We start from the raw sequence: 115,087 nt of genomic DNA, 5'->3' as shown, positions 1-115,087 counted from the left end.
TCGAACTCGTGCGCCAGGATGGCAGCCTGCGCTATTTTTCTGGCTACGTGTTCAGCTTCCGTCGTTGCCGATGCGATGGTGGCGTCACTTTCTATGAAGCCATCCTTGGCCCGTGGCTGAAATTCCTGGCATTGCGCAATGACAGTTATCTGTTTCATGGCATGCGCTTGCGAGCGCAGGCCGATGACATCTTTCGCGACTATGGCGTGTTGTCGCGCTGGGAATGGCGCGTGACGGCGCAGGATCCGGTGATGCACGATGCCTGCCAGTTCAACGAAAGCGACTTCAATTACCTGAGCCGGCGCTGGGAAGACGCTGGGTGGTACTACTGGTATGAGCACGACGCTGCTGGTCACACGCTGATCATTGGCTGCAATTCCACATTGGCGTCGCCGATCGACGGTGGTGCCGACGTGCGCTTTCACGGAGAAGGTAATGCACTGGAAGAAGATGCCATCGATTACTGGTCGCAGGTAAGGCATGTTGCGGTATCAAGCGTCGCGCTGAACAGTTTTAATTTCAAAAATGCGAGACCGCGCAGCGTCACGACGCCAACGGTGAGCAAGCAGGGCCTGGTGCCATTGATCGAATCCTATGGATATGCTGGCGCCTACGGTTTCAAGGACTGGAATCACGGGAATGCGCTCAGCCTCGTTCGCATGGAAGAAGTAGAAGCCATCGCCAAGCATATCGATGCCAGGGGCAACAATCGCTTCCTGATGCCGGGTCGCTGGTTCCGTCTGCTGTGCCATTTTAATTACGGTATAACGCGCGAGGCGAGCAGGCCCGGGAAGGACGAGTTTCTGATTATTTCGGTACGCCATACTGCGACGAACAACTATCTGCAAACGGTGGGAGAAAAGGTCTCCTATCGTAACTGGGCGACATGCTCCGCCAGATCCGTCCCCTGGCGACCGGGGCGGCATTTCAACAGCACGGAGACACGGATTCTCGCGCCGCAGACGGCGATCGTCGTGGGTGACCCTGGCCAGGACAGTATCTGCACCGATGAATACGGCAGGGTACGCGTGCAATTTCATTGGGATCGCAAGGGCAGCAACGATGACCGTAGTTCCGCCTGGATCCGTGTGTCAAGCGCCTGGGCGGGCGCAGAGTTTGGCGCTGCAGCGATTCCCAGGGTGGGTACGGAAGTCGTCGTCCAGTGGCTGGACGGTTGTCCGGACCGCCTGATCATCACCGGGGCGGTCTTTAACGGCAGTAACATGCTGCCGTGGGATGTGCCCGGGCAGCGCGCGTTGACGGGCCTGCGCAGCCGTGAGCTGGGATCCGGGGTCAGTTCTGCGAACGGGCGCGGCAATCACCTGATCCTTGACGACACGAGCGGAGAGATCCAGGCGCAGCTCAGAAGCGATCATCAGCATAGCCAGCTTTCACTGGGCCTCATCACGCGCATCGAAGACCATCGTGGGCGCAGGGACAGGCGTGGAGAAGGGTGGGAACTGCGTACCGACGGGCACGGTGTGGCGCGCGCGGCCAAGGGTCTGTTGATCACGACCGAGGTGCGGCAGGCTGCCTGCGGGACTGTCAAGGAAATGGGTGGAACGGTAAGGCAGCTGGATGCCGCACAGGCATTGCACGACGCGCAGGCGACGTCCGCATTGAAGGGATTTGCGCAGGACAATGGACAGCAGCACAGCGTCGCCGATGTGCTCAAAGCGCAAAACGATGCGATACGGGGCGCAGGCGAACAGTTCCCGGAGCTTGCTGAGCCACATCTTGTTTTGTCCAGCCCGGCCGGAATCGAATTGGCCTCGACCAGGTCGGCCCATATTGCCAGCGGCGAGCACATCGCGCTGACGGCCGGCCACAACCTGTCGATCGCAGCTGGTGACAGCCTCTACGCGAGCATAAGGCAGACACTGCGTTTGTTCGTGCATAAAGCGGGCATGAAGTTCATTGCCGCCGCCGGAAAGATCACCGTGCAGGCGCATGACGACGACATTCAGGTGATCGCCGACAAGGTGCTGGCGCTGATCAGCCAATCCGACTGGGTCGATATCCGGGGAAGGAAGGGGGTACGGCTGCACGGCCCCGGCGCCATGGTTGAAATCACCGACCGCATGCAGGTATTCGCGCCGAAGCCGACGCTCTTTCACGGCAACCTGGAAACGCTCGCGCCCCAGAACCGGCCGCAGCCATCGCAGGAGCACAAGATCACCATCGACGAGGCGGCCACGCCCGAAGATCCGAAACAGCTCGTGTTGACGCTGCAAACGCATCGTGACAGCGGCCGCCCAATCGCCAACATGCCGTACAAGCTGTTCAAGAACGGCAGCCGGTTCGACGAAGGCATCACCGATGACCTCGGTCGTATCGCCATCAAGCATACAAAAGGAACGCAGGCTTACTCGGTCGAGCTGGCCAATGGTGATCGCTACGATCTGGCAGCCTCGGAGAAGTTCGATTCGACGAACCACGCTTTGTACACCGAACAGTCCTTGTCGAGTCAGGGCGCACGCGCGCTTGATGGTTCGGCAGATGGCCGCACCCCAACCTGACTTTTCATGAACAGAACAGGAAACGACATGAGCGCCGAAACTTATCTGCGAACCGAGCAGGTGCACATCAACGAAGTCAGCTGCCATGCGAATTCGACCGTTCAGTGGTTCGCGGAAGTCAGGAACAAGAAGGGAAGCGCCACCCATCCGATCACCCACAACAATCGGCTAAGGCTCCTGGTCTGCGGCAAGGAGGGTTTCGCCGCCATCGCCAAAGACATCGCCGAGGCCAAGGAAAGCATCGATCTGGTGTGCTGGGGCTTCGATCCCGGAATGGAGCTGAACCGAAATGGGTACATCTGGCCACGGGCCGACACCTATGGCGATCTGTTGATCGCGGCCGGACGGCGGGGCGTAAGTGTTCGCTTGTTGATCTGGTATAGCTGGGTCGGCGGAAAAAAACAGAAACACATGCCGGGCCATACCCATGGCACTTCACCCTGGCATACGCAGAAAAGCGATCTGGTCGGCCAACAACTGCATGCCAAGGCCAGTCTTGAAATGATTCGTGAGCATGCGCGTGAGCATCGCCATCAAAAAAAATGGAATATTTCGGGCGACGAGTTGGGCGCCATGGCGAAGGAGGAGTACTGCTGCAGCTGGTATCGCGCGGCATTCAAGAATCTGCTCACCGGCATCAGCATTCGCCTGCGCGATGGGGACTGCAACAGCAACGAAAAATCGCTCGGCCATGAGCGGGGGCGACCCGATTTCAGCGAGAGTTATTTGCTGGAGCATCATGGAACCCACCATCAGAAGCCGGTACTGATCGATTTCAACTACAAGCAGGGCGAAAAGGCCGTCGGTTATGTCATGGGACTCAATTCCATGACCGGCTATTGGGATACCGAGGAGCATTGCGTCGACAATTTATTGCGCGAGGAGGGCCAGGCCAGTACGCTGAAAGAGAAAACGCAGGGCGTGGGCGGCCAACACGATTTTGAAACCCTCAAGCCATTGCGCGATTATGCCTGCCGGATCGAGGGTGGCAGGGCGCTCATACCATTGCACGAGAATTTTGAGCGGGCGTGGGCGCGTGCCGGTAACGGAGACAATCCTCACGCCAAGACAGCGTCCTACGTATGCAGTACACCGCCCTCGGCCCTGCTGCGTAAGGCGACCGGCGGCGACTCGACGGTGCAGATTGTCCGCACCCAGCCCGAGGAAGACGATTTCACGATCAAGGAGATTTACTTCAATGCGACCCGCGTCGCGGCTGGCGGGGGCGGCTATCTTTATCTGGAAAACCAGTATTTCCAGTATCAGGAATGGGCCGAGCATTTGCTCGCAATCCGCAAAGAGGTGCTCGCCGGGTGGAATCGTAACTGCGCCAAGATCGGCAAGGGCAGTGAAGATGTGCCCGTGATGCACGTGTTTGTCGTCATCCCGGCGCCGGAGTCGGCAGGGATGATCCCGCGTACCTACGAGACGTTGGCGCCGCTGGGGCAACAGGGCGGCTTGACGCAACAGGTCGACATGATCGACAAGACCAATGAACAAGCCAGGCTTGATCGAACGATGCCGAAGCCTTTTTTCGGGGATGCCGTAGACAGGCGGGCGAGTGCGCCAAGGCCATTGCCGGAAGTCGTCGTGGCTGCTAACAGGATCGACAAGCCGTCCGCCCTCATTCTCGAAGACAAATTCGGTCTGAGGGTCTGCGTAGCCGTGCTCAACGCCTGCGAATTCAACCAGGCACGGCGCGCATGGCGTTACCGCGAAATCTATATTCATTCCAAGTTGCTGCTGGTCGATGACTCCTTTTTCACGCTAGGCAGTGCGAATTTGAATCAGCGCAGCATGGCGGTCGACAGCGAGATTAACCTCGCCACGAATGATCAGCGCCATGCAACCGCGTTGCGAAAGCGGATCTGGTCGACGCTGGCGACTGAAGAAAATAACGGCGGTAACGCGACACCGAAAGAGATTGAAAAGACCTTCAGTGACTGGGTAAAGCTGATGAAAGTCAACAAAGACAGGCAGAAGGCGCGATCAAACAAGCCAGTTGACAAGCAGATGGAAGGGTTCATCGTCCCGCTCGATGATGGGCGATGCTCAATCGTGCGAGTCGCCTGATCATGTGGGCGCGTTCCATCGATCTTCCTCGTGGTCGCCGCAATGCGGCGACCGTGATCATCGTTCTTACTTTCATGACGGGCTGCCATATGGACAAAGCCAAGGTTCCGCCACACATGCAACCGTTGCCGCCGTTCGATCCGCATATCGCATCGTTCGAGTGCCAGACCGAAGCGAGCAAGGTGCCGCCGATCGACGCCCAGGCCGACGACTGGTTCCTTGAGGCACGCGCGCTGGAGGATCGTACGACCTTCATCGACGACCGCGACTACAAGAAAATTGTTCAGCTGACGCGCCAGGCGGCCGAGCGGCATCACTGGAAGGCGATGCTAAACCTGGCCAGCCTGTATGTGGAAGGCCTGGATCCGCCAAATGGCGAGGATGCGGCGATGAGGCTGGTGTCGCAGGCCGTGGAACTGGGCATTCCGGCTGCTTATGACCGGATGGGCACTTATTATCTGAATGGAACGGGTGTGTTCGGAAATACGGACCGTGCTTACGCTTTTTTCCAGAAGGCGGCGCAGATGGGCAACCCGCAGGCGATGGTCTTCCTCGGTGAAAAGATCGATGCGGGAGCCGATGGCCTTGTACCTGGTTATTGGGGCAATATCCCGATTGCGATCAAGATGTTCGAATGCGCGCTGGCTCAGGGATATGGCCCAGGAGCGATAGAGATGCAACCCATGTATATTGTTCCTCGGGCCCTGGACGGCACACAAGTGGGTGAGCGATCCCGAGCAACCTTCGACCGCGTAATGCGGGCGATGCACGAGGGCGTGAAGGGCGGCTGCGAGTTTTGTTCGGACAACATTGGCAGCGAGTTCGACCGTCCGAGCAATCTGGCAACCATGTTCGTGCCCTTCATCGACAAGGCGCGAGGTGAGCGTTACGAGATGCTGGGGAAAGCGCTCCGTTTCAATCCCGACCGCCGCTTCCCGAACCTGGACAAGATCGTGCCCCTGCCGCCGGCCGTGCTTCCGCCCTGGGACGGCACGCGCGAGAGCCTGCTCGCTGCCGCTATGCCCGTCGTGCCTGCCCCGGTAATCCCGTCACCGACAGAAGCCTCGCTGAGGAAAGGTCGGTACTCCCTCGACAGCGCCTACACGTTCCGGCCACTCGCCGAAACCACCGATGCCGTCCAGGCCCCCGTCGCTGGCTACTGGCAACCGAAGGCGCCGCAGGAAGCGGGCGAGGTGCGCGCTTTCCTGGCCACGATTCCTCCGGGGCTGTACGGCAAAGCAGAGGCGTTCGAGCAGCCGCGCTACACGAACGGCACCGGATCCAGGGCGATCACCGGTCTGCTCTGGCAGCGGGTACTGACGATGCACAACGACGGCGGCGCGGTCGCGCCACGCACCGCGCTCAGGCTGTCGCGGCAAGTCCCACGGCTGGATCCGCCAGTAGGCTGCGCAGGTGACAAGGCATGCGCGCGCACGGGCACCTGGCAGCCATGGCTCGCGCCCGGGCATCCGCTGGAATACGAAGTCAATCAGGCGTGGCGCCAGCGCTGGCTGACGGCAGGGCAGTCATTTCCCGATCCGAAGCGCGACTGGATGCTGCCGCTTGATGCGAGCGAACTTGCCTGGCATCTGATCGAAGCCGAACAGGTCGATCAAGGGCATACGAAGGAGGACAAATGAAACACGCAGGCCGCAGTGTCATTCGTCTCAACGACAAGACCGATCACGGCGGCCAGGTCATTCTGGTGTCTTCCGGCACCGTTGTCATGGGAACCGAAGCGGCCCTTGCAGGCGATACCACCTTTTGCCCGAAATGCAAGGGCCGGTTTGCGATCATCCCGGACGGTGAAGGTGCCCGGCATATGGGGCGGGCCTACGCCTACGACAACGACCTTACGGCCTGCGGTGCAAAGCTGATTGCATCGCTTTGACCCGCGGCCGTTTCAAGCTACGCCAGCCGCACCAGCAACGCCTCAAGCTGCTGCGCATCATACGGCTTGGACAGAATCGCATCGGCGACGCTGGACGCCTGACTGGCCCCGCTGGCAAACGCGATGCGCGTCTGCGGCAGGCGCGCCTTGACCCTCAGGGCCAGTTCATCGCCTTGCATCTTCGGCAGGTGCAGGTCGGTCAGCACGATGTCGGGCGCGCGGTCCAGCAAGTCCAGCGCGGCTTCGGCATCGGCCGCTTCCAGCACCTCGTACCCCAGAAAGCGCATCAGTTCAGCCGTGTTCTCGCGGATGGCGTCGTCGTCTTCCACCAGCAGCACGCGCGCCTTCGAGGTTGTCGGCGCTGACGTCGCCGGGGGCAAGCTTGCCGCCAGCAGCGCATTCTTCTGCTGCTGGTTCGACAGCACGTGCCGCACCTTGCGCGCCAGGTTGTCGCGCGTGTACGGCTTGCCGAGCAGTTCGACGCCGGCGTCGAGCCGGCCGCCGTGCACGATCGCGTTCTCGGTATAGCCCGACGTGAACAGCACCGCCACATTCGGCAAGCGCTCGCGCGTCTTTTTGGCCAGCTCGGGGCTGCGCAGCGGCCCGGGCATCACGACGTCGGTAAACAGCAGGTCGATGTGGATGCCGCTGTCGACCACCGTCAGCGCTGCGCTGGCGTCGTTGGCGCGCAGCACGCGATAACCCAGGTCGGTCAGCATGTCGACCACCGTCAGGCGCACCTGCTCGTCGTCCTCGACCACCAGCACGGTCTCGTGGCCGCCCGTGACGGGTTGCAGCAGCGGCTCGCCCGCATGATCCTCGACCTGCAGGGAGCGGGGCAGGTAGATCTTGATCGTGGTGCCTTCATCGACCTCGCTGTAGATCTTGACGTGGCCGCCCGACTGCTTGACGAGCCCATACACCATCGACAGGCCCAGGCCCGTGCCTTTGCCTTCGGGCTTGGTCGAGAAGAACGGCTCGAAGGCCTGGTCGATCACGTCCTGCGGCATGCCGCTGCCGGTGTCGCTCACGGCCAGCATCACGTACTGGCCGGGCGTGACCTCCGGGTGTGCCAGGCAATAGGTGGCGTCCAGCGCCGCGTTGGCGACTTCGAGCGTCAGGCGCCCGGCGCCCTCCATCGCATCGCGCGCGTTGATCGCCAGGTTCAGGATCGCGTTCTCGAGCTGCGCCGGGTCGACCTCGGTGGTCCACAGGCCGCCCGAGATCACCATCTCGATGTCGATCTCTTCGCCCAGCGCGCGCCGCATCATGTCGTCCATATTGCCCAGCAGGCGCCCGATCTTGACCGCCTTGGGTTCGAGCGGCTGGCGTCGCGCGAACGACAGCAGTGAGCTGGCCAGCTTGGCGCCCCGTTCGACGCCGCTCATGGCGTTCTGGACGCGCTTCTGGATCTCGGGCAGACCGTCGGCGCGGCGTGCGATGAGTTGCAGGTTGCCGCCGATGACCTGCAGCAGGTTGTTGAAGTCGTGCGCGACGCCGCCGGTGAGCTTGCCGATCGTTTCCATCTTCTGCGACTGCTGCAGCGCCGCCTCGGTGCGGCGCATGACGTCCATCTGCGCCAGGTCGGCACTGATGTCGCGGCCCACGGCGTGCACGTACTGCAGGTCGGGCGACGCGGTCCACGACAGGTTGCACCACGAGCCATTCTTGCGCTGCCAGCGGTTCTCGAAGCGGTACACCTGACCACCGGCGCGCAGCGCCTCCATCTGCTGCGCCGTCACGGCGCGGTCGTCGGGATGCACGAGTGCCAGCATCGGCGTGCCCAGCACCTCGGCTTCGGTCCAGCCGAGGATGGCCGTAAAGGCCGGATTGACGGCGAACAGCGTGGCGTGCAGGTCGGCCACCAGCATGATGTCCTTCGACAGGCGCCACATGCGGTCACGTTCGGCGGTGCGGCGTTCGACCCGTTCTTCCAGGCTGGCATTGGACAAGGCCAGTGCGTCGGATGCGCGCTTCTGGTCTTCGATGTCGATGCTGCTGCCGATCCAGAGCGATGCTTCGCCAGCCTCGCCCGGGGAGCGGTGGGCACGCACCAGATGCCAGCGGTACTGGCCATCGTGGCGGCGCAGGCGGATTTCGGCGTCGATCGGCGCGCCCGTCGCCACGCTGGCCTGCCACACGGCGCGGTAGCGTTCCATGTCGTCCGGATGCACGATCGCCTTCCAGCCCAGACCCAGCGCATCGTCGGGCGACGTGCTGCAGCCGGCGTACTCGCGCACGCGGTCGTTGATCCATTCGACGCTGCCGTCATCGTGCGCCGCCCACACGTGGTTCGGCATCGCTTGAGCAAAGGTGCGAAAGCGCGTTTCGCTCGCGCGCAGCGCGCGCTCGGCGTGCACCCGTTCGGTGACGTCGTTGCCGAGCACGAAGGTGGCGAACACGGCGCCATCGGCGTCGCGCAGCGGCTGGAGCACGACGTCGATGAAGGTGCTGGTCGGGCCGTCCTGGCCGGGATTGTTCAGCACCAGTTCGACGCCTTCGGCGCGAAACGCCGTGCCATCGGCGAAACTGCGGTCGAGCTGCTCGACCAGGCCATGCGAGGCCAGTTCGGGCAAGGCCTGCGCCACCGGCATGCCGAGCAGGGCGCGCCTGCCGGTCAGCGTGCGGTAGGCGTCGTTGGTGAGCGCGTAATGGTGTTCGGGGCCGTCCAGCAGGCACATGAAGCCCGGCGCCTGCTCGAACATCGTGTGCAGGCGCGCGCGCTCGGCCTGGATGTGGCGTTCGGCCTTGACCTTGCTGGAGGTCTCGACCACGACCGCCATGACGCCGGCAATCACGCCATCCTGATCGCGGATCGGCGAATAGTCGAGGTTCATCCAGACCTGCTCGGGCGCGCCGCTGCGGTGCAGCGTGAGTTCCTGGTCCTGGTAGCTGAGCGTGCCGCCCGCCAGGCCGACGCGCATCACGTTGTCGTTGAATTCGGCCACTTCGGGCCAGCCTTCGCGCACTTTCGAACCCAGTAGCATTGGGTGGCGCCCGCCTGCGATCACCCCGTAAGCCTCGTTGTAGATCATGTAGCCGTCCGGGCCCCATAGTGTGGCAATCGGCGTCGGCGTGGCCATGATCAGTGCGACGGTTGTCTTGAGCACGCTTGGCCAGGCGTCGATCGGGCCGAGATCGGTGGCGTGCCACGGATAGGTCAGGATCAGGCGCGAAGTTTCGTCGTTTTCGGGCAGGAAGGGCAGGCTGACGGGCATCGTGGGTAGAATGCTAAAAAAAGACACTGGTATTTTACACTTGTACTGCCGAGCAGTACCGCGCCTTTACTTTCAGGAAATATTTCAGGAGCTGCGTCATGTGCGTGAATTACCATCCCCCGACGCCCGAGATGTTCAACGGCCGCATTGGCGCGTTCAGCCAGTTGCCGCGCGACTGGCAGTGGCCCGAAGAAACGTGGAAGGATTACGATGCGCCGATCCTGTGCGCTGCGCCCGGGCTGGCGCCGCAGGCCCGTGTGGCGAGTTATGGCATGGTCCCGCGCCGCCACATCCCGCCCGACGTGAAACCGTTCGATACGATGAACGCGCGCGCCGAATCGCTGGTCGCGCGCCGTTCGTTCGCGTCGGCCTGGCGCCGCCTGCAACTGTGCGCGGTGCCGATGCTGTGGTTTTACGAGCCGTGCTACGAGAGCGGCCGCGCCGAACGCACGGCGATCGGCATCCGCGACAAATCGCTGTTCTGGGTGGCGGGGCTGTGGCGCGAATGGCAGGAAGCCGACGGCAGCATGACCAGTGCCTTCACCCAGATCACGATCAACGCCGACACGCACCCCTTGATGCGCCGCATGCACCGGCCGGGCGACGAAAAGCGCTCGCTGGTGCTGCTGGGCGACGACGAGGTGCGCGACTGGCTGGGTAGCCGCGACCTCGACGTGGCGCACAGCTTCCTGCGACATTTCCCGGCCGAGGCGATGACGGCGTGGCCGGCGCCGCTGGCGCCCAGGCGCGCAGCGCCGACCGCGGCGCCGGTGCCTGTCAATGGTGAGCTGTTCTGATCAACGCAGCAGGCAAGGGCGCTTGTTGTCGAACTTCCAGTCGCGGATCAGGTACTGCATCGCCACCGCATCGTCACGTGCGCCCAGGCCGAGATTCTTGTAGGCCTGGTGCGCTGCTTCGAGCTTGTCGGCATCCAGTTCGATACCCAGGCCCGGGCGCGCCGGCACCTGCACCATGCCGCCTTCGATGCGCAGCGGCTCCCTGGTCAGGTGCTGGCCATCCTGCCAGATCCAGTGAGTGTCGATGGCCGTGACGCGCCCCGGCGCGGCGGCGCCCACGTGCGTGAACATCGCCAGTGAGATGTCGAAATGGTTGTTCGAGTGCGAGCCCCAGGTCAGGCCGAACATCTCGCACAACTGGGCCACCCGCACCGAGCCCTGCATGGTCCAGAAGTGCGGGTCGGCCAGCGGGATGTCGACCGACTGCAGCTGGATCGCATGGGCCATCTGGCGCCAGTCGGTCGCGATCATGTTGGTGGCCGTGCGCAGGCCCGTGGCGCGGCGGAACTCGGCCATCACTTCCCGGCCCGAGTACCCGTTCTCGGCGCCGCACGGGTCTTCGGCATAGGCCAGGATGTCGTGCTTGTCGCGGCACACGCGGATGGCGTCGGCCAGCAGCCAGCCGCCATTCGGGTCGAGCGTCACACGCGCCTGCGGGAAGCGCTCGTGCAGGGCGACGATCGCCTCCATCTCTTCGTCGGCCCCCAGCACGCCGCCCTTGAGCTTGAAGTCATTGAAGCCGTAGCGCTCACGCGCCGCTTCGGCCAGGCGCACGATCGCTTCCGGCGTGAGCGCCTGCTCGTTGCGCAGGCGCAGCCAGGGATCGACCGCATCGGCTTCGCTGCGGTAGCCCAGCGGCGTCTTGCCGCTGTCGCCCACGTAGAACAGGTAGCCCAGCATCTCCACCGCCGTGCGCTGCTGGCCTTCACCCAAGAGCGCCGCCACCGGCACACCCATGAACTGGCCGAGCAGGTCGAGCATTGCCGATTCGACGGCCGTGACGGCGTGAATGGTCGTGCGCAGGTCGAACGTCTGCAGGCCGCGGCCGCCAAGGTCGCGGTCGGCGAACGCGCTGCGCATCGCATTCAGCACCTTGTTGTAGTCGCCCAGCGTGGCGCCGATGACGAACGGGCTGGCATCCTCGATGGTCTGGCGGATCTTTTCGCCGCCGGGCACTTCGCCCAGGCCGGTATTGCCGGCGCTGTCGGTCAGGATCACGATATTGCGGGTGAACCAGGGGCCGTGCGCGCCGCTCAGGTTCAGGAGCATGCTGTCCTGGCCCGCGACGGGGACGACGCGCAGGCTGGTGATGACGGGGGCGTTTGCCGAAGTAGGGGACATGATGGGCTGCTTGAAAATGAATGTTGAACGAATCTGGCGTCAGTCCAGCGTGATCTTGCCGTTGATGATCACCTCGCGCCAGCGGGCCAGCTCCTGCGCCTGGAACCTGGCGAACTGCTCGGGCGTCGAGGCCACGACCTCGAAACCCTGTTCGGTCAGTTTGGCGGCAATCTGCGGATCGTGCAGCGCGCCCGTGATCGTCGCGTGCAGCGTGGCCTTCACATCCTTCGGCAAGCCTTTTGGCGCCGCGATGCCCTGCCACGAATAGACGTCGACTTCCTTGACGCCAGCTTCGCCCAGCGTCGGCACGTTCGGCAGTACCGCCGAGCGCTTGCTGCCCGTGACGGCCAGGGCCTTGAGCTTACCTGCCTTGATGTGGCTGAGCACGACGTTGATGTTCTGGAAGGACGCGTTGGCGTGGCCGCCCAGCAGGTCGGTGATCGCCGGTGCGCCGCCCTTGTACGGCACGTGCAGGCCCGAGGTGCCGGTCTTTTGCCAGAACAGCGCCGTCGTCAGGTGGTCCGAGCTGCCGGCGCCCGACGTGGCGAACGTGATCTTGTCCGGATTTTTCTTCAGGTAAGCGACGAAGTCCGCGACCGTGTTGGCCGGCACGGTGGCATTCGTCACCAGCACGTTCGGCGCCTGCACGGCCACGGTCAGCAGGTCGAAGTCCTTCGACGGATCGTAGGGCAGGGTTTTCTGCAGCAGCGGGTTGACCGAATACACGCCGATCGACGCGACCATCAGCGTGTAGCCATCGGGCGCCGCGCGCTTGACGTAGCCGCCGCCCAGCGCGCCGGTGGCGCCCGGACGGTTATCGACCACCCACGGCTGGCCCAGTTTGGCGCTGACCTTCGGACCGATGGCCCGCGCGATGGCGTCGGTGGAGCCGCCCGCCGGGAACGGCACGACGACATTGATTGCCTTGTCGGGAAAACCTGCTGCCTGGGCGCCACCTAGAATTGCCAGTCCCATGAGCAGGGATGAAACCTTGGTACGGATCGTCATTGTGTCTCCTCGTTGTTATGGTGTCAGGACTCAGAAGCTGTGGCGCACGCCCAGGTTGTACGCGGTGTCGCCGCTGCCCGATTCGGTATTGTTTGCCACCGTGTAGCCGGCGCCGTTGCGGTTGTCGACATGGCCGTAGGCGGCGTACAGGCCGGTGCGTTTGGACAGCGCGTACAGGTAGCCAACGCCCCAGGAATTGGCATCCTGATTGAAACGGGTGCGGTCATCCTTGTGCAGGACCGACGCCAGCAGCGTGCCGCCCATGACCGGCGCCGAGATGCCGAGCAGGTAGCTGCGCCCGTCCGTTGACGGCGTCGGCCGCACGCCGCCATACGGGTTGTTCGGGTTGATCAGCGGCGCGGCGTTGTCGCCCTTGTCGCTGCTGATCCCCGAGTGCAGCTTGATCCAGCCGGCGTTGTACGAAGCCGCGAGCAGGATGTTGCGGCCGATCGACCGGTCCACTCTAGGTGCGGCGCCATTGGCCGCGACATCGGTGTTCTTGTTGTTGTAGACGAGGCGCACGGCCAGCGGGCCGGCCGCGTAGCCAATCGCGCCGCCGAACTGGCGCCCTGCGGCCGAGCGGCTTTGCTCGCCCACGCTGTAGGCCAGTTCGCCGTCGAAGCCGTTCTTCTTCGGCGTGGCGTAGGTGATCGTGTTGCTGGTGCGGATATTGGTGCCGTTGTGGGGAAACAGGCTCTTGGCGCTGCCCGCATAGCCGGTGTTGAACGGGTCGACGATCGAGACCATCGCCGTGTGATACGGCGTGTACTGCCGCCCGAGCGCCACCGAGCCGAACTTGGTGCGCAAGCCGACGTAAGCCTGACGATTGAAGATGGTGCCGGCGGCGTCGATTTCGCCAGTATCGATCCTGGTGCCGCCTTCAAGCGTGAAGAAGGCGGCCATGCCGTCGCCCAGTTCTTCCACGCCGCGCAGGCCGAAGCGCGAAGCGGCGGCGGCGCCGCTGGTGACCTTGGTGACGCGTCCGGCGGTGCCGCCATCCTCGACGACGATGGCGGCGTCCACCAGGCCGTAGAACGCGACGGACGTTTGGGCATGGGCCGTGCCGGCGCCCAGTAACAGGACAAGCGCTGCTGCTGTTTTCAAGACTGTCTCCTTTGTTATGTGGTCGGACCTTATGCGATCCGTACGCAGCCTTCAGCAGTCGCATGCCTGGGGCTGGGTCCATCATAGAGCGGAGATCAATGCCGAATCAATCCAAAGGCTGTCGCCACCAATACAGGAATTGAATCAATCTCGGCGTCAGGCGGGATGGAACGATGCCAGCACCTGCTGCTTGAGCAGCGCCAGCACGGGATTGTCGTTGTCGCGCCGGTAGGTGGCTACCAGGTGCACCGGGTCGGTGGCCACCTTGCGCAGGACAATGCCTTCGAATTTCAGCCGGGCCGCGCCTTCCGCGATCAGGGCCGCGCCCATGCCGGCGCCGACCAGGGCCAGCATCGTGTGCACCTGGCCGATGTGCTCGACGATGTCGGGCACCACGCCAGCCCTGGCGAACCGTTCGCTCAGCATCTGGTAGAACGGCCGTGCCTCGTACGGCGAGTACATGACGAATGGCTTGCCGTGAAAGCAGGCCAGCGTCGGGGCCTCGGGCCACAGGTGGGCGTCGCTTTCCTGGATCGCCAGCATCAGCGATTCGGTCACCATCAGGATGCTTTCCAGTTCGCTGTTGATGGTGTGGGGGCGCATCAGGCCAAGGTCGATTTCACCGGCGTTCAGCGCTTCGACCTGCGCCGTGCTGACCAGCTCCTTGAGATTGAGGGCGACCTGGGGACAGGTCTGGCGGATGCCGCGCACGACCGCCGGGAGCAGGCTATAGCCCGATGCGGCGCTGAAGCCGATCGTCAGCGAACCCTGTTCGCCGCTGGCGGTGCGGCGCGCCTTGACCGCGGCTTCCTGCGCCAGGCGCAGGATACGGGTCGCTTCGGGCAGGAAGGCCGCGCCGGCGGCGGTCAGCGTGACGGAGCGGCTGGTGCGCTCGAGCAGGGCCACGCCGACGCTGTGTTCGAGCAGCCGGATCTGGCGGCTCAGGGGCGGCTGCGTCATGTTCAGGCGCTCGGCTGCGCGGCTGAAGTGCAGCTCTTCGGCGACCGCGACGAAGCAGCGCAGCTGGCTGATTTCAAACAAGGGTTACCTCTTCACCAGAATACGGCGGGTCGCCGGGCGAATAGTGTAACCGGTGAAGAATTACTCGCCCACGTAGTTTCGGTGGAAACGGCTGCCCAGGCGCGTGAGCACCTCATACCCGATCGTGCCGGCCTGCGCCGCCACATCGTCCACCGTCTGCTGTGCGCACAGCAGGTCGACGCTCTGGCCCGGCGCAATGCGCTCGTCCGGCACGCCGGTCACGTCGAGCGTGATGCTGTCCATCGACACGGTGCCGACGAAGGGCACGGCGACGCCGTCGATGTACGCATACGAGCGGCCGCTCAGCGCGCGCAGCCAGCCGTCGGCGTAGCCGATGGCGATCGTGGCGATGCGGCGCGGGCCGGGCGCCACGTAGCGCGCGCCGTAGCCGACGATGTCGCCCGCGTCGATGCTGCGCAGCTGCACCACGCGCGCAGCGAGCGACACCGCCTGCGCCAGCGGATTGACGCCGCCCGGCTGCGGATGGATGCCGTACAGCGCCGCGCCCGGGCGCAGCAGGTCATGATGAAAGGCCGGGCCGAGGAACACACCCGACGAATTGGCCAGGCTGCCCGGCACGCCGGGAAACAGCGCGCGTACAGCGTCAAAACGCTGGCGCTGGTGCGCATTGATCGGATGCTGCGCTTCGTCGGCGCAGGCCAGGTGGCTCATGACCAGTTGCGGGCGCAGGCCATCGAGCCAGCCCGGGTCCTGGCGCAAACGGTCGACATCCGCACCGGCCAGGCCCATGCGCGCCATGCCCGTGTCGAACTGCAGCGCGGCCGGCAGCACGCGGCCGGTTTCCCGCGCCAGCGCGCGCCACTCTTCGAGCTGGCCCGGATCGTTCAATACCGGCACCAGGTCGTGCGCCAGGCAATCGCGCGCCGCGCCGGGCATCGCGCCGTGCATCACATAGATGGTGGTCCCGTCCGGCAGGAGCGTGCGCAGGCGAATGCCTTCATCCAGGTGCGCCGTGAAGAACGTGCGGCAGCCTTCGGCCACCAGCGCGGCAGCCACTGGCGTCATGCCCAGGCCATACGCATCGGCCTTGAGCACGGCGCCGCATTCGACACCGCCGCCAAGGTGACGAAGATGGCGGTAGTTGGCCCGCACCACGTGCAGGTCGACGGTGAGATACGCGCCGGCGCGCGTTGCGGACGGCATTGCCTCAGTTCCGCGCCAGTTCGGCGTCAGGCGAGACGTCGCGCGTGCCGGCATAGCGGAACACGGCCAGGTCGTCGGCGCGGATCGCCGGCGTCTTGCCACCAACCAGGTCGGCGATGACGGTGGCCGAACCGGCCGCCATCGTCCAGCCTAGCGTGCCGTGGCCCGTGTTGAGGAACAGGTTGCGCAGTGGCGTGGGGCCGACGATCGGTGTGCTGTCCGGCGTCATTGGCCGCAGGCCGGTCCAGAAGCTGGCCTGGGCGGTGTCGCCCGCGCCGGGGAACAGGTCGTTGACCACCAGTTCGAGCGTTTCGCGGCGGCGTGGGTTGAGGTCGAGGTTAAAGCCCGACAGCTCGGCCATGCCGCCCACGCGGATGCGGTCGTCAAAACGTGTCACGGCGATCTTGTAGGTTTCGTCGAGGATGGTCGAGACGGGTGCACGCGCCGCGTCAACGATCGGCACGGTCAGCGAGTACCCCTTCATCGGATACACGGGCACCGGGAACCAGCGCTGCAACAGGGCGCGCGTGTGGCTGCCCGTGGCCAGCACGTAGCGGTCGGCCGTCAATACGCCCTTGTCGGTGACGATGCCGGCGATCTCGCCGCCGGCTTCTTCCAGACGGCGCACGGTGGTGTCGAATTCAAAGCGCACACCCAGGTCGCGCGCCATGGCGGTCAGGCGCGTGGTAAACAGCTGGCAGTCGCCCGTTTCATCGTTCGGCAGGCGCAGGCCGCCGACCAGCTTGTGGGCGACATTGGCCAGCGCCGGTTCGGCCGCCGCCAGCTGCGCGCCTTGCAGCACTTCGTACGCGACGCCGGCGTCGCGCAGCACGTTGATGTCCTTGGCGGCGCTGTCGAATTGCTGCTGCGTGCGGAACAGCTGCACGGTGCCTTGCTGGCGGCCTTCGTAGGCGATGCCGGTGTCGCGCCGCAGCTGGCGCATGCAATCGCGGCTGTATTCGGCCAGGCGCACCATGCGCTCCTTGTTGACGGCGTAGCGCGCCGGGTCGCAGTTGCGGTACATCTCCCACATCCACTGCAGCTGGAACAGCGTGCCGTCGGGCTTGATCGAGAGCGGCGCGTGGCGCTGGAACAGCCATTTGGCGGCTTTCAGCGGAATCCCGGGCGCGGCCCACGGCGAGGCGTAGCCGGGCGAAATCTGGCCGGCATTGGCGAAACTGGTTTCGAGGGCGGGACCGGGCTGGCGGTCGATCACGGTGACTTCATGCCCGGCCAGGGCCAGGTAATACGCGGTGGTGACGCCGACCACGCCGCTGCCCAATACGATGACACGCATAATTTCCTCGAAAAGAATCAGGATTTGGTAAAGCTTGCCATCGTACCGCCAGAAGGCTGATAATTGTTTCTGTTAATACGGCAGTTTTCAGTAAAAATTACGGAGTTTGTCCATGCGCGTACAAAAGGCGTCGAACCGGATCCTCGACCGCATCGACCTGCACATCCTGGCGATCCTGCAGCAGGATGCGCGGATCGTCATGAAAGACCTGGCCGAGCAGGTCGGTCTGTCGCTCACGCCCTGCATCGAGCGCGTCAAGCGCATGGAGCGCGATGGCGTGATCATGGGCTACTACGCACGCGTCAATCCGCAGGCACTGGGCATGCAGATCCTGGTGTTCGTCGAGATCAACCTGCACCAGAAATCGGACAAGGCCTTCGAGCGCTTCCGGCGCGCGATGCTGGCCATTCCCGAGGTGCTCGAATGCCACCTGGTGTCGGGCGACTTCGATTACCTGATCAAGGCGCGCATCCCCGAGATGTCCGAGTACCGGCGTCTCCTGGGCGAGATCCTGCACGTGGCCGATGCAGGCCAGTCGAAAAGCTATGTGGTGATGGAAGAACTGAAGGAAACGCTGGCGCTGTCGATTCCGCGCTAGCGCAGCACAGCGGCAGCGACGCACTATACTGGTGGGTCAATTTAACCCCCCATGGAGTGCCCGTGAACACCCTGACTTCGCTGCTCGGCATCCGCCATCCGATCATCCAGGCGCCGATGGCCGGTTTCGGCACACCGCAGCTGGCAGCGGCCGTGACCGATGCCGGCGGCCTGGGTTCGCTGGCGCTGGGCGCCGGCACGGCGGCGCAGGCCGAAAGCGCGATCGCGGCGCTGCAGGCGCTGACGGGCGGTCCGTTCAACGTCAACCTGTTCACGCACGCGCCGGCGCAGCTTGACGCGGCGCGCGAGGCGCGCTGGCTCGATCATCTTGCGCCGCACTTCGCGCGCACGGGCCAGGCGCCGCCGGCGGCGCTGCGCGAAATCTACCGCAGCTTCCTGGCCGACCCCGACATGCTCGAGGTGCTGGTGCGCACGCGTCCGGCCGTGGTCAGCTTTCATTTCGGCTTGCCCGGCGCGCAGCAGGTCGACGCGCTGCACGGCGCCGGCTGCGTGCTGATGGCCACCGCCACCAACCCGTTTGAAGCGCGTGCCATCGAGGCGGCCGGCATCGACATCGTCGTCGCACAAGGCTACGAGGCCGGCGGGCATCGCGGTATCTTCGATCCGTCGGTGCCCGATCCGGCGCTCGGCACGTTTGCGCTGGTGCGCCTGCTGGCCAAGGCCGTGCGGATTCCGGTGGTCGCGGCCGGTGGCATCATGGACGGGCAGGGCATTGCCGCCAGCCTGCGCCTGGGCGCGCGTGGCGTGCAGATGGGGACCGCCTTCCTTGCTTGCCCGGAGGCGAATACATCCGCGCACCACCGCGCGCTGCTCGCGCAGCCCGATCTTGGCACGGCGGTGACGGCGACGATTTCGGGCCGGCCGGCGCGCGGCATCGTCAATCGGTTCTTCAGCGAGATCGGTGCGCCCGGGCATCCGGCTGTTCCCGATTACCCGATCGCCTACGACGCCGCCAAAGCGCTGCATGCCGCGGCCAGCAGCCAGGGGCTCGACGACTATTCAGTGAACTGGGCCGGGCAGGCATATGCGCTGGCGCGGCCCATGCCGGCGGCGCAGCTCGTGGCGCTGCTGGTCGAAGAACTGCGCACTGCGCACGAAGCATAAGATGGCGCGCCAACCCGACCTGCCGCTGCACGAGGTGCGCCGTTTCCTGGAGCCGGAACCGGTGGTGCTGGTCACGTCCGCCCACGCGGGCGAGCGCGACGTGATGGTGATGGGCTGGCACACGGTCATGGAATTTACCCCGTCCCTGATCGGCTGCGTGATCTCGTCCGCCAACCACAGTCACGGCCTGATCCGCGCCAGCGGCGAATGCGTGATCAATCTGCCTACCAGCAGCCAGCTCGAGGCGGTGCTGGGCGTGGGCTCGACGTCCGGTACCGACACCGACAAGTTCGCCGCGTTCGGCCTGACGCCGGAGGCCAGCGAACTGGTGGCGGCGCCGTCGATCCGCGAATGCCATGCCCAGTTCGAGTGCCGGCTGCATGACGACAGCCTGGTTGAACGCTACGACTTTTTCATCTGGGAAGTGGTGGCAGCGCGCGCAGCGGCGCGGCCGCGGCATCCGGAAACGCTGCATTACAAGGGCGATGGCACCTTCATGGTGGCGGGCAAGGTGATCCGGCGTCAGCGCGACGGCTTGAAGTAGTCGCGCCGCTTCAGCGCGCCCGCCAGGTGGCTGCCCTGGCGGCCGGGGGGCGCGCCGGGCATCGTCACCAGCGCAAGGTCGGTAGAAATGCGATGGAGCGAGAGCAGGTCGAGCAGCGCCGCAACGAGCCGCCGCCCGAGCGCGATGTCGCCGTCTTCGATCAGCGGCAAGGCGCGGTGCAGCGCCGCCAAAACGACGGCGTTGTCGGCCAGGTGATCGTGCAGGCGGTGATAGTCGAGCAATTCCATCACCGTTTCTTCGTGCCGGAATCCCGCTTCGACCCGGGCCACCAGCACGGGAAACTCGCGCACGAAATGGGCATCCGGCGTGCGGACAGGATCGAGCGCACACGCCAGGCGCTCGCACAGGCGGCGCCGGGCATGGCGAATGGCGGCGCCGATAGCGCCCGTCCCACCGCCCGGATAATGGCGAAAGCCCATGGTGTGATCAGTGCGCGATCAGTGCGCGATCAGGAGCGGCACCGGCGCGCTGCCAATCAGGTCGCGCGTGACGCCGCCCAGGAACCATTCGCGGTAGCGGCTGTGGCCAAAGGCGCCTATCACCATCAGGCCCGCGTGGACATCACGCGCCATGTCGATCAGCGCGTCGCTTTCCCGTGCTTGGGTATGGGCGACGACGACATTGACCTTCACGCCATGACGCGCCAGGTACAGCGCCATATCCGCACCCGGTTCTTCGCCGTGCAGCTCGGACTGGCGTTCGGGGTTGATCAGCCCAAGCGTGACGCTGCCGGCGCCCGCGAGCAGGGGCAGGGCGGCGCTGATGGCGCGCTGGGCCGGCATCGAGCCATCCCAGCCAATCAGCACGTTGCCGGGGAGTGGCGCGCCGTCGTAGGCGGGGGGCACCACCAGCACGGGACGTGTACCGCCCAGTGCCAGGGTCTGTGGCAGGCCGTGTTCGGCGCCGAAGCGATCGTTGGGATCTGGCTGGCTGACGACGATCAGGTCGGCATAGCGCGACTGCAGCAGCAGGCCGTCGTGCGTGCTGCCCTCGAACAGGCGCGCTTCGGCGCCGGCGATCCCGAGGCGCTGCGCCTGCTCGATGAAGGCGTCAAGCCGGATGCGGACGTTGTCGCGCAGCGCCTCGAACGCGCGGTCGGACAGCGGCACCGCCATGCCGCCATTGAGCACCGCATAGTTGGCCAGCGAAATGCCGGTGGCGCCGGCGCCGACGAGGTGGGCGCCGTGCATCTCGGCCAGCACTGCCGCCGCGCGCAACCGGCTGGCCTGGCCCGTACCGCCGTCGATCTGCAGCAGGATAGTCTTGAACATGGTTGACTCCGTTCGTATGGGGCGTGCAGAGGTGCACGACGAGAAAATCATACGCCCGGCGCGCGCCCATGTCAGGCGCGCGTTTGATGCAGGTCAAGCAGTCAGCACAGCCGCCAGTACCATGACCAGGCCGGCCAGCGACACGAGCCATACCAGCGAGCGCACGTACGGAATCCCGGCCGCATACAGCGGGATGTAGACGATGCGCGCGATCAGATACATCCAGCAGCCCCACAGCGTGAGGTCGCCTTCGCTGCCTGACACGTGCGCGATCAGGACCGCGCCGATGAACAGCGGCAGCGTCTCGAACAGATTGGCCTGCGCGCGCTGCAGACGCGCCGTCACGGGCCGCGGTGGCGGGGCTTCGCCGTCGCGGGCGCTGGCGTTGTACTGGATACCGGTCTCGGCGGTGCGCAGGTTGGCCACCAGCATGATATGGACAAGGGCCAGCACGAGGGTCCAGGCCAGCAGGGTCAGTTCGGTCGTCATTGTTGTTTCCTTGTTATGTGGGTAGACGGGAGCAGTGTCGCGCCTTTCCCGTGTTCAGGCGCGCACTGCTGACCGGCCCGCTGGAAGGTCAGGGGCGAGCCTGCCCCTCGCCCAGCAGGTCGCCCCGCGGCCGCCCCCACTGGGGCACGGGCGCCGGACACGGCTGGCTGGCCATTGCCTTGTATGGCAGCGTCGAGAAGTTGTCCTCGCCGGGCGCAGAAAAGCGGATGTCGGTGGCCTTGCCGTCGATCAGCGATGGCACGCGCGCGAAGCGCAGCCAGGCGTCGAACTGGCAATTGTCGCGCTGCAGCCCGCGCAAGCCGGCCAGGTTGCCGCCTTCGCGGTACTTCCAGGCAAAATCGGCAGGTGCGCTGCCCGGCGTGCCGCCAAAGCGGGCGGGGCAGGCATCCACGCCCGTCACGCCCGGCGCCAGGCTCAGCACGCCAAGGCGGATCGCATAACTGCCGGCGCCGCCATTGTCAGTCACCGTCGCGAACGACCAGCACAGCGGATTGGACGGGAATGCCGACAAGGGCATGTCGAGTACGCGGCTGCCTGGTTCCACCTGGGCCAGTGCGCTGCGGATCTGTTCGCGCGCCAGGTGCCCGGCCACACCCTGGATGGCGATGAAGCCGATGCAGGCGACGATCGCCGTAACCAGGCCAGCGGCGCCGGCCCGGCGCGACGCCAGCGCGATCACACCGGCCAGCAGCAGCAAGCCAACGAGCGAGCCCCACTGCAGGAAGCCCATCGCGAAAAACACGACCGGCGCGGCCAGCATCAGGCCGGTGAGCAGCGGGCGCAGCACGCGGCCCGGCACCTGCAGCGCCAGCGCCACGCCCAGGGCGGTCCAGAACACGGGTTCGACGATGAACACGATGTCGCCATACAGCCAGCGCGCATCGAGGGGATAGAACGGGTGCACCCCGTACACGTTCAAAAAATCGAATGACAGGTGCAGCACCATGCCGAGCGCGGCCGTGGCAAGGATCGCGTTGCGCGCCGTCCGGTCGCCCTGCATGAGTCGCCGCGCGCCCGGCCACAGCAGCCACATCAGTCCCAGCAGCAGGGCGATCTGCGGCAGCGCGAACAGCAGCGTGTGCGTGTGCCCCCGGTGGTGCAGCAGATAGCCCAGCGGCGGGGCCAGCAGCGGCGTCAGTACCAGATCCAGGTCGGGGAAGTTGCTGGCGAGCGCGCCGGTGGCCAGCAGGACGCGGCGACGGGTGCGCCCGCGCTGCGGATCGGGGTGGGCAGGCAGGGCGCGGTCGACGAGTTCGCCAAGGGCAAGGCCGACGAGAGAGTGGGTCAAATTATCCATTTGCAAAGTTTATCCTGAAAAGCAACACCTTGACCCCGGCCGAGGATGACGCACGCTCTACATGGGATTGACCGGACCATTTTTGATCCAAATCAAATTTTTTTAGGAAAGTCGTCCGTACAATCTAAATATTGCATTAAGGAAACTCAAGGAGAGCGCAGTGCGTCATAACCAGCCCGTCACCACGACCGAATACCGGATACAACCGGGCCAGTCGATCGTCTCGAAGACCGATACCAAGGGCCGCATCACCTATGTGAATCCGACGTTTGTCGAGGTCAGCGGCTTTTCCGAAGTCGAGCTTCTGGGCAAGGCCCACAATCTGGTGCGTCATCCGTCCATGCCGCCCGAGGCTTTTGCCGACATGTGGCGCACGCTGCAGGGCGGCGAGCCGTGGACCGGCCTGGTCAAGAACCGCTGCAAGAACGGCGATTTTTATTGGGTGGTGGCCAATGTGGCGCCGATCCGCGAACGCGGCCAGATAACAGGCTATATGTCGGTGCGCACCGCGCCCACGCGCGAACAGGTCGAGACCGCCAGCGCGCTGTACCGCAAGTTTACCGACAACGACGCGCGTGGATTGGCCATCGCGCGCGGGCGCGTCGTGCGTACCGGCCTGGCGCCCGATCGTCTGCTGCGACTGCTGCGCGATGCGCCGCTCGGTCAGCGGCTCGGCTGGCTGATGGGCGGCCAGACGCTGCTGCTGTTGGCGCTGGCCCTGGCGGCCGGAGATGGCGTCTGGCGCGCGGCCGCCGGCGCCGGTGCGCTGGCCACGCTGGCGGCCTGGTACGGGCTGCAACGCAGCATCGTGCAGCCACTGCGCGAGGCGATTGCAACCGTCAATGCACTGGCCGGCGGCGATCTGTCGCATCCCGCGCCGGTATCAGCGGCCGGCAGCGGCGAGATGGGCCGACTGCAACTGGCGCTGCGCCAGTTGACCGTCAACCTGACGGCAATCATTGGCGACGTCCGTGACAACGTCAGCTCGATCGAGCACGCCACACGGGCGATCGCTGCCGGCAATGCCGATCTGGCCAGCCGCACCGAAGCGCAGGCCGCGAGCCTGGAGCAGACTGCGGGCAGCCTGGGCACGATTGCCGAGGCAGCGAGCCGCAACACGGACAGCGCCGTGCGCGCCGATGGCATGGTGCTGGATGCAACCACCGTCGCCGGGCATGGCGGCAAGGCCGTCGAGCGCGTTGGCGCGACGATGCAGGAAATCAGCGCCTCGTCGAACCGGATCGGCGACATCATCGGCCTGATCGATGGCATCGCATTCCAGACCAATCTGCTGGCGCTGAACGCCGCCGTGGAAGCGGCCCGCGCCGGCGAGCAGGGCCGGGGCTTCGCGGTCGTGGCCGGTGAAGTGCGCAGCCTGGCCCAGCGCACGGCTGGCGCCGCCCGCGAAATCACGGGACTGATCGAAGCGTCACGGGCCCACGTGGGCCAGGGCGGGCAACTGGTCGACGCCGCCGGCCAGACGATGCGCGACGTGGTCGGCAAGGTGGCCGATGCCGCCGCGATCATGAGCGCGATCACGGCCGCGAGCCGCGAGCAGGCGCTGGAAATCGATGGCGTGAATGCGGCCATGGTGGAACTCGACGCAATCACGCGGCGCAACGCGGCCCAGGTCGAGGAATCGGCGGCAGCGTCGGGCAACGTGGCCGATGAGGCGGCGCGCCTGTCGCTGGCGCTGTCGGTCTTCAAATTCCGGAGCACGGCGCGGGCGAAGACTGCCGACTCGGCCGCGTTTGATGCACCGCATGGATTCATCCGGCATGGATCAATAAGCTGATCGCTGTTGGCGCTGCGTTGCTTCCTGCAACGCGGTCATTGCCGCAGTTTGCTGAAATCTTTTGCTGGAGTTGTTCATCATGCCGGGTCACGCCGAAATCCCTCCTGCGGTACGTTCCGCCATCGTTTTTCCCGCCGTCCAGTTCGATGGCGCCTTGCTGGCCCGCCTGGGCAAGTCCGGGCCGCGCTACACCTCGTATCCCACTGCCGACCGCTTCGGCGCCGACTTCGGCCCCGGCGACTATCTGGCCGCTGTCGCAGCGCGGCGCCAGCGCGGCGGGCGCCCGCTGTCGCTGTACGTGCACATTCCGTTTTGCGACACGGTCTGCTATTACTGCGCCTGCAACAAGATCGTCACGCGCAAACACGAGCGGGCCGCCACGTACCTCGATTACCTGAAGCGCGAAATCACGATGCAAAGCCAGCTGTTTGCCGGCATGAACGAGGTCGAACAACTGCACTTCGGTGGCGGCACGCCGACCTTTCTGCTCGACGCCGAAATGGACGACCTGATGGCGCATCTGCAGGCCAGTTTCCGGTTTGCGCCGGATGCGCTTGGCGAGTACGGGATCGAGGTGGATCCGCGCACCGTGTCGCCCGAGCGCGTGCACAGCCTGCGCCAGCAGGGGTTCAATCGGATCAGTCTGGGCGTACAGGATTTTGATCCGGACGTGCAGCGCGCCGTGAACCGCGTCCAGCCCGAAGCCGAGACCGTGGCCATCATCGACGCCGCGCGCGCCGCCGGTTTTCGCTCGGTGAGCATCGACCTGATCTACGGCTTGCCGAAGCAGACGCTGGTCAGCATGGCGCAGACGCTCGACAAGGTCATCCAGGCCAGCCCGGACCGCATCTCGGTCTACCACTATGCCCACATGCCGCACCTGTTCAAGCCGCAGCGGCGCATCCTGGAAGCCGACATGCCGGCTGCCGACACCAAGCTCGCCATGCTCCAGCTGTGCATCGAGCGCCTGGGCGCGGCGGGTTACGTGTATATCGGCATGGACCATTTCGCCAAGCCAGGCGACGACCTTGCGGTGGCCCAGCGCCAGGGCCGGCTGCACCGCAACTTCCAGGGGTACTCGACCCATGCCGATGCCGACCTGGTTGCGTGCGGCGTGTCGAGCATCGGCGCAGTGGGCGCGACCTACAGCCAGAACGCCAAGACGCTCGACGACTACTACGCGCTGATCGATGCCGGCGTGCTGCCGCTCCAGCGCGGCATCCGTCTCGGCATGGACGACCTGCTGCGCCGCGCGATCATCCAGAAGCTAATGTGCCAGTTCGAGTTGTCGATTGGCGCCATCGAACAGGCATTTCCGATCGTGTTCGCCGAGCACTTCGCGGCCGAACTGGCGGCGCTGCGCCCGATGCAGGCCGACGGCCTGGTGCAGGTGGACGACGCGTGGATCAGCGTCACGCCCAAGGGGCGCCTGTTGATTCGCAACCTGTGCATGGTGTTCGATCGCTACCTTGGCCAGCAGGACGGTGGGCCGCGCTTCTCGCGCACGATCTAGGCGCTGCGTCAGCCCCGCACGACCCGCACCACGACCGCCACCATCACGACCAGCACCGCCAGCACGCCCAGCGCCGCCAGAATCACGCCGTGCCACGGGCGGCGCGTGTAGGCGCCGCCCGTGATGACCGCGACGTAACGCTCCTGTGCGCGACCGCCCCAGACATGCCAGCCGGCCAGAAGACCGATCGTGGCCGAGACGGGCGGCGCCAGGTTGCGCCCGACGATGTCGCTCACGCCGAGCAGGATGCCGAACGCGACGAAATAACCGAGCAACATGCAGCACCAGGCCCGCGCTTCCAGAGACTGGTCGTCTTCGCCCAGCGTATCCCAGTTGCACATGTGGATGTAAGCGCTGAAGGCGGGCGAGAGCAGCACGCCCAGATACGTCGCCGCGCGCGGATTCCACAGCGGCAGGCTCGCGTCGAGGGTGCAGGCCTTGCTGGGCGTCGTCGGGGGCGCGTCCGGCGCGACCTCAAGCAGGGTTTCCACGGCAGTCTCCATTGATTTCCATGTGGAAACATCATGGACGTGCGCCGATGGATCATCCTTGATGCCGGGCAGGTCATGCCAAGACGCCGCACCAGGGTCTGCGCTGGCCCAAGCGTCAGTCGCGGTCGCCGGTGCCCAGGCGTGCGATGGCGCGCACGTAGACCAGTTCGGCCAACAGCTCGACCAGCGTCTGCGTCACGATGATCGCCGGCAGCAGCGGCAGCGCGCCCGGCACGGCGAGCGCCAGCGGCAGGATCACGAGCGAGTTGCGGGTGGCGCCGCTGAAGGACACGGCGCGCGCGGCGGGCGCTGTCAGCCGGCACAGACGCGCGACAAACCAGCCGGCCAGCGGCGCCAGTACCGCAAAGGCGAGGTAGACGGGGAGGACGGCCAGCGCGGCAACGCGCGACTGGCCCAGCTGCGGCAGCACGGACGCCACCACGACGAACAGCACGAGCGCCGTGGCCGGCACCGGCAGCACGCCCAGCACCGCGGCGGCCTGCGCACCGGTGCGCGTGCGTGCTGCCCAATACTGCACGGCGCCCGCCAGTACCAGCGGCGCGGCGATCAGCCAGAGGAAGGCATCGATGAACGGCGCCGGTCGGATCAGGGCGGCGGCAGCGTCGCCCAGCAGGATGCGCAAATAGACCGGCAGCAGCGCCATCTGCGCCACCAGCAGCACGGGCGTTGCCGCCAGCAGGGCGCGCGCATCGGCGCGGCCCAGGTGCGAGAACGTGACCACGTAGTCGATGCAGGGCGCGAGCAGCACGAGCAGGACGCCCAGCCGGATCAAGGGGTCGGGCGGCGCCAGCGGCAGCAGGCACGCCACCAGCAGGGGAATGACGAGAAAGTTGGTGACCAGGAGCGCGGCCAGGAAGCGCAGGTGCGTGAAGGCGCGGCCCAATTGCGCCAGAGGCACCTGCAGAAAGGTCACGAACAGCATGAAGGCCAGCGCCGGATTGACGACGGGGCCCAAGCTGGCCGTTGCCGGCATCGGGCCTGCCACGATGAGCGCCAGCGCGACGGCGCCGAAGTAGATGGCGATCTGCCGGTGTTCCAGCTTGTCGCGCAATGCCTGCATGGGTGTGTCGCCTCGTCGGATGAATGGTGGCGGTATTGTAAGATGCCGCTGTCGATCGATCGGGAGAGCATGTGCAGTACCGGAACCTCATGTTGTACTGGCTGGCCCTTGGCCTTGGCGGGCTGCTGGCCTTTCGCGTGCCCGGTGTCGGCTTCGCGCTGGGCATCGGCGCGCTGCTGTATTTTGTCTATGCGATTGCCTACTGGCTGATGTTCGTCGTGTTCCTGCACACGCGACCGCGCAGCCGTTTCGTCTTCGGCATGACCCGGCGCACCTTCGCAATCCGCCTCGCCATCGGCGCCGCCATCGTGTGCATCGGCAGCCTGCTGCTGGGCTGGAAGGTGCTGGCCTGCATCGCGGCCGCGCTGCTGTGCTACTGCGGTGAGAGCGTCTTCAAGGACCGGATGATCACGGCGGCGCGCGGTTACACCGATTGACGGACGATCGTTGTCGGTAGCGCGGTACTTACGCCGTACCGCAACACCCATGTTGTCGATCTGTTTACTTCCATGTTAGATTCTTGACGGCAAAAAGCAGCAACCGCCGACGACAGACAATCACAAGGAAGCCCACGACATGCCATTGACCCGCCAGCGCAGCACGCGCGCCATCATCGCCGCCCTGTTCGTTCCCGCCATGCTTGCCGGGGTGGCCTTGCCGGCAGCAACCGCGCCAGCGCCCGTCGCGCAGGCCAGCGCGAGCAAACCGGACGCCGCGTTCAACGTCTGGGCCGACCGCTTCGCCGAAGACTGGGTGCGCCTGTCGCCACAGACGGCCACGTCGACCCAGTACTTCAGCGGCGCCGAGCAGGCGCGTCTGGATCGCGAGCTGACGCCACTGACCGCCGCGCATCGCCAGAAGGCCGTGGCGCTGGCCCGCGAAGGCCTCAAACGCCTCGATAGCTTCAAGAATGCCCCGCTGGATGCGACCCAGAAGATTTCGGCATCCGTCATGCGCTGGTCGCTGGACAACGTGATTGCGAACGAGCCGTTCGAAGACTACAACTTCGTGTTCTCGCAGTTCAGCGGTGTGCAGAATGGCCTGGTCAACTTCATGACCAACACGCACCCGATGCGCAACAAGCAGGACGTCGACAGCTACCTGGCGCGCCTGGACCAGGTGGGCATGCGCATGGACGAAGCGCTGGTGCGCGCACGGGGCGCTGCGGCCAAGAAGCTGATCCCGCCGCGCTTCATTCTCGAGCGCGCGCAGTTCCAGGTCGACCACTTCCTGAAACCCCCGGCAGCCGAGAACGTGTTCGTGACGTCGCTGACCGAGCGCAGCGCCGGGCTGAAAGACCTGACCCCGGAAGCGCGCAGCGCCGCCATCGCGCGCGCTACCAGGATCGTCGAGACGAAGGTGCGCCCGGCCTATGCGCGCGTGCAGGCCTTCATGGCCGAGATCCATCCGGCGACCACCGACGTGGCCGGCATTTCGCGCCTGCCGAACGGCGCCGCCGCGTATGCCCGCGCATTGGAAAACTTCACCAGCACCAAGCTCACCGCCGATGAGATCCACACGATCGGCTTGCGCGAAGTGGCGCGCATCGAAGCGGAAATGGACAAGCATCTGAAGTCGCTGGGCCTGAGCGAAGGCGGCATCGAAGCGCGCATGAAGCAGCTCGACGCGCGCTTCCAGCCGAAAGGCGAGGGCGATCCACGTCCGGGCATCATCGCCAGTTACAACGAGATGGTCCGCGATGCGGAGCGCCGCAGTGCGCCGCTGTTCAACCTCAAGCCACGCGCGCCGGTGGACGTACGCCGCGTGCCGCCGATGACGGAGCCGTCGGCCGCCGCCCACTACAGCATGCCGGCGCCGGATGGCACGCGCCCGGGCATCTTCTGGGTGCCGCTGGTCGGCCCGACGTTCCCGATGATCCGCATGCGCAGCCTGTCGTACCACGAGGCCGTGCCGGGCCACCACTTCCAGCTCGCGATCCAGCAAGAAATGAAGGACCTGCCGAAGTTCCGCAGCCAGCGCATCTTCAGCGGCGGCAGCGCGCATTCGGAAGGCTGGGCGCTGTACACCGAGCGCCTGGCGGTCGAGCAGGGCTGGTATGAAGGCGACGTGCCGGGCCTGCTCGGCGCGCTGGGGTCGGAACTGTTCCGCGCCCGCCGCCTCGTGGCCGACACGGGCCTGCACACCAAGAGCTGGACGCGCCAGCAGGCGATCGACTACGGCATGGGCGTGCAGGAAACCGAGCGCTACATCGTCTGGCCGGGCCAGGCCAATGCCTACATGATCGGCATGCTGCGCATCCTGGAACTGCGCCAGAAGGCGCAGACCGAATTGGGCGATAAATTCTCGCTGCCGGCGTTCCATGACCTGGTGCTGGGCGCCGGGTCGGTGCCGCTGGATGTGCTGGGCAATCTGGTGGACAACTGGATTGCGGGGCAGAAGAAGACGTGATGGCGGGCGCAGTGCGTTAGCGCGTTGTTTGCAGAGTTGGTGTGATGACGACATCCCCGCGCAGGCCTGGCCTGCGCGGGGATGTTTTTTATAAAGCGCGCAGGTCCGCTGGCATGTGGTCCGACCTGCAATTCTGGACCGGGACATGATGCGCATCCACTGGGCCGAACCAGTCATACACGCTTGCGAAACCGCCAGTGCGAAGGACCCACGCTTGCTTTGTCCTGGTGTTCATGACGATCGTATGGCGAAAGCCATCTGCCACCTTGCTGTTGTCCCGGACCGCAACCCGGATGAATGATCCGGAATCCGTCATGTCCGGGGCTGTCGCTGCCGGAATCGGCGTTTTAAAACCTGAGAACGAGATGCCATAACGGGTTGATAATGCATCGGACAAGGGGCATGCAACAGCCTGGAGTGAACACAGGATGAGCGCAGCGGCGACAGCAAGATGTTTCATGAATTCGTTCGTGGTGGTGTCGGGGTGACTGCATTGGCTGACCTGAAGCTTAGCGCAATCCAGGCGAGCAATGCGCCAATCCAGACGCATAAAATTGGCTCTGCAATAAGTTGCAGTCCGGTGGATAAAGCGTGTGGTCCCGGTAGGCCGATTGCCGAACTGAGTGCGACGACGGGCAAGCAGAAGATGGGCACCAGTCGAAACTGCGGTCGTCCCAAGAGCCTCAATGGACTGAACAAAAGAATCGCATAGGTGATTAACTTGCACCAGATGATCAGTCTTGACGAGGCTGTTCCACCGAAGAGGAAATACGGAAGTATGGCGAGCATTCCCAAAACGAATGCAGCAATGTACCCAAGCCATGAGCGTGCTGACATAGTCGTTCTCCACGATGTGTAATAACTACCATTGACCGAACTTGGCCGATTGCGCCAGCTTAGCAGATTGCCCGGTAGTAAAAGTCACCCACTGTCACAGCAGGCGTGAATCGATTCAAAGTGGGTATTGCAACATGACGTGAAGCGGCGTCAACCACGTTGCTTGCGTACCTGGATTGGGCCCATTGGGGCAGGCCAAAGCTGGAGGTGGTAATGGTCCCTGCGCGCAAGCCCATTGGCAAAGACAGAGTCAAGCCCTTCAAAGCTGGCACGGACACGATACGACCCCGTGGGCATGTTGATGCGCACGGGGTCTGGAAAATAATCCGTGCAGCCTGCCGCGACGATCGTTCCGCTTTCCACTGCGATGGAGCATTCGACAACGTGATCAAACTTTTCGGCATCGAATAAGGGCTCGTGCTCCGACACGGCGATCGTGACGGGTACGTCGCTGTTGCTGACCGTGCCGATTCCGACGGTACCTGGAGCCACCGCCAGCAGGCGTTCGATAGCAGTATCCGTCCAGGCGTCAGAGAGATCGCCGTCGACTTTTTCGTCCTGAATGTAGAACTGGTGGTAATCGGCGAATAAAGTCAGCTCGTAATACCGCATCGGCACCTCGGTGTGGTTGCTGGATGCAGGTCTGCATTCAGGTAGCAAGTCCGGCATTGGACACAAACTCCACACTACGCTGATATCAGTAGCTGATGCTAATCGCGTTCAGCATGCCAACGGCAATCGAGAGCGACGCCAGCAGGATTGCAGGCGCGACCTTGCGTTGACGAATGCAGTTACCGCAGCCATTGAGCTTGTGGAGGACCTGGAAGAGAATCATCTGCACCACGCCGGTGATCGTCGCCCATTTCGCCATCTCGACAAGGCTATGGGTGTAGAAGATCGCGGCCATCAGCGGGAAAATAAAGCCGAGGATCGCGCCGGAGAACGCAACTGCAGCGGCGACATTACCGTCCTGGACCTCACGAAACTCATTGTATGGCGTTGTGACCGAATAGATGACCATGAAGGTTGCGAGCAGGGCTACTGAAGTAAGCAGATAGCTGATGAAATTGATGAAACCTGGATCGATGGTGTAGCCGGACATGCTGGTTTCCTTTTATTCGAAGAAGTGTGGAACGAAGTTGCTCATATTGGTCGTAATGCGATTGGCGTCTTCGCGGATGCACATGCCCGCTGCCGCATTTCCCACTACCCAGGCACCGACAACGGGAAAGAACCCATCGTGTTCCTTCAGGTCGATCAGTTCCTGGAGGACGTAACCTTCTGCGCCGTAGTCCTGCTCATGACCCGTGGCGATCTCCTTGCCATCCCGCAGCAGCGTGATGTTGGCGCCTTCGCGCGAGAATAGCGGCTTGCGCGCGTACGACGTGAATCCAGCTGGAAGAACGTCATGCTCGAAGTAGGCTGGGAGCAGCAACCGGTGGTCCGGGTACAGTTTCCAGAGAATGGGAAGAATTGCCTTGGTCGAGAACATCGCTTTCCACAAAGGCTCGACCAGTTGCGTGCTGGTGTTCAGCAGGTGAACGCCGAAGTCTTCCCGCATCATCCATTCCAGGGGATAAAGCTTGAACAGGATGTCGATCTGCTCGTCATCCTGGTCGACGAAGTAACCTGTTTCGTGGTTGAAGCCCAGCCCCTCGGTGAAGACATGCTTCACCTCAAAACCTGCCTGTACCGCAGTGTCCATGAGGTAGTGGACGCAGATCCAGTCTTCTTCGTTATCCGATACCGACGCGAAGTGGATACGCCGGGGATGCGGACCTGTTGGACGGCGCTTCGTTACGATGGTGTTCCACTGCGCCACCAGTTTTTCGTGCAGCGAGTTGTACTGGTCGCTATGGGGCTTGACGTCTTCCAGCCAGTCCCACTGCGACACGGCGCTCTCGAGCAGCGATGTCGGCGTATCGGCGTTGAACTCCAGCAGCTTCGGCCAGCCTTCGCCGTTGTAGGCGAAGTCGAAGCGGCCGTACAGTGTCGGGTCCTCATTGCGCCACGACGCCGCGACGACGGCATGAAACTGGGGCGGGATGCCAAGCTGGCCGAGGAGGTGATTGTTCACGATATGCTCACCTGCCTCTTCCAGCATGTGCAGCAGCTCGTTGCCTGCTGCCTCGATGCGGTCCACCTGCAGGGTTGTAAACTTGTACGCAGCGGTCTCTTTCCAGTAGTTGTCCCATGCATGGAAGGACAGGCCCCGGGATTCAAGCCGCAGTGCCTTGTTCTTGCGCTCGTCCAGAATGATCCGTTGCATGCTCAGCCTCCGAAGGAGCCACGGCTACCGCCGCCGCCGAAGCCGCCGCGCGAAACGGACCGCGAACCATCTGACCTCGCGGCGTTGCGGGTGACGATGGTGCTGCGCCCCGGCACGATTACCGGCGCGCCGGAAGCGCCGGCCTTGTGGAGGTTGTAAGCGCCATAGTGGCTTGGCATGGGGCGGGCGCGGCCTTCGCGGTCGATGATGTAAGGCATGCCGCTGCCATGGCTATAAAAATAGCGGGGACCCAGATAGACACTGCCGGTTCGCTTGCACCCATTGTCGTCCCAGTCACGGTCGCACTCTCCCTTGGTCCGGTACGCGTCCTGACGCGTTTCGGCGGCTTGTTGCTGAAGCTGCTGATCAGCGTCGTCAGGCGCGCAACCGGTCAGTAGCGCAGTCGGCCCAAGCAGAAGGAGCGGTACAAGGTTCGATTTTTTCATGTTTGATGGAGTAAAAAGTCCTGAAACTGTGGATGTTCCACATCAGCGGGTCGCCAGCCACTGTCGACGCCGCGTACGTGGCCAAGGTAGGCCAACGATTCATTGAGAATAAAACGGTGATCGACATCTTCCGGCTCGATCACACCCTCATATGGATGCAGCAACATCCACTTGATCGACGCGATGATCGTCGAGACGACCTGCATCGATGTCGCGTTGTTATGTGGTGCCAGCGATTTGGCCTGCTCAACAGTAAGGGTCGAGCCGTACCAATAGGCGCCGCTATCGTGGATCAGCAGCGCGCCAAGTTCATCCTGTCCAGTCACAGGATTTTGCATGACGGCTTTTTCGACCTCGGCCAGACTCTCGGCCTTGTTGTGGAGGCGACCGATCATCTCCATGGCTTTCCCGCACGGCCGGTATGCGTAATAGACCGTGGGACTGTAGGTAGCGACGCCGTGTTTACGTAGCGTCAGCATGTCTGCGATGGAGTGCGCCTCGTGATGCGTCACGAGATGTGCCTCATGCTCTCCGGACGAGGGCACCCAGGAACGGACCCTTGTATTCAAGGCAGTCCTGCCCGGCATATACACGCTGCAGGCGCCATCGAAGTTCTGCACGTCAGTTCGAGGCGCTTCATGGGATCCCCATCCCATTTCTACCGGCTGGTGACAAAGCTCCGATATGAAACCATCCACCGACCAGGTATTCACAAAGGTAGTGCGCGGGTAGCACCGCCGGTCATCTTGCGTATCGCATTCGGCAATCTGGACAGTGCTGACGCCCAGGTCCAGCGCCAGCTTCGCGTGGCCGCCGCGGAACTCGATGCCCTTGATGAGCGCAAGTTCCTCCAGACCCTGTTTCACAAAATGGGTGATCAGGCCGGGATTCGCACCATTGGCGACCAGGGCCGTAGCGTGTCCCTTGCCACGCAAGCGCATTGCTTGCTGGCGGAGCGCATGGTTGGTCAGTTGCTGAGCTTCATACCCGCCTTCCCAGGGTTCGAGACAGGTATCCAGGTACATGACCCGGTTTTCCCGGCACCATGTCATCAGAGCAAGCGATGAAACATTCACGGAAACGTTGATCAGCAGGTCGCCAGGGGAAAGCATTGGTGCGAGAAGACGCTGGAAATTATCGGCCTTCAAAGGATGCAGTGTGAACAAGACGCCGTACTGCTGTGCCACGTCGGCGCCTCGATTGTCGGCAGCGATTGCGCGAATCGACGCCAATTCCGGGAAATGACGACGCAGCATCGGGGTCAGCGCCTGGCCGATGCTCCCGTATCCAACCAGGACGATTCTCAAGTTCTATTACCAATCAATTGCGACAACACTAGAGCCTGTCTTCTTTGAGCGAATGGCACGTGCATCACCGAGTACGACGCTGCCCGGCTGATTTCACTGACTGCCGGATGTTATCAGCTGCATGGGTCACCAAAATGCTTGCTTTATCACGACCTTTGCCTGAAGTATGTCTTTCTCGCCCGGGCTATGTGAGACGTTAGCGCCCATGAATTGAACGGGAAGGCGACACGGCATGCGTGCGCCGGCTTGTTACGCAGGACGCGCTGGACAGCATATTCAGGGTGTCGTTGAAGCAGTGGGCGTAGAGTGAACAGCTAAGCCGTACCCGCGTTCCACTCGAATGAAAGGCGGGAGTCATGAATGAAAATCGGCGCGGGGGCTTGTCTGACTTTCATGGATGATCTCGATACCCGGGTAGTCGGAACTGACGGGAGAAAGCCATCCCAATACTGGGCAAAACACCATTGGAAGCAGCTGATGTCAACGCTGAGGTCGTGTCCGAATGTCAGACCCCAGCAGCTTTGATGGCAACTTCTGGTTAGTCATGTCGTTCATCCCGGGACATATTGTCCCGTATTCGGATGACCATGAAACCCGGGCCCTCTCAACCTGACTCCAATTCTGTCCGTGAAGACAAAAGCCGGACTTATCCATCCTTCAGATCCAGAACGCTTTGATCAGGAAGACAACCAGAAAAGTAATGAATACCGTGCCAACCACATTGAGGAAAAGTCCAGCACGGATCATGGACTGGATTTTCATATGCCCGGTTGCAAATACAATCGCATTGGGCGGGGTTGCCACCGGCATCATGAATGCGCAGCTTGCTGCAATGGCGGCAGGAACCGTGATCAGAAGCGGGTCGATGTCGAGGGAGACCGCAAGGGCACCCAGCAAAGGCAGGAAAGCTGCTGCGGTTGCGGTGTTGGACGTGATCTCGGTCAAAAAGATAATCACCAGCACGATGATCCCGACCAGCAGCAGCAGCGGAAGTATGTTGAACACCGACAACTGCATGGCAATCCACTCGGCCAGGCCGGAACTCTTGACCACGCCTGCCAGCGCCAGACCGCCGCCGAACAGCAGCAATACACCCCATGGCAGCTTTTGCGCTGCCTCCCAGTCCAGCAAGCGCGTATTGCCGGCGGTGCCGCTTGGTACGAGAAACAACGTGATACCGGCAATCAATGCAACTGCCGTGTCGGACAGCCATGCAACGCCGATATCATTGAGCATGGGACGCACCATCCAGGCTGCGGCAGCGGCAGCAAAGACGATGCCCACGCGACGCTCCGCGGGACTGAGTGGGCCCAGCTGCGCCAATTCGCCACGCAGCACACCCGCACTGTCGCTATCAGTGCGGAACTTGAAGCCACCGCGCGTCAGCCACCACCAGGTAATGGCCATCATTACTATGCTGACCGGCGAGCCGATCGCCATCCACTGCGCGAAACCGATGTCGACGCCGTGATTTTTGGCCAGATAGCCAGCCAGCAATGCATTCGGCGGGGTGCCGATCAGGGTCGCGATGCCGCCGATGCTGGCGGAGTAGGCGATTGCCAACAGCAGCGCAGTGGCGTAGCGCTCCGTCTCCGCCTCATCGTTATCCGCCCCCAGGAGGCTAACGACCGACAGCCCGATCGGCAACATCATGATGGCGGTCGCCGTATTGGACACCCACATGCTGAGAAAGCCGGTGGCGATCATGAAGCCGCCGATCTGGTTTTTCGGCTGCGATCCCACCAGTAGCAGCACACGAAGCGCAATGCGCCGGTGCAGGTTCCAGCGCTGCATGGCAATGCCGAGGAGGAAGCCGCCAAGAAAAAGAAAGATGATCGGATTACCGTATGTGGCTGTTGTCACATCAAGCTTCGCAATGCCAAGCATGGGGACAAGCACGATGGGAAGCAGTGACGTGACGGGAATAGGGATGGCTTCGGTCGCCCACCAGGTCGCCATCAGCAGAGCAAGACCGACGCAGTGCCAAGCGCTAACGGGCATTTCCGCAGGGGCAGGCGTGAGCAAAACCATCAACAGCCAGGCCGGGCCTAGCCACAAGCCTATACTCGCGGCCCGCGACGCCGGGGCATTTTCCGGAGTGGGCACATCACTCATCATCTCTCCTTTTATCCTGGATGCCTGACATGCTAACAGGGTGAAGGCAGCTGCACGGCACTCTACCGTGTCCTCGACCAGTTTCTCCCCATAAAGAAATTGACAGGAATCGCACCCAGTCTCACCAACAGCTGATTCTGACCGCACGCTTTTGGCATGCGGCGTGTGTAGCCAATCGCTTGTCTCTGCGTGTATTGACAAGTCTCAAACTGCTGTGGTACGAATGCAAATGATAATGATTATCGTTTACATGTCCTTACATTCCCGTTAGAATCATTGTTTTTCAAGCAGTGTTTCCACCCACTCACACCAGAGAGATCGTCTCGCCATGAAAGCAATAACAAGCCGCAAGCATTCGTCCACCCGCAACCAGGTCATGCGTACCGCGCTGGCCGCTGTCCTGCTGCCGCTCGGCGCGCAGGCGGCCGGCATCGATGCAGCGGCCCCCGTCGACGTCGTTCCGGAATCCAAGGTCGAAATCGTCGGCAAATATGAAAACGCGTTCCGCGCCGAACAGGCGTCGTCGCCCAAGTACACCGAGCGCCTCGTCGATACCGCGCAGACGCTCCAGGTCATCAAAAAGGAATTGTTCGAGCAGCAGGGCGCGCTGACGCTGACCGAAGCGCTGCGCAACACCCCAGGCGTGGGCGCATTCTTCCTTGGCGAGAACGGCAATACCACCACCGGCGACGCGATCTTCATGCGAGGCTTCGACACGTCGAGCTCCATTTTCGTCGACGGCGTGCGCGACATCGGCTCGATCTCGCGCGACGTTTTCAACCTCGAACAGATCGAAGTGCTCAAGGGCCCGGCGGGCACCGACAATGGCCGCGGCTCGCCGACCGGCTCGGTCAACCTGGTGTCGAAGAAGGCCAGCATGACCAACGCGATGTCGACCGCGATCACCGGCGGCAGCGGCTCGCAGAAGCGCGTCACGGCCGACGTCAATCAGGTGCTGAACGAAGAGCGCGGCATCGCGCTGCGCCTGAACGTGCTGGCCCAGGATGCGGGCAGCGCCTCGCGCGACGTGGTCGAGAACAAGCGCTGGGCAATCGCGCCGAGCATCGGCTTTGGCCTGAACGGCGCCACGCGCGTGCACCTGGACTACCTGCACGTCGACCAGAACAACATCCCTGATGGTGGCGTCTATGTCATCGGCCTGCCTGGCTACACGAGCCCCGACCGCACCCGGCCGTTTGTCACCGACGGCAAGAAGGTCAATCCGAAGAACTTCTATGGTTCGACCGGCGACTATGACGACGTGAAGGCCGACATGGCCACCGTGCGCATCGAGCATGACTTCTCGCCGACGATGAAGCTGCAGAACACGAGCCGCTACGGCAAGACGTCGCAGGACTACTTGCTCAGTGCATTCCTGACCAGCGCCGCCAACCTGGGCACCCCGAACCCGGCCGACCCGAACACGTGGACCCTGGCGCGCAGCATCCGCACCGGCAAGGACCAGGAAAATAAAATCCTGACCAACGTCACGACGCTGACGTCGCAGTTCGACACCGGCGCGGTCAAGCACACGATGGTGGCCGGCCTTGAATTCACCAGCGAACGCCAGACCACCTGGGGCCTGACAGGCCTGGGCACGCTGCCTGCTGCGAACATCTACAACCCGAACCCGAACGACGCGCCGACCACACCCGTGAACGTGCGCCGCACCGGCGCCTATAACGAAGGCGAGGTCGATACGCAGAGTTTGTACGTATTCGATACCGCCAAGATCGGCGAGCGCTGGATCATCAATGGCGGCGTGCGCGTTGATCATTTCCGCGCCGATTATTCGACCGTGGCGCTGACCAACAACGTGCTCGTACCGAACCGCTTCAAGGTCGGCGACAACCTGGTCAACGGCAAGCTGTCGGCCCTGTACAAGCCGACCGCCAACAGCAGCGTGTATGCGATGGTGGCCAGCTCGAAGCAGCCGCCGGGCGGCAACTTCACCGTCTCGGGCAATGCCAACAGCGCGCAGAATCCGATCTACGATCCGCAAGAGTCGACCACCACCGAATTTGGCGGCAAGCTCGATCTGCTCAAGTCCAAGCTGTCGCTGTCGGGCGCGCTCTTCCGCACCGATGTCAAGAACGAGGTCGAGCAGGATCCGGTCGACCTGAAGTACTACCAGACCGGCGAGAAGCGCGTGCAGGGCGTCGAGCTGGGCGCAACCGGCGAACTGGCGCCGCACTGGCTCGTCAGCGCCGGCTACGTCTACATGGACACGGGCGTCGAACGTGGCCGCAACGTGACTGCCTCGGGCGAGAACAGCCTGACCTACACGCCGAAGCAATCGTTCACCGCCTGGACCTCGTATGACCTGCCATGGGGCCTGCGCATCGGCGGCGGCGCGCGCTTCTCGGACAAGCTCAAACGCGGCACCGACGGCGCCATCGGCACCCCGGCCTACACCGATTCGTACTGGGTGGTCGATGCGATGCTGGGTTACCGCTTGACGAAGAACATCGACCTGCGCCTGAACGTCTACAACCTGACCGACGAAAAATACGTCGTCGCGATCAACAAGAGCGGCTACCGCTACACGCCGGGCGTGGCGCGTTCGGCGAGCCTGACGGCCAATATCGGGTTCTAAAATCGGCTTTTGACCCGCGTGCGTTGCGGGCCGGCGAAGGGCGCTTGCGCTATACTCGCCGGCCATGCGCATACAGCTTTTTTCCGACCTCCACCTCGAACGGTATCCCGACTTCCAGCCGCAGATCCTGCCCGGCACGGATGTCGTGGTGCTGGCCGGCGACATCGGCTCGTACCAACCCGGCTCGCGCCTGCTCACCCAGGACTTCGGGCTGGAACGTTTTTCACCGCTCATCGTGCCCGCCCTGGCGCAGGCGCAAGTCCTGTTCATCCCCGGTAACCACGAATTCGACGGTCTCGATTACGACGCCACTTACGAGCGCCTGCGGGAAACCTGCGCGCGCCTGGGCATCACCTGGCTCGATCGCGAGGTCGTCACCATCGATGGCGTGCGCTTCATGGGCACCACGCTGTGGAGCGACTTCGATGCGCTGGTGGATGAGGGCGCGCCGCTGACGAAGCAGCTGCAGCAGCGCACCAAGGCCTTCCGCGCCGCGAACTACTACCTGAGCAAGAACACGACCATCAGGGATGGCGAGCCGGTGCTGGCCGAAGGCATCCGCGCGCTGGCGCTCGATTGCCAGGCCTGGCTGCGCGCTGCGCTGGCCACGCCGTTCGAGGGCAAGACGGTCGTCGTCACACATTTTGCCCCGAGTCTCGAAAGCGCCGACCCGCGCTACGGCAAGACACCTGGCACGGCCGGCTTCTGCAATTCGCTCGATGAACTGTTCAAGCGGGCGCAGGTGTGGATGCACGGCCATCTGCACTGCGCGAACGACTACGTGGTCGAGGGCCGTGACGGCCCGCTGTCGTGGGGCTGCCGCGTCGTGGCCAACCCGCTCGGGTATCTGAGCAAGGGCGAGCAGGAAGGGTATCGCCCGGCACTGGTGATCGAGCTGTAATCACTCGCGCGACGGGGCTTCCTGCAACAGGTTCTCCATCAGCGTGTCGATGCTGTCCACCTCGGCCGGCTGCTGTTCCAGCTGCTGATCTGCATACTCTGCATATACCCAGTCGCCAGCGACGTTCACCACGCCCTCGGGGACGAGCGGCGCGCGTTGCGGTGCGTTGGCCAGCGCGACGCGCATGTAGTCGACCCAGATCGGCAGCGCGAGCGTCGCGCCGAATTCGCGCCCGCCCAGCGAGCGCGGTTCGTCGTAGCCCATCCACGCTACCGCCACCACCGGACCGCTGTAGCCGGCGAACCAGCCGTCGATCGCATTGCTCGTCGTGCCGGTCTTGCCGGCCAGGTCGCTCCGCCCCAGCTGGCGTGACGCCGCCGCCGCCGTGCCCACGCGCGCCACGTCGCGCAGCATGCTGTCGGTGATGAAGGCGTTGCGCGCATCGATCACGCGAACCGGCTCCTTGTGGGCGTGTTCGTAGACGACCTTGCCGTCGCCATCCTGGATGCGGGCGATCAGCCACGGTTCGACCCGGTAACCACCGTTCGCCAGCACCGTGTAGGCGCCGGCCATCTGCAGTGGCGTGACGGCGCCGGTGCCAAGGGCCATGGTCAGGTTGCGCGGGTGGCGCGCGGCGTCGAAGCCGAATTGTGCGAGGTGCGCGCGCGTGTCGTCCACGCCAATCGCCTGCAGCATGCGCACCGTGGGCACGTTTCTCGAGCGCGTCAGTGCATGGCGCACCGTTACCAGGCCCTCGAACGTATTGTCGTCATTGCGCGGTGACCAGCCGGCAGTGCCGTTGCCGCCACCAAGGTCGAGCGGCGCGTCGAGGATCGGCGTGCCGGGGAAGAAGCCCCGTTCCAGGCCCGCCGAATACACGAACGGCTTGATGCTCGATCCCGGCTGGCGCCAGGCTTGCGTCACGTGATTGAACTCGTTCAGCCCGAAGTCGAAGCCGCCGACCAGCGCGCGGTAGGCCCCCGTCCCGGCATCGACCGCGACGAATGCGGCCGCCACTTCAGGCAGTTGCGTAATCGCCCAGTTGCCTTGCGATTTGCTCAAGCGGATGACGGCGCCGGGCGAGAGCTTGAGGCCAGCCTTGGCAGCAGGCGCCAGCGCGCCCGCTGCAAAACGCAGGCCAGCGCCGGTGATCTCGATCGTCTCGCCGCTCGTCGTCGCAGCACGTACGCGTCTGGCCGATGCACTCACGACGACGGCGGGCACGAAGCCGTCCACGGCCGGGCGTTTCTGCAGCGCGGCGGCCACCGCATCGTCGCGCGCATCGCCCGCAGCCGGTAGCGCGATGCGCGCTTCCGGGCCGCGGTAGCCGTGGCGCCGGTCGTAGGCGACGACGTTGCGGCGCACCGCATCCCAGGCGGCCTCCTGTTCGGCGGCGATGACGGTCGTCGTCACCGTGATCCCCCGTTCGTAGGCTGCCGCACCGAAGCGGGTATGGACGGCCTGGCGCGCGATCTCGGCGACCCAGGCGGCGCGCCCGCCGTAGCCGGCGCCGTCACGCCTGAGTGCCAACGGCTCGGCCAGCGCGCGCCGGTACTGCGGCTCGGTAATCGCTTTCAACTCGAACATGCGGCGCAGAACCGTCTGCTGGCGCTTCTTTGCCGCCGCCGGGTTCGTGATGGGATTGCTGCTCGACGGATTCTGCGGCAGGCCGGCCAGCATCGCCGTTTCCGCCAGAGTGAGCTCGTTCAGCGATTTGCCAAAGTAGGTGCGCGCCGCGCTGGAAAAGCCGTACGAGCGCTGGCCCAGATAGATCTGGTTCAGGTAGACCTCGAGGATCTGGTCCTTGGTCAGCGCCTTTTCGATCTTGTAGGCCAGCGCGATTTCGGTGAGCTTGCGCGGCAGCGTCTTGTCGCGCGACAGGAAGAAGTTGCGCGCCACCTGCATCGTGATCGTCGAGGCGCCCTGGCTGCCGAAGTCGGTGATGTTGGCCTTGGCCGCGCCCAGGGCGCGGATCCAGTCGATGCCGCCATGCTCGTAGAAGCGCGTGTCTTCGATCGCCAGCACGGCCGTCTTCATCAGGGCGGGCACCTTCGCGATCTGCACGAAGTCGCGCCGCTCGGCGCCGAATTCGCCGATCAGCACCTTGTCAGCGCTGTAGACACGCAGCGGAATCTTGGGGCGGTAGTCGGTGACGGCGCTGATGTCCGGCACGTCCGGCAGAATCGACGCCGCCACCGGGGGCGGGGCAGCGAGGATCAGTGCAGACAACAGCAAGGGGAGGAACGGACGGGCAGGGATCATGGCAATGGTCAGGTAGGTAGTCAGGGCGTATTGAATGAATCGTTACGACGATTCGGTGCCGATCTTACGTCCGCCTGGCTGCGCCTGCTGGCTTTGAAACCGGGTATTACAACTTGCGCTACGAGGGTGCGCCGGGCGCTACCCGCTTCGATCTCCGCATCATTCCATCGGGCTGCACACATCCGTGCCCGCCGCCAGCGCCTTGAGCTTGGCCGGATCGAGCAGCGTGACCTCGCGCTTGTCGACGGCAAGCCAGCCCTGTTTCTTGAAGCGCGACAGCAGGCGGCTGATGCTCTCGATGGTCAGGCCGAGGTAATTACCGATGTCTTCGCGCGACATGCGCAGCTGGAACTGCGTGCTTGAGTAGCCGCGCGCCGCGTAGCGCGCCGACAGGTTGACCAGGAAGACGGCAAAGCGCTGCTCGGCGCGCATATTGCCCAGCAAAAGCATGACGTTCTGCTCGCGCGTGATTTCCTGGCTCATGATGCGGTGGAAGTGGCGCAGCAGCGCCGGCACTTCGCCGAACAGTTCTTCGAGCCGCACGAAGGGGATTTCGCAGACTTCGCTGTCCTCGAGCGCGACGGCGTCGCAGTGGTGGGTGCCGCTGATCGCGTCCATGCCCAGCAATTCGCCCGCCATCTGAAAGCCCGTGATCTGCGCTTCGCCGGCGGCGTTGATCTGGAAGGTCTTGAAGTGGCCGAAGCGCACCGCGTACAGGTTGCGAAACGGCTCGCCCACCTGGTACAGGCGCTCGTCGCGCGCCAGCCGCCGGCGCCGGCCGATGATCTGGTCGAGGCGCACGATGTCGGCGTCTTCGAGGCCCATCGGAAGACACAGCTGGTGCATGCTGCACCCGGAGCAGGACTTGAGCGCCTGGATGTTCACAAGCGGGGTGGACGTGGGGGGTGTTGCAGACGGGGAGGGTGAGGCGGGAATCATGGGATAGGCCGGCAAAGGTTCAGCCCTGATTATAGTCCCGCCGTCAGCTTTCCCCGTCAGTATCGCTCTGGCCCTTTGGTTCGCCCAGCTTCACGCCGCGGCGGGTGAGGCCTTCGCGCAGCAGGAATTCGATTTCCGCGTTCACGCTGCGCAGGTCGCGCGCGGCCAGGCGCTGCAGTTCATCCCACAGTGCCGGGTCGATCCGTAGCGCGAATGCTTTTTTTCCTGGACTTGCCATACTGGTCGGCCGCTAGTTGTACAGCGTGCCCGTGTTGATGATCGGTTGCGTTTCCTTGTCCGAGCACAGTACCACGAGGAGATTGCTGACCATCGCCGCCTTGCGCTCGTCGTCCAGCTCGACGATCCCGCGCTCCGACAACCCTTTCAGCGCTGCTTCGACCATGCTCACGGCGCCATGCACGATCTTGCTGCGGGGGCTGATGATGGCTTCGGCCTGCTGGCGCCGCAGCATGACCTGGGCAATCTCCGCTGCATAGGCAAGGTGGGTCAGCTTGGCGTCGAGCACCTCGACACCGGCGGCTTCGAAGCGCGCCTGCAGTTCGGTCTTGAGGGCATCGGCAACGACGTCCATGCCGGCGCGCAGCGTGGTCTCGCCCTGCGGCAGATCTTCGCCTTCGTCGTACGCGTATTGCGAGGCCAGGTGCCGCAGCGCCGCTTCGGCCTGGATCGACACGTAGCGTTCGAAATCGTCGACTTCGAACACGGCTTGCGCGGTATCGCGCACGCGCCAGACGACGGCCGCGCTGATTTCCACCGGGTTGCCGCGCTTGTCGTTGACTTTCAGCGTGGGCGCATTGAAGTTGCGGGCCCGCAGCGACAGGCGGCGCTTGACGTACAAGGGGAAGGCCCAGCGCAGGCCTTCGCTGCGGTCGGTGCCGATGTACTTGCCGAACAGCGTGAGGATGGCGCTTTCGTTAGGCTGCAGCATGAACAGGCCTGTCAGGCAGAGCAGGCCGGCGAGTCCCAGCGCGACTGCGCCCAGCAGAAACAGGCCGTCGGGCGTCTCGATCCCGGTCTTGAACAGGTAGGCCGCACCCAACAGAAAAACGATGCCGGCGCAGGCGGCCAGGTAGCCATTCGCGGACGAAAATGCCTTTTCGCGGCGGGTGTGCGATGCGTTCATGCTTGAACCTCTTCTGGGTGGGTGTGACATCAAAGTGATATCACTCTAGGATTGCCAGAAAGTATTGTCAAGCGATTTTGTGAACGCCCCGAAACTGCCAGTCAGCGTTAGTCGGCCAGGCCTTTTTGCAGCAGCTCGGCCACCAGCGCATTGAGTTCAACGCCGCGCTCCTTGCTCAGCGTTTGCAACTGCGCCACCAGATCGCCATTGAGCTTGACGGCGAACGGCACCAGTCCCAGCGCGCGGTCGCGTTCGCGCTGTTCGCGGCGATCCGGCGCCGCATCTTTTGCCGGCGCGCCGACGACGGCGCCCCGGGCAGCCATCTGGCCTTGAATCTTCTTGGCGTCGCCTTTTGCCATGTCAGTCTTTTTCATCACGTGCCTTTAGTTTGTTGGAGCCGAATTCTACTCTCGAAACGGGCCGCCAACGGGAATTGGCAAGCCGCGCGCATTTGGTGGCATGATGGCGTGGCAGCACGACAGCAGGCGCGCCGCGGCGCAGCCTGCCCCTGCAACCCCATCAGGAGACCACCATGACGCCCACCCAGCGCTTCGTGCAGGCGCGAGACTTCCTCCAGCAGCACCGGCTCGACTACGACACCGCCTGCCGCGACTACCAGCCCCCGCAACTGACCACCTTCAACTGGGCGCTCGACTTTTTCGACCACCAGGCCCGGGACAACCACGGCATCGCCCTGTGGATCGTCGACGAAGACGGCACCGAGCACAAGATCACGTTCGCCGACATGGCCGCCCGCTCGAGCCAGGTGGCCGAGTACCTGCGCAACTGCGGCGTGCGGCGTGGCGACCGGGTGCTGCTGATGCTGCCGAACCGGGTCGAACTATGGGAAGTCATGCTCGCCGGGATCAAGCTGGGCGCCGTGCTGGTGCCCACGACGATGCTGCTTTCCGGCGACGACCTGGCCGACCGGATCGCGCGCGGCGCCGTCAGGCACGTGATCGCGCAGGCATCCGAGGCGCACAAGTTCGATGCGCTGCCGGGCTGTTTTACCCGGATCGCGGTGGGCGGCGCGCACGAAGGCAGCAATGAAGGCTGGCATGACTACGCCGCCAGCCACGCCGTGATGAGCGTGTTCGTGCCCGAGGGCGAGACGCTGGCCACCGATCCGCTGCTGCTGTACTTCACGTCCGGCACGACGGCGCGGCCGAAGCTCGTGCTGCACACGCACCAGAGCTATCCCGTTGGCCACCTGTCGACGATGTACTGGATCGGCCTGCAGGCAGGCGACATCCACTGGAATATCAGCTCGCCCGGCTGGGCCAAGCATGCCTGGAGCTGTTTCTTCGCACCCTGGAACGCGGGCGCCACCGTGTTTGTCTATAACTACGAACGCTTTGCCGGCGCCGCCGTCCTGAACGTGATCGAGCGCTGCGGCGTGACCTCGCTGTGCGCACCGCCGACCGTCTGGCGCATGCTGATCAAGGAAGACCTGGCAGCCTGCAAGCCGGCCCTGCGCGAACTGGTGGGGGCGGGCGAGCCGCTCAATCCCGAAGTCATCGAGCAGGTCGAGCGCGCCTGGGGTATCCGTATCCGCGACGGTTTCGGGCAGTCCGAAACCACCTGCCAGATCGGTAATTCACCGGGCCAGCCCCTCAAGCCCGGCTCGATGGGCCGCGCGCTGCCGGGTTACCGCATCGCGCTGCTCGACATCGACGACGCACCGGCCACCGAAGGCGAGATCGCGGTGGTGCTTGCCGCCAATCCGGTGGGCCTGATGGCGGGCTACGAGGGCGACGCCGACAAGACGCGCGACGTCATGCGCGCCGGCCACTACCACACGGGCGACACGGCGGCGATCGACAGCGACGGCTATTATTTTTATGTGGGCCGCAACGACGACGTGTTCAAGTCGGCCGATTACCGCATCAGCCCCTTCGAGCTCGAAAGTGTGCTGATCGAACACGAGAGCGTGCTCGAAGCGGCGATCGTACCGAGTCCCGACCCGCTGCGGCTGTCGGTGCCAAAGGCGTTCGTCACGCTGCGCGCCGGCATTGCACCGAGCCGCGACTTGGCCGCCGCGCTGTTCGCGTTCAGCCGCGCGCGGCTGGCGCCGTACCAGCGGATCCGGCGCATCACGTTCCGCGAGCTGCCCAAGACCATCTCGGGCAAGATCCGGCGCGTCGAGTTGCGGCGCGAAGAAGCAGGGCGACGCGGCGACGCGGACGATGCGCCCGAATACCGCGAGGAGGATTTCCCCGTCTAGCCGTGAGTGCGTGGGGTTTCGCGCGAATGCGGCCATAATGGACGCTCTCTTTTTCTCGTCCTTGCGCCACTCTGATGACCACCAAGCGAACCCCAGCCACGCCGGCTGACACCAGCACCGCCACGGCCACGCCAGACAGCGGCCCGTCGTACGAAGTGCGCCAGTCGCCGATTCACGGTAACGGCGTTTTCGCCAGGAAGCCGATCGCCGCGGGCGAGCGCATCATCGAGTACCGCGGTGAGCGCATCAGCTGGGACCTCGCGACCGAGCGCGCCGAAAAGGCCGGCGGCCCCGTCAACCATACCTTCTATTTCAGCCTGGCCGACGGCCGGGTGATCGATGGTGGCCGACGCGGCAACGAAGCGCGCTGGATCAACCACGCGTGCTCGCCCAACTGCGAAGCGTACGAAGATGAAGGCAAGGTGTATATCCACGCGCTGCACGACATCGACGCCGGTGAAGAGCTGAACTACAATTACGCCCTGATCTACGAAGAGCGTCATACACCCAAGCTCAAGAAACTGTTCGCCTGCCGCTGCGGTACGCCCGGCTGCACGGGCACGATGCTTGCGCCAAAGCGCCGCACCCGCACGCCAGCCGCCGGAAAATGAACCAAGCCCCGGCTGGCCTGGTCAGGCCGGCCCGACCCGTCATCGACCTGGAGCAACGATGAAACCAGTAGTTCGCAGCCTGCTTGAAACCGATCTGTATAAATTCACGATGTGGCAGGCCTTGCTGCACAGCCACCCGGGCGCGACGGGCGAGTACGAATTCCGCTGCCGTAACGAGCCGGCCTATCCGCTGGCAGAGCTCAAGGCCGACATCGAACGCGAGCTCGATCACCTGTGCTCCATGATGTTTACCGAGGATGAAGTCGCCTACCTGCGCGGACTGCGCTTCATCAAGGGCGACTTCGCCGACTTCCTCACGCTGTTTCGCTTTCAGCGCAAGTTCATCGAGGTCACGACTGACGGCCCGCATCTGCGTATCCGCGCCAGCGGCCCGCTGGTGCACGTGATGGGCTATGAAATCTTTGTGCTGTACATCGTCAACGAGCTGTATTTCCGCCGCTTCGACCAGGCCGAGGCCATGGACGTGGCGCGTGCGCGCCTGCGCCAGAAGATCGCCGAGCTGCGCGCGTTCGGTGAAGAAGCCCCGCGCGCCAACCCGTTCGAGTTCTTCGACTTCGGCGTGCGCCGCCGCTTTTCGGGCGAGTGGCACGACGAAGTGGTGCAGACGCTCGCGCGCGAGCTGCCGGTCTACTTCAAGGGCACGTCGAACGTCTACCTGGCCTACAAGTTCAACCTGGTCCCGATCGGCACGATGGCGCATGAATACCTGCAGGCGCACCAGGCCTTCGGCACGCGCCTGGTCGACTTCCAGAGCGCCGCGCTCGAGAACTGGGTGCAGGAATACCGGGGCGACCTGGGCACGGCGCTGACCGATGTCGTCGGCATGGACGCGTTTCTGGCCGACTTCGACCTGTACTTCGCCAAGCTGTTCGACGGCCTGCGCCACGACTCGGGCGATCCGGTCGTGTGGGGCGAAAAAGCGCTGGCCCATTACGCGCGCCTGCGCATCAACGCGCGCACCAAGCGCCTCGTGTTCTCGGACGCGCTGACGATGCCCAAGGCCCTGAACCTGTACCGCCATTTCGCCGACCGCGTGATGACGGGCTTCGGTATCGGCACCAAGCTGACCAACGACACGCCTTTCCCGGCGATCAATATCGTCATGAAGCTCGTGCGCTGCAACGGCCAGCCGGTGGCCAAGCTGTCGGACGAGCCGGGCAAGTCGCAGTGCACCGACGTCACCTATATCGCCTACCTGCGCCAGGTGTTCAACCACCCGGTCTAGCCGGGTCGTTGACATCCTGTTTTTATGCTGCGACCGGCTCGCGACGTCGTGCCGGCTTCTTTGCCGCAGCTTTCGGCGCAGCCTTCTTGCGCGGCGCCGCGCGTGGCTTTTCTTCTTCGTGCTTCAGCCGCTGCTGCAGCATTGCCAGCACGGCCGCTTCTTCGGGCTGCAGCGCGTGCAGGTCTTCGGCCAGCTTTTCTTCGGTCCGTTCGCGCATCACGTCCAGCGGCGCGCCCTCGAGGTAGGCGTCCAGCACGGCCGGGTGCACGTAGCACTTGCGGCAGATCGTCGGCGTGTTGCCGAGCTTTTCGGCCACCGACTCGATCGCGCGCACGATGTTCTTTTTCGCCTGCGTCTCGGAGTCGAACTTCTCGAACTCCTGCAAGGCCAGCGCCGCCAGCACGGTGCCTGACCAGGTACGGAAATCCTTGGCCGTGTACTCTTCGCCTGTGATGTTGCGCAGGTAGTCGTTGACGTCGCTGGAGTCGACGCTGTGCGTCTCGCCATCGTCGTCGATGTACTGGAACAGTTCCTGGCCCGGCAGGTCGCGCGTGCGCTTGACGATGCCCGCCAGGCGCCGGTCGTGCACCTTGACCTTGTGGTACACGCCGCTCTTGCCGCGGAAGCTGAATTGCACATCGCTGCCATCGACTTTGACGTGGCGGTTGCGCAGCGTCGTCAGGCCGAACGATTTGTTGGTGCGCGCGTATTCCTCGTTCCCGACCCGCATCATCGTCGCTTCGAGCAGGTAGACAATCGTGGCCAGCACCTTTTCGCGGGGCAGGCCGGGCAGCTTGAGGGCGCGGTCGACCTCGTGCCGAATCGCCGGCAGCGCGTCGCCGAACTTGAGCATCCGTTCGTACTTCACTTCGTCGCGCGCCGTGCGCCACTTCGGATGGTAGCGGTATTGCTTGCGCCCGCGCGCATCGCGCCCCGTCGCCTGCAGGTGGCCGTTGGCCTGCGCGCAGATCCAGACGTCCTGCCACGCCGGCGGAATCACGAGGCCCTTGATGCGCGCCAGGGTGGTTTCATCCTCCACCGGCGCGCCGTGCGCGTCCAGGTAGCGAAAGCCGTCCTTGACGGCCTCACGGTGGATGCCGGCGCGGCCATCGTGCACGTAGCGCAGGCCGGCCGCACGCGCGGCGCTGGTGGAATCTTTGGTGTCGAGTGTGTCGACGGCATCAAGGGTCTGGCTGGGCATGGCTGTTTCGCGAATGGTGGGTATCACGTCGATGCTACGCCCGGGCAGGGGCCCGCACTGTACGCAAGATAACGGAGTGCGGGACAGCCTGCAGCAGGCCCGGTTCACCGATAGCGCGCCTCGACCAGGTCGATCTCGCGCAGCAGCTTGCGCGCGACTTCGTCGGACAAGGTGTTGTTGCGCGCCATGCGCAGCAGCACGGCCCGTTCGTGCTCCAGCGCCGCCAGGCGGTAGTGGCGCTCGGCGTCTTCGGCGGCGCGGGCTTGCGCCGGACCGACGTCGCCCCCGCCGCCGCCAATCCCGCCATCCAGGCGGTATTGGTACAGACTGCGCACCTGGTCGATCGCGCTGGCATGCATCTCGACCGCGCCTTGCGCATCGCAGCCCGAGGTGGGCGGCGGTGGCGGTGCGTTGGCGATGGCTTCGAGCGCGGCCAGCGCGGCGGCGTGGCGGGCGTTTGCCTCTTCGCTGTCATGCGCCGAATCGTGCGGCAGTTCGAGGCCGCGCAGCACACGCGGCAGGCCGACGCTGGCCAGCACGAGCGAGACGACAATCACGGCGCTGGCCAGGAAAATCACGAGGTCGCGCCCCGGGAACGGCGCGCCGCCCGGCATTGCCAGTGGCAGCGTAAGCACGCCAGCCAGCGTGATCGCGCCGCGCACGCCGGCCAGCGACGTGGCCAGGATCAGGCGCGGATTGGGGCGGTACTCCGGCAGCTTCTGGCGCCGTGCGTTCAGCAGCGTCAGGCGCAGCGAGACCCAGACCCAGATGAAGCGCAGCAGGATCAGGCCAAAGCTGATGGCCAGCGCGTTGGTGACCAGCCACCACACGTCGTTCGCACGCGGCAGTTCGGGTGCGACCAGGGCTGCCTCGAGAATATTGGGGAGCTGCTCGCCCAGCAGCACGAACATGATGCCGTTGAGTGCGAACTGCACCGTGTCCCACACCACCGCGCGCCGCACGCGCGTCGTGGCGGCCGCGCGCCCGCTCAATTCAACGTAGCTCATCGTCACGCCGGCCGCGACTGCCGCCAGGATGCCCGAGGCGCCCAGATGCTCGGCTGCCAGATAGGCGCCGAACGGCAGCAACAGGTTGATCAGGATCGGCGAGCCGCTTTCCTCGCCGATGCGCGCGCCCAGCTGGCGCTGGGCCCAGCTCACCCCCACCGTGATGCCCGCGCCGATGGCCACGCCCGCCAGCGCCACCCACAGGAACGTGAGCGTGGCTTCGCCCAGCGAAAAGGTGCCGGTCAGGGCAGCGGCCACGGCGAAGCGGAAGCACACCAGGCCACTCGCGTCGTTCAGCAGCGACTCGCCCTCGAGGATGTGCATCAGGCGCGGCGGGATCGGCACGCGCGCGGCGATGGACGACACCGCGACCGGATCGGTAGGCGCCAGGATCGCGGCGAGGGCGAAGCACACGGCCAGCGGCAGCGACGGAATCAGCCAGTGAATCAAAAAGCCCGCGCCGAGCACTGTAAACAGCACCAGGCCCAGGGCCAGTTCGAGGATCGTGGAGCGGTCGCGGAACAGCCCGACCTTGGGGATGCGCCAGCCGTCGAGAAACAGCAGCGGGGGCAGGAACACGAGGAAGAAGATGTGCGGTTCGAGCCGCACGCCATGGCCGGTGCTGCCGGCAATCGCCGCGCCGAGCGCGATCTGCATCAGCGGCAGCGGCACCGCGAACGGCAGCATGCGCACCAGGTAGCCGCTGGCCACCACCGCCAGCAGCATGGCCAGCACGATTCCCACTTCATCCATCAACATCTCCCTGTTCAAGACAGGATGATAAGGGATCAAAGCCCCCCGTGGCGACGCTGTTGATCAGGCGGCGGACAAACTGGCCTGGGGCGCAGCCGGCAGTTCGGCCAGCAGCGCCTCGAGCGGCATCGGCCGGTGGAACAGATAACCCTGCATGCAGGCGTTGCCGTGCGCGGCCAGGTACTCGGCCTGGGCCGAGGTCTCGACGCCTTCGGCCACGACGCGCAGGCCCAGGTGGCCGGCCATCGCCAGGATCGACTGCACGATGGCGGTGCCGTTCTTGTCGTGCGGGGTGTCGCGGATAAAGCTCTTGTCGATCTTCAGTTCGTACAGCGGCATCCGGGTCAGGTACGACAGGCTCGAATAGCCGGTGCCGAAATCGTCGATCGAGATGCGGATGCCGAGTGCAGCCAGCGCATGCATCCGCTCGATGGTCTGGTCGAGGCGATCGACCAGCAAGCCTTCGGTGACTTCAAAGATCAGCTGGCCCGGCGGCACACCCGTCTCGTCCAGGATCGCTTCAACCCGGGTGACGAAGTCGTGCTGGCGGAACTGCATCGGGCTGACATTGACCGACAGCGGGAAGCGGTGGCCGGCGCGGTCCAGCACGTGCCAGGCCAGGCAGGCTTCGCGCAGCACCCAGTCGCCCAGCGCCACGATCAGGCCACTCGACTCGGCCACCGGAATAAAGACGTCGGGCGGCACGCTGCTGCCATCCTTGCGGCGCCAGCGCATCAGCAGTTCGGCGCCGCTCGGCACGCGTGCGCCGTCGACCTGCAGCTGCAGGTGCAGCGACAGTTCGCCGTTGTCGAGCGCCTGGCCCAGGTCGCGCTCGAGCGTCAGGCGGCCTTCGGCGTCGGACAGCATGCCCGGTTCAAACAGCGCCACGCCATTGCGGCCGCGCGACTTCGCGTGGTACATCGCGGTGTCGGCTTCGCGCAGCAGGTCGTGCACAGTGTGCTGCGCGTTGCCGGGTGCGGTGAGCGCCACGCCGATGCTGCTGGTGGCGTAGTAGCGCTGGGCGTCGATGATGATCTTGTCGGCGAGTGCGGCCCGGATCCGCTCGGCCACGGCCAGCGCGCGGCCGGTGGCCTGGTGCGCATGCTGCCCCAGCGCGTCGAGCAGGACGACGAATTCATCGCCGCCCAGGCGTGCCACGCAGCCGTCGTCGCCGGTCATCGCCACCAGGCGATCAGCCACGTTCTTGAGCAGCTGGTCGCCGATGGCATGGCCGCGTGCGTCGTTGACGGTCTTGAAGTTGTCGATGTCGACGTACAGCACGGCCGCCATGGAGCCGGCCGCGCGGGCGCCGGCCACCGCCACATCGAGCCGCTCCATCAGCAGGCGCCGGTTCGGCAGGCCGGTCAGCACGTCGTAGAACGCGAGGCGATGGATCGCATCGGCGGCATTGCGCCGCTCGGTCACGTCGCGGCTGACGATGACCCAGTGCGTGATCGCGCCGCTGTCGCCGGAGAATGGCACCATCTCGGCCTCCACCCAATACGGCGTGCCGTGCTTCGTGTACAGGACCATTTCGGCGCTGGCGGCTTCCTTGTGCATCACGGCCGTGATCACGCGCCTGACCGTCTCCTGGTCCGTGTCCGGCCCTTCGAGCATGCGCACGCTGCGCCCGATGACTTCTTCGCGCGCGTAGCCGGTGTGGCGCAGCAGCGCGTCGTTGGCAAAGATGATCGGCTGCTCGGCGCCAGGCGCGTCAACCATGCGCGCGATCATGACCATGTCGTTCAGGCGCGCGACTGCGGCCGCTGTCAGGCGCAGTTCGTCATTGACGGCGTGCAGGCGCAACTGGCCTGCTTCAAGACCGGCGGCAGCCGTGCGGGATTCGAGGAGCGAGCGTGCCAGGCCCTTGAGCAGCGTGCCGCTGGTGATCGTGATCAGCACGCCGACGCAGCAGAAGTTGATGACGACCACGATCGCCGATGCCAGGCCATTTCGTTCCAGGCCGGGGACATACAGGTGCACCTGGCCGTTCACGCCAAGCAGCAGTACGCAGGCGGCGCCCAGGGCAAGGATGATGAGGGCCTGGCGCATGCCGAGCAGGATGACGGTCAGCGCGGGCAGGGCCGTCATGTAGACGAGGCCAACCGGCCCCACCGCAAACAGCAGCCCGACGGATACCAGGAACAGCATCGCAATAAAATTACGAATGCGGGCCTTGTGCGAGACCCGGTCGAGTCGCCAGATGGCCAGCAGCCATGCCATCGCCACCAGGTCCATGACGATGACCGGCCATTTGCCCTTGCTGATGAGCAGCGGGATGCTGGGCACGGCGGCAACGAATCCCAGCGCCACGACGATCGGCAGGATGGTCGTAAAGACTTTGGTGCGCCACTGCGCGATATCATCTGGAGGAATTGGCATGAAGCATCCTGTTCGGCACGCCGCACGGAATTTCTCCGGAGCATAGTAAATTTCGTTGAAGCAAATTCTATGCAGGCGCAATGATAACTGTCACGCAATATTTGGCGCTCTGTTGTGCCAATGAAACGAGCCCGCCCGAAAGGGCGGTTCAGTGACGGTGCCGGCTTCAGTGGGCGCTTGCCTGCGCCAGGAGATCGCCCAATTGCAGCGTGTTGATTGGTTTGACCAGATAGTGGTCGAACCCCGCCTGGCGCGCCTGTTCGCGGTCTTGCTGGCGTCCATAGCCGGTCGCCGCGATGAGCGTCGCGTTCTCCATGTCGGGCAACGCGCGCAGGCGCCGCGCCAGTTCGTTGCCGTCGATGTCGGGCAGCCCGATGTCGAGCAGGCAGACCTGCGGCTTGAACACGGCAGCGACATCGATCGCGTCCAGCGCGCAATAGACCACTTCCACCGTATGGCCGCTCGCGCGCAGGAACAGGCTCAGCGTTTGGGCGGCATCGACATTGTCATCCACCACGAGGATGCGCAAGGGGCCGACGGCGCTGGCGTTGCCGGCCAGCGGCGCTGCGGCCGGCCCGGCCGGGATCGCCTGCGCATGGCACGGCAGGCGCACGGTAAACGTGCTGCCCAGGCCCGGGCCGGCGCTCATCGCGCCGACGCTGCCGCCGTGCAGTTCGACCAGGCTGCGGGCCAGCGCCAGGCCCAGGCCCAGGCCGCCCTGCGAGCGGTCCGGGGTACGTTCGGCCTGGGTGAACAGATCGAACACGCGCTCGACGAGGCGCGCGTCCATGCCGATGCCGTCGTCGGTCACGTCGATGACCCACGCGTCGCCCTGCTGCGCCAGATGCAGCGTGATGTGGCCGCCCTCGGGCGTGTACTTGGTCGCGTTGCCCAGCAGGTTGGCGACGACCTGCACCAGGCGCTTGTGGTCGCCCTTGACACTGGCCGGTTCCGGCGGCATGTCCAGCACCACTTTGTGGCGGCGGGCGAGCATCAGCGGGCGAATCTGCTCGGCCGCGTCGTCGATCACCTTGCGCAGGTCGAGGATCTGGGTCGACAGCGTCACCAGCCCCCGCGTTACACGCGAAACGTCCAGCAGGTCGTCGACGAGGCTCGTCATGTGCTCGACCTGGCGCGCGATGATGGCGCAGGTCTGCGTGATCTGCGCATTGTCCGAATGGAGCAGCTTGAGCAGGTGGGCGCCGGTGCTGATCGGCGCGAGCGGGTTGCGCAGTTCGTGCGCCAGCATCGCCAGGAATTCGTCCTTGCGCTGGTCGGCCGCGCGCAGTTCGCGTTCGGCCAGGCTGCGCTGGGCTTCTTTCTGCTGCAGGTGCTGGGCCATCTCGTCCAGGGCCGCGGCCAGCCGGCCGATTTCCTCGCTGTTCGACCCGATGCCGGTGCGGGCGTCGAGTTCGCCGGCGGCGATGCGGCGCGCCACCGTCATCAGCTTGCGCACGCGCCGGACAATCAGCTTGTCGCCCGCCAGCCAGGCCGCCAGCAGGGCCAGGATGGTCGTCAGGCCCAGGCCGAGCAGCGACATCAGCTGCGCCTCGCGCGCCACCCGCGTGATGGTTTCGGTCGGCACGCCGATCGTGACCGTGTAGTCGGACAGCGTTGGCGGCCCGACGCGCGCGAACGCGTGCAGGCGCTCGACGCCATCCTCGCCCTGGATCACGCGGGCGCTGTCGTGCGGACCGCGCATCGCCGCAAACAGCGGGGCGGGCACACGTTTGCCGAACCATTGCTCGGGATCGGGGCGGCGCGAAATCAGCTTGCCCGATGCGTCGGCCGTCTCGAGGATCGAGCCGGCCGGCAGGCTGATGTCGTTGACAAAGGTGTCCAGGCCCGCCAGGTCCATTGCGGCAAACACGACCGCCACCACATGGCCATCGCGGTCGGTGACCGGATAGGTCAGGTTGATCGTATGGCGGCGGATCACGCGCCCGAAAATATAGTCGCCGGCGATGAAGCGGCGTTCGGCGACGGCGCGCTTGAAGTGGCTGCGGTCGCCCAGGTTCACCGGGTGCACCATCGGCACCGCGCTGCAACTGACGTCGCCATTGAGCTGGATGAGGCCAAAATTGACGTACAGCTCGTTGCGGTCGAGGACATTGGCCAGCAGCGCATTGCAGCCGGCCGTGTCGCCCATCAGGTCCGGCACGCTGGCCAGGTCGACCAGGATCTGGCGCGCGCGGTCGATCGACTGCGCCTCATTGGCGGCGGCCAGCGCGGTCAGGCGTTTGAGGTTGTCTTCGGTCGCGCGGATCGCGGCTTCGCGCTCGCGCAGGCCCCCCAGCACGGTGACGATGGCGATCGGCGTGATGGCCAGCAGCACCAGCAGCATCAGCCTGCTGCGCAGGCTGTTCAGGCGAAAACGGCCGGGTGACTTGCTCATCGCTGCGGCGCCGGTTGCGGCGTGGTGGTGACGATACAAAGCGCGATCTTGCGGGCGATGGGGAACATGTCTGGCGAACGGTTCATCGAATGGGCCCGCAGCATACGGCGGGAATACAGGCGTAACGTTTCCTGATTGTACTAAAAATCGGCCTGGCCACAGTCGATGAGTGTCGTGTGCGCGACGCGTCGTTGACATGTCAAGCATCGGCACAGGTAAGATAGGCGCCATCCCAGCATCAGGAGACACCATGAACATCGTCTGCGTCGGTGGCGGGCCCGCCGGTCTGTACGCCGGCCTGCTCATGAAACTGCGCGATCCGCGCCGCACCGTCACGGTCGTCGAGCGCCACCGGGCCGGCGACACGTTCGGCTGGGGTGTCGTGTTTTCGGACCAGACGCTGGGCAATCTGGCGCTGGCCGATGCGCCCAGCGCGCGCGCCATTGAAGGCGCGTTCAACCGCTGGGATGCGATCGATGTGCAGATCGGCGGCGCCACCGTCACCTCGCATGGCCATGGTTTTTGCGGCATCGCGCGCAAGCGCCTGCTCGGCATCCTGCAGGCGCGCTGCGAAGACGCGGGCGTGGCGCTCGTGTTCGACACCGACGTGACGGACGAGGTGGCGCTGGCGCGCCGCCATGGCGCCGACCTGGTGGTGGCCGCCGACGGCGTGCACAGCGCGATCCGCACGCGCCATGCCGCCGTGTTCCAGCCTGACCTTCAGGAGGGGCGATGCCGCTACGTGTGGCTTGGCACCCTGCGCCGTTTCGCCGCGTTCACGTTTGCCTTTGAAGCGACCGAGCATGGCTGGTTCCAGGCCCACGCGTATCAATACGATGACCAGAATGCGACCTTCATCGTCGAAACGCTGGAATCGACCTGGCGCGCCAGCGGCCTGGCCGACATGGACGCCGCCGTCACGCTGGCGTTTTGCGAGCGCCTGTTCGCCAGTCTTCTTGGCGGCGCGCCGCTCCTGACGCAGGCCAGCCGTGGCGGCGCCGCCATGTGGCACCGCTTTGCGCGGTTGATCTGCCGCGAGTGGGTAGGTGCGCTCGACGTCGATGGCCGGCGCGTGCCGCTGGTGTTGCTGGGCGACGCCGCGCACACGGCGCATTTCTCCATCGGCTCGGGCACCAAGCTGGCGCTGGAAGACGCCGTCGCGCTGGCCAGCGAGCTGCCTGTTGAAACGGATGGCGACCTCGATGCCGCGCTGCTGCGCTACCAGGCCGCGCGCGTGATCGAAGTGAGCAAACTGCAAAGCGCGGCGCGCAATTCGGCCGAATGGTTCGAGAACGTGGCCCGCTACGCTCCCATGCCGCCCGACGCGTTCGCCTACTCGCTGCTCACGCGCAGCCAGCGCCTGTCGCACGAAAACCTGCGCCTGCGCGACCCCGCCTATATAGAAGGCTTCGAGCGCCGCTTTGCCATGCGGGCGGCAGCGCAGGCCGGCGTGGCCGCGCCAACGGCGTCCACGCCGCCGATGTTTACGCCATTGCGGGTGCGCGACGTGCTGCTCAAGAACCGCGTGGTCGTCTCGCCGATGGCGCAGTACGCGTGCGTCGACGGCGTGGCGGGCGACTTTCACCTGGCCCATCTCGGCGCACGCGCGCTGGGCGGGGCCGGCCTGGTGATCGCCGAGATGACCTGCGTGTCGGCCGACGCGCGCATCACGCCGCGCTGCCCTGGACTTTACCTGCCCGAACACACGCAGGCCTGGGCCCGCATCGTCGACTTCGTGCATGCGGCAAGCGACGCGAAAATCGGCATCCAGCTGGGACATGCGGGCGCCAAGGGCTCGACCCGGCCGATGTGGGAAGGTATCGACCAGCCGCTCGCGGACGGGAACTGGCCGCTCGTGGCGGCGTCGCCCCAGCAATACCTGGCCGGCGTGTCGCAGGTGGCGCGCGAGGCGAGCCAGGCCGACATGGCGCAGATCGAAGCCGATTTCGTGCGCGCCACGCTGGCCGCCAGCGAGGCAGGCTTCGACTGGCTCGAACTGCATTGCGCGCACGGCTACCTGCTCTCGAGTTTCATCTCGCCGCTGACCAACCGGCGCGACGATGAATATGGCGGCAGTCTCGAAAACCGCTGCCGCTTTCCGCTGCGCGTGTTTGCCGCCGTGCGCGCGGCCTGGCCCGCGCACCTGCCGATCAGCGTGCGCATCTCGAGCCATGACTGGGTCGATGGCGGGATCACGCCGATTGACGCCGTGGAGATCGCGCGCCTGTTTCGCGCAGCCGGCGCCGACATGATCGATTGTTCGTCGGGGCAGGTGAGCAAGGCCGAGCAGCCCGTGTATGGCCGCATGTACCAGACGCCGTTTTCCGACCGCATCCGCAATGAGGCCGGCATCCCGACGATCGCCGTCGGTGGCATCAGCGAGGCCGACCATGTCAACAGCATCATTGCTGCCGGCCGCGCCGACCTGTGCGCGGTGGGGCGTGGGCACCTGGCCAATCCCGCGTGGACGCTGAACGAGGCGGCGCGCATCGGCTACACTGGCGCCGCGTGGCCACGCCAGTATGCGCCCGGCAAGCAGCAACTCGAACGCAGCCTGGCGCGCGGGCGGCCAGCTACGTGACCGGTTCGTCCATTTTCGAAAGAATCATCGGGAGCAGTGCATGCATGATCTAGCTGGCAAACGAACGGGCCTGACCGGCTACGCGGCGCAGCACGTCGGCATGTCGCTTGACCCCGCGACGCGGGTAGCGACCCTGACCCTCGACCGGCCCGAACGCAAGAATCCGCTGACATTCGCCGCCTACGCCGAGCTGCGCGACCTGTTTCGCGCGCTGGCATATGCCGACGACGTGAAGGCGGTCGTGCTCACCGGCGCGGGAGAGAATTTCTGTTCGGGCGGCGATGTGCACGAGATCATCGGGCCGCTGACGCAACTGGACATGCCCGGCCTGCTGGCCTTTACGCGCATGACGGGCGACCTCGTGAAAGCGATGCGCGCCTGTCCGCAGCCGGTCGTCGCGGCGGTGGACGGCGTGTGCGCTGGCGCCGGTGCGATCCTGGCGCTGGCCTCGGACATCCGCTACGCCACGGCGCGCAGCCGCACTGCCTTCCTGTTTACGCGCGTGGGCCTGGCCGGTTGCGACATGGGCGCCTGCGCCTTGCTGCCGCGCGTGATCGGCCAGGGCCGCGCGGCCGAACTGCTGTACACCGGCCGCTCGATGGATGGGGAGGAGGGCGAGCGCTGGGGCTTCTTCAATCGCTTGTCCGCACCGGGCGAGGTGCTTGCAGAGGCGCAGGCGTTCGCTGCGCTGCTGGCCGCTGGCCCGACGTTCGCGCACGGCATGACCAAGAAGATGCTGCAGCAGGAGTGGAATATGGGCGTCGACGAAGCCATCGAGGCCGAGGCGCAGGCGCAGGCCATCTGCATGATGACGCAGGATTTCCAGCGCGCCTACCAGGCGTTTGTGGGCAAGCAGCGGCCGCAGTTCGAGGGCAATTGATGGAACCCGATGTTCTCGACTGGCCATTTTTCGATGTGCATCACGGCGTGCTGGCGCGTGAACTCGACGCCTGGGCTGCCGCACACCTGGCCGACGCGCACGGGGCCGATGTCGACGCCGTCTGCCGCGCGCTGGTCACGAGGCTGGGGCAGGGCGGCTGGCTGCGCCACGCCGTGGCCGGCATCAAGCATGGCGGTGCGCACGCCGCGATCGACACCCGCGCCATTTGCCTGATCCGCGAAACGCTGGCGCGCCATGCCGGCCTGGCCGATTTTGCGTTCGCAATGCAGGGCCTGGGCAGCGGGGCAATCTCGCTGTTCGGCAGCGCTGCCCAGCGCCAAGGCTGGCTGCCGCGCGTGGCCGATGGCAGTGCGATTGCTGCCTTCGCGCTGTCCGAGCCTGCGGCCGGCTCCGACGTCGCGGCGCTGCAATGCGCGGCGCGGCGCGACGGCGATGCCTGGGTGCTCGATGGCGAAAAAACCTGGATCTCGAATGGCGGCATCGCCGACTTCTATGTCGTGTTCGCGCGCACGGGCGAAGCGGTGGAGCGCAGCGCACGTGGCATCTCGGCCTTCATCGTCGATGCGGCCACACCAGGCCTCGAAGTCGCCGAGCGCATTGAGGTGATCGCGCCGCATCCGCTAGCGCGCCTCTGCTTCAACGGTTGCCGGGTGCCGGCTGCCTGCCTGGTCGGCCTTGAGGGCGATGGCTTCAAGATCGCGATGGCCACCCTCGACGTGTTTCGCACATCGGTGGCGGCAGCGGCGCTGGGCTTCGCGCGGCGCGCCATGGCCGAAGCACTGGCGCATGCGCAGGCGCGCCCCGTGTTTGGCAAGCTGCTCGCCGACTTTCAGCTCACGCAGGCCCGGTTGGCGCAGATGGCGCTGGAGATCGACGCCGCCGCGCTGCTGACCTACCGCGCGGCATGGCTGCGCGACAGTGGCAAGCGCGTTACAAAAGAAGCGGCGATGGCGAAGCTGGCCGCGACCGAATCGGCGCAGCGCGTGATCGACGGCGCGGTGCAGCTGTTTGGCGGGCAGGGCGTGCAACGGGGTCAGGTCGTGGAAGGTCTGTACCGCGAGATCCGCGCCCTGCGCATTTACGAGGGAGCCAGTGAAGTGCAGCTCCTGATCATCGCGCGCGAACTGCTCGCGCCGCAACACTGAGGCCACATGCCTGGAGATTTGATGGAATTCTTGCAACCGCCTGGCTGGCCGCGCCCGAAAGGTTATGCCAACGGTGTTGTCGCGCGTGGCCGGCAGGTGCATGTCAGCGGGATGGTCGGCTGGACGCCGGCAGGCCGGTTCGAGACGGACGATTTCGTCGGGCAGTCGCGCCAGGCGCTGGCCAATATCGTGGCCGTGTTGCGTGAAGCGGGTGCCGACCCGGAACACATCGTGCGCATGACCTGGTATGTGCTCGACAAGCGCGAATATCTCGATGCCGGACCGGCGCTGGGCGCGGCCTACCGTGACGTTATCGGGCGCCATTATCCCGCGATGACGGCGGTGCAGGTGGCGGGCCTGATGGAAGAGCGCGCGCGGGTGGAGATCGAGGTCACGGCGATCATTCCGGATTGAGCGCTGCCCGGACGAACGAATGGCCCTACATTGGGGGTAATGGCGTGTGCAAAGATGTAGGGTGGACGGCTATGCCGTCCACGCGTTCAATCCACGCTCGCTCCGTGATATGCAAGGGGAATTGAACGCGTGGGCGGGAAACCCGCCCACCCTACCGACTGCCCGGACGAACGAATGGCCCCGCTTGGGGCCATTCATGGTCTTGCGCCGTCGCGCCGCCTACCGTCAGGCGGGGCGACGCAGGAACGCGTTAGCGGCGGCCTGCGCCACGCGCACCACCACGTTCAATGAACGCTTTCATCTCCGCCAGGTCGTCATCCATCTGACGCTGTGGATCGACGCCCAGCATGCGTGCCACGCCGTGGCCCAGCACGCCCGCTGGTGGCGCGTAGCTGATGCGCACCGTCGCGCGCGTGCCGCCGTTGACGGACTCGAACGTGACGCTGCCATCCTGTTCGATTTCCGAACCCGGCTCGCTGCGCCACGACAGGCGATCCGGACGCGATTGCTCGGTCATGACCGCATTCCATGCGTATTCCATGCCTGCCGGGCCGCGCACGACCCAGTGCGAGCGGCGGTGGCCGAGGTCACGCACTTCGGTCACGTGCGACATGAAGCGCGGGAAGTTTTCCACATCGGCCCAGGCATCGAAGACTTCGCGTGGCGAGGCATCGATGAAGACGCTGTTCTCGACTTCGACGCGGCTTGCGTCGCCGCGGTGACGCAGCGAATCGACCAGGTTGCGGCCACGGTCGCTGCGCAGCAGCACTGCCAGCGCGCCCAGGCCCAGCAGGGCGACGGCCGGCGAACGGCGCGCCAGGCCGACGATGCTGAGCGCGCTGGTGCCCAGCAGCGCCGAGTTGGTCAGCGTCGGGCCGCGCGAGCCGAAGGCCTGCGTCAGGTGATCGGTCCATTCGCGTACCTGGTTGCCCACCTCGCTGGCGCGGGCACGGGCGCCGTTGCCGGCGCTGTGCGCGGCCTGCGCCAGGTTTTCACGGGCGATGTCGGCGCGTTCACGTGCGCGGTCGGCGGCGTCATCGGCGCTGTTTCGAGCTTTGTCGGCAACGTCATTGGCGCTGCTGCGTGCCTTGTCGGCAGCGTAGCTGGCGCGGTCACGCGCATCGTTGGCGACTTGGTGCGCGCGCGAACGGACGTCGTCGGCGTAGTCACGTGCATCGTCGGCAGCGCGGGCGGCGGTGCTGCGGGCCGTGTCGGCAGCGTGCGACACGCGGTCACGTGCGGTGTCGGCAGCATGCGATACGCGGTCACGCGCGTAGTCGGCCGCGTGCGAGGCGCGGTCGCGTGCATCGTACGATGCTTCGGCCAGGCGGCCGCGCGCGCGTTCGAGGCGGTCGCGGGTTTCGTGCGATGCCTCGGCCAGGCGGTCACCGGCAGCGTGGGCGGCGCCGGCCAGGCGGGCGCCGGCGCGCAGGTACACCGATTCAGCACGCTCGCGCGCCGAATCGAAACGCTCGCCGGCAGTGTGTAGCGCGTGTTCGAGCTTGTCGGCGCCGCGGTGACGCGCGTCGCGCAGTGCGCCCTTGGCGCGTGCACGGCGTTTCGGGCCGCGGTCGGGGTCAAAAGCATACATCAGCAGGGCGCCAGCCACTGCGGCGCCAATCCATTTACCTGCGTTGTTTCCCTGATCGTTCGATTCGTTCATGTCGACTCCTCTCGGTTAGTTGTACTGTGTCGTGCTGGACCTTGTCGCCTGGGCGGTGCCACGGCATACTCGGTCCATCACTGGTCTGTTACTGACTATTCATCGTGCTTTGCAGCGTCGCTTCGCATGCATAAAAAAACGCACCGCTTCGCAGTCATGCGTTGCAGTGCGTTCCGGCGAACCATCACGCGATTCGGGCAAAACCCGGTGAGCAATGAATGGTCAGACGACGTGCTTTGTCAGCCTGCTTTTTGCAGGGTCAGTAGCAGTACGCCGTTCTCGAGCTTCACCGATGCGAGAGCGCCTGCGACGCCGTCGGTCTGGTGAAGCCGCGCAGGTATCTGCGTGCATTGCATTTAGCATACACCACGGTTTCGCGTTCCCGGCGTTCGTTTGCCGCATAGCAATTGACTTGGATCCAGCCTTGGCGACGAGCGGGTTCACGCACTTCAGGTGGCCTGCGCCGCGTGCCACAGGATTCTGATAGGGTGGTTGTAAATGAAACAAGGAGATAACATGAATCACCATATCGTTCGCATGCTGCCCAATTTCGAAGCGGCCGAGGCGGCCCGCAATGGCTTGCTGGCCGAGGGCTTCGACGGTGACGGCATCAACGTCAATGTCACCACCGATGAGGCAGGTCCTGCCGAAAGCAATTTCTATGTGGGCGACTCGCCCGCTGTCAAAGGCGGCACCGATTACGAGGACGTCTTCAAGCCCGCCGTTCGCGGCGACCTGTGCATGATGACGGTGACCGTTGCAGAAGCTTTCCAGCTCGAACGGGCTGCCGCCATTCTGGAACACCACGGAGGGATCGACGTCGATCCGGCCCACGGCGCGGCCAACAGCAGCTTTTAACGACCGTTAAGGTCAACAGGGGGGGGCGGTGAGAAGTCCGCTTGCCGCGCCCTGCTGAATCCGTGTCGCGGGCGACCAGCAGGGAGGGGGAGGGCGGTCGTGTACAAACCTTGATGGATCGGTCTTTTCGCCATCGAACCCGATCCGGTGTCCTTGGCGAAGGACCGGCCAGCCGGCTTCGTCGTACGGATCAGTAACGATACCCGTACAACAAAGCAGGCGCAAAGCGGATGGCAAGCCGCCCGATTCTCAGCAATCAGTGATCTTCTTTCTGTTTGGCACCGCCGCCAGCACCCTCATGCGTGCTGGCCTTTTCGCGTGACATGTGGTCGTGGCTGCTATGCTCGGTGACACCTGCCTCGCGCTTGGCTTTGTCGGCTTCGGACTCGTGCTCCGCGGGGGGACCGGCAGTGGTGGTGGATTGGTTCTGGCTCATGCTGTTCTCCTGAAAATTCAACAAAAACGTGACCGTGCGTGAAGACTAGCATGGCTGCGCCTGATGATTGCCGGCAGTGCTTCAATCGTGCGGCACGGTCTGACTCGGCCTTCGCGCTGTTGATCGGCCACCCGGCAATCCATCGTCGCCGCAGCAATAGTTGGCGGGGTGAACAATGTCGGGGGGCTGCATCGGGCAGAGGCGTTGCTGCGCCATGGTGAACCGGGCGGCGCCAGGCCTTAGCGTGCTGGCGGAAAGAACAACTGCTCGCCCGCTGGCTTGAACCCGGTAATCTGGCGCTGCCCTTGCGGCGACGTGATCCATTCGATCAGCTGCTGCGCGCCCTTGTAGTTCACGCCCGGGTGCTTCGCAGGGTTGACCGCGATGATCCCGTACGGGTTGTACATCCGCTTGTCGCCCTCGACCACGATCGCCAGCCCCGTCCTGGCCTTGTACGCGCCGTAGGTGGCGCGGTCGGTCAGCGTGTAGGCCCGCATCTCGGCGGCCATATTGAGCACTTCGCCCATGCCCAGCCCGGCCGACACGTAGTTGCTTCCCTGCGGTTTGGCCCCCGCCTGCTGCCAGTAGGCTTTCTCCATCACGTCGGTCCCCGAGTTGTCGCCGCGCGAGATGAAGCGCACGTTGGCGGCAGTGATGCGCCTGAAGGCGTCGATCACGTCTTTCGAGCCCTTGATGCGCGCCGGATCGGCCTCGGGTCCCACCACGATGAAGTCGTTGTACATGACGTCGCGCCGGTCCACTCCCCAGCCTTCGGCGACAAACTTGTCTTCCAGCGTGCGGGCATGGACCAGTGCCACGTCAACGTCGCCGTTCCTGGCCAGCTCGAGGGCCTTGCCGGTGCCGACCGCGATAACCTGCACGCGGGCGCCGGTGGCGGCCTCGAAGGCCGGCAGCACCTGCTTGAGCAGGCCCGAGTTTTCGGTGCTGGTGGTGGTCGACAGGCGAATCACGTCCTGTGCCGGCGCAGCGGAGCAGGCAAGAGCAGGAGCGAGTGCGAGGGCGAGGGCGAGGACGACGCGGCGTTTCATGAGGTTCTCCAGGTGGTGGTTGGGATTATCTTGATTCGAGGCACCCGTCGCGCAGCTTCAGGCGCTGCACGCCGGGCAGGTTGATCAGATCGCGGTCATGGCAGGCCACGATCACGCTGGCGCCCTGGTCGATCAGGGTCGGGATCAGGGCGATGACCTGTTCGCGCGCCGCGCCATCGAGGTTCGCGGTGGGCTCGTCGAGCAGCAGCAGGCGTGGCTGCAGCACACGGGCACGCGCCAGCGCCACGCGCTGCTTTTCGCCGCCCGACAGGCGCGCCGGATCGTTGTCGCGCAGGTGGGTCACGCCGGCCCAGTCCATCGCTTCGTCGACCAGATCGCGCAGCAGACGCCGGTCGCCGCCGCGCGCCAGCAGGCCATAGCCGATATTGTGGGCCACGCTGGTGGAAAACATGATCGGATGCTGGTGCACGTAGACGATCGCATGCCGCAATTGGCGGGGATAAGGGTAAAGGGGCAGGTGCAAGCCATCGAACTCGACGCTGCAGGCAGCGCTGCGTTCCAGACCGCCCAGCATGCGCAGCAGCGTGCTCTTGCCCGATCCGTTGGCGCCGGTCAGCACGTAGGCAGCGCCGGCCGCGATGTCGAGGCGCCCGATATCGAACAGCAGGCGCTCGCCATGGCGCTTGTGCAGCGCGTGCACGGACAGGAGCGGCGTCACAGGCGCGCTCCCGGATTGTGCGCGTCGCCCTGCAACAGCACGAGCACGCCGTTCATGGCCAGCGCCAGCGTCACCAGCACGATCCCCAGCGCGATGCCCTGGGCGAAGTCACCCTTGCTGGTCTCGAGCGCGATGGCGGTCGTGATGGTGCGGGTATGGCCTTCGATATTGCCGCCTACCATCAGCGCGCAACCTACTTCCGAGATCACGCGCCCGAAGCCGCTGATCACGGCCGCCATCACGCCATAACGGGCTTCATGCAGGACCGAAAACATCACGCGCAGGCGCGAGGCGCCGTGGGCCAGTGCGGTTTCGGCGTAGCGCGGATCGAGCGCCTGCACGGCCGCCAGCGTGAACGCCAGCAGCACCGGCAGGCCGATCAGGCACTGGCCGGCGACGATCCCCGGCTGCGAGAACAGCCATCCCAGATCGCCCAGCGGGCCGCGCCGCGACAGCATCAGGTAGAGAAGCAGGCCGATGAGCACCGTGGGCAGCGACAACGCGGCCTGCGCCAGCCAGACGGCGATGCGCCGCCCCGGAAACCTGTGCATCGCGATCAAGTAACCGAGCACGACGGCCGGGGGCGTGGCCAGGATCAGGCCCGACAACGTGGTCTTGACCGAGACCCACACGATATGCCACAGCGCCGCATCGCCGCGCAGCAGCAACGCGAAGGCGCCGCTCGTCGCCTCGAGCAGGCCCATTCAGGTGACAGGCTCGCCGGCCGGCCGCACCTGCGGCGTATCGGGCAGGTGCGGCTCGAATACCAGCCGCTCGTGGCCCGCCACCAGCAGGAAGTGACGGCCGCTGCAGCGTGTCAGCAGGCTCATGCCGACCCGCCCGGCCACCATCTGGCCCATCTGCGTGGTGCCCGAACGCGACAGCAGGAACGGGATGCCCATCTGGGCGCCCTTGATCACCATTTCGGACGTCAGGCGGCCAGTGGTATAAAAAATCTTGTCGGCGCCATCCACGCCGTCCAGCCACATCAGGCCGGCGATCGCGTCCACCGCATTGTGGCGGCCCACGTCCTCGACGAAGTACAGCAACTCGCCATCGCGTGTAAACAGTGCGCAGCCGTGCACCGAGCCAGCCTGCTTGTAGACCGATTGCTGGGTGCGGATGGTCTCGACGATGCGGTACACGCTCGACTGGGTCAGGCGGGCATCCGGCGGCAGCACGATGCTGTCCACTTCATCCATCAGGCCGCCGAACACCGAGCCCTGGCCGCAACCGGTCGTGACGACTTTTTTTGCTGTGCGCTGTTCGATGTCGGCAATGCCGCTGCGGGTGACGACGGCCACCGCGTCGACCGACCAGTCGACCTGGATCGAGACGATGTCGGCCAGCTTGCGCACCAGGCGCTGGTTGCGCAGATAGCCAAGCGTAAGCATTTCGGGCGCGCTGCCCAGCGTCATCAGGGTGACGAGTTCGCGCTTGTCGACATATACCGTCAGGGGGCGCTCGGCGGGAATCGCCAGCACCTTGCGGCGCCCGCGTTCATCGACCGACAGTATGTCGCGGGTAAGGACCGCGCGCGCATCGGACAGCGCCGGCCGGCAGCCGGGCACGGCGTGCACGGTGAGGTCATCGATGGTCAAGCAGCGCCTCCTGTGTTGAATATTTTATAAAAGTATAAGCCGACCCGGCTCGCGCACGGAAGGGGCGGCTGACTTTTACGGATCTGCCATGTGCTGTGGCCAGCAAATTCTCGCGGACGGAGATTGATATTCTCAATTGTGCGCCCCGATAATTTCCCGACAACTAAACTGCCGGTAACGTTCAGTTACACCTTGTACCGCGACTTACTCGTAATTACAGGCGACCGACCCTGCAATGCATGCCATCCAGCTCCCTGCCAGCCACGCGCTCCACGCGCCGCCCAGCCCAGATGACCAGGCCCGGGCCGATCTGTACGCGCTCCTGGCGCGCCTGTTGCTCGCACCGCCCGACATGGCGCTGCTCGACGCTCTTGCCAGCAGCAACCCGATCGTTGCACAGGGCGGCGACCCCGCACTCGAGCGCTGCTGGGAGCACCTGACGCTGGCGTCGAGCGTGATGGACGCGGGTGCCGTCGCCGCCGAGTTCGACACCCTGTTCATCAGCATCGGCACGCCGCCGGTGGATCCTTACGGTTCGCGCTATCTTGCCGGCTTCATGAATGACACGCCGCTGGCCGAACTGCGCGCCGATCTGGCGCGTCTGGGCCTGCGCCGTGCGCGTGGCGTCGGCGAGTTCGAGGATCACCTGGGCGCGCTGTGCGAGACCATGCGTGTGCTGATCCTGGGCATGCCGGGCAGCGCGCGCGCATCGATCGAGCAGCAACAACACTTTTTCGAGCGCCATATCGCGCCATGGTGCGAACGCGCACTGGACGATATCGCCGCCGCCGAAGGCGCCAATTATTACCGCCTGGTAGCGCGCCTTGGCGCTGCCTTCCTGGCCATCGAGGCGCAAGCCTTTGAAGTAGGAGAACAAGTCAATGCCCAGAACAATCATGGACGATAAAGAACAGCCTGTCGTGCTGCACGACCCGGCGCGGCGCAGCTTCCTGAAAGCCGCACCACTGGGCGCGCTGGTGGTGGCCGGTGCGGCAACCGCTGCCGCGCCCGAGGTCACCCCGGTTGCGGTCGACCCTGCAGAAAAGCGCGGCTACCACGAGACGGAACACATCCGCCGCTACTATCAGACGGCTGCCTACTGGTAGCGACGACCCACTATCCAATAGGAACACCCCATGTCCCTGGTCAAGTCAACGCGCGACAGCGCCCTGAAACGGCGCCGCTTCCTCGCTGGTGCCGGCGTCATTGCCGGCGCTGGCGCACTGGGGCGCCATCTGCCCCTGGGCGTCATCGAGCAGGCGCAAGCCGATCCGCTGCCCAATACGCCCGTGCCCACCGAAGTCAAGCGCACGGTGTGCAGCCACTGCTCGGTCGGCTGCTCGGTCGACGCCGTGGTGGCCAACGGCGTCTGGGTACGCCAGGAAGCCGCCTTCGATTCGCCGATCAATATGGGCGCGCATTGCGCCAAGGGCGCCTCGGTCCGCGAGCACGCTTTTGGCGAGCATCGCCTGCGCTATCCGATGAAGCTGGTCAATGGCAAATATGTGCGCATGTCGTGGGACCAGGCCATTAACGAAATCGGCGACAAGCTCCTTAAACTGCGCGAGGAAGCCGGCCCCGATGCGCTGATGCTAATCGGCAGTTCGAAACACAATAACGAGCAAGCCTACCTGCTGCGCAAGTTCATGGCCTTCTGGGGCTCGAACAACTGCGATCACCAGGCGCGCATCTGCCACTCGACGACGGTGGCCGGCGTGGCCCAGACCTTCGGTTACGGGGCGATGACCAACTCGTTCAACGACCTGCACCACAGCAAGGCGGTCCTGTTCATCGGCTCCAATCCGGCCGAGGCGCACCCGATCTCGATGCTGCACTTCCTGCACGCCAAGGAACTGGGCGCCAAGATGATCGTCATCGATCCGCGCTTCACGCGCACGGCGCGCTTTGCCCACCATTACGTGCGGGTGCGGCCGGGCACGGATATTCCGCTGGTCTGGGGCATCCTGTGGCACATCTTCGAAAACGGCTGGGAAGACAAAAAATACATCAGCGAGCGCACGACCGGCATGGACGAAGTGCGCAAGGAAGTGGCCAAATGGACGCCCGACAAGGTGTCCGACGTCACTGGCGTGCCCGAGTCGGCAGTGCGCCTGACGGCTGAAATGCTCGCCCTCAACCGTCCGTCATCGGTGGTCTGGTGCATGGGCATTACCCAGCACCACGTGGGCACCGCCAATGTGCGCGCGCTCTCGATCCTGCAGCTGGCGCTGGGCAATATTGGCGTCCCGGGTGGCGGGGCCAATATCTATCGTGGCCACGACAATGTGCAGGGCGCCACCGACGTCGGCCCGAACGGCGATTCGCTGCCTGGCTATTACGGCCTGGCCGAGGGCGCGTGGAAGCATTTCGCCGAGGTCTGGGGCGTCGATTACGAGTGGATCAAATCGCGCTTCGGCTCGAAAGAGCTGATGGAAAAGCCCGGCATCACCGTGTCGCGCTGGTTCGACGCGGTCAACGAGCAGAACCAGTTCATCGATCAGCCGAGCAATCTGCGCGCCGTGTTCTACTGGGGCCACGCGCCCAATAGCCAGACCCGCCTGCCCGACATGAAGGCGGCGATGCAAAAGCTCGACATGATGGTGGTCATCGACCCGTATCCGAGCATGACGGCGGCGATGCATGGCCGTACCGATGGCGTCTACCTGCTGCCGGCGGCCTCGCAGTTCGAGACGCAAGGTTCGTGCACGGCGTCGAACCGCTCGATCCAGTGGCGCGAACGCGTGATCATGCCGCTGTTCGAGTGCAAGACCGACCACGAAATCATGTACCTGTTCGCCCGCAAACTGGGTTTTGCCGACCAGCTGTGCAAGACCATCAAGGTGGTGCACAACGAGCCGGTGGTCGAGGACATCCTGCGCGAGATCAACCGCTCGTGCTGGACCATCGGCTATACGGGCTGCTCGCCCGAGCGGCTCAAGCTGCACATGGAAAACAAGCACACGTTCAACCCGACGACGCTGCGCGCCGATTCGGGACCGTGCAAGGGCGATTACTACGGCCTGCCGTGGCCATGCTGGGGCACCCCGGAAATGAAGCATCCGGGCACGCCGATCCTGTATGACCTGAGCAAGAGCGTGGCCGAGGGCGGCCTGCCGTTTCGTGCCAACTGGGGCGTCGAGCACAATGGCGAGAGCCTGCTGGCGGCCGACGGTTCGGCCAACAAGGATAGCGAACTCGACGTTGGCTATCCCGAGTTCGACCACGTGTTCCTGAAGAAGCTGGGCTGGTGGGCCGAGCTCACGCCGCAAGAACAGGCCATGGCCGAAGGCAAGAACTGGAAGACCGACCTGTCCGGCGGCATCATCCGCGTCGTCATCGCGCACGGCTGCGCGCCGTTCGGCAACGCGCGCGCCCGCTGCAATGTCTGGAACTTCCCCGATCCGGTGCCGGTCCACCGCGAACCGCTGGCCTCGCCGCGGCGCGACCTGGTCGCGCAATACCCGACCTACGACGACAAGGCCAATCACTGGCGCCTGCCGACGCTGTACAAATCGGTGCAGGCGGTCGATTTTTCCAGGGACTTCCCGCTGATCATGACGTCAGGCCGGCTGGTCGAGTACGAGGGCGGGGGCGAGGAGACGCGTTCGAATCCATGGCTGGCCGAACTGCAGCAGAACATGTTCGTCGAGATCAACCCGAGCGACGCGGTCCAGATCGGCGCCAAGATCGGCGAGTACGTCTGGCTCGAAACCCCGACCGGGGCGCGCATGAAGATGATGGCGATGGTGACCGAGCGCGTGCCGGTGGGCCTGGTGTGGGCGCCATTCCACTTCGGCGGCTGGTGGATGGGCGACGACCTGAAAGACAACTACCCGGAGGGCGGCGCGCCGATCGTGCGCGGCGAGGCAATCAATACCGGCTGGACGTACGGCTACGACGCCGTGACGATGATGCAGGAAACCAAAGTGTCGCTGTGCCGCGTGGTACGGGCCTGACGCGACCATCAGGAGAAATACGATGAGCGCAAGAATGAAATTCATTTGCGACACCGAGCGTTGCATCGACTGCAACGGCTGCGTGACGGCCTGCAAGAACGAGCACGAACTGGCCTGGGGCATCAACCGGCGCCGCGTGGTGACGATCAACGATGGCATTCCGGGCGAGCGTTCGGTGTCGGTCGCCTGCATGCACTGCACCGATGCGCCGTGCCTGGCGGTGTGCCCGACCAACTGCATCTACCACACCGAAGACGGCATCGTGTTGCACAGCAAGGACCAGTGCATCGGTTGCGGCTACTGCTACTACGCCTGCCCGTTCGGCGCGCCGCAGTTTCCCGAAACGGGTCTGTTCAACCACCGCGGCAAGATGGACAAGTGCACGTTCTGCGCGGGCGGACCCGAGCCCGATACGTCCGAAGCCGAATTCAAGAAGTATGGCCGCAACCGCATCGCGGAAGGCAAACTACCCGCCTGCGCCGAGCAGTGCGGCACCAAGGCGCTGCTGGGAGGCGAAGCCAATATCATTGCCGACATCTATCGCCAGCGGGTCGAAACGCGCGGCTATGGCCCCGAACTGTGGGGCTGGAAAATCGCTTACGGCAAGCCCAAGCGCGGTGGCCAGATCACGAACAAGGGCAACCTGCCACGCGTGAACCAGAAGCTCAACGATTCGCAGAACGATCCGGGGAGGTTCCCGACATGACACATTGCACCCGCATCCTCAAGGTCTGCGCGCTGGCCGCGCCCCTGCTGCTGACCGGCTGCCTCGAAGTGGACCAGCACCCGCACTGGATCGCGGGCGAGTACGCCGGCAAGCCGGACGACCGCCATTTCCAGCGCCGCTTCCACAATGACCGGCTGGCATGGTGGGCCACGGTCGAGAACCGCAACGGCAAGCAGAACGAGTACAACCGCGCCAATCCCTGAGGAGACATCATGCGAGCCACTTCCAATGCGCTGCGCGCCATGCTCTGTCTGGGGCTGCTGGTACTGGGCGTACTGATGGCGCCCGGGGCCTGGGCCCAGGGCAAGAATGAACGCGCCACGCCCGCCTATGCCGAAGAGCAGACCATGCTGCAGATCGAGGCCGATTCACGCGTGCCCGATCCGGGCCTGCTGTCGACCGATTCGGGCCGTGTGCACATGGACCGCCATTACCTGGGCCAGTACGGCACCAAGGAGGGCAATGTGATTGTCCAGCGCGGCGGCAATACCTGGCGCCATCTGCGCAACGGCCCGCTGGCCACCATCGCGGGCTTTATCCTGCTCGGCGTGCCGCTGGCGATCTTCGTGTTCTACAAGACGATCGGTCCGGCCGAACCGCAGCCCGAATCGGGCCGCAAGCTCCAGCGCTTTAACCGCTGGGAGCGCCAGGTGCACTGGGCCACGGCGTTTGCCTTCGTCGCGCTGGGCGTCACGGGCATCATCATCATGTATGGCAAGAACATCTTCTTGCCGTGGATGGGACACAACGTGTTCTCGTGGGTCGCGATCCTCTCGAAGTACCTGCACAACTTCGTCGGCCCGCTGTTCGTGCTGTGCTCGATCCTGATGTTTGCTACTTTCCTGAAGCGCAATTTCTATAACCGCGCCGACTGGCTGTGGATCAAGAAGGGTGGGGGGCTGATCACCCATGAGCATGTGCCAGCCGGTTTCTTCAATGCGGGCGAGAAGGCGTGGTTCTGGGGCGGCGTGGCGCTGCTGGGGCTGATCGTGTCGGTCTCCGGCCTGGTGCTGGATTTTGCGGTCGGCCAGACGCGCTATGTGATGCAGGTGGCAAACGTGCTGCACGTGACGGGCGCGGCGCTGTACATGGCGTTCACGATGGGGCACGCCTTCATCGGCACGGTCGGTACGCCCGGCGCCTACGAAGGGATGCGCCACGGCACCGTGGACGAAAACTGGGCGAAGGCGCACCACCGGCTGTGGTACGAGCAAATGAAAACCGGCGTGCCGCCCGGCCTGGATAAGGACGGCAACGTGATCCCCGGCGCCGCCGCGCCGGCACAGGAGGGCCGCAGCGCTGGTCCCGGACCCCGTCCGCAACCGGGCCCGGCCCACTAAGGACTGCCATGAACCAACGTTCTCATTTGATACTTGCTGGCGTGGCCGCATGCTGCGCCTTGCTCACCGGTTGCCAGCGCGACCGGCCGGCCGCCTCGGACGGCGTCATCCAGACCGGCTACCCGGGCCAGGTGACTGCGGGCGGCGGCAGCAGCGGCCAGGTGATGGCGCGCACGGCGCGGCCTGAAACCGACGCGACCTATGCCGGCGGCACGCCAGGCATCGCCGGCGGATCGGGCGGCAATACCAGCGGCGCAGAAACGGGCGGCACGACGCAGGAGTCGGGCCAGGGACCATCGAGCGGCACGACCCAGCCCACCAGTGCCGGCCGGGCAGGAGCGAATCTGCAGTCGGGCGATACCGGTGGCGCCACGGCGCCTGCGGCAAACCAGCCGGCGCCCGCTGCCAGCAATGCGGCGCCGCAGGGACCGGCAACGCGCCAGACGGAGGGGAAATGACGAACCATGGCATCGTGAAGCTGATCCTGAAGCTCAAATTTGTGGCCGGCATGGGGCTGGCCGGCACCGCACTGGCCGCACTGCCACCGCCATCGCCAAAGCAGGCGCAAGCGGCTGCGGCCAAGAAAGCCGAGGCCGACGCCAAGGCGGCCGAAGAGAAAGAGCGTCTCGCGGCATCGATGGACAGGGTCAGCAAGCACTGGCGCGAGCGCGCCGCAAGCGAAGGGTTCCGGATCGTGCCGCCCACGGCGCTGGCCAGCGCCGCGCCCGTGCCGGCACGGGCGGCGTCGGATGTCACGCCACCCGGGGCCGGCATCCCGGCGCCAGCGCCGGCCAATGCTGCGCCCGGTACGGCGGCGGCGGCGCCGGCCACCGGCGCAGCGCCACGCAGCGTGTACGCCCTGCGCGCGGCGACGGTGCCGATCAAGAGCGAAAAACTGGGCACGGCGCGGCCAAGCGAGGACGTCAAGCGCGCACCGACGCCGAGCCTGCCGCGTGGCGCCGCGCCCACCGTCAACCGGCCCGGCGTACCGAACGACGCCCACAAACAATGAAAGCCTGGACCCCGTCATGAAAATGGGAAGCATGCCTGTTGCATTCATCATGCAACGCCGCGCCGTGATGCATAAATGGGGCGCGATGGACAGCTGGAGCGCCGTCGGCGTGGTGCCCGACCGCGGCGGCCTGGCCGCGTTGCAGATGCTCAGCGAAAGCCCCGAGCGCGACTATTACCTGGTGTCGGGGATCGAGCTCGAACTCTACACCGACGAAAACGAAGGCTATTACGAGAACATCATGGCGCCCGACTCGAAGGTGTTCGTGCTGTGGCGCATGGTGGACGGACGCGCCATGCCGGCGCGCGCCTCCGTCAGCTATGTCGAAGGCACGCGCATGTTCGATTCGGGCGAGGACGCCGACGGCGTGACCATGCCGGCCGAGATCTATCAGTGGGTGGCCAGCTACCTGCGTGACAATTTCACGCCGCGCCCGCGCAAGGGCCGGCAGCACGGATGAGCGATACCCCGATGCCCGAAGAAGGTTTTTTGCGGCGCTGGGCGCGCCTGAAAGCACAGCCCGAGCCGGCGCCTGCCGATGCGCCGCAGCCCCAGGCCGCTGCTGTTCCGCCTGCGTCGCAGCCGGTGCAGCAACCCCCGGCCACGCCGACCGGGGCGACCGAACGGCCGGCGCCTACGCTGGAAGACGTGGCACTTCTGACGCCCGAGTCGGATTACGCCGGGTTCGTCGCCAGCGGCGTCGACCCGGCCGTAAGGCGCCTGGCACTCAAAAAACTGTTTGCCGACCCGAACTTCGCCGTCATGGACGGCCTGGATATTTATATCAGCGATTACACCAAGGCGTCGCCGCTCACCGACGCGATGCTCGCTTCGCTCAAGCATGCTCCCAATGTGCTCGACCGTCTGTTCGGGAAGAACGATGAGCCGGATGAGGCCGCAGGCCCCGAGACGCCGCCAGACGACACGCTTACCGTACACGACGAGGCGCCTGCGCCATCCCCTGCAACGATGGATGCCGGCATGCACCAGGCTGCTGAAGGCGATGCCGTGCCCGCACCCGTGCCTCTGCCGTTTGCCGACATGCCGCAAGGTGCACCTGCATCACCACAAGGAACGAGATGACAATTCGACTCAGCGACGCTATGCCCGTCGCGCCTGTCCAGCAACAGCATGACGCGCTGGCGCGCCGCGCCGCGCTGCAGGTACTGCACGCATTTCCCGACGTCGAGCCGGCCGCCACGGTCGAATACCGCTCGACGGGCCGCACCCTCGTGGTCGGCGCCGCCCGCGATGCATTGCCACTGGCCGAACGCCTGGCGATGGCGCTGCCGGTCACCGTCCTGCTGCTCGACGAACCCGATGGCGTGGCGCGTCTTTTTCCGGTGCACGCCGCGCGCTCGGTGGCGCTGGCCGGCTGGCTGGGCGCGTTCGAGGCGCGCTGGCAGGCGCCGGGCCAGCCGGTGGGCGAGGGCAGGTTCGATCTCGTGCTCGATTTGTGCCCGGTGCGCCTGATCGACAGCCACCAGCGGCCGCACGGCTACCAGGCGCCGGGGCCGGATGGGGAGGCGCGCCTGGCTGCCGTCGAGACACTGCTCGAGATGGTAGGCGACTTCGAGAAACCGACCTACTTCAGCTACAAGGAGCGCATCTGCGCGCACGGGCGCAACGGCATCAAGGCCTGCAGCGCCTGCGTCGACATCTGCTCGGCACGCGCCATCGTCAGTGCTGGCGACAAGGTCAGGGTCAACCCCTACCTGTGCGCCGGCTGCGGCGCCTGCGGGACCGTGTGCCCGACGGGCGCGATGCGTTACGCGTATCCCTTGGTGCCGGCGACCGGCAAGCGGATCCAGGCGCTGCTGCGCGGGTACACCGATGCCGGCGGCGCGCAGCCCGTGCTTCTGCTGCACGATGCGTCCGGCCAGGCCGCGCTCGATGGGCTGGGCGATGCAATCCCTGGCCGGGTGCTCACGTACCCGCTGCACCACGTGGCCTCGACCGGCATCGACGTCTGGCTGGCCGCGCTGGCCTATGGCGCGGCCGGCATCTCGGTCCTCTGTACGGGCGACGAGGCGCCGCAGTATGTCGAGGCCCTGACCCACCAGATGCAGATCGCCCAGACCGTACTGGATGGCCTGGGTTACGCCGGGCCGCATTTCCAGCTGATCCGGATCGACGCCGCAAACGGCGACACGGCGCAGGAGCTCGCGCTGGCGCTGCGGCATGCGCCGCGCGGCGATACCCCGAGCGCGCCGGCCCTGTTCCACCTGTCACCAGAGAAGCGCACCACGCTCGATTACGCGCTCGACCACCTGCACCGGCACGCGCCGCTGCAGCCGCAGCATATCGCTCTGCCGGCAGGCGCGCCGTTCGGCGCGCTGGCGCTCGACCGCAAGGCGTGCAGCCTGTGCATGTCGTGCGTGGGCGTGTGTCCGTCCGCGGCGCTGCAGGACGGGCAGGGCACGCCGCAACTGCGCTTCATCGAGAAGAACTGTGTCCAGTGCGGGCTGTGCGCCAATACCTGTCCCGAAAATGCAATCACGCTGGCGCCGCGCATGTCGTTCGCGCCCCAGCGCATGCAGGCGGTGGTCATCAACGAGTCGCAGCCGTTTCATTGCATCCGCTGCAGCAAGGCCTTCGGCACGCTGCACATGGTCGAGAACATGCTGGGCCGGCTCGCGGCGCATCCTGCCTTCACGGGCAATCTGGATCGCCTCAAGATGTGCGGCGACTGCCGCGTCGTGGACATGATGACGCCGACCGACGAGATGCAGGTGACGACGCTCAGGCGCACCCTGTAGGTCAATTCGCAAGGCAGCTGTAAAGGAAGGCAATGATGAGACACTGGACGAAGCGCGCAGGCAGCCTTTTCATGATGGTGATGCTGGCAGTGGCGCCGGTCGCCGCCGCGCATGCCGGGGGGCAGCAGCAGACGTCGCTGCCAGCCAAAGCGCTGCCGGCCCCCGGGGCGGGCTTTTCCCTAACGCTGCCGGCTCCATCCAAGGCGCCGGTCGCCGAGGAGGACGGCGTCCAGTTCATCGGCACGGCGACGGTGCTGATCCGCTACCGGGGCCTGACGATCCTGACCGATCCGAATTTTCTGCACAAGGGCGAGCACGTCCACCTTGGCTATGGCCTGACGTCCAAGCGCCTGACCAACCCCGCGATCGCGCTCGAGGATTTGCCGCCCATCGATCTGGTAGTGCTGTCGCATATGCACGAAGACCATTTCGACAAGCGGGTGCAGGAAAAGCTCGACAAGAACATTCCGATTGTGACGACACCCGGCGCGGCCAAGGCGCTCAAGAACCTGGGCTTCGTGCGCACGATCGGCCTGGCGCACTGGGACCGGCTCGACGTCGAGAAAGGCGCCACGCGCGTGCGGATCACGTCAGCGCCGGGCAGGCATGGCAAGCTCGGCGCGCAAGCGCTGCTGCCCAGCGTCATGGGGGCGGTGTATGACTTCGGCCCCGACCCCGCGCAACCGGCTTACCGGATGTACGTGACCGGCGATACCCTGATCCACGACGATCTCAAGGACATTCCGCAGCGCTTCCCCGGCATCGATCTGGCCTTGCTGCATCTTGGCGGGACCCGCATCCTGGGCGTGTTCAAGGTGACGATGGACGCACAGGACGGCGTCCAGCTGCTGCAGATCGTGCAGCCGCGCCATGCCATCCCGATCCACTACAACGACTACGACGTCTTCAAGTCGCCGCTCGCCGATTTCGCGCGCGAGGTCAAGGCAGCAGGGTGGGGTGACCGCGTCAGCTTCCTGGCGCACGGGGAGCGTTACCGGTTCGTGCTGCGCAAGCCGCCGGCGAAGTGATTCGGTGCTGACGCGCGGTCACCGCCGTGCAGAAGTGCAGGGCGATGACCGAGACCGACGATCAGGTGTTGGCGCGTGACGTCAGTGCAAGGCGGGGCGCCGTGCCCGGGTGAAGCTGGTTTGCCGACAGCTTGAACAGGCTGACCGCACCGGTCAGGTTGTGTGCCTGCGTGTGAAGCGACGCAGATGCCGATGCCGCTTCTTCGACCAGCGCTGCGTTTTGCTGCATCGTGCTGTCCATCTCGAGAATGGTGTCGTTGATCTGTTTCAGCTCCACCTGCTGCGCTTGTCCGGCATCCGCGATTTCGCCGATGATATCCGTCACGCGCTTGACGCTCGCGACGATGTCATCCATCGTGCTGCCCGCTTCGCCGACCAGTTTGCTGCCTGCCTCGACCGTCGCAACCGAGTCGCTGATCAGCGTCTTGACGTCCCTGGCCGCTGCCGCCGAGCGCTGGGCCAGGTTGCGCACTTCAGCGGCCACGACCGCAAAGCCGCGACCCTGCTCACCCGCCCGTGCTGCTTCGACGGCAGCGTTCAACGCCAGGATATTGGTCTGGAAGGCGATGCCATCGATGACGCTGATGATGTCGACGATCTTGGTCGATGAGGCATTGATCGACGCCATCGTCGTGACCACTTGAGAAACGATCGTGCCGCCGTGGGTTGCTACATCGGACGCCGACAGCGCCAGCGTGTTGGCCTGGCGCGCATACTCGCCGTTCTCGCGTACCGTGCCGGCCAGCGTTTCCATCGACGCAGTAGTCTTGTCGAGCGAAGCGACCTGCTGCTCGGTACGCGCCGACAGATCCAGATTGCCTTGCGCGATCTGCGATGAAGCGGCGGCGATGGCGTCCGTGCCCTGGCGTACTTCGCTCACCACGTTGGCAAGGCCTTGCTGCATTTTGTCAAGCGACGACATCAGTTGCGCGATCTCGTCCTTGCCTTCGATCGTGATGTGATGCGTCAGGTCGCCGCCGGCCACGGCGTCCGCTGCACTGACCGCCTGGCGGATCGAGCGTGTGATATTACGCAGTACCAGCAACACGATTGTGCTCAGGATCACACCGCAAATCGCCAGGAAGACGACGGCGCGCCACAGGTCGCCAACGAACGCGTCATGCAGGTCGTCCATGTAGAGACCGGTCATGAAGGTCCAGTCCCACGGCTTGTAGGTGAGCACATAGGCGCCTTTCGGGAACACCTGCTGCTGGTCCGGGTTGCCCGGCTTGGGCCAGACGTATTCAACCCAGCCTTCTCCGCTGTCTTTGGCAATGGCCGCCACGTCACGGTACAAGTAGGTGCCGTTGGTATCCTTGAAGTTGCTGAGGTCCTTGCCGATCAGCTCCGCCTTGACCGGGTGCATCAGCATCTTCGGCGCTGAATCGACGACCGTGTAATAGCCATCCTTCCCGTAACGCATGGACTTGAGACGTTTGAGGGCTTGCTGCTGTGCTTCCTCGACGGTCATCGCCCCAGATGACGCCAATTCCGCGTATTCCTTGACGGTGGACATGCCGACATCGGTCGCAAATCTGAGTGCGATTTTACGTTCCTCGAGACGCTGGGCGTTACTTTCGTAGACATGGAGAATCGCCATCACTGACAGGCACAACCAGCTGAGAACCAGTGGCAGGTAGAGTTTGGTGCGGAAGCTGAGTTTCATCTTTTTATTGACGTGTTTGACGGACGTGAAGTGGGGACGTGCATCCTGGCGAGCCGCGCGGTAACGATGGGGATGCAGATGGGGATTTTGAGAAAGAATTGTATCCCCGTGGAAACTTTGTGACTATGGTGATTGTCACTTGCCTGGAGACGATCTAAAGAAAGACGAGTTTTGTTGCAGTTATCAGACAGCAATCATCGCGAATAGGACACAAGCGAGCGGAATTGACGACGGAAGCGGCAGAGTGGGCGGGAGAGCGGGGAGGGGAACGTGCAGTAAAACGGCTTCAGCCGGGCTGAAGCCGTCATGAGTCAGCCGAGCTGACGTGCGTGGAAACGCAGATGGTCTTCGACGAACGTCGAGATGAAATAGTAGCCGTGGTCATAGCCCGGCTGGCGGCGCAGCGTGAGGGGCTGGCCGATGCGGGCGCAGGCGCCTTCGAAGGCTTCCGGCCGCAACTGCTCGGGCAGGAACTTGTCGGCCAGGCCCTGGTCAATCAGGATACCGTCCGGGAAAGGCGCCGTTTCCTGCTGCGCCATCAGCGCGCTGGCGTCATATTGCTGCCAGGTGCTTTCATCCGGGCCCAGGTAGCCGCCAAAAGCTTTGACGCCCCATGGGCAGCGGCTTGGCGCGGCGATGGGCGCAAACGCCGACACCGAGCGGAACAGTTCTGGGTGGCGCAGCGCCATGACGAGCGCGCCGTGGCCGCCCATCGAATGGCCAAAGATGCCAACGCGCGCCGGATCCGCCGGCAGCAGATCGAGCACCAGTGCGTGCAGTTCGAGCAGGTAGCTGTGCATGCGGTAATGCGTCGACCATGGCGCTTCGGTGGCGTCAAGGTAGAAGCCGGCGCCGGCGCCGAAGTCCCAGCTGTCGGTTTCGCCCGGCACGTTGGCGCCACGCGGGCTGGTGTCGGGCGCCACCAGGATGATGCCCAGTTCGCTCGCCACGCGCTGGGCGCCGGCCTTGGTCATGAACGTTTCTTCGGTACAGGTCAGGCCGGCCAGGTAAAACAGCACCGGCAGCTTCTTGCCGCTGGCGCCGGGCGGCAGGTAGACCGAAAACTTCATCGGCAGGCCGATGGCGCTGGAGGCGTGCTGGTAAAAACGCTGCTCGCCGCCGAAGCAGGCATGTTGGTTCAGGAGTTCGGACATCGTCATGTGGGGGGCAGTGAAAGATGCGGCCAGTATGCCGCGTCCTGCAAACGCATGCCAACTACACCAGTCCAATCGCGCCGAGCACGGCGCCGGCCGCCAGCATCCACAGCAGGTGCAGGCGGGTGCGCCAGATGACGATGCAGCTCACTGCCGACAGCAGCCACAGTGGCCAGTGGTCCAGACCGGTGGCGCCGCCCGAGGCCAGCAGCCAGGCGGTCGACAGCAGCATCGCAATGACGAGCGGGGCCATGCCCTGCTTGAACGCGCGCACGGCCCTCCGCCCCCGGTTGCGATGCGCCCACTGCGCCACCTGATACGTAAATACGGTCGACGGCAGCATGATGCCGATCATGGCGATGACCACACCGCAGAGCGCGGCCGCCGTGCTGCCATTGTTCAAACCGACGTTCCAGCCCAGCAGCGCGACGAACAGCACATTCGGCCCGGGCGACGATTGCGCCAGCGCCACCGAGTCGCCGAACTGCGCCGGCGTCAGCCAGCCCTGGCGCTCGACCAGGTAGCGCTGCATTTCGGAGGTGGTCGAGATCGCGCCGCCGAGCGACATCAGCGACAACCCCAGAAAGTGCGTGAACAGGCTGACCCAGTCGTGCCAGGTAAAGACGAGTTGTGGCGCGCTCATGGGGTGAGCCTGCGCCAGGCCAGTACGCAGCCCAGGCCGCCAAGTCCCAGCACGACCGCCGCCAGCGGCACCCGCACCCAGGCCAGCAGCACGAAGGCGACCGCAGCGATGAGTATGCAGACAATGAGCGGCAGCACGTTCTTGCCCAGCGCGGCCGACATCTTCAGGCCGGTGGCTGCCACCAGTCCTGCGGCGACGGCCGCCATGCCGCGCAGCGCGCCCTGGACCTGCGGCACATCGGCAAAGCGGGCGTACACAAGGGCCAGCGCCAGCACCACGACCAGCGGCGCCGCCAGCAAGCCGGCCAGTGCGCTCATCGCGCCGGCCAGGCCGAAATGGCGCTGGCCGATCATCAGCGCCAGGTTGCACACGTTCGGCCCCGGCAGGATTTGCGCGACCGACCATTCTTCGATGAATTCTTCGTTGCTCAACCAGCGTTTGCGCTCGACCATTTCGCGCTGGATCACGGCCAGCACACCGCCAAAGCCCTGCAGGGCGATCAGCGTGAACGAGACGAACAGGTCGGTGCATGAGGTGGGCACCGGGTGGGCTGCGGCGGTTTCGCCCGGCGGCGCGTTTGGGGAGGGAAGGGGCGATTGGCTCATCCCGTTATTATCGCTGCTGCGCCGTGCCCGCGCTTGGCATGGCCTTGTATTCGCGGACTGATACACGTTTGCCATTGACTTTGGATTTACTTCGCCAATAATCGTGGTGCATGACACATCCACCATCACCGGAGCTCAGCAATGAACCCACTGCACGCGCAAGACATCCATCCACGCGCTGCCAGCGTGTCCGAGTTGCGATCCAATGCCGGCCAGCGCGATGTCGTCACCCGCGGCATTGCCACCCTGAGTGAACTCGGCGTCGTGCCGGCGGTCGAATACCTGAAGTCCAACGGTGTGCGGCCAAAGGTCATCGAGCGTGTTTTGCTCGAGCCCGAGCGGCGCCGCGCACTGGCGTAATCCGCACAGCGGCGCGGGCGCTGTCAAGGGTGCGGGCGCCTTTGTTTGGGGCGAATCTGCAGTTGTCACCGTCGTTGCCTTCCCAATAGGCAAATTGTTGAAAGCCGCCCCGCAGGCCATGTCCAGCGTGTCAAGCCCCCGCTTTTCCACATAGTTATTCACAGACTTTGTGGATATCCAGAACCGTTTTATTTTTCCATGGCCTGGCGCCGGCACGGTAATCCGTGCCCGATGTCACGCCCAGGCTCTGCCCGCGGTCGCGCGATTTAGCGCTTGTGGTTTGGTACTGGATAAATGTACAGTATCGCTTTCTCCGTCTGCCACACCATGACCACCGCTACCGCCGAGCCTGCCATTGAGGACCCGTTCGCCAGCCTGAATCCAGAGCAGCGCGCCGCGGTCGAGCATGACATCGGCGTGGCCACATCGCGCCCGTTGCTGGTGGTGGCCGGCGCCGGGTCGGGCAAGACCAATACGCTGGCGCACCGTGTGGCGCGCCTGATCGGGGCCGGCGCCGATCCGCAGCGCATCCTGCTGCTGACGTTTTCGCGCCGCGCCGCCGGCGAGATGAGCCAGCGCGCCAGCGGCGTCCTGCACCGCCTGCTTGGCCGGGGCGCGGCTGCCCGGACCCAGGCGCCGGTGGCACTGCCCTGGGCCGGCACCTTCCACAGCATCGGTGCACGCCTGCTGCGCGAATTCGCCGGGCGCATCGGGCTCGACCCGCAATTCACGATCCACGACCGGGGCGACGCCGAGGACCTGATGGGCATGGTGCGCCACGAGATCGGCCTGTCGCGCACCGAAAAACGCTTCCCCATGAAAGGCACCTGCCTGTCGATCTATTCGCGGGTGGTCAACAGCCGCGATCCGCTGGATCAGGTATTGCAGGCTTATTTCCCTTGGTGCGCCGAATGGGAAGCCCAGCTCAAGACGCTGTTTGGCGCCTATGTCGATGCCAAGCAGGCGCAGAACGTGCTCGACTACGACGACCTGCTGCTGTTCTGGGCCGAGATGGCAGCCGACCCGGTGCTGGGACCCGAGCTGGGCAGCTGGTTCGACCACGTGCTGGTCGACGAGTACCAGGACACCAACCGCCTGCAGGCCGCGATCATCACCGGCATGAAGCCCGACGGCAGGGGCGTGATGGTGGTTGGCGACGACGCCCAGTCCATCTATGGATTTCGCGGCGCCACCGTGCGCAACATCCTTGATTTTGCCGGCCAGTTCACGCAGCCTGCGCACCTGATCACGCTCGAGCGCAATTATCGTTCGACGCAGCCGATCCTGGACGCCTCCAACGCCGTCATTGGCGCTGCGCTCGAGCGCCACGCCAAGACGCTCTGGACCGACAAGGCGTCGGCCATCAAACCGCAGCTGGTCCTGATTCCCGACGAAGCCGAGCAGGCGCGCTGGGTCTGCAGCCGCATCCTCGAGCAGCGCGAAGAAGGCGTGCCGCTCAAGTCGCAGGCGGTGCTGTTTCGCGCGGCCAGCCACAGCGCCGCGCTCGAACTCGAACTCATGCGGCGCAACGTCCCGTTCGTCAAGTTCGGGGGGCTGAAATTCCTGGAAGCCTCGCATATCAAGGATGTGCTGGCGCTGCTGCGCTTTGCCCAGAACCCGAGCGGGCGCCTGGCCGGGTTCCGCGTGCTGCAACTGATTCCCGGGATCGGCCAGGCAACTGCCACGCGCGTGCTCGATGCGGTAGGCGAAAGCAGCGATATCGCCGCCACGCTGGCAGCGTTCCCGGTGCCGGCCCGCTGCAGCGTCGAGTGGCAGGCGTTCTGCGCGCTGTATGCGCGCCTGCGTACCCCTGGCCTGCGCTGGCCGCAAGACCTGGAGCTGGCGCGCGACTGGTATGCGCCGCACCTGGAGCGCCTGCACGACGATTTCCAGGTGCGCGCACTCGACCTCGACCAGCTTGTCGCCCTGTCGGGTGGCCATGCCAATCGCGAAAGTTTCCTGGCCGAGATCACGCTCGACCCACCCGAAGCGACAAGTGACCGCGCCGGCCCGCCACTGCTCGACGACGATTACGTGGTCCTGTCCACCATTCACTCGAGCAAGGGGCAAGAGTGGAAATCGGTCCATGTGCTCAATGTGGTCGACGGCTGCATACCGTCGGACATGGCCACTGGCAACCAGGACGATATCGAGGAAGAGCGGCGTTTGCTGTATGTGGCCATGACCCGGGCCCGCGACAACCTGCACCTGATCGTGCCCAACCGCTTCTTCATCAAGCAGCAGTCAGGCATGGGCGACCGCCATGTGTATGCAACGCGTTCGCGTTTTGTCACGCCCGTCATGCTCAAGCATTTTGAAGAATCGGCGTGGCTGAGCGCCGACAAGCGCGAGCTGCGCACGCCCATGCCCGACAGCGTGCGCATGCTCGTGCGTGACCGGTCCCGCAATGCCTGGAAATGATGACAGCAGATCACGCCACGTCGGCCACTTATCCCCCATGTCACGCTTTTGTAGGAGTGGGCCGCATATAAACTTGTTGCTCCCATGTGGTGCACGTGCAAGTGGTTGATTTTATTGGAACAAATTTTTGCCTCTCGAACGGGCAATTTGTTGAAACCCGCATCCCGTCTGGCTTTGTGGCTTGTCAAGTGGCGCTTGTCCACACAGTTATCCACAATTCTTGTGGATAGCCTAAAACCCTGAACAAAATCAGTTAGTTAGCGTCTATTGATGCTTCTAAGCATGTTTGGCATGACAACGCATCTCGATTCAATCTTGGCAAGACCATTGCGTTTTTGTTAGTGAACCACATTCACTAATATGTTTGTTATCGAACAGTCGTGTCATCTGCAGCCCTTTATCCTTTGCCAAGTAAATTACCGTGACGGGTAACGTCTTATTGCGTTTACCGACGCCGCCGTCGCCCGGACGGTGACGAAATGGGCCCGCTGTTTCCCTATCCTGTCCATTTCCAACAAAGGATCCGTATGTCTTCAGCAGTCCCCCCGGCAGACGCACCAGCGCCGCCGCCCGATACCAAGGAAAGCCGCTTCGTCTTCAAGGTCGCCATCGTTGCCACGATGGGCGCGCTCGCGTTCGGCTACGACACGGGCGTGATCTCCGGTGCGCTGCCGTTCATGAGCGCGCCGCCATCGCAGGGTGGCCTCGGCTTGACCCCGCTGACCGAAGGCATCGTGACATCCGCGCTGGTGTTCGGCGCCGCGGTCGGTTCGCTGATGGCGGGCACGCTGTCCGACCGGTTCGGTCGCCGCATGACACTGATCTGGCTGTCGCTGGTGTTCATGATCGGCGCGCTTGGCACAACGCTTGCGCCGTCGGTCGAGGTGATGGTCGCGATGCGTTTCGTGCTCGGCCTGGCCGTGGGTGGCGCCTCATCCACCGTGCCGGTGTTCATCGCCGAGATGGCGGGCCCCAGCAGGCGCGCCAGGCTGGTCACGCAGAACGAGCTGATGATCGTGACCGGCCAGTTGATCGCCTACGTGCTCAACGCGGTGCTGGCGCATTATTCAAATTCGCCGGATGTCTGGCGCTACATGCTCGCCATCGCCGCCGTGCCCGCCTTGCTGCTGGGTGTGGGCATGATGTTCGTGCCGCCGTCGCCGCGCTGGCTGGCCAGCAAGAACCGCATGGATGAAGCGCGCGCCGTGCTGCAGCAGATCCGCTCCAGCGACAAGCAGATCGAAACCGAGATGGCCGATATGACCAGGCTGAACGGGATCGAGCACGAGCAGGCCGGCTGGTCGGCAGTGCTTGGCACGCCATGGATCAGGAAACTGCTGTGGCTCGGTATCGGCCTGGGCTTCATGGCCCAGTTCACGGGCGTGAATGCCTTCATGTACTTCACCCCGATCATCCTGCAGTCGACCGGCCTGGGCACCAATGCAGCCCTGACCGCGACCATTGGCAACGGCGTGGTCGCCGTGATCGCTACCTTTATCGGTATCTGGCTGATCGGCAAGCATGGTCGCCGCTCGATGCTGATGTCGGGCCTGACCGGCGTCGTCGTCATGCAGTTTGCGCTGGGCGCCGTGCTGCTGTGGATGCCCGATGGCATCACGCGCAGCTACGCCGCACTGGCCTGCATCCTGTGCTTCCTGCTGTGCATGCAGATGCTGATTGCGCCTGTGTACTGGCTGTTGATGTCCGAGCTGTTCCCGATGCACCTGCGCGGCGTGCTGACCGGTACCGCAGTGGCGTGCCAGTGGATCTTCAACGCGATCGTGGCCTTGCTGTTCCCGCTGGCGCTGGCGCAGTTCGGCAGTGCGACCTTCTTCCTGTTTGCCGCGATCAATGTCGGTTCGCTGATCTTCGTTGCGCTGCGCCTGCCGGAGACGCGCGGCCGCTCGCTCGAAGGCCTGGAAAAGTATCTGGAAAAAGAACTGACCCCGCGCGCAAAAGCATAAGGGGCAGGCCGGCGCTTCTCAAGGCGCCGGCTTGATCGACGCCGTTGCGGCAGCGCCTGTGAGCCGTTCGAGCTCACGCAAAAAACGTTCACAGGCCAGCGCCGGTGGCCACGGTTCCCATGGTGCGCAATCGTAATAGCGCGCCAGCGGGTCCTCAGGCAGGATCGCCGCGCGAATTTTCAGCGTGCGCCGGACTTCTTCAGCCGACCAGCCTGCCACATGGACTGCTTCGCTGGCCGCGGCCAGCCGGTCGGCTTTCTTGTGCGCCGCATGCGATTTGGCATCCCAGGCGGGCAGGCCGTAGCGCAAAAACACCATGTGTTCCAGGCGCTGGGTCAGGGCGCGAAAAGCGTCGCCCAGAAACGGCTTGATGACCGAAATCGCATCGAATCCCAGCAAGCCTTCTTCGGCATCGTGCAGCAGCTCGCGCAGTTCGTCGAGCGGCGACAACAAGGGCATTGCCGCGCGCCGCAGCAGCATCACGCTGATCGAATGCTGCGCGACCGACAGCGGCAACGGCCACGCCGAGTGGCCACCCCAGCGGTAAGTGCGGGCCAGGCCCAGCGCCAGGTCGGCGTCGTCCCAGTCGAACGGGGTAGGGTCGAGCAGGTCGAGGCGGCGGCCCGACGGCATGCGCACCCAGGCGCGCGTTGTGGTGTCCGGCGTTGCGCCCTGTGGAACCGGTGAAGAGGGAAAGTGCATGTGGCGATTTTACACACCGGCTCTGCCATTTTGCGCATGATTGACCGGGCCACGCCCCGCAGACGAGGCCCCATGCGGGACGCGGCTGGACGGTCATCCGGTCCCGCAGGTGCCACCTCGCCCGTGGGATGATCTGCAACACCGGAAGAACGTTTCATTGATCTACGTCAAGACACAATTTTGTTGTCTAAGAACAAAAGCATAAACGCGCACTGCATGGGAAAAATTCGAAGCAAGTGACCCCTCACACGGAGTCCAAACGCAATCGGCAATGAAGAATAGACTGAAAATAGTTGTTGTCATTACACGACACGGGTGAAATAGGTGCGTGTAAATATCTCGATTGTTAATTTTCGAGGATTTTGAAGGGGGGTGAACCGACTAGGATAACGCTGATGCATATTCTTGTGACCCCATGATTGATACCGCCTTGCTGCTCGAGTTGATGGAAGCCAGGGATGCGACCCAGTGGAGCGCGTCCCTGTTCAGTCTCGCGCGGACCCTGGGTTTCGATCAAGTGCTGTTCGGGCTGGTCGGTTCGCGCCATGCGCGTTTCGAGTCCGCCTTTTTGCGCAGTAACTATGCCGACAACTGGCGCGAGCGCTACGACCGCAACGGTTTTGCGTATGTCGATCCAACCGTGGCGCACTGCCTGACGAGCACGCTGCCGATGGTGTGGGAGCCGGGCCTGTTCGCGTCCGGCACCCAGCAAGCGGGCTTGTACGAAGAAGCGAGCGCGCATGGCATCCGCAGCGGCGTGACGCTGCCGGTGCACGGCCCGCAGGGGGAATTCGGCGTGATCAGTTTTGCATCCGATGCGCGCCCGGACATTGCCGCCCAGCGCGCCGTGATGGAAGCGCTGCCGATGCTGGCGCTGGTACGCGATTACGCGTTCGCCTCATCGCATCGCTTTCGCGAGGAAGGTGCGCGGCCCGAAGAAGGCCGGGGCGCGGCGCCGCGCCTGACCAAGCGTGAACTGGAAGTCCTGCAGTGGGTCATGGCGGGCAAGTCCTCATGGGAAATTGCGCGCATCACCAACTGCTCCGAAGCGACCGTCAACTTCCACCTGGCGAATGTACGTCAGAAATTCGACGTCAACACCCGCCAGCAGGCCGTGGTCAAGGCCATCGGCCTTGGCTTGATTACCCCTGAAGATCACCATCGCTGAGCTTGCCATTGACATACATGCGCAGCAGGATCGACACAGGCGTCGGGATGGCGAGGCCGGTCTCGAAGCGGGAGCCGCTCGACTGGGTGACGCCGAAGCGGCCCCAGAACTTTTCCTGGCTTTCGCGCTTGGTGATGCGCAGGCGGCGCAGTTCATGCGGCGCCATGCGCACAGCGGCTGCCCCCATGACGTGGTTGGCGTGCATGTCGGCGGCGAGCGCTTCGGACATCATTTCGATTGCCATGATTATTCCTTTCGGGAAAGTGAAGACAGCACCTGGAAAACTGCATAAGCAAAAGTATTGCACTCCCGACATTGCTCGCCACCTAGCAGAGCTGATAGTACCCAGGCTACCCGACTTGCATAACGATTTTATGCGTATTGCATTTTCCGATCGACCAGATGTCATTTCAGGGAGGGGTAATGAGCATGCATATCCGGATCGCGCCACGCCGCGCCATTCCATCGAACGAGTTGTGCGAAATGCACTTGCTGCGCGCCCGGGTATTCCGCGGGCGGCTTGGGTGGGAAGTACCGGTGTTGTCGGGCATGGAAATCGATGGCTACGACGCCCTCGAGCCGCGCTACATGCTGATGCGCGACGACGCCACGCTGCGCGGCTGCTGGCGCTTGCTGCCCACCGAAGGGCCGTACATGCTCAAGGATTCGTTCCCCCAGCTGCTCGACGGGCAGGCGGCGCCCAGCGACCCGCAGATCTGGGAGCTGTCGCGCTTTGCGCTGGAGACGGATGGGGTGGCCGGTTATGGATTCTCGGCCATGACGATGGAGTCGATTGCCGCCATCATCGACGACGCCCACAAGCGCGGGCTGTCGCGCTACATCACCGTGACCACGACAGCGATCGAGCGCATGCTGCGGCGCGCCGGCGTGGTCATCACGCGCATCGGCATGCCGCAGGCGGTCGGGATCGAGCAGGCCGTGGCGCTGTATGTCGAGATCGAGCCGACCTGGGCCGCGTTGTTCGCCAAGCGCCTGGCATCGTAAGCAGGGGCTGCGGCGCTCCGGTGAGGGGTGATGTGTTGCTCGCGTGCCTCATCGGGATGGTGACGGTGGTCCCGCCATGCCGGTGCATCGATATACTCACATTGATTCTTACCAATATGCGGGGCATGCATCGCCCGAAAGGGGAAGCATGAACCTATCAGCCTTGCGTGGCGCCCGCGCCATCGAACTTGCCGCCGCGCGCGTGGGCCGGCCCATCGTGCTGTGGGGTGGCGGCGTCCTGCTGGCGCTGGCGATCGGCATGCTGCTGCATGCGGTCGCTGGCGCCGCCGTCGAAACCGATGCGCAGCGCCGCTTCGACAACCTGGCGCGCGGCGCCCAGGAACGGCTCGACAACGCCATTGCCTCGTATGCCCGCGCCGTGCGCGCGATGGCCGCCCTGCATGCGGCTGGCGGCGGCAGTGCGGTGCCCGACCGGGCGTCGTTCCACCGTTACGCAGCGGCGCTCGACCTGTCGAATAATTATCCGGCCATCGAAGCTCTGACGTTCGCCACGCGCGTGCCCGACAACGAGCGCGACGCCTTCGTTGCCGCCATGCGCGCCGACCGCAGCGTCGATGTGCGTGGTTACCCGGATTTCCAGATCTTTCCGGCCGGGCGCCGCCCGTGGTACGAAGTGGTGACCTACCAGTATCCGGCCGACAAGCCGACCCGCCGGCTCGGCTTCGACATGGCGTCCCGGCCACTGGTCGCGCGGGCGATATCGCAAGCGCGCGACAGTGGCACCATCGTCGCGTCGGGGCAGCCCGTGTTCCTGCCCGACCCGGTGCCGCACAACGCGCTTGGCATGCGCCTGCCGGTGTATGTCGGGGGCGTGCTGCCGCTGGGTGTGGCCGAGCGCCGGGCCGCCTATCTCGGCTCATTCGGCATCTTCTTTTCGGTGCAGGAAATGGTGCGCAATGCGCTCGTCTCGCTCGAGGCGCAGCCGCTGCGTGTGAGCCTGTACGGCACCGGGCGCCGCTACACCGGCCGGCCGGGCGCGCCGGTGGCGGGGGATATCCTGCTGCACGGCGTGGACGTGCGCAGCAACCCGCCCGATCCGGCGCTGCATTTCGTGTCGGTACTGGGCGTGAACTACGTCGGCAACGGCTGGAAAGCCCACTTCTCGGCGCCCATGGACGAGATGCTGGTCGGCGTCGACCGCTATGTGCCGCTGGGCGCGCTCGCCGCCGGTTTCATCGGCACGCTGCTGATGTACGGGCTGTTCCTTGCCCAGTACCGAGCACGCCGCGCCGCCGTCGAGCAGCGCCTGCTGCTCGACACGGTGCTCGATAACATCGACGCCGAGGTGTATCTGAAGGACGGCGCGCGCCGCATCCGCTATCTCAATGCCAAGGGCGCCTCGCGACTAGGTCGTCCGGCAACGGACCTGATCGGCCGGCCCGATACCGAGGCGATGGATGCGGGCCAGGCCGACGCCACCTGGGAGCTGGACCGCGCCGTGTTGCGGGCCGACCGCCAGAGCAGTGCGCAAGTGGCCCAGGCCGGCCCGGACGGCGCCACGCGCCAGTTGTGGAGCGTGCGTGTGCCGCTGCAGGTCGACGAAGCGCCGGCCGTGCTGTGCGTGTCGACCGACATCACCGAACTGCACCGCCTGAAGGCGCGCGCCGACGCAGCCAGCAAGGCCAAGAGCGACTTCCTGTCGAACATGAGCCACGAGATCCGCACACCGATGAACAGCATCATCGGCATGACGCACCTGGCGCTGCAGGCCGGGCCCGACCCGCGCCAGCGCGACTACCTCGAAAAAATCTACCACTCGGGCCAGCACCTGCTGGGCATCATCAATGACATCCTCGACTTTTCCAAGATCGAGGCCGGCATGCTCGAACTGGCGACCGAACGCTTCATGCCCGACGCCCTGATGCGCAACGTCGAGGCGCAACTGAGTACGACGGCTGCCGCCAAGGGGCTGGGCTTCGATATCGAGATCGCGCCCGAGCTGATGCGGCCCCTGTGCGGCGATTCGCTGCGTCTTGAACAGGTGCTGCTCAATTTTGCCGGCAACGCCGTCAAGTTCGCCGAGCGTGGACGCATCACGATGCGGGCGCGCCTGGCGCATGCATTTGGCCCTGAAATCCTGGTGCGCTTCGAAGTCGAAGACCGCGGCATCGGCATCGCCCCGAACGCGCTGCAGCACCTGTTTACGCCATTCCAGCAGGCCGACCAGTCGGCCACGCGCCTTCACGGCGGCACCGGCCTGGGACTGGCGATCAGCCGCCAGCTGGCTGAACTGATGGGCGGTGAGGTCGGCGTCACCAGCACGCCTGGCGTGGGCAGCATCTTCTGGTTTACAGCGCGCCTGGCGCTGGACGATGGCGCCGGTGCGCGGGTGGGGGCGGGCGCCAGTTCGGGCCTGGGCGCAGCGCCCGCGCCGGCGCAGGCGCGCCTGGACGGCTGCGCCGTGCTGCTGGTTGAGGACAACCCGTTCAACCAGCAGGTGGCGCGCGAACTGCTCGAACTGGCCGGGGCCGACGTCGTCGTCGCAGGCAACGGCGAAGAGGCGCTGGCGGCGATGGCCGAGGCGCGCTTCGACTGCGTGCTGATGGATGTGCAGATGCCGGTGATGGATGGCCTGGAGGCGACCCGCCGCATCCGGCGCGATCCGCGCCTGGCCGGCACGCTCGTGGTGGCGATGACGGCCAATGCCGGCGTGGACGACCGCGCGCGCTGCATGGCGGCAGGCATGAACGAATTTCTCGCCAAGCCGGTGGTGCCTGAACTGCTGGCCGCCACCATCGCGCGCTGCCTGGGGCGCACCACGGCGCCGGTGTCGGACGTCGCCGTCAACCTGCCTGCGGCCATGGCACCGGGCAGTGCGGTGCTCGACGTGGCGCTGCTGGCCGCGACGGCCGGGGGCGACCTCGAACGGATGCGCAAATACGCGTTCCTGTTTTTGGACACCACACGCGAGAACCTGGCCGGCATCGACACGGCGCTGGCAGGGGGCGATCTGACCCACACCGCCAGCCTGGCGCACCAACTGAAGTCGGCCGCGCGTGCGGTCGGCGCCACCGCGTTCGCCGCCATCTGCGAAGACCTGGAAGCGCAGCCGGTGCGCGACCTGCGCGGGGGCGGCACGGCACAGGCGCGGGCATTGACGGCGCGCCTGCGGGCGCTGCTGGTGCGCATCGAGCGCGAGGTCTCGGCGCAGTTTGGCGGGCGCGCCAGCGACGGCCGCTAGCCAGCCCTTTTAGCCCTACCGCCAGGGGGCCAAACGCGGTATGCTTTGGTCCCGATTGCCCACGCCCAGCGCATGTCTGCCCCGATCACTCCCGGTCTCTTGATCCTCCACGGTAACCAGATGGAGCTGCTGCGCAGCGCCGTCTTCGACTGGCTGCGCAACCATCCTCTGGGCCCGCTCGAGGAAGAGATTTTTCTGGTCCAGTCCAACGGCGTGGCCGAGTGGCTCAAGATCGCGCTGGCCGAGGAAAACGGCGTCTGCGCCGCCACCCGCGTGGCGCTGCCGGCGCGCTTCATGTGGGAAGCCTACCGGGGCATGCTGGGGCGCGAGCGCGTGCCGCAGCGCGCGCCGTTCGACAAGGACCCGCTCACCTGGCGCCTGATGCGCCTGTTACCGACACTGCTGCAGGACGACGGCTATGCGCCACTGGCGCGCTTTCTCGCCGATGGCGACGCCGAGCGCCGCCTGCAACTGGCCGAACGCGTGGCCGACCTGTACGACCAGTACCAGGTGTACCGCGCCGACTGGCTGGCCGATTGGGCTGCGGGCCGCGACGTGCTGCGCCGCGCCGGTGGCGACCTGGTCCCGCTCGCGCCCGAGCAGCGCTGGCAAGCCTGCCTGTGGCGCGCCGTGCACGCGAGTCTGCCCGAGACGCAGCGCGAGAGCGGCCGCGCCACCATTCACGACCAGTTCCTCGCCGCCGTCGCGGCGGACGTTGCGCCGGCCAGCCGGCTGCCGCGCCGCGTGGTGCTGTTCGGGATGTCGACGCTGCCGTACCAGACACTGCAAGCGATCTCGGCGCTGGCGCGCCACACGCAGGTGCTGTTCGCCGTGCCGAATCCATGCCAGTTCTACTGGGGCGACATCATCGAAGGCAGCCAGTTGCTCAAGGCGGCGCGCCGCCGCCAGCCGCAGCGCGAGGGCGTCGACCTGGGCACGATCCCGATCGAGGAAATGCATGTCCACAGCCATCCGCTGCTGGCCAGCTGGGGGAGACAAGGGCGCGATTTCGTGCGCATGCTCGATGAGTTCGACCAGCAGAACGAAGCGAGCGAAGATGGTGAAGGCCAGCCGGCGCCGCTGCGCGTCGACCTGTTCACCGACGACGACGGCGGCACGCTCCTGTCGCAGGTCCAGGCCGCAGTGCGCGACCTGGTGCCGCTGTCCGAGCACCCGCACGTGCCACCGATGCTGGATGACCGCTCGATCGAATTCCACGTCACGCACAGCGTGCAGCGCGAGATCGAAGTGCTGCACGACCAGTTGCTGTCGTGGTTTGCACAAGACCCGACGCTGCGCCCGCGCGACGTGGTGGTGATGGTTCCGGATATCGACGCATTCTCGCCCGCGATCCACGCGGTGTTCGACCAGCACCGGCGGCACGACCCGCGCCACATCCCGTTCGAGATCGGCGACGTGCGCGACCGCAGCGTCAATCCGCTGCTGGTCTCGCTCGAGTGGCTGCTGCGCCTGCCGCAGCAGCGCTGCCGCCAGAGCGAGGTGCGCGACCTGCTCGACGTGCCTGCCGTCGCGCGCCGCTTTGGCGTGACGAGCGAGGATCTGCCGATCCTGGGCCGCTGGATCGATGGCGCCGGCGTGCGCTGGGGCCTGGACCACGACCACCGCGCGGGCCTGGGCCTGGGGATGACGGGCGAGCAGAATGCCTGGATCTTCGGCGTGCGCCGCATGCTGCTCGGCTACGCCAGCGGCGCCGGCGCCAGTTTCGGCGACATCGAGCCGTACGCCGAAGTCGGTGGCCTCGATGCCGCGCTGGCCGGCTCGCTCGCCCAGCTGGTTGAATGCCTGCTCACCTGGCGCGGCCGGCTCGATGCATCGCTGCGGCCGGCCGAATGGGGCGAGGCGGCGCGCGAGATGCTGTCGTGCTTTTATGCGGCCGGCGACGAAGCCGACCGCCTGACGCTGTCAAACCTGGGCGAGGGCCTGCAATGCTGGCTCGAAACCTGCGCGGCGGCAGGCTTTGACGAACCGGTACCGCTGGCGGTGCTGCGCGAAGCGTGGATGAACGAACTCGATGCCCCCACGCTGAATCACCAGTTTGTCTCGGGCGGCGTGACCTTCTGCACCCTGATGCCAATGCGCGCGGTGCCGTTTCGCGCCGTCTGCCTGCTGGGCATGAATGACGGCGACTTCCCGCGCCGTGCGCGCCCGTCCGACTTCGACCTGCTGGCACTGCCCGGCATGGCGCGCCCGGGCGATCGCTCGCGCCGCGACGACGACCGCTACCTGATGCTCGAAGCCCTGCTGGCCGCGCGCGACAAGTTCTACGTGAGCTGGGTCGGGCGTAATGTGCGCGACAACAGCGAGCAGCCGCCCTCGGTGCTGGTGGCGCAGTTGCGCGACTACCTGAAGGCCGGCTGGGACATGAACGACCTGGATCACATCACGACCGAGCATCCGCTGCAGCCATTCAGCCGGCGCTACTTCCAGCGCGGCGGCCTGCTCACGTATGCGGGCGAGTGGCGCACCGCGCACGGCACCGATGAGCACTCCGTCGACGATGCCTTGCCGGCGTACGAGCTGGAGCCCGACTTTGTCCTCAAGCTGGGCGAACTGGCCAGTTTTCTGCGCCAGCCGGCGCGCTTTTTCTTTCGTCGCCGGCTGGGCGTCGTGTTTGCCGATGCTGCGCATGTCGGCGATGACGAAGAGCCGTTCGGGCTGGATGCGCTGGAGCGTTACCAGATCGAAGACCACCTGCTCGACGACAGCGGCGAGGCCGAGGCAATTGGCGACGTGCGCGCCACGCTGGCAGTGCGCGCCGAACGCCTGGCGCGCGAAGGCGTGCTGCCGATTGGCCTGATGGGCCGCATGTGGCAGGAGCAGCTGGTGGAGAGCCTGGCGCCCGTGCGCACCGAGTGGCTGCGCCTGGGCTTGCGCTTCCCGCAAGCGGCGCCGAAATTCGCTGTCAGCCTGCTGCTGGGTGATATCCATCTGGACGACTGGATCGACCGCCTGCGCTCCAGCGGCGAAGGCAGTGCGTGGCTGATGCAGATCTCGTCGAAGGTGCTGGACCGGGCCGGCAATCCACGCGGCGACAAACTGATCGCACCGTGGCTGCGCCAGCTGGCGGCTGCCGCTGCCGGCAATCCGGTGACGGGTTATCTGGTGGCGCGTGACGCCGTGCTCGAAATGGCGCCGCTGGCGCAGGAGGCGGCGCTGGAGACGCTGCGCGATCTGGTGCGCCTGTGGCGGGCCAATCTGGACAGCCCGCTGCCGGTGGCATGCAAGACGGCCCTGAGTCACCTGGCGCAGGGCGATCCGCGCGCGACCTACGACGGCGGCTTCGAGCTGCGCGGCGAGGTCGATGACCTGTGCCTGGCGCGCCTGTGGCCGGACTTCGACGCGTTGAAGAATGCCGGCGGCTGGCCCGACCTGGCCGAGGAACTGTATGGACCGCTGGCACGCTGGATGCAGGACTGCGTCAAGATCAAGCCGTTGCAGGAGTCGTCCACATGAGCACCAAACTTGAACCGGTGGATTTCCCGCTGCATGGCTCGCGCCTGATCGAAGCGTCGGCCGGTACCGGCAAGACCTGGACCATCGCCGCGCTGTACGTGCGCCTGGTGCTGGGGCATGGCGGGCAGGATGGGTTCATGCGTCCGCTGCTGCCATCCGAGATCCTGGTGATGACGTTCACGCGCGCCGCCACGCGCGAACTGGCCAACCGCGTGCGCGAGCGGCTGGTGCAGGCAGCGAGCTACTTCCGCGGGGAGCTGGACATCGCCGACCCGTACCTGCACGAGCTGGCCGCCAGCTACACGGCAGGCAGCGAGCGCCAGATCGCCGGGCACCGCCTGTTCATGGCCGCCGAAACGATGGACGAAGCGGCGATCTTCACGATCGACGCCTGGTGCCAGCGCATGCTGCGCGAGCACGCATTCGACAGCGGCAGCCTGTTCGACGAAGAACTGGTCAGCGACGAACGCGAACTGTTCGAAGACGCCGCGCACGACTACTGGCGCCAGCAGGTCTATCCGCTGGGCGCCGAGTCGCTGGCGATCGTGATGGACAGCTGGCGCGATGTCGAGGCGCTCAAGACGAGCGTGCGCGAGCTGGTGCGGCGCGACGCCTTGCTCGGCGCGCTCGCGACCGAACCACTGAAGCAACTGGTCGCGCGGCTGGCCAAGGCGCAGCGCGAAGAGCTGATGCGCCTGAAGGATGGCTGGTTCGAGCGCGCCCACGAGATGGAGCGCTGGATCGCGGGCCACCGCGAGCGCCAGCCCAAGTGCTTCAACGGCAACAAACTGCGCGCCGACTCGCTCGTCAAATGGTTCGAGGCGCTGCGCGCGTGGGCCACGGACCCGGCGCGCCACATGCCGGACCTGACCGACACGGCGTGGCGCCGCCTGACGCCGGACGGCATCGCCGACGCGTTCAGCAAGGACTTTTCGACCGAGGTGCCGGACTGTTTCGACGCCACCGCCGCGCTGCAGGCCAGCCTGGCCGCGCTCGACCCGATCGCCCACGCGCTGCTGCGTCACGCCGCCGGCCATATCGGCGCGCGCATGCAGGAGCTCAAGCGGCGCAACCGCCAGTTCGGCTTTGCCGACATGCTCGAACGCCTGAAGGTTGCGCTCGAAGGTGAGAACGGCGCCGCACTGCGCGCGCGCATCGTGGGCCAGTATCCGGTGGCGCTGGTCGATGAATTCCAGGACACGTCGCCCGACCAGTACCGCATCTTCGACCTGCTGTACCGGGTCGAAGCAAACGACGCAGAGCATGGGTTGTTCTTGATCGGCGACCCGAAGCAGTCGATCTACGGCTTTCGCGGCGCCGACATCCACAGCTACCTGGCCGCGCGCCGCGCGACGGCGGGGCGCCACTATCAGCTCGACACCAATTACCGCTCGACCGCGCCGCTCGTGAGCGCCGTCAACGGCCTGTTCCTGCATGCCGAGGGCGCGCATCCGGGCGCCGCGTTCCGGTTCCGGCGTGGCGAGGACAACCCGCTGCCGTTCGACGCGGTCAAGGCGCAGGGCCATCGCCGCCATCTCGTGGGTCTCGGCACTGACACCGGCGCGCTGTCCGTGAACATCGTGGACCGCGCCGACCTGAAGGCCGACGACTACCGCGATGTGTTTGCCCATCACTGCGCCGAACACATTGTCGGGCTGCTCAACGATGCGCGCGTGGGCTTCGAAGACGACGACGCTGGCGCAGGTTCCACGCTTACGCGCCTGATGCCGGCCGATGTCGCGATCCTCGTGCGCGACCGGCGCGAAGCCGGCGCCATCCGGCGCGCGCTGATGCGGCGCAAAGTGGCCAGCGTCTACCTGTCCGACAAGGATTCGGTCGTCGAAAGCGACGAAGCGGCCGACGTGCTGCGCTGGCTGTACGCGGTAGCCAATCCGCTCGATGGCGCGCTGGCGCGGGCGGCGTTTGCCACCGCCACCGCGGGCCTGGGGCTGGCCGAACTGGCGCAGTTCTCGCACGACGAGATGGTCTGGGAAGCGCGCGTCGAGCAACTCAAGGCCCTGCACGGCAGCTGGCAGCGCCAGGGCGTGCTGGCGATGCTGCGCCGCTTCATCCACGAACTGGGCTTGCCGGCGCGCCTGCTGCGCGAACCGGGCGGCGAGCGGCGCCTGACCAATCTGCTGCACCTGGCCGAACTGCTGCAGGAAGCCAGCAGCCAGCTCGAAGGCGAACAGGCCCTGATCCGCTGGTTCGCCGAACAGATCGACGGGCTGGGGTCGAGCGGCGACGAGCGCGTGCTGCGCCTGGAGAGCGACGCCGAACTGGTCAAGGTCGTCACCGTGCACAAGTCGAAAGGCCTGGAGTACCCGCTGGTGTACCTGCCGTTTGCCGTGACGGCGCGCGCGACCAACCGCCGCAACCGCGCATTCTTCGAGTACGTGGACGATGCCGGCACGCGCCACCTCGACCTGGCCCTGACCGACGACGCGCTGGCGGCGGTCGACCGCGCGCGCATCGAGGAAGACCTGCGCCTGCTGTACGTCGCGCTGACGCGCGCGCGCCACTTCCTGTGGCTCGGCGCGGCGGCCGTCTCCGGCACGCGCAAGGGCGAGAACAAGCTGCACGAGTCGGCCCTTGGCTATCTGCTGGCCGGGGGCGAGCGAATAGCTGCCGAGGCACTGCGCGGGCACTTCGATGTCGTGGCGGGCAGCGCTGACGGCATCTCGCTGCACGCGTTGGCCGAACCGGACGCGGTGACGATGCTGTCGCGCCAGGATATCCGCCCGGACCTGCTCGATGCGCCGCGCTACCGCGCCGAGTTCGAGCGCGACTGGTCGGTCGGCTCGTTCACGTCACTCACGCGCCATGCGATCGCGCCGCCCACGCCGATGCGCTCGCAGGACCAGACGCTGATGGAGGACGTGCCGCAGGCGGCCACGCCGCCCCGCATCGAAGACGCGCCGTGGCACCGCTTTCCGCGCGGCTCGGTGCCGGGCAACTTCATGCACGAGCGGCTCGAATGGCTGGCGCGCGAAGGCTTCGGTTGCCTGGACGACCCGAACTGCGAGGCGCGCCTGGTGCAGCATATCGAGCGTGCGGGCTGGGGCCACCGCCTCGCCGATGCGCTGGCCTGGCTGCGCGAGATCGTCGATACACCGTTGCCGCCACTGAATGCGCGCCTGCGTGACCTGCACGGCGTGCTGCCCGAGATGGAGTTCTGGTTCCCGAGCGAGCACCTCGACCTGCAGCGCCTGGATGCGCTGTGCCGCACGCATCTGCTGGGCGGGCTCGAGCGGCCGGTGCTGCCCGAGCGTGTGTTGCACGGCATGCTCAAGGGCTTCGCCGACCTGGTGTTCGAGCACGAAGGCCGCTACTGGGTGCTGGACTACAAGTCCAATGCGCTGGGGCCGGGCGATGCGTCGTACAGCCAGGCAGCCATGACCGCCGGGATGGCCGAACACCGCTACGAGATCCAGGGCAGCATCTACCTGCTGGCCCTGCACCGCCTGCTGCGCGCGCGCTTGGGCGACGCCTACGAGCCCGAATACCAGCTGGGCGGCGCCGTCTTCATGTTCCTGCGCGGGATCGCCAACCCCGTCACGCGTGGCTGCTGGGTACTGGCGCCCGACCTCGAGCTGCTGGATGGACTGGAACGCTTGCTGGACAAGGATGCACATGGCGAAGCTTGATGCCGATATCGAAGGTTTGTGGCGCGAGATCGGTGCGCTGACCGAAGCGGGCGAGCTGCGCCGCCTGTCGGGCGCGTTCGCGCGCTTCATTGCGCAACTGGGCGACGCGCCGCCGGCGCTGATCCTGGCGGCGGCGGTGCTGTCCGAGCTCGAAGGCCATGGCCACAGCTGCCTGCAGCTGGACGATCTGGCGGCCGGGCCGGCGCTGTTGCTGGGCTGGAGCGACGACGCATGGCGCCAGCTGGCGCAGGCGGCCGCGCCGCTGCCCCGTGGCGTGGCGGGGTGGAGCAAGCTGCTGGCGCACTGCCAGCAGGTCTGGATCCGGGGCGAATTCGATCTCGACCAGCCGCTGGTGCTCGATGGCCAGCGCCTGTACCTGCGGCGTTACTGGCGCGACGAGACACTGGTGGCGCAGGCCGTACGCGAGCGCGCGGCGGCCACGCATCCGGTGGACACAAAGCTCGTGCGCAGCTGGCTCGACAAGCTGTTTGTGGCGCAGCCTGGCGCGCAGGGGCCGGACTGGCAAAAGCTCGCCTGCGCGGTGGCGCTGCGCAGTTCGGTGGCAATCATCACGGGTGGTCCCGGCACCGGCAAGACTTATACGGTGGCGCGCCTGCTGGCCCTGCTGTTCGCGACAGCGCCGGAAGCCGGGCGCCAGCGCGTCGCGCTGGCCGCACCGACGGGCAAGGCGGCGGCGCGCCTGAAGCAATCGATCGACAAGGCCCTGAATGAACTGGCGGACCGCGTCGGCGGCGACCTGCCGCTGCGCGAGCTGACGGCGCGCATGGGCGCGGCGCGCACGCTCCACAGCCTGCTCGGCGCGCGCCCCGACACGCGCGCATTCGCGCACCATCGCGGCAATCCGCTCGACGTCGATGTGCTGATCGTCGACGAGGCATCGATGGTGCACCTGGAGATGATGGCCAGCCTGCTTGATGCGCTGCCCGCGGGCGCGACGCTGATTCTGCTGGGTGACAAGGACCAGCTGGCGTCGGTGGAGGCGGGCGCGGTGCTGGGTGACCTGTGCCATGCGGCGCACGAAGGCCACTACAGCGCGGCGACGATAGCCTACATCGAGGCCGCGAGCGGCGAGATCATCCCGGACATCTATCGCGGCGACGGCGGCGCACTGGCCCAGCAAACCGTGATGCTGCGCTACAGCCGCCGCTTCGGCGGACCGATCGGCCAGCTGGCGCTGGCGGTCAATGGTGGCGACACCGCGCGCGCCGAACAGGTCCTGCGGGCCGGTGACGAGAGCGTGCGCTGGCTCGAACATGCGCAGCCCGCCCAGCTCCTGCAGCTGGCGCATGCCGGGTATGCGCCGTACCTGCAGCTGCTGCGCGACGGCGCCAGCGGCGAGCACGAAGACTGGGTGCGCCGGATCCTGCTCAGCTTCGAGACCTTCCGCATCCTGTGCGCGGTGCGCGATGGCGAGTGGGGCGTGGCGGGCCTGAACGAGGCCATCGAAAAGCGGCTCGCAGCGAGTCACTTGCTGCGCCATGGCGCCGAGTGGTATGTCGGCCGGCCGGTCATGGTCACGCGCAACGATTACTCGACGCGCGTGTTCAACGGCGATATCGGCGTCACGCTGCCCGATCCGGCGCGCGCCGGCGCTCTGCGCGTCTATTTCCTCGAAGGCGACGCCGTGCGCAGCGTGCTGGCCACGCGCCTGCGCAATGTCGAAACGGCGTTCGCGATGACCGTGCACAAGTCGCAGGGTTCGGAGTTTCGCCACACGGTGCTGGCGCTGCCGCGCGAGCGCAATGCAGTGCTCACGCGCGAGCTGGTCTACACGGGCATCACGCGCGCCAGCGAAGTGTTTACGCTCGTGACGCCGGGCGGCGACGTGCTGCAGGAAGCGATTGCCAGCCGCACGCACCGTACGAGTGGCTTGCGCGACCTGGTGGCGTAAGCTTTCACCCTTGCGACGCCGTGAGAATGCGTGCATTTGACGGCGTCGCAGTTCGCTAGAATGTTTGCTTCATACTGAAAAGGATCGATATGCGCGCCCTGCGACTTGCCCTCATCGCTGCCGCCCTGGTGGCCGGCCTTGCCAACGCGTCGCCAAGCGCGCCGCGCGATGGCGCGGACTTCACGACGCTGGCCACGCCGCAGCCAACCCAGGCCGAGGGCAAGAAGGTCGAGGTCATCGAATTCTTCGCGTATCACTGCGGCGCCTGCAATGCCTTCGAGCCGACGCTGAAGAACTGGGTCAAGCAGCAGGGCGACCGGATCGCGCTGCGCCGCGTGCCGTTGCCGTTCCAGGGCCCGGCCGATCCGGAAGCGCGCCTGTTCCTGACGCTCGAGGCGATGGGCAAGCTCGATGCGTATCACGGGCGCGTCTTCAATGCCGTGCACGTCGAGCGAAAGCGCCTGATGAAGGACGCCGACATCATCGCGTGGGCCGGCGAGAATGGACTCGACAAGGCGGCGTTTGCCGACACGTGGAACTCGTTCGGCGTGCAGACCCGGCTCAAACGTCTGAGCCAGATTGTCGACGCCTACAAGGTCACTGGTACCCCGACCATTGTCATCGATGGCACGTATGTCGTGTCGCCATCGCAGGTGCAGCAGGCGAACAGGATCCAGGATGCCGCTGACGTCATGGCGGCGACCGGGCAGGTGATGGACGCGCTCGTGGTAAAGGCAGCTGCAACCCGGTAAAACATGCCGGACCGGATGTGCAATAGACAGGGGCGACCATGCTGTTTTCCACCGATTTCGTCCTCCGCCCTTATGCTCCTGGCGATGCGCCGGCACTGGTTGCGGCCATCGTCGAATCGACACCGACGCTCGCGCCGTGGATGCCCTGGGCGACGGCGCAGTTTTCAATGAACGATGCCCTTGCCTGGATCGCGACCTGCGAGAAGGGTCGGACCGATGCGACGTGCTTCGAGTTCGCTATCTTCGACCGCGCATCCGGCATGTTCGTCGGCGGCTGTGGCCTGAACCAGATGAACGCAATGCATGGATTCTGCAACCTTGGTTACTGGGTGCGCCAATCGTGGCAGCGCAAGGGCGCAGCGTCGGCAGCCATCCGCGCGCTCGCCGATTACGCCTGGACGGAACTGGAGGTGCAGCGTCTCGAAGTCGTGGTGGCCGTCGGTAACGACGCGAGTCTGAACGCCGCCCGCAAGGCCGGGGCGTTCGACGAAGGCATCGCGCGCAAGCGGCTGAAACTGGGACACAAGTGGGTGGACGCCCACATGCTGTCACTCGTCAAACGGTGAAGGCAAGAAAAAGGGGCCTTGCGGCCCCTTGATCGTATGAAAGACTTGTTCAGTCGCGGCGCTTGCGCGTCGTCTTGACCTTCGCGACCTTACGGTTCTTGGTCGCCTGGATCTTTGACTTGACGACCTTTGTGCGTGCTTTTGCCTTGGCTTTCACACTGCCGGCGCTGGCCTTGATGCGCGGACCGCCGGTGGCGGCGCGTGCAGCGCGCGCAACACGGGCCACAGGCGCGGCGTCGCCGGTCATGAAACGGCGGATGTTCAGTGCGTCGAGCACGCGCGCCGATGAGGCGCCGGCGTTCAGCAGCACGAGCGTTGCCTTCTTGCCGGCTGCCGTGATGTTCATGATCAGGCAACGGCCCGCTTCGTTCGTGTAGCCGGTCTTCGACAGGCCGATGTCCCAGCCCTTGGCGCCGACGAGGCGATTGGTGTTGTGGTATTCAACGCCGCGGCCGTTGATGTCGATCGTTTCCCTGGTCTCGGTGGTCATGCGCACGATGTCCGGGTATCGCACCGAGGCGACGGCCATCTTGACCAGATCGCCTGCGGTGGAGCGGTTCTGCGGCGACAGGCCTGTCGGCTCTTCGATCGTGGTCTGGGTCATGCCCAGCGCGCGGATCTTGCGGCGCACGGCCGCCTTGAAGGCTTCGTTACCGCCCGGGTAGGTACGGGCCAGCGCGGCGGCAGCGCGGTTGTCCGAGGACATCAGCGCCAGGTGCAGCACGTCGCTGCGCGAGATGCTGGCGCCGACCGGCACGCGCGAGCTGCTGAACTTGACGCGGTCGACGTCGTCGCGGTCGATCTCGATCTGCTCGTTCATGTCGAGCTTGGCGTCGAGCACGACCATGGCCGTCATCAGCTTGGTCAGCGATGCAATCGGGACGACGGTGTCAGCATTTTTTTCAAGGAGGATTTTGCCGGTGTCGTTTTCAACGACGAGCACGGACTGTGAGCCGAACGGCACAGCGAATGCCGCGGCCGACAACGTCATCAGGGCCGTGGCGAACAGGTGTTTGATCATGTCTGTCTGGAATCTGGGTTGAGGTTGATGGAGCTGGGCACCGGGCGGCGCGGATCAACATCTGTTTCTAGAGCAACTAGAAGGCAGGCAAGATAGCATCCATCTGCCACGCATGTCTATGGTGCGCAGAAAATTCCCCTGTCTAAACCCAATTTTCTATCGAAATAGGGCATTGCAGGTGCATATTATTAATAGGGAATGTCGCATGGAAATGTCGACTGACGTGCTCGCCGTGTCGAAAATGCAAAGGCGCAATCAACGTTAAATAGAGCCGAGCCATGAACTGATGAGCGGTCGCATGGTCCAACCCCTGTCCCCAGCGTCAGGAGTCGTTGATGAAATCGCCACGTTTCAAGAACTGGTTCGCCAGGTTGCCTTCACTAAACGGGCTGCAGCGTCGGCAAGTGCTCGACGCCCTGCATCCCGCAGCCGGGCTCGATCAGGTAGTGGCACTGATCGCTGAGGCCAGAGGCCCGGGCCGGTGTTGTCCCCGTTGTGGTAACCAAAGATGCCACCGGCACGGCTTCGCCAACGATCTGCAGCGTTTTCGCTGCTGTGCTTGCGGCCGTACATTCAACGACCTGAGCGGCACGCCGCTGGCGAGGCTCAGGCTCAAGGGTAAATGGCTCGCGTATTCGCAGGTATTGCTTGACTCACTGTCCGTGCGCAAGGCGGCAGATCGCGTGGGCGTGCACCGCAATACCGCCTTCCGATGGCGGCATCGCTTCCTCGACTGGGTCAAGCTTGACCGGCCGGTATCCCTGAATGGCATCGTCGAGGCCGACGAGACCTTCCTGCTCGAATCGCAAAAAGGATCGCGCACGCTCGACCGGCCACCGCGCCGGCGGGGTGGCCGCGCTGCCAAGCGTGGTATTTCGCGGCATCTGGATTGCATCTTGGTCGCGCGCGACCGCAACGGCAACACCATCGATGCCGTCACTGGCCGGGGAGCCTTGACGGTTGCGCACCTCGAACGCGACTTGCAACCGCGGCTCGATCCGCAGGCGCTGCTGGTGACCGACAGCCATGCCGCCTACCGGGCCTTTGCACGCAAGCACAGGATTGCGCATGAGGCCGTCAATCTCCGTGCCGGCGTACGCACCCGGCACCTGGGCAGTCGTGCCATTCACGTTCAGAACGTGAACGCGTATCACGGGCGCTTCAAAGCCTGGCTGCTGGGTTTTCGCGGCGTGGCCTCACGCTACCTGCGCAATTATCTGGGCTGGCGCTGGGCTTTGGACGGTGACCGGGTATGTTCCCCAGAACAATTGCTATGCATCGCAATCGGCGTCATCAACAGATAAAGTTGACTGCGCCAATGCAAACAGCCCTGCGCGTGGCAGGGCTGCTGGAAGGTGCTACGGATTACTTCGCGGTATAGATCTTGTCGAACTCGCCGCCATCGTCAAAGTGGCGCTTTTGCGCTGCGCGCCAGCCGCCAAAGACTTCATCGACCGTGAACAGGCTGATCGGCTTGTAGTTGGCCGCGTACTTCTTCATGACGGCTTCCGAGCGAACGCGCATGAAGTGCCTGGCGCCGATTTCCTGACCCACCGGGCTGTACAGGAAGTTCAGGTAAGCCGTCGCCGGCTGGCGCAGCTTCTGGCGATCGACGACCTTGTCGACGACGGCCACCGGCGACTCGGCCAGGATCGAGCTGGTCGGGTAGACGACTTCGAAGTCGTTGCCGAATTCCTTGCGCACCATGCTCACTTCGTTTTCGAACGTCACGAGCACATCGCCGATCTGGCGCTGGGTGAAGGTGGTGGTCGCGGCGCGGCCGCCGCCGTCCAGGATCGGCACGTTCTTGAAGATCTTCGAGACCAGGTCGCGGGCAGCGGCTTCGTTGCCGCCTTTCTTGATCACGGAACCCCACGCGCCCAGGTAGGTGTAGCGGCCGTTGCCGGCGGTCTTCGGATTCGGGATGATCACGGCCACGCCGGGACGCGCCAGGTCTTGCCAGTCGGCTACCCGCTTCGGGTTGCCCTTGCGGACCAGGAACACCATGGTCGAGTAGTAGGGCGCCGCATTGTTCGGGAACTTCTTGGCCCAGTCTTTTGCTACCAGGCCGCGGTCGGCCAGCATGTCGATGTCATTGGCCTGGTTCATCGTGACGACCGACGCCGCCAGGCCATCGGCCACGGCGCGCGCCTGCTTGCTCGAGCCGCCGTGCGACTGCTTGACTTCGACCGTCTGGCCACTTTGCTGCTTGTAGGATGCGATGAACGCCGGGTTGATTTCTTTGTACAATTCACGGGCGACGTCATACGACACGTTCAGCAGCTCTGGCCCGGCGGCGCTGGCGTGCAGCGGCACGGCGCTGCCGGCAGCCAGGACCAGCGCCAGGATCGAGCGGCGCAGCTTGTTCGGAGGGGTGATGCGCATAATGTAGTCTCGCTTGCTTGAAGTTGGAGTGACAGCGTGCATGTTCCCCGATGCCGTCGTCAAACGGAACAATACTTTCGTCATATGGTTATGCCCATCATGCGCTTGTCCCTGCCGCCAGCAGGGTCGTTGGCTTTCAGTGTATAGTCGAGCCCGTGTTAAGCCGGGGGCGCCAACTGTCGCCACCTCACGTCTTTGTACCGTATTTATGTTGATGATCGATGTCCACGCGTATTGAAATCCGCAAGGCGCTTCCCTCCGACGCCGCGCCAGCCTGCAATCTGCTGCGCCGCTCCATCGAGGAAGGCTGCCGTGCCGACCACCATGGCCAGCCGGCATTACTCGACGCCTGGCTCGGCAACAAGACGCCGGCCACCGTTGCGGCCTGGTTTGCTGCGCCCGCCAATTTTGCCGTCGTTGCCGAGAGTGAAGGGCGGATGGTCGGATTGACTCTGTTGACCCCGGCCGGCAAGGTGGCGCTGTGCTACGTGCTGCCCGATGCGCTGCGCTGCGGCGTGGGCCGGGCGCTGCTGGCGGCGGTCGAAGAGCAGGCGCGTGCCTGGAACATCAGCAAGCTGCATCTGCACAGCCCCGCTGGCGCGAGTGCGTTCTTCGAGCGCCACGGCTACAGCAATGCAGGCAAGGAAAAATCCTGTTTCGGCCTCGATAGCGACCTGATGTGGAAGCGCCTCGACGGTGCCGGCGAAGGCAGCGCGCGCAAGCGCTTCTGCAACTGCAGCGACTGAGCGGTCGAGCAACGCGCGCGCTGCACGCCCGCAGCACGCGACCCAGCGCTATCCATGACGAGTACGCTATAGTACGGCCCATCGATATTCACGAGTTAGACCAACGCATATATGGCTTCCCGCAGAGACTTCCTCCATCAGGGCGCGCGCCTTGCCGCCATCGGTGTCATCGGCGCGCCGCTGGCCGCCGCCGCAACTGACCTTCAACCGCCACCCGACCTGTTCGATTCGCAGGCGCTCGACCTCGATTTCTGGGTCAAGCCGCGTACCTTGTCGGTCACGCGCCCGCAAAGCGGCGAGACGGCCAACGTGCTGTACTGGAAAGACGGCGAAGTCATCGAGTCGGCGTACCAGGAACTATGCCATCTGCTGCGCGACGTGAACGGCAAGGCGTCCGCACCCATCGATCCGAAACTGTTCGAAATGCTGTGGAGCACCCAGGCCTTCATCGCCCGTTTCGGCATCATCAAGCCGCTCGAGATTTTGTCGGGCTACCGTTCGCCGGCATCGAATGCACGCCTGCGCGAGCAGGGCATCCCGGCGGCTCGCCAGTCGCTGCACCTGGTCGGCAAGGCGGCCGATATCCGGATCGCCAACCTGAATGAAGAAGTGCTTGGCGGCCTGATCAAGAGCTTCCGCGGCGGCGGCGTCGGCTACTACTACCGCAGCGGTCCGCGCGGCGGCTGGATTCACGCCGATACGGGCCTGGCGCGTACCTGGAAAGGCTGAGTTCGCGGCCGCAGCCCCGTGACGGGGCAGCGGTGTGCACGCGCTGCAACGGTGTGTGCCTGTTTGCTAACCTGGGCTAGTATGGACAGCAAGTGCCGGGGCGCCGCCCCGGTGGTGTCCACGTCACTTTTCCAGGAGGCTCTGATGTCAACAATCAATACCCCAACCATGGATCGCCGTTCGATTCCCGATCGCCGCGTGACGGCGCGTACGCATGGCCGCTCCGCCATGTCTGCACTGGATTACATTGCGATGGTGCTGTTGATTATTGGTGGCCTGAACTGGGGCATGGTCGGTCTGTTCGACATCGACATGGTCGGCGTGCTGTTCGCGCCGGGCTCGACGCTCACCCGTGTTGTCTACGTGCTCGTTGGCCTGGCGGCGTTGTACTCGGTTGTCACGATGGCCAAGATGGCCGGCAGCAAGCGCCCATAAGTGGTCATTCGCATTGGCCTGATCTCCGATACGCACGGCCTGCTGCGTCCGCAGGCGCTCGGCTTCCTGCAGGGTAGCGATGCCATCCTGCATGCGGGCGACATCGTTGATCCGGCCACGCTCGAGCGCCTGGCCGAGATCGCACCGCTCACGAGCGTGCGCGGCAATAACGACAGCGGCGCCTGGGCCCGGGCATTGCCTGAAACCGTCACCGTCACCTACGGGGGCGTCGCCATCCACATGCTGCACGACCTGAAGGAGCTTGCCATCGACCCGGTGGCAAGCGGCGTGCGCGTTGTCGTCACCGGGCACACGCACAAGCCGGCCTGCGTCGAGCGTAGTGGCGTGTTGTATGTGAATCCTGGAGCGGCTGGGCGGCGCCGGTTTACGCTGCCTGTGTCGGTCGGCGAACTCATCATCGACAATGGGCAGGCAAGCGTGCGGCTCGTGACGCTCGAGATCCCATGATGTAAGCGTGACCCTGGTAAGCATGACCCCGGCAAGCGTGGACCTGGCCCGCGGCGATGGAAATTGCCGTAAGATACGCCCCGTCCCCATTTGCTTGCAGCACATGACCCTCCCGCCAGAACAACCACCCCGCTTCAAACCCCGCCCCTGGAATGCGCTCGAGACGCCGCAAGACGTCGAGCTCTGGATCGACGAGCACAACGCCGCCATGCAGGAACTGATCACGCCGCAGGAAACAGGCGTCGGCATCTGCTTCGCGCTGGCCGAAGGTGGCCTCGTGCACATGCAGACGACGGCTGACGCCATCCTGCTCGACGTCGACAGCGATGCCGCCTGGATCGCGCCCCTGATCATGGCCGCCACCGGCGCCGAGCAGCCGCGCGGCCAGATCTGGGTGCTGCCGGACGATAAGCTCGTCCAGCTGATCCTGGGCTTGTCGACGCTCGTGCAGAGCACCACGCTCGTCACGGGCCATAACTTCGGGCCAGGTTCGCGTCCGAGCTGGTAAGCCGCTTCAGTAGGGCAGTCCCGTGACCTCCAGCGGCAATTGCCAGACGGCGCCGGCGCCCGTGATGTACAGCGTCTTGCCGTCAGTACCGCCGAACGCGACGTTGGTGACATTGGCGTCGACCCGGATCGTCGCCAGTTCGCGGCCCTGCGGCGAAAACACCCGCACCCGCTTGGGCGCATGTTCCGTCACATACAGGTTGCCGTGGCAGTCGAGCGTCATGCCGTCGCCGTTCTCGATGCCCTTGATCAGGTCGCGCCCGGCCTGTGGCACGCCATTCTTGATCGGGTAGGCACGCACCGCGCCATCGCTCGCATTTACATACAGTGTCTTGCCGTCGAGTGACAGGGCAATCCCGTTCGGATTCTTGCGCGAGCCATCGACCAGCGTCACCGCGCCATCCGTCCCTACGCGATAGATGCCGGTCGCCGGCTGGCCGCCGGGCGCCGCGGCTTTCTGGTAATCCGGATCCGTGAAGTAGATCGTGCCATCGGCCGCGATGGCGATATCGTTTGGTGAATTGAAGACCTGGCCCTGGAACTGTGAGGCGACAGTCGTGCGCTTGCCGTCCACCATGTCGTAGCGCGACAGCGCCTTGTACTTGTGGGTGGCCGCGACCAGTTTCCCTGCGGCGTCGACCGCCAGGCCGTTGCTGCCCGCATCCTCGATCGCTGTCGTGACGTCACCGCCCGGCGTGTACTTGCGCACGCGTGACGGAAAACCCTGGCTGAAGCTGAAGTCCGAAAAATACAGCGCGCCATTCGTCCATACCGCCCCCTCATACAAGCCCGGTTCGCCCCGCGATGGCGTGATCGCAGCGATGCGCTCGGCTTTCAGCTCGCCCGACGGGGCCTTGCCGCTGCAACTGGCGGCTGGCGCGGCCCATGCTGCGCTCGAGAGGATAGCGGCAACGCTGGCAGCAAGCATCAGGCGAACAAGCGGAACACGGGGGGTAGCGGGACAAGTAGCACGACGGGGGGACACGGACATGGGCAACTCCTGGCAAAGTGAACGGTAGATGAGGGCGGTGATACCGCTATCATTTCAGATGAATCAATTGTATCCTTCTCTCCACAAGACGATAACATTCCCGCAATCTTATTGGAGGAGACAAGCATGATCGATTTACAACGGCGCGGCCTGGTGATGGCTGCAGGTGGCGTCCTGGCGGCAAGCGCAGTGAACCCGGGCTGGGCCAGCACCGGCCGCAAGCTCGGCTATGCCATCGTGGGCCTGGGCGGCTATGGCCTGGGCCGCATCATCCCTCAGTTCCAGAATTGCCAGCATAGCCGCCTCGTGGCGCTCGTCAGCGGCGACCCCGCCAAGGCAAGGAAGGTAGCGCAGGAATACGGCGTGCCAGAGCGCGGCATCTATTCGTACAGCGATTTCGACCGCATCCGTGACAACCCCGACATCGACATCGTGTATATCTGCCTGCCCGTGTTCATGCACGCTGAGTACACGATCCGGGCCGCGCAGGCCGGCAAGCACGTCATGTGCGAAAAGCCGATGGCCATCAATCCAGCCGAGTGCGAACAGATGATTGCCGCCTGCCGCAAGGCGGGCAAGAAGCTGATGATCGGCTACCGCTCGCGCTTCGAGCCGCACAATGTCGAGGCCATTCGCCTGGCGCGCGCGGGCGCGATCGGCAATATCCGCTACTTCCGCTCCGAGCATGGCTTTGTCGCCGGCGACGCGAACACCTGGCGCATGAAGAAGGCGCAGTCGGGCGGCGGCTCGCTGATGGACATCGGCATCTATGCGCTGCAGGCGGCGCGCTACATGACCGGCGAAGAGCCGGTGGCGGTGTTTGCCAAAGAAACCACCAATCGCAGCGACCCGCGTTTCCGTGAAGTGGAAGACATGATCGACTTCCAGCTCGAGTTCCCGTCCGGCGCGATCGGCTCGTGCATGTCGATGTACAGCGCGAACCGCAACCAGTTCGTGCTGATGGGCGACAAGGGTCGCATCGAACTGGAACCGGCCACTGCCTACAGCGGCCAGCGCATGTGGGTGGGCCAGGAACGCAGCGACAAAACCGAGGTCAAACCCCCACCCGGACCGTATGCGAACCAGTGGGTTGGCCAGCTCGACCACATGGCGCAGTGCGTCATGCAGAACCGCGAGCCGCTCGTGCCTGGCGAAGAAGGCCTGCGCGACATCCGCATCATCGAGGCCGTGTACCGCTCGGCGCGCGAACAGAAGCGGATCGTCGTGCAGTCCTGACCCTCGCAATGCTTCTGGCCCAGCCTGCTGCATTTCGGTTATAACGTATCTTTGACCGTGCGGGGGCAAGGGGATGGCTGAAGGGATCGCGAACGGAAGGCGGCGCCGGGTGCTGGGACAGTTGCTGGCGCTGCCGGCGTCAGCCGCACTATGCACGCCACCGGCGGGCGCGGCGGGCCTGGCAGACCAGGCAGGCCAGGCAGGCCAGGCAAACCCACCCGGCCCACGGGGCACCCTGCGCATCGCGCTCGAGGGCACCTATCCGCCTTTTAATTTCACCGACCCGGCGAGCGGGCAACTGACCGGCCATGACGTCGATGTGGCGCGCGAGGTCGCTGCGCGCATGGGCCTCGCGCCGCAATTCGTGCTGACCGAATGGAGCGCGATCCTGCCGGCGGTGCGAGCGGGCAGGGTGGATGTGGCCATCAGCCAGGTCATCATCACGCCACAGCGCGCGAAAGCGTTCGACTTTTCCGCGCCATATTGCTATTCGCAATCCCAGCTGATCGTGCGCAAGAATGAGCGCGCCACCTACAGCACGCTCGAAGACCTCAAGGGTCGCACACTGGGCGTGCGCCAGAACAGCGTGTTCGAGCAGCAGGCCAGGGCGATCCAGGGCATCGGAATCAAGCGCTATCCGGCCATCCCCGAGAATCTGCAGGACCTGGCCTTTGGCCGCATCGACGCCTTGCTCGACGATAGCCTGCTGGTGCATTACCTGATCCGCAAGACACAGCTGCCACTGAAGGCCGGCGCCCGCATCGGCGCGCTAAAACCTGTCGGCATCGCCCTGCGCAAGGGCCGTTCGGCGTTCAGACTGGCGATCGACAAGGCGCTGCGCGAGGCGCGCTCGGATGGCACGCTGCGCGCGCTGTCGCTCAAGTGGTTCGGTCAGGACGCCAGCAGCATGCCGCCATCCTGACGGCGCAAAAAAAGCGCGGCCCAGTCATGGCGCCGCGCTTTTGTGTGGACAGTGCCACGTCAGCGTTGTTTGTCCTGCTTGCCTTGCCAGTCGCTCTGCTGGTCCATCTGCCGGGACCCGCTGCCCGGCGAACCCTGGTCGCGGCTGGCGCGGTCGGCGTTCAGGTCATCCAGCGCCGGGGTGCCGCCTGATGCATGCTGGCCACCATGTTGCTGGTTCTGCTGTTGGGCACCGGTGCCTTGCCGGCTGCCGGTGTCATGCTGCTTGCCGTCCTGCGTGCGGCCACCTTGTTGCCCGGTGGATTGCTTGTTACCAGCAATATCCTGCTTGCCGCCTTGCAGATTGCTGTTCTGCTGCATGCCGGGGTTTGAGCGCCCCGATGATTGGTCATTGCTGCGTGTGGAATCACCCATCGCTGCCTCCTGCCACTGGTGTAGGAGCGACCCATGCTACGCCGTTCGCGTCGACCGCCAATCAGCAGATTGGCGGCGATCTTGCAGGATGATTCTTACAAAGTCAGCAGTAAAAGCGGAAGGCCCGCGCGATCACATGTTCGGATAGTTCGGACCGCCGCCGCCTTCCGGCGTCACCCAGACAATGTTCTGGGTCGGGTCCTTGATATCACAGGTCTTGCAGTGCACGCAGTTCTGGGCATTGATCTGCAGGCGGTCGCCCCCGTCTTCGCGCTTGACGTACTCGTAGACCCCGGCCGGACAGTAACGCTGCTCAGGCCCGGCGTACTTGGCCAGGTTGACGTCGACTGGCACGCTCGGATTTTTGAGCGTCAGGTGGATCGGTTCGTCTTCGCGGTGATTGGTGTTCGAGATGAACACCGACGACAGCTTGTCGAAGGTCAGCTTGCCATCCGGCTTTGGATAGACGATCGGCTTGAAGTGCGAGGCGGGCTTGAGGCATTCATGGTCGGCGTGCTTGTGGTGCAGCGTCCAGGGCGCCTTGCCGCGGAAGACGATCTGGTCGATGCCCGTCATGATCGTGCCCAGCACCAGGCCCTTGCTCATCCACGGCTTGAAGTTGCGTGCCACGTGCAGCTCTTCGTGCAGCCACGATTTTTCGAACGCCGCAGGGAAGCTGGTGAGCTCGTCGCTTGTGCGGCCTTCACCCAGCGCAGCAAACGCCGCTTCGGCTGCCAGCATGCCGGTCTTGATCGCGCCGTGGCTGCCCTTGATGCGGCTGGTGTTCAAAAAGCCTGCATCGCAGCCGATCAGCGCGCCGCCCGGGAATACGGTCTTTGGCAAGGATTGCAACCCCCCTGCAGTGATCGAACGGGCGCCATATGAGATGCGCTTGCCGCCTTCGAAGAAGCCGCGAATGGCCGGGTGCGTTTTATAGCGCTGGAATTCTTCGTATGGCGACAGGTACGGATTCTGGTACGACAGCCCGACGACATAGCCGACCGCGACCTGGTTGTTTTCCAGGTGGTACAGGAACGAGCCACCATACGTGTCGTTCGGCAGTGGCCAGCCGGCCGTGTGGATCACCAGGCCCGGCTGGTGC

99 protein-coding genes (1 of these 99 cut by a window edge) are annotated in these 115,087 nt (G+C 65.1%); 53 read left to right on the top strand and 46 right to left on the bottom strand.

Annotation, left to right across the window (positions count from 1 at the left end; translation table 11 throughout):
* The 4 genes in view from AC56LV_RS08150 to AC56LV_RS08135 are tightly spaced (at most 27 nt apart) and all read left to right on the top strand, a layout consistent with a single transcriptional unit that may run on beyond the window.
* Positions 1-2,519: the 3' portion of a type VI secretion system Vgr family protein gene (locus tag AC56LV_RS08150; protein WP_499556882.1), read on the top strand. The gene continues 223 nt to the left of window position 1, outside the view; only the last 2,519 of its 2,742 coding nucleotides appear in the window; the start codon falls outside the window, past its left edge; it ends in the stop codon at positions 2,517-2,519.
* A gap of 27 nt (positions 2,520-2,546) precedes the next feature.
* Complete coding sequence (locus AC56LV_RS08145; RefSeq protein WP_499556881.1) at positions 2,547-4,592, top strand: phospholipase D-like domain-containing protein; 2,046 nt, start codon at positions 2,547-2,549, stop codon at positions 4,590-4,592.
* The gene (locus AC56LV_RS08140) at positions 4,568-6,232 is read left to right on the top strand and encodes a tetratricopeptide repeat protein (protein WP_499556880.1); all 1,665 of its coding nucleotides are present in this window, start codon (positions 4,568-4,570) and stop codon (positions 6,230-6,232) included. The genes AC56LV_RS08145 and AC56LV_RS08140 overlap by 25 nt, the downstream gene beginning before the upstream one ends.
* A complete protein-coding gene (locus AC56LV_RS08135; protein WP_499556879.1) occupies positions 6,229-6,483 on the top strand; it encodes a PAAR domain-containing protein in 255 nt (84 codons plus the stop codon). The genes AC56LV_RS08140 and AC56LV_RS08135 overlap by 4 nt, the downstream gene beginning before the upstream one ends.
* 17 nt (positions 6,484-6,500) lie before the next feature.
* Here AC56LV_RS08135 and AC56LV_RS08130 read toward each other — a convergent pair whose 3' ends face one another.
* Entirely contained in the window at positions 6,501-9,701 is a 3,201-nt protein-coding gene (locus AC56LV_RS08130) for a hybrid sensor histidine kinase/response regulator (RefSeq protein WP_499556878.1), read from the bottom strand.
* Between the two features lie 98 nt (positions 9,702-9,799).
* On the opposite strand from AC56LV_RS08130, the gene AC56LV_RS08125 reads away from it, so the two are divergent.
* Entirely contained in the window at positions 9,800-10,498 is a 699-nt protein-coding gene (locus tag AC56LV_RS08125; protein ID WP_499556877.1) for an SOS response-associated peptidase family protein, read from the top strand.
* On the opposite strand, the gene gudD is transcribed toward AC56LV_RS08125, so the two are convergent.
* The 6 genes from gudD to AC56LV_RS08095 form a co-directional block, all read right to left on the bottom strand.
* Positions 10,499-11,839, bottom strand: coding sequence for a glucarate dehydratase (gene gudD / locus AC56LV_RS08120; protein ID WP_499556876.1), 1,341 nt, complete (start codon positions 11,837-11,839; stop codon positions 10,499-10,501).
* Between the two features lie 39 nt (positions 11,840-11,878).
* A complete protein-coding gene (locus tag AC56LV_RS08115; protein WP_499556875.1) occupies positions 11,879-12,847 on the bottom strand; it encodes a Bug family tripartite tricarboxylate transporter substrate binding protein in 969 nt (322 codons plus the stop codon).
* 30 nt (positions 12,848-12,877) lie between these two features.
* Complete coding sequence (locus tag AC56LV_RS08110) at positions 12,878-13,951, bottom strand: porin (protein WP_499556874.1); 1,074 nt, start codon at positions 13,949-13,951, stop codon at positions 12,878-12,880.
* Positions 13,952-14,107: 156 nt separating this feature from the next.
* Positions 14,108-14,992: a LysR substrate-binding domain-containing protein gene (locus AC56LV_RS08105; RefSeq protein WP_499556873.1), complete on the bottom strand. Its 885-nt coding sequence runs from the start codon at positions 14,990-14,992 to the stop codon at positions 14,108-14,110.
* Positions 14,993-15,052: 60 nt separating this feature from the next.
* Entirely contained in the window at positions 15,053-16,156 is a 1,104-nt protein-coding gene (alr, locus tag AC56LV_RS08100) for an alanine racemase (RefSeq protein WP_499556872.1), read from the bottom strand.
* 4 nt (positions 16,157-16,160) lie between these two features.
* Positions 16,161-17,453 (bottom strand): D-amino acid dehydrogenase, encoded by a 1,293-nt coding sequence (locus AC56LV_RS08095; RefSeq protein WP_499556871.1) that lies wholly within the window; start codon positions 17,451-17,453, stop codon positions 16,161-16,163.
* Between the two features lie 112 nt (positions 17,454-17,565).
* Here AC56LV_RS08095 and AC56LV_RS08090 point away from each other — a divergent pair, with 112 nt between their 5' ends.
* The 3 genes from AC56LV_RS08090 to AC56LV_RS08080 all read left to right on the top strand — a co-directional run bounded on the left by AC56LV_RS08090 (position 17,566) and on the right by AC56LV_RS08080 (position 19,719).
* Entirely contained in the window at positions 17,566-18,051 is a 486-nt protein-coding gene (locus AC56LV_RS08090) for an Lrp/AsnC ligand binding domain-containing protein (protein ID WP_499556870.1), read from the top strand.
* 62 nt (positions 18,052-18,113) lie between these two features.
* Positions 18,114-19,175, top strand: a complete 1,062-nt coding sequence (locus AC56LV_RS08085) for an NAD(P)H-dependent flavin oxidoreductase (RefSeq protein WP_499556869.1) — start codon at positions 18,114-18,116, stop codon at positions 19,173-19,175.
* 1 nt (position 19,176) lies between these two features.
* Positions 19,177-19,719, top strand: a complete 543-nt coding sequence (locus AC56LV_RS08080) for a flavin reductase family protein (RefSeq protein WP_499556868.1) — start codon at positions 19,177-19,179, stop codon at positions 19,717-19,719.
* On the opposite strand, the gene AC56LV_RS08075 is transcribed toward AC56LV_RS08080, so the two are convergent.
* The 4 genes from AC56LV_RS08075 to AC56LV_RS08060 all read right to left on the bottom strand — a co-directional run bounded on the left by AC56LV_RS08075 (position 19,698) and on the right by AC56LV_RS08060 (position 22,818).
* Positions 19,698-20,159, bottom strand: coding sequence for a hypothetical protein (locus AC56LV_RS08075; RefSeq protein WP_499556867.1), 462 nt, complete (start codon positions 20,157-20,159; stop codon positions 19,698-19,700). The genes AC56LV_RS08080 and AC56LV_RS08075 overlap by 22 nt on opposite strands.
* Positions 20,160-20,177: 18 nt before the next feature.
* On the bottom strand, positions 20,178-21,011 hold the full coding sequence (locus AC56LV_RS08070; protein ID WP_499556866.1) for a universal stress protein: 834 nt from the start codon (positions 21,009-21,011) through the stop codon (positions 20,178-20,180).
* 93 nt (positions 21,012-21,104) lie between these two features.
* A complete protein-coding gene (locus tag AC56LV_RS08065) occupies positions 21,105-21,500 on the bottom strand; it encodes an MAPEG family protein (protein WP_499556865.1) in 396 nt (131 codons plus the stop codon).
* A gap of 88 nt (positions 21,501-21,588) precedes the next feature.
* A complete protein-coding gene (locus AC56LV_RS08060; protein WP_499556864.1) occupies positions 21,589-22,818 on the bottom strand; it encodes a metal-dependent hydrolase in 1,230 nt (409 codons plus the stop codon).
* Positions 22,819-22,978: 160 nt separating this feature from the next.
* Here AC56LV_RS08060 and AC56LV_RS08055 point away from each other — a divergent pair, with 160 nt between their 5' ends.
* A complete protein-coding gene (locus AC56LV_RS08055) occupies positions 22,979-24,613 on the top strand; it encodes a methyl-accepting chemotaxis protein (RefSeq protein WP_499556863.1) in 1,635 nt (544 codons plus the stop codon).
* 79 nt (positions 24,614-24,692) lie between these two features.
* Complete coding sequence (hemN, locus tag AC56LV_RS08050; RefSeq protein WP_499556862.1) at positions 24,693-26,126, top strand: oxygen-independent coproporphyrinogen III oxidase; 1,434 nt, start codon at positions 24,693-24,695, stop codon at positions 26,124-26,126.
* Positions 26,127-26,134: 8 nt separating this feature from the next.
* On the opposite strand, the gene AC56LV_RS08045 is transcribed toward hemN, so the two are convergent.
* Positions 26,135-26,617: a hypothetical protein gene (locus AC56LV_RS08045; protein WP_499556861.1), complete on the bottom strand. Its 483-nt coding sequence runs from the start codon at positions 26,615-26,617 to the stop codon at positions 26,135-26,137.
* Between the two features lie 115 nt (positions 26,618-26,732).
* Positions 26,733-27,698: an arsenic resistance protein gene (locus AC56LV_RS08040; protein WP_499556860.1), complete on the bottom strand. Its 966-nt coding sequence runs from the start codon at positions 27,696-27,698 to the stop codon at positions 26,733-26,735.
* Positions 27,699-27,787: 89 nt separating this feature from the next.
* Here AC56LV_RS08040 and AC56LV_RS08035 point away from each other — a divergent pair, with 89 nt between their 5' ends.
* Together AC56LV_RS08035 and AC56LV_RS08030 are read left to right on the top strand one after the other, a co-directional pair.
* Complete coding sequence (locus AC56LV_RS08035; protein ID WP_499556859.1) at positions 27,788-28,135, top strand: hypothetical protein; 348 nt, start codon at positions 27,788-27,790, stop codon at positions 28,133-28,135.
* 139 nt (positions 28,136-28,274) lie between these two features.
* Positions 28,275-30,107 carry a DUF885 domain-containing protein gene (locus AC56LV_RS08030; protein WP_499556858.1) on the top strand — a complete coding sequence of 611 codons (1,833 nt, stop codon included), beginning with the start codon at positions 28,275-28,277 and terminating at the stop codon, positions 30,105-30,107.
* Positions 30,108-30,195: 88 nt separating this feature from the next.
* Here the strand turns inward: AC56LV_RS08030 and AC56LV_RS08025 are convergent, their stop codons facing one another.
* From AC56LV_RS08025 to AC56LV_RS07995, 7 genes are all read right to left on the bottom strand, one after another.
* Positions 30,196-30,567 carry a hypothetical protein gene (locus AC56LV_RS08025; protein ID WP_499556857.1) on the bottom strand — a complete coding sequence of 124 codons (372 nt, stop codon included), beginning with the start codon at positions 30,565-30,567 and terminating at the stop codon, positions 30,196-30,198.
* A 527-nt stretch (positions 30,568-31,094) separates the two neighbouring features.
* The gene (locus AC56LV_RS08020; protein ID WP_499556856.1) at positions 31,095-31,613 is read right to left on the bottom strand and encodes a hypothetical protein; all 519 of its coding nucleotides are present in this window, start codon (positions 31,611-31,613) and stop codon (positions 31,095-31,097) included.
* Between the two features lie 28 nt (positions 31,614-31,641).
* Complete coding sequence (locus AC56LV_RS08015) at positions 31,642-32,046, bottom strand: DUF350 domain-containing protein (RefSeq protein WP_499556855.1); 405 nt, start codon at positions 32,044-32,046, stop codon at positions 31,642-31,644.
* Positions 32,047-32,058: 12 nt separating this feature from the next.
* Positions 32,059-33,213, bottom strand: coding sequence for a glutathionylspermidine synthase family protein (locus AC56LV_RS08010; RefSeq protein ID WP_499556854.1), 1,155 nt, complete (start codon positions 33,211-33,213; stop codon positions 32,059-32,061).
* 2 nt (positions 33,214-33,215) lie between these two features.
* Positions 33,216-33,659 carry a hypothetical protein gene (locus tag AC56LV_RS08005; protein WP_499556853.1) on the bottom strand — a complete coding sequence of 148 codons (444 nt, stop codon included), beginning with the start codon at positions 33,657-33,659 and terminating at the stop codon, positions 33,216-33,218.
* A complete protein-coding gene (locus AC56LV_RS08000; RefSeq protein WP_499556852.1) occupies positions 33,656-34,966 on the bottom strand; it encodes a saccharopine dehydrogenase NADP-binding domain-containing protein in 1,311 nt (436 codons plus the stop codon). The genes AC56LV_RS08005 and AC56LV_RS08000 overlap by 4 nt, the downstream gene beginning before the upstream one ends.
* A 657-nt stretch (positions 34,967-35,623) precedes the next feature.
* On the bottom strand, positions 35,624-37,081 hold the full coding sequence (locus AC56LV_RS07995) for an SLC13 family permease (RefSeq protein WP_499556851.1): 1,458 nt from the start codon (positions 37,079-37,081) through the stop codon (positions 35,624-35,626).
* A gap of 328 nt (positions 37,082-37,409) precedes the next feature.
* Between AC56LV_RS07995 and AC56LV_RS07990 the strand changes: the two genes are divergently transcribed.
* Positions 37,410-39,677, top strand: coding sequence for a catecholate siderophore receptor Fiu (locus AC56LV_RS07990; RefSeq protein WP_499556850.1), 2,268 nt, complete (start codon positions 37,410-37,412; stop codon positions 39,675-39,677).
* A gap of 64 nt (positions 39,678-39,741) precedes the next feature.
* A complete protein-coding gene (locus AC56LV_RS07985) occupies positions 39,742-40,578 on the top strand; it encodes a metallophosphoesterase (RefSeq protein ID WP_499556849.1) in 837 nt (278 codons plus the stop codon).
* On the opposite strand, the gene AC56LV_RS07980 is transcribed toward AC56LV_RS07985, so the two are convergent.
* From AC56LV_RS07980 to AC56LV_RS07960, 5 genes are all read right to left on the bottom strand, one after another.
* The gene (locus tag AC56LV_RS07980; protein ID WP_499556848.1) at positions 40,579-42,840 is read right to left on the bottom strand and encodes a penicillin-binding protein 1A; all 2,262 of its coding nucleotides are present in this window, start codon (positions 42,838-42,840) and stop codon (positions 40,579-40,581) included. It lies immediately after the preceding gene.
* A gap of 159 nt (positions 42,841-42,999) precedes the next feature.
* The gene (gene fnr, locus AC56LV_RS07975) at positions 43,000-43,779 is read right to left on the bottom strand and encodes a fumarate/nitrate reduction transcriptional regulator Fnr (protein ID WP_499556847.1); all 780 of its coding nucleotides are present in this window, start codon (positions 43,777-43,779) and stop codon (positions 43,000-43,002) included.
* Between the two features lie 43 nt (positions 43,780-43,822).
* Positions 43,823-44,017 carry a type II toxin-antitoxin system antitoxin gene (locus AC56LV_RS07970; protein WP_499556846.1) on the bottom strand — a complete coding sequence of 65 codons (195 nt, stop codon included), beginning with the start codon at positions 44,015-44,017 and terminating at the stop codon, positions 43,823-43,825.
* A 12-nt stretch (positions 44,018-44,029) separates the two neighbouring features.
* Entirely contained in the window at positions 44,030-44,923 is an 894-nt protein-coding gene (locus AC56LV_RS07965; protein ID WP_499556845.1) for an SPFH domain-containing protein, read from the bottom strand.
* Between the two features lie 107 nt (positions 44,924-45,030).
* Positions 45,031-45,297 carry a hypothetical protein gene (locus AC56LV_RS07960; RefSeq protein ID WP_183553191.1) on the bottom strand — a complete coding sequence of 89 codons (267 nt, stop codon included), beginning with the start codon at positions 45,295-45,297 and terminating at the stop codon, positions 45,031-45,033.
* A gap of 158 nt (positions 45,298-45,455) precedes the next feature.
* Here AC56LV_RS07960 and AC56LV_RS07955 point away from each other — a divergent pair, with 158 nt between their 5' ends.
* From AC56LV_RS07955 to pncB, 3 genes are all read left to right on the top strand, one after another.
* Positions 45,456-47,147, top strand: coding sequence for an AMP-binding protein (locus tag AC56LV_RS07955; protein WP_499556844.1), 1,692 nt, complete (start codon positions 45,456-45,458; stop codon positions 47,145-47,147).
* A 74-nt stretch (positions 47,148-47,221) separates the two neighbouring features.
* Entirely contained in the window at positions 47,222-47,758 is a 537-nt protein-coding gene (locus AC56LV_RS07950) for an SET domain-containing protein (RefSeq protein ID WP_499556843.1), read from the top strand.
* Positions 47,759-47,816: 58 nt separating this feature from the next.
* On the top strand, positions 47,817-49,004 hold the full coding sequence (pncB, locus tag AC56LV_RS07945) for a nicotinate phosphoribosyltransferase (RefSeq protein WP_499556842.1): 1,188 nt from the start codon (positions 47,817-47,819) through the stop codon (positions 49,002-49,004).
* A gap of 22 nt (positions 49,005-49,026) precedes the next feature.
* Here pncB and AC56LV_RS07940 read toward each other — a convergent pair whose 3' ends face one another.
* From AC56LV_RS07940 to AC56LV_RS07925, 4 genes are all read right to left on the bottom strand, one after another.
* Positions 49,027-50,205 carry a DNA topoisomerase IB gene (locus AC56LV_RS07940; protein ID WP_499556841.1) on the bottom strand — a complete coding sequence of 393 codons (1,179 nt, stop codon included), beginning with the start codon at positions 50,203-50,205 and terminating at the stop codon, positions 49,027-49,029.
* A gap of 104 nt (positions 50,206-50,309) precedes the next feature.
* Positions 50,310-51,965 carry a Na+/H+ antiporter gene (locus AC56LV_RS07935; protein ID WP_499556840.1) on the bottom strand — a complete coding sequence of 552 codons (1,656 nt, stop codon included), beginning with the start codon at positions 51,963-51,965 and terminating at the stop codon, positions 50,310-50,312.
* A gap of 63 nt (positions 51,966-52,028) precedes the next feature.
* A complete protein-coding gene (locus AC56LV_RS07930) occupies positions 52,029-54,347 on the bottom strand; it encodes a putative bifunctional diguanylate cyclase/phosphodiesterase (RefSeq protein WP_499556839.1) in 2,319 nt (772 codons plus the stop codon).
* 166 nt (positions 54,348-54,513) lie between these two features.
* A complete protein-coding gene (locus AC56LV_RS07925) occupies positions 54,514-56,742 on the bottom strand; it encodes a hybrid sensor histidine kinase/response regulator (protein ID WP_499556838.1) in 2,229 nt (742 codons plus the stop codon).
* 250 nt (positions 56,743-56,992) lie between these two features.
* Between AC56LV_RS07925 and AC56LV_RS07920 the strand changes: the two genes are divergently transcribed.
* The 4 genes from AC56LV_RS07920 to AC56LV_RS07905 are packed head-to-tail and all read left to right on the top strand — an operon-like array spanning position 56,993 to position 61,783.
* Complete coding sequence (locus AC56LV_RS07920) at positions 56,993-59,323, top strand: bifunctional salicylyl-CoA 5-hydroxylase/oxidoreductase (RefSeq protein ID WP_499556837.1); 2,331 nt, start codon at positions 56,993-56,995, stop codon at positions 59,321-59,323.
* A gap of 40 nt (positions 59,324-59,363) precedes the next feature.
* Entirely contained in the window at positions 59,364-60,203 is an 840-nt protein-coding gene (locus AC56LV_RS07915; RefSeq protein ID WP_499556836.1) for an enoyl-CoA hydratase family protein, read from the top strand.
* On the top strand, positions 60,203-61,369 hold the full coding sequence (locus tag AC56LV_RS07910; RefSeq protein WP_499556835.1) for an acyl-CoA dehydrogenase family protein: 1,167 nt from the start codon (positions 60,203-60,205) through the stop codon (positions 61,367-61,369). Before AC56LV_RS07915 ends, AC56LV_RS07910 begins: the two co-directional genes overlap by 1 nt.
* Positions 61,370-61,390: 21 nt before the next feature.
* Positions 61,391-61,783 carry a RidA family protein gene (locus tag AC56LV_RS07905; RefSeq protein WP_499556834.1) on the top strand — a complete coding sequence of 131 codons (393 nt, stop codon included), beginning with the start codon at positions 61,391-61,393 and terminating at the stop codon, positions 61,781-61,783.
* Between the two features lie 250 nt (positions 61,784-62,033).
* On the opposite strand, the gene AC56LV_RS07900 is transcribed toward AC56LV_RS07905, so the two are convergent.
* Positions 62,034-63,446: an SRPBCC family protein gene (locus AC56LV_RS07900; RefSeq protein WP_499556833.1), complete on the bottom strand. Its 1,413-nt coding sequence runs from the start codon at positions 63,444-63,446 to the stop codon at positions 62,034-62,036.
* 516 nt (positions 63,447-63,962) lie between these two features.
* Between AC56LV_RS07900 and AC56LV_RS07895 the strand changes: the two genes are divergently transcribed.
* Complete coding sequence (locus tag AC56LV_RS07895) at positions 63,963-64,304, top strand: hypothetical protein (protein ID WP_499556832.1); 342 nt, start codon at positions 63,963-63,965, stop codon at positions 64,302-64,304.
* A gap of 256 nt (positions 64,305-64,560) precedes the next feature.
* Here the strand turns inward: AC56LV_RS07895 and AC56LV_RS07890 are convergent, their stop codons facing one another.
* The 5 genes from AC56LV_RS07890 to AC56LV_RS07870 form a co-directional block, all read right to left on the bottom strand.
* Positions 64,561-64,740 carry a hypothetical protein gene (locus AC56LV_RS07890; RefSeq protein WP_499556831.1) on the bottom strand — a complete coding sequence of 60 codons (180 nt, stop codon included), beginning with the start codon at positions 64,738-64,740 and terminating at the stop codon, positions 64,561-64,563.
* A gap of 239 nt (positions 64,741-64,979) precedes the next feature.
* Entirely contained in the window at positions 64,980-65,789 is an 810-nt protein-coding gene (locus AC56LV_RS07885; protein ID WP_499556830.1) for an ABC transporter substrate-binding protein, read from the bottom strand.
* A gap of 25 nt (positions 65,790-65,814) precedes the next feature.
* A complete protein-coding gene (locus AC56LV_RS07880) occupies positions 65,815-66,468 on the bottom strand; it encodes an energy-coupling factor ABC transporter ATP-binding protein (RefSeq protein WP_499556829.1) in 654 nt (217 codons plus the stop codon).
* A complete protein-coding gene (locus tag AC56LV_RS07875; protein ID WP_499454400.1) occupies positions 66,465-67,172 on the bottom strand; it encodes an ABC transporter permease in 708 nt (235 codons plus the stop codon). Before AC56LV_RS07875 ends, AC56LV_RS07880 begins: the two co-directional genes overlap by 4 nt.
* The gene (locus tag AC56LV_RS07870; RefSeq protein WP_499556828.1) at positions 67,173-68,069 is read right to left on the bottom strand and encodes a formate dehydrogenase accessory sulfurtransferase FdhD; all 897 of its coding nucleotides are present in this window, start codon (positions 68,067-68,069) and stop codon (positions 67,173-67,175) included. It lies immediately after the preceding gene.
* 235 nt (positions 68,070-68,304) lie between these two features.
* Here AC56LV_RS07870 and AC56LV_RS07865 point away from each other — a divergent pair, with 235 nt between their 5' ends.
* The 12 genes from AC56LV_RS07865 (at position 68,305) to AC56LV_RS07810 (ending at position 78,891) form a co-directional block, all read left to right on the top strand.
* Positions 68,305-68,976 carry a TorD/DmsD family molecular chaperone gene (locus AC56LV_RS07865; RefSeq protein WP_499556827.1) on the top strand — a complete coding sequence of 224 codons (672 nt, stop codon included), beginning with the start codon at positions 68,305-68,307 and terminating at the stop codon, positions 68,974-68,976.
* Positions 68,966-69,175: a twin-arginine translocation signal domain-containing protein gene (locus tag AC56LV_RS07860; protein WP_499556826.1), complete on the top strand. Its 210-nt coding sequence runs from the start codon at positions 68,966-68,968 to the stop codon at positions 69,173-69,175. Before AC56LV_RS07865 ends, AC56LV_RS07860 begins: the two co-directional genes overlap by 11 nt.
* A gap of 30 nt (positions 69,176-69,205) precedes the next feature.
* Positions 69,206-72,025: a molybdopterin-dependent oxidoreductase gene (locus AC56LV_RS07855; protein WP_499556825.1), complete on the top strand. Its 2,820-nt coding sequence runs from the start codon at positions 69,206-69,208 to the stop codon at positions 72,023-72,025.
* Positions 72,026-72,059: 34 nt separating this feature from the next.
* Positions 72,060-72,731: a formate dehydrogenase FDH3 subunit beta gene (fdh3B, locus tag AC56LV_RS07850; protein WP_499556824.1), complete on the top strand. Its 672-nt coding sequence runs from the start codon at positions 72,060-72,062 to the stop codon at positions 72,729-72,731.
* A complete protein-coding gene (locus tag AC56LV_RS07845; protein ID WP_258834615.1) occupies positions 72,728-72,955 on the top strand; it encodes a hypothetical protein in 228 nt (75 codons plus the stop codon). Before fdh3B ends, AC56LV_RS07845 begins: the two co-directional genes overlap by 4 nt.
* A 9-nt stretch (positions 72,956-72,964) precedes the next feature.
* Positions 72,965-74,092 (top strand): formate dehydrogenase subunit gamma, encoded by a 1,128-nt coding sequence (locus tag AC56LV_RS07840; protein WP_499556823.1) that lies wholly within the window; start codon positions 72,965-72,967, stop codon positions 74,090-74,092.
* A gap of 8 nt (positions 74,093-74,100) precedes the next feature.
* Positions 74,101-74,550, top strand: a complete 450-nt coding sequence (locus tag AC56LV_RS07835; protein ID WP_499454390.1) for a hypothetical protein — start codon at positions 74,101-74,103, stop codon at positions 74,548-74,550.
* Complete coding sequence (locus tag AC56LV_RS07830; protein ID WP_499556822.1) at positions 74,547-75,104, top strand: hypothetical protein; 558 nt, start codon at positions 74,547-74,549, stop codon at positions 75,102-75,104. The genes AC56LV_RS07835 and AC56LV_RS07830 overlap by 4 nt, the downstream gene beginning before the upstream one ends.
* A gap of 31 nt (positions 75,105-75,135) precedes the next feature.
* A complete protein-coding gene (locus tag AC56LV_RS07825; RefSeq protein WP_499556821.1) occupies positions 75,136-75,564 on the top strand; it encodes a DUF3305 domain-containing protein in 429 nt (142 codons plus the stop codon).
* Complete coding sequence (locus AC56LV_RS07820; protein ID WP_499556820.1) at positions 75,561-76,187, top strand: DUF3306 domain-containing protein; 627 nt, start codon at positions 75,561-75,563, stop codon at positions 76,185-76,187. The genes AC56LV_RS07825 and AC56LV_RS07820 overlap by 4 nt, the downstream gene beginning before the upstream one ends.
* On the top strand, positions 76,184-77,863 hold the full coding sequence (locus AC56LV_RS07815; protein WP_499556819.1) for a 4Fe-4S binding protein: 1,680 nt from the start codon (positions 76,184-76,186) through the stop codon (positions 77,861-77,863). The genes AC56LV_RS07820 and AC56LV_RS07815 overlap by 4 nt, the downstream gene beginning before the upstream one ends.
* A gap of 71 nt (positions 77,864-77,934) precedes the next feature.
* Positions 77,935-78,891, top strand: a complete 957-nt coding sequence (locus AC56LV_RS07810; RefSeq protein ID WP_499556818.1) for an MBL fold metallo-hydrolase — start codon at positions 77,935-77,937, stop codon at positions 78,889-78,891.
* A 61-nt stretch (positions 78,892-78,952) separates the two neighbouring features.
* Here AC56LV_RS07810 and AC56LV_RS07805 read toward each other — a convergent pair whose 3' ends face one another.
* From AC56LV_RS07805 to AC56LV_RS07790, 4 genes are all read right to left on the bottom strand, one after another.
* Positions 78,953-80,491, bottom strand: a complete 1,539-nt coding sequence (locus AC56LV_RS07805) for a methyl-accepting chemotaxis protein (RefSeq protein ID WP_499557981.1) — start codon at positions 80,489-80,491, stop codon at positions 78,953-78,955.
* A 377-nt stretch (positions 80,492-80,868) separates the two neighbouring features.
* Positions 80,869-81,711: an S-formylglutathione hydrolase gene (fghA, locus tag AC56LV_RS07800; protein WP_499556817.1), complete on the bottom strand. Its 843-nt coding sequence runs from the start codon at positions 81,709-81,711 to the stop codon at positions 80,869-80,871.
* A gap of 61 nt (positions 81,712-81,772) precedes the next feature.
* Complete coding sequence (locus AC56LV_RS07795; protein ID WP_499556816.1) at positions 81,773-82,354, bottom strand: chromate transporter; 582 nt, start codon at positions 82,352-82,354, stop codon at positions 81,773-81,775.
* The gene (locus AC56LV_RS07790; RefSeq protein ID WP_499556815.1) at positions 82,351-82,959 is read right to left on the bottom strand and encodes a chromate transporter; all 609 of its coding nucleotides are present in this window, start codon (positions 82,957-82,959) and stop codon (positions 82,351-82,353) included. Before AC56LV_RS07790 ends, AC56LV_RS07795 begins: the two co-directional genes overlap by 4 nt.
* A 141-nt stretch (positions 82,960-83,100) precedes the next feature.
* Between AC56LV_RS07790 and AC56LV_RS07785 the strand changes: the two genes are divergently transcribed.
* The 3 genes from AC56LV_RS07785 to AC56LV_RS07775 all read left to right on the top strand — a co-directional run bounded on the left by AC56LV_RS07785 (position 83,101) and on the right by AC56LV_RS07775 (position 87,704).
* Positions 83,101-83,319 (top strand): hypothetical protein, encoded by a 219-nt coding sequence (locus tag AC56LV_RS07785; RefSeq protein WP_499556814.1) that lies wholly within the window; start codon positions 83,101-83,103, stop codon positions 83,317-83,319.
* Between the two features lie 327 nt (positions 83,320-83,646).
* Positions 83,647-85,740 (top strand): ATP-dependent helicase, encoded by a 2,094-nt coding sequence (locus AC56LV_RS07780; RefSeq protein WP_499556813.1) that lies wholly within the window; start codon positions 83,647-83,649, stop codon positions 85,738-85,740.
* Between the two features lie 527 nt (positions 85,741-86,267).
* The gene (locus tag AC56LV_RS07775; RefSeq protein WP_499556812.1) at positions 86,268-87,704 is read left to right on the top strand and encodes a sugar porter family MFS transporter; all 1,437 of its coding nucleotides are present in this window, start codon (positions 86,268-86,270) and stop codon (positions 87,702-87,704) included.
* A gap of 18 nt (positions 87,705-87,722) precedes the next feature.
* Here the strand turns inward: AC56LV_RS07775 and AC56LV_RS07770 are convergent, their stop codons facing one another.
* The gene (locus AC56LV_RS07770) at positions 87,723-88,337 is read right to left on the bottom strand and encodes a phosphohydrolase (RefSeq protein WP_499557979.1); all 615 of its coding nucleotides are present in this window, start codon (positions 88,335-88,337) and stop codon (positions 87,723-87,725) included.
* 484 nt (positions 88,338-88,821) lie between these two features.
* Between AC56LV_RS07770 and AC56LV_RS07765 the strand changes: the two genes are divergently transcribed.
* Positions 88,822-89,574 (top strand): helix-turn-helix transcriptional regulator, encoded by a 753-nt coding sequence (locus AC56LV_RS07765; RefSeq protein ID WP_499556811.1) that lies wholly within the window; start codon positions 88,822-88,824, stop codon positions 89,572-89,574.
* On the opposite strand, the gene AC56LV_RS07760 is transcribed toward AC56LV_RS07765, so the two are convergent.
* Positions 89,549-89,761, bottom strand: coding sequence for a helix-turn-helix domain-containing protein (locus tag AC56LV_RS07760; RefSeq protein ID WP_499557977.1), 213 nt, complete (start codon positions 89,759-89,761; stop codon positions 89,549-89,551). The two genes, AC56LV_RS07765 and AC56LV_RS07760, sit on opposite strands and share 26 nt — an antisense overlap.
* A gap of 236 nt (positions 89,762-89,997) precedes the next feature.
* Between AC56LV_RS07760 and AC56LV_RS07755 the strand changes: the two genes are divergently transcribed.
* From AC56LV_RS07755 to AC56LV_RS07725, 7 genes are all read left to right on the top strand, one after another.
* Positions 89,998-90,579 (top strand): acyl-homoserine-lactone synthase, encoded by a 582-nt coding sequence (locus tag AC56LV_RS07755; RefSeq protein WP_499556810.1) that lies wholly within the window; start codon positions 89,998-90,000, stop codon positions 90,577-90,579.
* A 148-nt stretch (positions 90,580-90,727) separates the two neighbouring features.
* Positions 90,728-93,781 (top strand): CHASE domain-containing protein, encoded by a 3,054-nt coding sequence (locus AC56LV_RS07750; protein WP_499556809.1) that lies wholly within the window; start codon positions 90,728-90,730, stop codon positions 93,779-93,781.
* 72 nt (positions 93,782-93,853) lie between these two features.
* Positions 93,854-97,255, top strand: coding sequence for an exodeoxyribonuclease V subunit gamma (gene recC / locus AC56LV_RS07745; RefSeq protein ID WP_499556808.1), 3,402 nt, complete (start codon positions 93,854-93,856; stop codon positions 97,253-97,255).
* Positions 97,252-100,902 (top strand): exodeoxyribonuclease V subunit beta, encoded by a 3,651-nt coding sequence (gene recB / locus AC56LV_RS07740; protein ID WP_499556807.1) that lies wholly within the window; start codon positions 97,252-97,254, stop codon positions 100,900-100,902. The genes recC and recB overlap by 4 nt, the downstream gene beginning before the upstream one ends.
* Positions 100,889-102,814 (top strand): exodeoxyribonuclease V subunit alpha, encoded by a 1,926-nt coding sequence (gene recD, locus AC56LV_RS07735; protein ID WP_499556806.1) that lies wholly within the window; start codon positions 100,889-100,891, stop codon positions 102,812-102,814. The genes recB and recD overlap by 14 nt, the downstream gene beginning before the upstream one ends.
* 89 nt (positions 102,815-102,903) lie before the next feature.
* Positions 102,904-103,566, top strand: a complete 663-nt coding sequence (locus tag AC56LV_RS07730) for a thiol:disulfide interchange protein DsbA/DsbL (RefSeq protein WP_499556805.1) — start codon at positions 102,904-102,906, stop codon at positions 103,564-103,566.
* A 38-nt stretch (positions 103,567-103,604) separates the two neighbouring features.
* The gene (locus AC56LV_RS07725) at positions 103,605-104,132 is read left to right on the top strand and encodes a GNAT family N-acetyltransferase (RefSeq protein ID WP_499556804.1); all 528 of its coding nucleotides are present in this window, start codon (positions 103,605-103,607) and stop codon (positions 104,130-104,132) included.
* Positions 104,133-104,181: 49 nt separating this feature from the next.
* On the opposite strand, the gene AC56LV_RS07720 is transcribed toward AC56LV_RS07725, so the two are convergent.
* On the bottom strand, positions 104,182-105,153 hold the full coding sequence (locus tag AC56LV_RS07720; RefSeq protein WP_499556803.1) for a serine hydrolase: 972 nt from the start codon (positions 105,151-105,153) through the stop codon (positions 104,182-104,184).
* Positions 105,154-105,488: 335 nt separating this feature from the next.
* Here AC56LV_RS07720 and AC56LV_RS07715 point away from each other — a divergent pair, with 335 nt between their 5' ends.
* Positions 105,489-106,457 carry an IS1595 family transposase gene (locus tag AC56LV_RS07715; protein WP_499556802.1) on the top strand — a complete coding sequence of 323 codons (969 nt, stop codon included), beginning with the start codon at positions 105,489-105,491 and terminating at the stop codon, positions 106,455-106,457.
* 61 nt (positions 106,458-106,518) lie between these two features.
* On the opposite strand, the gene AC56LV_RS07710 is transcribed toward AC56LV_RS07715, so the two are convergent.
* Complete coding sequence (locus AC56LV_RS07710) at positions 106,519-107,538, bottom strand: sulfate ABC transporter substrate-binding protein (RefSeq protein ID WP_499556801.1); 1,020 nt, start codon at positions 107,536-107,538, stop codon at positions 106,519-106,521.
* Positions 107,539-107,759: 221 nt separating this feature from the next.
* Between AC56LV_RS07710 and AC56LV_RS07705 the strand changes: the two genes are divergently transcribed.
* From AC56LV_RS07705 to AC56LV_RS07685, 5 genes are all read left to right on the top strand, one after another.
* The gene (locus AC56LV_RS07705; protein WP_499556800.1) at positions 107,760-108,284 is read left to right on the top strand and encodes a GNAT family N-acetyltransferase; all 525 of its coding nucleotides are present in this window, start codon (positions 107,760-107,762) and stop codon (positions 108,282-108,284) included.
* A 111-nt stretch (positions 108,285-108,395) separates the two neighbouring features.
* On the top strand, positions 108,396-109,013 hold the full coding sequence (locus AC56LV_RS07700) for a YcbK family protein (protein WP_332533731.1): 618 nt from the start codon (positions 108,396-108,398) through the stop codon (positions 109,011-109,013).
* Positions 109,014-109,157: 144 nt separating this feature from the next.
* A complete protein-coding gene (locus tag AC56LV_RS07695; RefSeq protein ID WP_499502785.1) occupies positions 109,158-109,448 on the top strand; it encodes a DUF378 domain-containing protein in 291 nt (96 codons plus the stop codon).
* 6 nt (positions 109,449-109,454) lie between these two features.
* Positions 109,455-109,916: a metallophosphoesterase family protein gene (locus AC56LV_RS07690; protein ID WP_499557975.1), complete on the top strand. Its 462-nt coding sequence runs from the start codon at positions 109,455-109,457 to the stop codon at positions 109,914-109,916.
* 103 nt (positions 109,917-110,019) lie between these two features.
* Positions 110,020-110,424 (top strand): hypothetical protein, encoded by a 405-nt coding sequence (locus AC56LV_RS07685; RefSeq protein ID WP_183553116.1) that lies wholly within the window; start codon positions 110,020-110,022, stop codon positions 110,422-110,424.
* A gap of 6 nt (positions 110,425-110,430) precedes the next feature.
* Here AC56LV_RS07685 and AC56LV_RS07680 read toward each other — a convergent pair whose 3' ends face one another.
* Positions 110,431-111,414, bottom strand: a complete 984-nt coding sequence (locus AC56LV_RS07680; RefSeq protein WP_499556799.1) for an SMP-30/gluconolactonase/LRE family protein — start codon at positions 111,412-111,414, stop codon at positions 110,431-110,433.
* A gap of 126 nt (positions 111,415-111,540) precedes the next feature.
* On the opposite strand from AC56LV_RS07680, the gene AC56LV_RS07675 reads away from it, so the two are divergent.
* Together AC56LV_RS07675 and AC56LV_RS07670 are read left to right on the top strand one after the other, a co-directional pair.
* A complete protein-coding gene (locus AC56LV_RS07675; protein WP_499556798.1) occupies positions 111,541-112,650 on the top strand; it encodes a Gfo/Idh/MocA family protein in 1,110 nt (369 codons plus the stop codon).
* Positions 112,651-112,723: 73 nt separating this feature from the next.
* Positions 112,724-113,572: a transporter substrate-binding domain-containing protein gene (locus AC56LV_RS07670; protein ID WP_499556797.1), complete on the top strand. Its 849-nt coding sequence runs from the start codon at positions 112,724-112,726 to the stop codon at positions 113,570-113,572.
* A gap of 59 nt (positions 113,573-113,631) precedes the next feature.
* Here AC56LV_RS07670 and AC56LV_RS07665 read toward each other — a convergent pair whose 3' ends face one another.
* Both AC56LV_RS07665 and AC56LV_RS07660 read right to left on the bottom strand, forming a co-directional pair.
* Positions 113,632-113,985, bottom strand: coding sequence for a hypothetical protein (locus AC56LV_RS07665; protein WP_499556796.1), 354 nt, complete (start codon positions 113,983-113,985; stop codon positions 113,632-113,634).
* A gap of 132 nt (positions 113,986-114,117) precedes the next feature.
* A partial coding sequence (locus tag AC56LV_RS07660; protein ID WP_499556795.1) for an electron transfer flavoprotein-ubiquinone oxidoreductase occupies positions 114,118-115,087 on the bottom strand: 970 nt, incomplete at its 5' end.

The sequence above is a fragment of the Telluria sp. RB2R28 genome (assembly GCF_059685835.1).
The sequence above is the reverse complement of the archived record's forward strand: the minus strand, read 5'-3'. Positions and strand labels throughout refer to the sequence as shown.

Bases quoted from the DNA above. Each gene is read 5' to 3' on its own strand.
- AC56LV_RS08145 (WP_499556881.1), top strand. From the start codon at position 2,547: ATGAGCGCCGAAACTTATCTGCGAACCGAGCAGGTGCACATCAACGAA.
- AC56LV_RS08140 (WP_499556880.1), top strand. From the start codon at position 4,568: ATGCTCAATCGTGCGAGTCGCCTGATCATGTGGGCGCGTTCCATCGAT.
- AC56LV_RS08135 (WP_499556879.1), top strand. From the start codon at position 6,229: ATGAAACACGCAGGCCGCAGTGTCATTCGTCTCAACGACAAGACCGAT.
- AC56LV_RS08130 (WP_499556878.1), bottom strand. From the start codon at position 9,701: ATGCCCGTCAGCCTGCCCTTCCTGCCCGAAAACGACGAAACTTCGCGC.
- AC56LV_RS08125 (WP_499556877.1), top strand. From the start codon at position 9,800: ATGTGCGTGAATTACCATCCCCCGACGCCCGAGATGTTCAACGGCCGC.
- gudD (WP_499556876.1), bottom strand. From the start codon at position 11,839: ATGTCCCCTACTTCGGCAAACGCCCCCGTCATCACCAGCCTGCGCGTC.
- AC56LV_RS08115 (WP_499556875.1), bottom strand. From the start codon at position 12,847: ATGACGATCCGTACCAAGGTTTCATCCCTGCTCATGGGACTGGCAATT.
- alr (WP_499556872.1), bottom strand. From the start codon at position 16,156: ATGCCGTCCGCAACGCGCGCCGGCGCGTATCTCACCGTCGACCTGCAC.
- AC56LV_RS08095 (WP_499556871.1), bottom strand. From the start codon at position 17,453: ATGCGTGTCATCGTATTGGGCAGCGGCGTGGTCGGCGTCACCACCGCG.
- AC56LV_RS08090 (WP_499556870.1), top strand. From the start codon at position 17,566: ATGCGCGTACAAAAGGCGTCGAACCGGATCCTCGACCGCATCGACCTG.
- AC56LV_RS08080 (WP_499556868.1), top strand. From the start codon at position 19,177: ATGGCGCGCCAACCCGACCTGCCGCTGCACGAGGTGCGCCGTTTCCTG.
- AC56LV_RS08075 (WP_499556867.1), bottom strand. From the start codon at position 20,159: ATGGGCTTTCGCCATTATCCGGGCGGTGGGACGGGCGCTATCGGCGCC.
- AC56LV_RS08070 (WP_499556866.1), bottom strand. From the start codon at position 21,011: ATGTTCAAGACTATCCTGCTGCAGATCGACGGCGGTACGGGCCAGGCC.
- AC56LV_RS08065 (WP_499556865.1), bottom strand. From the start codon at position 21,500: ATGACGACCGAACTGACCCTGCTGGCCTGGACCCTCGTGCTGGCCCTT.
- AC56LV_RS08060 (WP_499556864.1), bottom strand. From the start codon at position 22,818: ATGGATAATTTGACCCACTCTCTCGTCGGCCTTGCCCTTGGCGAACTC.
- hemN (WP_499556862.1), top strand. From the start codon at position 24,693: ATGCCGGGTCACGCCGAAATCCCTCCTGCGGTACGTTCCGCCATCGTT.
- AC56LV_RS08040 (WP_499556860.1), bottom strand. From the start codon at position 27,698: ATGCAGGCATTGCGCGACAAGCTGGAACACCGGCAGATCGCCATCTAC.
- AC56LV_RS08035 (WP_499556859.1), top strand. From the start codon at position 27,788: ATGTTGTACTGGCTGGCCCTTGGCCTTGGCGGGCTGCTGGCCTTTCGC.
- AC56LV_RS08030 (WP_499556858.1), top strand. From the start codon at position 28,275: ATGCCATTGACCCGCCAGCGCAGCACGCGCGCCATCATCGCCGCCCTG.
- AC56LV_RS08025 (WP_499556857.1), bottom strand. From the start codon at position 30,567: ATGAAACATCTTGCTGTCGCCGCTGCGCTCATCCTGTGTTCACTCCAG.
- AC56LV_RS08020 (WP_499556856.1), bottom strand. From the start codon at position 31,613: ATGCCGGACTTGCTACCTGAATGCAGACCTGCATCCAGCAACCACACC.
- AC56LV_RS08015 (WP_499556855.1), bottom strand. From the start codon at position 32,046: ATGTCCGGCTACACCATCGATCCAGGTTTCATCAATTTCATCAGCTAT.
- AC56LV_RS08010 (WP_499556854.1), bottom strand. From the start codon at position 33,213: ATGCAACGGATCATTCTGGACGAGCGCAAGAACAAGGCACTGCGGCTT.
- AC56LV_RS08005 (WP_499556853.1), bottom strand. From the start codon at position 33,659: ATGAAAAAATCGAACCTTGTACCGCTCCTTCTGCTTGGGCCGACTGCG.
- AC56LV_RS07995 (WP_499556851.1), bottom strand. From the start codon at position 37,081: ATGAGTGATGTGCCCACTCCGGAAAATGCCCCGGCGTCGCGGGCCGCG.
- AC56LV_RS07990 (WP_499556850.1), top strand. From the start codon at position 37,410: ATGAAAGCAATAACAAGCCGCAAGCATTCGTCCACCCGCAACCAGGTC.
- AC56LV_RS07985 (WP_499556849.1), top strand. From the start codon at position 39,742: ATGCGCATACAGCTTTTTTCCGACCTCCACCTCGAACGGTATCCCGAC.
- AC56LV_RS07980 (WP_499556848.1), bottom strand. From the start codon at position 42,840: ATGATCCCTGCCCGTCCGTTCCTCCCCTTGCTGTTGTCTGCACTGATC.
- fnr (WP_499556847.1), bottom strand. From the start codon at position 43,779: ATGATTCCCGCCTCACCCTCCCCGTCTGCAACACCCCCCACGTCCACC.
- AC56LV_RS07970 (WP_499556846.1), bottom strand. From the start codon at position 44,017: ATGGCAAGTCCAGGAAAAAAAGCATTCGCGCTACGGATCGACCCGGCA.
- AC56LV_RS07965 (WP_499556845.1), bottom strand. From the start codon at position 44,923: ATGAACGCATCGCACACCCGCCGCGAAAAGGCATTTTCGTCCGCGAAT.
- AC56LV_RS07960 (WP_183553191.1), bottom strand. From the start codon at position 45,297: ATGAAAAAGACTGACATGGCAAAAGGCGACGCCAAGAAGATTCAAGGC.
- AC56LV_RS07955 (WP_499556844.1), top strand. From the start codon at position 45,456: ATGACGCCCACCCAGCGCTTCGTGCAGGCGCGAGACTTCCTCCAGCAG.
- AC56LV_RS07950 (WP_499556843.1), top strand. From the start codon at position 47,222: ATGACCACCAAGCGAACCCCAGCCACGCCGGCTGACACCAGCACCGCC.
- pncB (WP_499556842.1), top strand. From the start codon at position 47,817: ATGAAACCAGTAGTTCGCAGCCTGCTTGAAACCGATCTGTATAAATTC.
- AC56LV_RS07940 (WP_499556841.1), bottom strand. From the start codon at position 50,205: ATGCCCAGCCAGACCCTTGATGCCGTCGACACACTCGACACCAAAGAT.
- AC56LV_RS07935 (WP_499556840.1), bottom strand. From the start codon at position 51,965: ATGGATGAAGTGGGAATCGTGCTGGCCATGCTGCTGGCGGTGGTGGCC.
- AC56LV_RS07930 (WP_499556839.1), bottom strand. From the start codon at position 54,347: ATGCCAATTCCTCCAGATGATATCGCGCAGTGGCGCACCAAAGTCTTT.
- AC56LV_RS07925 (WP_499556838.1), bottom strand. From the start codon at position 56,742: ATGAGCAAGTCACCCGGCCGTTTTCGCCTGAACAGCCTGCGCAGCAGG.
- AC56LV_RS07920 (WP_499556837.1), top strand. From the start codon at position 56,993: ATGAACATCGTCTGCGTCGGTGGCGGGCCCGCCGGTCTGTACGCCGGC.
- AC56LV_RS07915 (WP_499556836.1), top strand. From the start codon at position 59,364: ATGCATGATCTAGCTGGCAAACGAACGGGCCTGACCGGCTACGCGGCG.
- AC56LV_RS07910 (WP_499556835.1), top strand. From the start codon at position 60,203: ATGGAACCCGATGTTCTCGACTGGCCATTTTTCGATGTGCATCACGGC.
- AC56LV_RS07905 (WP_499556834.1), top strand. From the start codon at position 61,391: ATGGAATTCTTGCAACCGCCTGGCTGGCCGCGCCCGAAAGGTTATGCC.
- AC56LV_RS07900 (WP_499556833.1), bottom strand. From the start codon at position 63,446: ATGAACGAATCGAACGATCAGGGAAACAACGCAGGTAAATGGATTGGC.
- AC56LV_RS07895 (WP_499556832.1), top strand. From the start codon at position 63,963: ATGAATCACCATATCGTTCGCATGCTGCCCAATTTCGAAGCGGCCGAG.
- AC56LV_RS07890 (WP_499556831.1), bottom strand. From the start codon at position 64,740: ATGAGCCAGAACCAATCCACCACCACTGCCGGTCCCCCCGCGGAGCAC.
- AC56LV_RS07885 (WP_499556830.1), bottom strand. From the start codon at position 65,789: ATGAAACGCCGCGTCGTCCTCGCCCTCGCCCTCGCACTCGCTCCTGCT.
- AC56LV_RS07875 (WP_499454400.1), bottom strand. From the start codon at position 67,172: ATGGGCCTGCTCGAGGCGACGAGCGGCGCCTTCGCGTTGCTGCTGCGC.
- AC56LV_RS07865 (WP_499556827.1), top strand. From the start codon at position 68,305: ATGCATGCCATCCAGCTCCCTGCCAGCCACGCGCTCCACGCGCCGCCC.
- AC56LV_RS07860 (WP_499556826.1), top strand. From the start codon at position 68,966: ATGGACGATAAAGAACAGCCTGTCGTGCTGCACGACCCGGCGCGGCGC.
- AC56LV_RS07855 (WP_499556825.1), top strand. From the start codon at position 69,206: ATGTCCCTGGTCAAGTCAACGCGCGACAGCGCCCTGAAACGGCGCCGC.
- fdh3B (WP_499556824.1), top strand. From the start codon at position 72,060: ATGAAATTCATTTGCGACACCGAGCGTTGCATCGACTGCAACGGCTGC.
- AC56LV_RS07845 (WP_258834615.1), top strand. From the start codon at position 72,728: ATGACACATTGCACCCGCATCCTCAAGGTCTGCGCGCTGGCCGCGCCC.
- AC56LV_RS07840 (WP_499556823.1), top strand. From the start codon at position 72,965: ATGCGAGCCACTTCCAATGCGCTGCGCGCCATGCTCTGTCTGGGGCTG.
- AC56LV_RS07835 (WP_499454390.1), top strand. From the start codon at position 74,101: ATGAACCAACGTTCTCATTTGATACTTGCTGGCGTGGCCGCATGCTGC.
- AC56LV_RS07830 (WP_499556822.1), top strand. From the start codon at position 74,547: ATGACGAACCATGGCATCGTGAAGCTGATCCTGAAGCTCAAATTTGTG.
- AC56LV_RS07825 (WP_499556821.1), top strand. From the start codon at position 75,136: ATGCCTGTTGCATTCATCATGCAACGCCGCGCCGTGATGCATAAATGG.
- AC56LV_RS07820 (WP_499556820.1), top strand. From the start codon at position 75,561: ATGAGCGATACCCCGATGCCCGAAGAAGGTTTTTTGCGGCGCTGGGCG.
- AC56LV_RS07815 (WP_499556819.1), top strand. From the start codon at position 76,184: ATGACAATTCGACTCAGCGACGCTATGCCCGTCGCGCCTGTCCAGCAA.
- AC56LV_RS07810 (WP_499556818.1), top strand. From the start codon at position 77,935: ATGATGGTGATGCTGGCAGTGGCGCCGGTCGCCGCCGCGCATGCCGGG.
- AC56LV_RS07805 (WP_499557981.1), bottom strand. From the start codon at position 80,491: ATGGCGATTCTCCATGTCTACGAAAGTAACGCCCAGCGTCTCGAGGAA.
- fghA (WP_499556817.1), bottom strand. From the start codon at position 81,711: ATGTCCGAACTCCTGAACCAACATGCCTGCTTCGGCGGCGAGCAGCGT.
- AC56LV_RS07795 (WP_499556816.1), bottom strand. From the start codon at position 82,354: ATGAGCGCGCCACAACTCGTCTTTACCTGGCACGACTGGGTCAGCCTG.
- AC56LV_RS07790 (WP_499556815.1), bottom strand. From the start codon at position 82,959: ATGAGCCAATCGCCCCTTCCCTCCCCAAACGCGCCGCCGGGCGAAACC.
- AC56LV_RS07785 (WP_499556814.1), top strand. From the start codon at position 83,101: ATGAACCCACTGCACGCGCAAGACATCCATCCACGCGCTGCCAGCGTG.
- AC56LV_RS07780 (WP_499556813.1), top strand. From the start codon at position 83,647: ATGACCACCGCTACCGCCGAGCCTGCCATTGAGGACCCGTTCGCCAGC.
- AC56LV_RS07775 (WP_499556812.1), top strand. From the start codon at position 86,268: ATGTCTTCAGCAGTCCCCCCGGCAGACGCACCAGCGCCGCCGCCCGAT.
- AC56LV_RS07770 (WP_499557979.1), bottom strand. From the start codon at position 88,337: ATGCCGTCGGGCCGCCGCCTCGACCTGCTCGACCCTACCCCGTTCGAC.
- AC56LV_RS07765 (WP_499556811.1), top strand. From the start codon at position 88,822: ATGATTGATACCGCCTTGCTGCTCGAGTTGATGGAAGCCAGGGATGCG.
- AC56LV_RS07760 (WP_499557977.1), bottom strand. From the start codon at position 89,761: ATGGGGGCAGCCGCTGTGCGCATGGCGCCGCATGAACTGCGCCGCCTG.
- AC56LV_RS07755 (WP_499556810.1), top strand. From the start codon at position 89,998: ATGAGCATGCATATCCGGATCGCGCCACGCCGCGCCATTCCATCGAAC.
- AC56LV_RS07750 (WP_499556809.1), top strand. From the start codon at position 90,728: ATGAACCTATCAGCCTTGCGTGGCGCCCGCGCCATCGAACTTGCCGCC.
- recC (WP_499556808.1), top strand. From the start codon at position 93,854: ATGTCTGCCCCGATCACTCCCGGTCTCTTGATCCTCCACGGTAACCAG.
- recB (WP_499556807.1), top strand. From the start codon at position 97,252: ATGAGCACCAAACTTGAACCGGTGGATTTCCCGCTGCATGGCTCGCGC.
- recD (WP_499556806.1), top strand. From the start codon at position 100,889: ATGGCGAAGCTTGATGCCGATATCGAAGGTTTGTGGCGCGAGATCGGT.
- AC56LV_RS07730 (WP_499556805.1), top strand. From the start codon at position 102,904: ATGCGCGCCCTGCGACTTGCCCTCATCGCTGCCGCCCTGGTGGCCGGC.
- AC56LV_RS07725 (WP_499556804.1), top strand. From the start codon at position 103,605: ATGCTGTTTTCCACCGATTTCGTCCTCCGCCCTTATGCTCCTGGCGAT.
- AC56LV_RS07720 (WP_499556803.1), bottom strand. From the start codon at position 105,153: ATGATCAAACACCTGTTCGCCACGGCCCTGATGACGTTGTCGGCCGCG.
- AC56LV_RS07715 (WP_499556802.1), top strand. From the start codon at position 105,489: ATGAAATCGCCACGTTTCAAGAACTGGTTCGCCAGGTTGCCTTCACTA.
- AC56LV_RS07710 (WP_499556801.1), bottom strand. From the start codon at position 107,538: ATGCGCATCACCCCTCCGAACAAGCTGCGCCGCTCGATCCTGGCGCTG.
- AC56LV_RS07705 (WP_499556800.1), top strand. From the start codon at position 107,760: ATGTCCACGCGTATTGAAATCCGCAAGGCGCTTCCCTCCGACGCCGCG.
- AC56LV_RS07700 (WP_332533731.1), top strand. From the start codon at position 108,396: ATGGCTTCCCGCAGAGACTTCCTCCATCAGGGCGCGCGCCTTGCCGCC.
- AC56LV_RS07695 (WP_499502785.1), top strand. From the start codon at position 109,158: ATGTCAACAATCAATACCCCAACCATGGATCGCCGTTCGATTCCCGAT.
- AC56LV_RS07685 (WP_183553116.1), top strand. From the start codon at position 110,020: ATGACCCTCCCGCCAGAACAACCACCCCGCTTCAAACCCCGCCCCTGG.
- AC56LV_RS07680 (WP_499556799.1), bottom strand. From the start codon at position 111,414: ATGTCCGTGTCCCCCCGTCGTGCTACTTGTCCCGCTACCCCCCGTGTT.
- AC56LV_RS07675 (WP_499556798.1), top strand. From the start codon at position 111,541: ATGATCGATTTACAACGGCGCGGCCTGGTGATGGCTGCAGGTGGCGTC.
- AC56LV_RS07670 (WP_499556797.1), top strand. From the start codon at position 112,724: ATGGCTGAAGGGATCGCGAACGGAAGGCGGCGCCGGGTGCTGGGACAG.
- AC56LV_RS07665 (WP_499556796.1), bottom strand. From the start codon at position 113,985: ATGGGTGATTCCACACGCAGCAATGACCAATCATCGGGGCGCTCAAAC.